This is a genomic window from Streptomyces sp. MAR4 CNX-425 (assembly GCF_048656465.1).
In the GTDB taxonomy this organism is placed as follows: domain Bacteria; phylum Actinomycetota; class Actinomycetes; order Streptomycetales; family Streptomycetaceae; genus Streptomyces.
On sequence record NZ_JBMDLF010000001.1, the window covers coordinates 1,079,822 to 1,194,749 of the forward strand.

Below are 114,928 nucleotides of genomic sequence, written 5' to 3' on the forward strand. Positions count from 1 at the left end.
GCGCTCCTGGCGGGCGCGGTGGACGCTGGACGACACGGCGGCGGCGGGGTTGTGGGAGCGTTCGGTGAAGCTGACGGGGGTCGCGTACGAGGCGCTGGCGCCGTAGCCGGGGCCCCGGCTACGGCGCCGGGTGCCGGAACGGCGGCGAGCGGTCAGTTCGGCGTAACCGTCCGGTTCCCGCCCCGTCAACCTCGCGGCCCTATCGTGCGAAACGCGGCCCGCGGGCGGCAGTCCCGGGCTCCCCCACCAAAGGAGTGGATGGTCGTGGAGCGCCGTTCTTTCCTGCGCGGAGCGGTCGTCGGCGGTTCGGCGACGGCGTTCGGCGGCACCCTGTGGCGGGGGTCGGCCGCGGCGGACCCGGCGCAGCCCGGGGCCGGGCCGTACGGGCCGCTGGAGCCGGCCGACGCGCGCGGCATCCGGCTGCCGGAGGGCTTCACCAGCCGCGTCGTCGCCCGCTCCGGACAGCGGGTGGCCGGTACGTCGTACACCTGGCACCCGGCGCCCGACGGCGGCGCCTGCTTCGCCGACGGCGACGGCTGGATCTACGTCTCCAACTCCGAGGTCACCCCCTCCGGCGGCGCCGGCTCGATCCGCTTCACCGCCGCCGGCGAGGTGGCGGGCGCGTACCGCATCCTGTCCGGGACCCGGCAGAACTGCGCGGGCGGCGCGACGCCGTGGGGCACCTGGCTGTCGTGCGAGGAGGTCGACCGCGGCTACGTCTACGAGACCGACCCCCGGGGCGCGCACGCCGCCGTGCGGCGCGACGCGATGGGCCGCTTCACGCACGAGGCGGCGGCCGCGGACCCGGACCGGCAGGTCGTCTACCTCACCGAGGACGTCTCCGACGGCTGCTTCTACCGCTTCCGGCCGCGCACCTGGGGCTCGCTGTCCGCCGGCACCCTGGAGGTGCTGCGGATGGGGCCGGGCACCTCGGGCCCGGTGACGTGGGCGCCGGTGCCGGACCCGAGCGGCGCGACGGCGGCGACGCGGCACCAGGTGGCGGGCGCCAAGCGGTTCGACGGCGGCGAGGGCTGCCACTACGGGGCCGCGGAGGGCGTCTGCTGGTTCACGACGAAGGGCGACGGCCGGGTCTGGCGGTACGACGCGGCGGCGGAGACCCTTCAGCTGGCGTACGACGACTCCCTCGTCCCCGGCACCGCCCCGCTCACCGGCGTCGACAACGTCACCGGCAGCCGCACCGGCGACCTCTACGTCGCGGAGGACGGCGGCACCATGGAGATCTGCCTGATCACCCCGGACGAGGTCGTCGCCCCGTTCCTGCGGGTGGAGGGGCAGGGCGGCTCGGAGATCACCGGCCCGGCGTTCACGCCGGACGGCACGCGGCTGTACTTCTCCAGCCAGCGCGGCACCACGGGCAGCTCCTCGGGCGGCATCACGTACGAGGTGACGGGCCCCTTCCGCACCTGACGGCCAAAGGTGAGGGGCGGCGCCCCCGCACGGGCGCCGCCCCTCCGGATCCGGTCTGCCGTCGGGTGAGGGTCAGGGCAAACGCCGACGGTGGCCGGAGGTCTCGGTGGCCGGAGGTCTCAGCCGGCCGGTGGCGCCGCGGCCGCCGCCCGCGCCGCCTCCAGCCGGGCCACCGGGATACGGAACGGGCTGCACGACACGTAGTCGAGCCCCACATCGTGAAAGAAGTGGACCGACTCCGGGTCGCCGCCGTGCTCGCCGCACACGCCGAGCTTCAGGTCCGGCCGCGTCGCGCGGCCCGCCCGCACCGCGTCGCGGACGAGCGCGCCGACGCCGTCCTTGTCGATCGTCTCGAACGGGGAGACGCCGAAGATGCCCTTCTCCAGGTAAGCGGTGAAGAAGCTCGCCTCCACGTCGTCGCGCGAGAAGCCCCACACGGTCTGGGTGAGGTCGTTGGTGCCGAACGAGAAGAAGTCCGCCGACTCCGCGATCTGACCGGCCGTGAGCGCCGCCCGCGGCAGCTCGATCATCGTGCCCAGCGTCAGCTTCAGCTCCACCCCGCGCGCCGCCTCGACCTCGGCGATGACGGCCTCGGCCTCGTCGCGTACCAGCTCCAGCTCCTGCACCGTGCCCACCAGCGGGATCATGATCTCCGCCCGCGGGTCGCCCTTCGCCTCGCGCCGCTGCGCCGCCGCCTCCGCGATGGCCCGTACCTGCATCGTGAACAGCCCCGGGATGACCAGCCCGAGGCGCACGCCGCGCAGGCCCAGCATCGGGTTCTGCTCGTGCAGCCGGTGGACGGCCTGGAGGAGCCGCAGGTCATTCTCGTTGTGGTCCTTGCGGGACTCGGCGAGCGCGACCCGTACCGACAGCTCGGTGATGTCCGGCAGGAACTCGTGCAGCGGCGGGTCCAGCAGCCGCACCGTGACCGGCAGCCCGTCCATCACCTCGAAGAGCTGCACGAAGTCCCGCTGCTGCAACGGCAGCAGCTCCGCAAGGGCCGCGTCCCGCTCCCCCTCGGTGTCGGCGAGGATGAGCCGTTCGACCAGCTCGCGCCGCTCGCCGAGGAACATGTGCTCGGTGCGGCACAGCCCGATGCCCTGGGCGCCGAAGCGGCGGGCGCGGGCGGCGTCGTCGAAGTTGTCGGCGTTGGCCCGGACCCGCAGCCGGCGGATGCGGTCGGCGTACGACATGAGGCGGTGCACGGCGACGACGAGTTCGTCGGCGTCCTCGGCGCCGGCGTGCATGCGGCCCTCGAAGTACTCCACGACCGGCGACGGCACGACCGGCACCCGGCCGCGGTAGACCTTGCCGCTGGAGCCGTCGATCGACACAACGTCGCCCTCGTCGATGACCTCGCCGCCGGGCGCGGTCAGCTGCCGCCGCTTGGTGTCGACCTCCAGGTCCTCCGCGCCGCACACGCACGTCTTGCCCATGCCGCGGGCGACGACGGCGGCGTGCGAGGTCTTGCCGCCGCGGGAGGTGAGGATGCCCTCGGCGGCGATCATGCCGTCGAGGTCGTCGGGGTTGGTCTCGCGGCGGATGAGGATGACCTGCTCGCCGGAGCGCGACCACTTCACCGCGGTGTACGAGTCGAAGACCGCCTTGCCGACGGCGGCGCCCGGCGAGGCGGCGATGCCGCGGGCGAGCAGGTCGCCCTTGTGGCCGTTGTCGAACCGCGGGAACATCAGCTGCGCCAGCTGCGCCCCGCTGACCCGCTGGAGCGCCTCGGCCTCGGTGATGAGCCCCTGGTCGACGAGCTGCACGGCGATACGGAACGCCGCCGCCGCGGTGCGCTTGCCGACCCGGGTCTGGAGCATCCACAGCTTGCCGCGCTCGATGGTGAACTCGATGTCGCACAGGTCGCGGTAGTGCGTCTCCAGCGTCTCCATGATCCGCATCAGCTCGTCGTACGAGGCCGGGTCGAGGTCCTGGAGCTTGGCGAGCGGCACGGTGTTGCGGATACCGGCGACGACGTCCTCGCCCTGTGCGTTCTGCAGGTAGTCGCCGTAGACGCCCTGCTGCCCGCTGGCGGGGTCGCGGGTGAAGGCGACGCCGGTGCCGGAGTCGGGGCCGAGGTTGCCGAAGACCATGGAGCAGATGTTGACGGCGGTGCCGAGGTCGCCGGCGATGCGCTCCTGGCGCCGGTAGAGCTTGGCGCGCTCGCCGTTCCAGCTGTCGAAGACGGCCCGTACGGCCAGGTCCATCTGCTCGCGCGGGTCCTGCGGGAAGGGCCGGCCGGTCTCCCGGGCGACGATGTCCTTGAACGTGCCGACGAGGGCTTCGAGATCGGCGGCGTCCAGCTCGACGTCGGTGGCGACGCCCTTGGCGCGCCGCGCGTCCTCCAGGGCGTTCTCGAACAGCTCGCCGTCGATGCCCTGCACGGTGTCGCCGAACATCTGGATGAGGCGCCGGTACGAGTCCCACGCGAACCGCTCGTCGCCCGCCTGCGCGGCGAGGCCGGGCAGGCAGGCGTCGGACAGGCCGATGTTGAGGACGGTGTCCATCATGCCGGGCATGGAGAACTTCGCGCCGGAGCGCACGGACACCAGCAGCGGGTCGTCGGCCTGGCCGAGCTTCTTGCCCATGCGCTCTTCGAGGGCGGCGAGGTGGGCGCCGACCTCGTCGCGGAGGGCGGGCGGCTCGGCGCCGCTGGCGAGGTAGACCTTGCACGCCTCGGTGGTGATGGTGAAGCCCGGCGGGACGGGCAGGCCGAGGTTGGTCATCTCGGCGAGGTTGGCGCCCTTGCCGCCGAGGAGGTCCTTGAGGTCCTTGTTGCCCTCGTGGAAGTCGTAGACGAACTTGGCCGCGGCCTTCCGCTGCGCCGTCGCCTTCCGCGAAGCTGCCTTCTTCTTTTCCGGCTTCTTTTCCGGCACGGGATCGACTCCTCGTGTGGGACCCCTGGCGGGGAGTTGCCCTGACGGCGAGGAACATACCCAGATCGAAGGCCCGGAGGGATGAGGCGTAGACGATCACGAGGGGTTTCGGCCCTCATACCTGGGATCCTGCCGTCGACCGGGAGCCGCGCCCCTTCTTCACTTCTCTAACCGACGATCCCCTACGGGCGGGTGTCGGCAAGCCGGGACGGGTCATCCGCGTGACGGAACGCAGCGGTGGGTTCGAGTCGTGAAGGAATACGGATGGCACTCAGTGCCGCGCATACGAGAGATGACGCCCACATTTGAGCGCTCATTTGAGCGCAACCCCTATCAAGCGTGGCAAGAATCACGCGATCGGGCGCCCGGCGTCTCAACATGCGGACGTATCAACGGGCCGACGGGAGGGCGACGGAGGGATGACGTCGAGACGGCACCGGGTCGGGGGCATGACACTGCGTGCCGTAGCGATCAGCGGCGGCCGGGCCCGTTCCCGGGGGGCTGCCGCTTCCCTCCGCACCGACTCGCCCCGGTCGTGGTCGGCGACGGAACCGGCGTTGCGATGAGTTCCGCGGGTTCCGGCCGTCCTACTGTCGAACCCCTTGGCGAGGAGGACTTCGGATGCGCAGCGTGACCTACTCCATGGGCATCTCGCTCGACGGCTTCATCACCGGCCCGGACGGCGGCTTCGGCTGGGCGGATCCCGGCCCAGACGTCTTCCGCCACTCCATCGACGAGATCCGCGAGGTCGGCGTGCACCTCATGGGGCGGCGGCTGTACGAGACGATGCTGTACTGGGAGACCGCCGAGCAGGACCCCTCGCTCGGCGAGGCCGAGCGGGAGTGGACGGCGCTATGGAACCCGCTGCCCAAGGTGGTGTTCTCCCGCACGCTGACGGCGGTCGAGGGCAACGCCCGGCTGGCCTCCGGCGGGCTGGCCGAGGAGATCGGGCGGCTGCGGGACGAGCCGGGCGAGGGCGACATCGCGATCGGCGGCGCGACGCTCGCCGCCCAGGCGGCGGACCTCGGCCTCATCGACGAGTACCTGGTCCGGGTCTTCCCGGTGCTGCTCGGCGGCGGCACCCCGTTCTTCGCCCGCAACGAACGGCGGGTGGACCTCGCACTCGTCGAGACCCGCACCTTCGACTCGGGCACCGTCTTCCACCACTACCGGGTCAAGCGCTAGGCAGCGCTACACGCCGTCCGCGGCGCTCCCCCACGGGCCGTCGGGGGCCAGGTCGGCGAGGACCGACCGCAGGTGCGGGGGTTCGAGGGGGTCCGGCAGGGTGGCGAGGTCGGACCAGGGGACCCAGGCGTGACCGGCCAGGGTGGCCTGCTCGTCGGGGAGGAGGCCGCCGCGGCGCAGCGGGGGCCGGTCGTCCGGGTAGCGGGCGAGGAAGAAGTGCTCGACGCCGGCGAAGTGCGTGCCCTTCCAGTGGAAGTCGCGGTCGACGGGTACGCCGCGTTCCAGGACGGCGGCGGGGTCGAGGCCGGTCTCCTCGGCCAGTTCGCGGCGGGCGGCGGCGAGCGGGGTCTCGTCCGGCTCGATGCCGCCGCCGGGCGGCTCCCAGATCAGGGCGCCGTCGAAGGGGTCCCGCCAGCGCAGCAGGAGCAGGCGCTCGGCGGCGTCGAGGCAGATGACCCGCGCGGCGGGCCGGTGCGTCGTGTCCACCGCTCCGAGGCTAGCCCCGGCGGGCTGGGTCGCGGGGGCCGGGGGCGCGGCCGCCGGTTCCGGGGAGGGGCGGGGGGACCACCCCGCCGCGCCGCGCCCGCGGGCCTCAGCCGCCCGACGTGTCCAGCTCCGCGCCCGCGTCCACCCGCGCGCACTCGTACGGGTCCGCCAGCCACCCCTCCGGCAGCACCACCTTGTTCCTCCCCGCCGTCCGCCCCCGCGGCCCGTCCGCGCCCGCCGGCCACGGCTGGTCCAGGTCGAGGGTGCCCAGCAGGTCGTCCAGCTCGGCGAGGGACCCGGCCATCGCCATCCGGTGTCGTACGTCCTTGCCCACCGAGAAGCCCTTCGTGTACCACGGCACGTGCTTGCGGAAGTCGATGACACCGCGCCGCTCGTCGCCGATCCACCGCCCCAGCAGCTCCGCGTGCCGCAGCATCACCCCGGCGACCTCCTTCAGCACCGGCCGCGCGTACGAGGGCCGCTCCGCCCCCGCGTCGAAGGCCGCCACCAGGTCGCCGAAGAGCCACGGCCGCCCCAGGCAGCCGCGCCCGACCACCACCCCGTCGCAGCCCGTCTCCCGCACCATCCGCAGCGCGTCGTCCGCCGACCAGATGTCCCCGTTGCCCAGCACGGGGATCTCCGGCACATGCTCCTTCAGCCGCGCGATGGCGTCCCAGTCCGCGGTGCCGCCGTAGTGCTGCGCGGCGGTGCGGCCGTGCAGAGCGATCGCGGTGACGCCCTCCTCGACCGCGATGCGGCCGGCGTCCAGATACGTGAGGTGATCGTCGTCGATGCCCTTGCGCATCTTCATGGTCACCGGCAGGCCCCCGGCGCCCGCGACGGCCTCGCGGAGGATGGCGCGCAGCAGGTTCCGCTTGTACGGGAGCGCCGAGCCGCCGCCCTTGCGGGTGACCTTGGGCACGGGGCAGCCGAAGTTGAGGTCGATGTGGTCGGCGAGGTCCTCGTCGGCGATCATGCGGGCCGCCCTGCCGGTGTACTGCGGATCCACCCCGTACAGCTGGATGGACCGCGGCTTCTCGGTGCCGTCGAAGTGCACGAGGCGCATCGTCTTCGCGTCCCGCTCGACCAGCGCCCGCGTCGTGATCATCTCGCTGACGAACAGCCCCCGCCCGCCGGAGAACTCCCGGCAGAGCGTGCGGAACGGCGCGTTCGTGATCCCCGCCATGGGCGCGAGCACCACGGGCGGGGAGACGGTGTGCGGGCCGATCTGCAGCTCAGACATGCGGCGGACTACCTCGGTACGTACGGGGACGGACCCCCATTGTCCCTCACCCGGCAGCTGTACAACTACGCCTGTAACGACTCCGTACAGCACACGTGCCACTACCTTCGGTCACATGACTGAGACACGACGTCTGGACCCGTACGACTCACCACGCGCTTTCTACGGGGCGGAGTTGCGCCGCCTGAGGGAGAAAGCCGGGCTCTCGCAGACACGGCTGGGCGAGATGGTGTTCTGCTCTGCGGCGTACATCGCGCACTTCGAGAGCTGTATCAGGCTGCCGCAGGAGGAGATCTCGAAGATGCTGGACGACATCTTCGAGACTGGAGAGCATCTGCAACGGCTATGCCGGTTGGCGCGGCGTTCGAAGCACGCGGACTATTTCGCGGATGCGGCGGAGTTGGAGAAGGAGGCTGTGCGGCTCTACCAGCACGAGCCGATGGTCGTCCCCGGCCTGTTGCAGACTGCGGACTACGCACGTGCGGTCATCCGGTCCACCATGCCGTTCGCGGGTGAGGAGGTGGTCGAGGGCCACGTCCAGGCCCGGCTGGAGCGCCAGCGGTTGCTCCGGGCCCCGGAGGGCCCCGAACTCTGGGCGATTGTCCACGAAACGGCGCTCCGGGTGCCGTTGGGCGGCCCGACCACCATGGCAGCGCAACTTCGCCACATCGTCGACCTTGGCCAGGCGGATCGCGTCCTGGTGCAGGTGCTGCCGTTCGCCGGGGCGGCGGACGGCTTCCTCAACGGCGCAGCGAAGATCATGACGTTCGCGGAGGGACCGCCCGTGGTGTATCTGGAAGGCACTCACAGCGGGTATCTGCTCGATGACCCGGCCCTGGTCGCCCGGTACCGGGCGTCCTACGATCTCGTCAGGGCCGCTGCTCTGTCACCGACGGCGTCCCTCGCGATGCTGGCTTCGGTGGCGGAGGACTACGGGAGACGATGATCACCTGGCACAAGTCGTCGTACAGCAACGGCGAAGGCGGGAACTGCGTCGAGGTCGGCACCTGGCACAAGTCGTCGTACAGCAACGGCACCGGCGGCGACTGCGTCGAGGTCGGGGAGGGCGTCTTCGACGCCGTCCCCGTCCGTGACAGCAAGGACCCCGACGGGCCCCGGCTCATGTTCAGCACCGCGGGCTGGGCCGCATTCCTCACCGCCGTGAAGAACGACGAGTTCTGAGCGGGCTCAGCTCCGCAGCGCACCCCACGTGTTGGGCCCCACCTGGCCGTCCACCGCCAGGCCCTTCGCGCTCTGGAACTGCTTGACCGCCGCCTCGGTGCTCGGGCCGAACATGCCGTCGACGCCGCCCGCGCCGAGGTCGTAGCCGCGGGCGCGGAGGATGCACTGCACCTGCACCACGCGCTCGCCGGTGTCGCCGTTCTGGGTGAGGGCCGTGCCCGAGTAGTAGTTGCAGGAGTCCCACGGGTCCGCGGGAGGTGCGGACTTCGTGGGGCGGGTGGTCGGCTTCGCCGAGGTGGGGTCGGGGCGGGTGGGGTCCGGGGTGGGGTCGGCGGTCTTGTCGGGGGGCTCCGTCGGCTGCGAGGTGCCCGCGGCGGACGGGCTCGGGGACGGGGTGGTGGACTCCTCGTCCTCGTCCTTGTCCTTCTTCTTCGACGGCTTCACCTTTCCGGGCTGGTCGCCCGCCGCGGCCGGGGCGCTCGAACTCCGGTCCGCCCCGCGCGCGTCAGCCTCGCCGTCGTCGGAGCCCAGCCACCCCGGTACGGCGAACGCCAGGGCCGCCACGGCCGCCACCGCGGCGACGGCGCCCGCCAGCAGCAGCGGGCGGCGGCGGCGCGACGCGCGGCGCGCGGCGGGGGTGGCGGGGGTGTCCGCGGTGTCCGGCGGGCTCTGGCCGTACGGGGTGAACTGCCCCTGCGGCGTGGCCTGGCCGTACGGGCCGGGCGGCGGCTGTCCGTACGCACCCGGCGTCTCCGGCGCACCCGGCGTCCCCGGTCCCGGCTCCGCCGCGTAACCCGCCGACGCGGCGTGCAGCGCCTCCGGCGGCATCGACGGCGTGTGCGACTCCGGCGCCGGACCGAACCCGCCCGCCACCGCACCGGACACCGCGCCCGGGACCGGGCCGCCCAGCCGCATCGTCTCCGCCGCGTCCGGCAGCGGCTCTCCCGCCGCCACCGCCGCCAGCAGCCGCCCCGCGCGCAGCGCGTCCGCGCGCCGCTCCGGGTCCTTGTCCATCAACTCCCGCAGCGCACCCGTCAGCGCGCCCGCGCGCCGCGGCTCCGGCAGCGGGTCCACGACGATCGCGCTGATCGTCGACCACGTCGACGACCGGCGGAACGGCGAGATGCCCTCCACCGCCGCGTACAGCGTGGCGCCCAGCGACCACACGTCCGACGGCGGGCCCGGCAGGTCGCCGCGGGCGCGCTCGGGCGACAGGTAGTCGATGGAGCCGACCATCTCGCCGGGGGCGGTCAGCCGTGTCGTGCCGTCGTCGCCCGGGTCGTCCATCGCGGCGATGCCGAAGTCGGTGAGGACGACGCGGCCGCTGCGGGCGAGCAGGATGTTGGCGGGTTTGACGTCGCGGTGGAGGACCCCCGCCCGGTGCGCGGCGGCCAGCGCGTCGACGACCTTCGCGCCGATGCCGGCGGCCTCGGCGGGCTCCAGCACGCCCCGTTCCCGTACGACGTCGTCGAGCGACGGCCCGTCGACCAGCTCCATGACGATCAGGGGCAGGCCCTCGTGCTCCGTGACGTCGTGGACGGCGACCACGCCCGGGTGGTCGACGCGGGCCGCGGCCCGCGCCTCCCGCTGCATCCTTAAGCGCAGCTCCGCCGCGTCGTGCGCGGAGCCCTCCGCGAACGCCCGCAGCTCCTTCACCGCGACCTCGCGGCCCAGCACCTCGTCCACGGCACGCCACACCGTGCCCATGCCGCCCTGTCCGAGCCGCCCCACCACGCGATACCGCCCGGCAAGCCGCCGGCCGCCCCCCGCTTCGCTCTCCCCCACCGCTGCCCTCTGCCGTTCCAAGCACGCCCCGTGTCCGACGCGCGCGCTGCGTCCGTGCCTGGGGGCAGCCTAACGGGCCCCGGTGACAGGCGGGGTGGGCGTGCCGCCCGGGGCGCGGAGCGCACGGCGGGAGCGCGCCGCGCGGAGCGCCCCCGCGCACGCCCGCGGCCCCGTACGCGCCCGAGGCGCCGCCCGGCCCCGGCCGCGCCCGGCCCGGGGCTCGTACGGCCCGGGCCGCAGCGCGACGCCGAGCGCCACGCCCAGCTCCGAACTCGTCTCGCTGATCGCCGACGCAGCTCCCGCCTTCTCCCGCGGCGCCGAGCCGACGACCAGCTCGGTGCCGAGCGCCAGCACCGGACCGATGCCGGAGTTCACCAGCGCGTACGCCACGACGATCACCGCGATCACGCCCCGGACCATCGACCCGCTCGGCCTCGGCCCGGATCCCGCCCCGGCCCGCGGCCGCGCCCGCCGGGCTACCGCTCCGCCGGGCTCGGCTTCGCCGGCGCCTGCCTGCCGCCGCCCGGCTGGGCGCGGCGCTCCGGCGCGGCGATCTCCTGCCACCACGGCGTCGTCGGCAGCGTCTCCGCCGACGGCTCGAACGGCTCGCCCGGGCGCGGGATCGCCGTGCGGACGCCCGCCGGGCCCGCCGCCGCGGCGGTGCGTTCCGCCGGCTCCTCCCAGCGGTGCGGGGCGAGGTTGAACGTGCCCCAGTGGATAGGCAGCAGCACCCCGCCGCGCAGGTCGAGGTGGGCCTGTACGCCCTCCTCCGGCGTCATGTGGATGTCCGGCCAGAACTCGCTGTACGCGCCGATCTGCACCATCGCCGCGTCGAACGGCCCGTGGTCGGCGCCGATGTCGGCGAAGCCGGGGAAGTACCCGGTGTCGCCGCTGTGGAACACCCGGTGCTCCGGGCCGCGGACGGACCAGGAGGCCCACAGCGTGCGCTGCTTGTTGCGGATGCCGCGGCCGCAGAAGTGCCGCGCGGGGGTCGCCGTCAGGGTCAGGCCCGCGACCTCCGCGGACTCGTGCCAGTCGAGTTCCTCGATGCGGTCCTGCGGTACGCCCCAGCGCTCCAGGTGGGCGCCGACGCCGAGGGGCACGGCGAAGACGGCGTCGCCCGCGACCGCCTTGCGCAGCTCGCGGACCGTCGACATGTCGAGGTGGTCGTAGTGGTCGTGGGAGATCACGACCGCGTCGAGCGGGCCGAGCTCGGCGAGCGGCAGCGGTACGCGGTGGAAGCGGCGCGGGCCCGCGAAGGAGAAGGGCGAGCAGCGCTCGCCGAAGACCGGGTCGAAGAGGACCCGGCGGCCGTCGATCTCGGCGAGGACGGTGGCGTGGCCGAGCCAGGTCAGGCGCAGCCCGCCGGCGGGCGGTTCGGACAGGTCGGGGCGCTGGACGGGGACGGGGCCGGCGGGCTTGCGGCCGTCGCGGCGCAGCAGGGCGCGGATCATCTCGCCGCGGGTGCCGCCACCGGGCTGCGGGGTGATGCCTGCGGGGACGGGGTTGCGGAAGGCGCCGGCCTCGGGGTCGTAGTTCGGCGAGCGCAGGATGCGCTCCATTCGGTCGCCCGTGGGCTCGGCTCCGAAGGACGCCGGTCGCATTCCGCCCATGTGCTCTCCTCGCCGCGGATCTCGTGGATACGGTCCAGAGAGGAGAACGCCCGCGGCGAGGCCGCTGTTCCGCTTCGGCCCACCGGATCTGCCCACGGCACCGCCGCCCGCACCGGCACGCGCACCCGCACCGGCACCGGCACCGGCACCGGCACCGGCACCGGCACCGGCACCGGCACCGGCAGCCGCGCCCGTACCCGCACCGCCTGGCCGCGCTACGCCTCGGCGCCGCCCGCCGGGCCCGCGGCGCCCTGCCCGCCCTGCCGGTCCGCGGCGACCGCCGCCCGGTGCTCCTGCGCCAGGTGCTCCTCCGCCTTCAGCCACGGCAGGAACTGCGCCGACCTGCTCCACTCGCAGCTGCCGCACTCCAGCCGCCGCCGGGCCCCCGCCCCCGTGACCCGTACGGTGTGCTCCGCCCCCGCCGGGTCGATGCCGGTGACCCGGCTGTTCGCCATCGCGTGCATCACGCCTCCCGTGGTCGGCCCCTACGACGCGCCCGCCCCGGCCCCGTAGCAAGACATCATCCGGTCGCGATGTCAATCCCTTCTCATCCCCCGTCCCCTGGAGCTCATGCCCGCGCAGGTGACCCGGCCCGGCGCGTCCCCCTGTCCCGCCCCTGTCGCACGGCATTGCCCGGCGCCGCCGCCTGCTGGGACAACTCGATGCGGCGACGGGCCCGTCGCCACCGACGATGGAGGAGCAGATGACCCGAGCGAAGATCGCTGCCGCCGCGACCGCGGCCGTCCTTGCGGGGATCGGCGTGGCCGCCACCGCGACGCCGGCCAGCGCGGCCTGGGGCGGCTGCCGCAGCGGCGCCCTGTGCGCCTACGTGCAGCCGAACGGCGGCGGCGACCCGGGGGAAGTCTTCGGGGACAACAGCAACCTGCGCCAGTACACCAAGTTCGACAACGTGGAGTCGATCTGGAACAACGGCAACAACTGCAACGTCCGGCTGTACGAGGGCCTGAGCCGCAGCGGCGACAGCTACGTGCTGTCCCGCGGCTACGCCACCTACGACCTCTACGCGACCCGGCGGGACTTCTACCACGACATCGACTCCAACAACTGGTGCGTGTGAGCCCGTGAGACGACTGCTGTGGCTCGTTGCCGCAGCGCTCCTCGCCGCCGGGTGCTCCACCGCATCCGGCGGCGAGGCCGCCGGTCCCCGTCCCGTCCCGCTCCCCCTCGGCGGCGCGGCGGACTTCACGGCCGGCGAGTCCGCGCTGCTGCACCGCGCAGAAGAGCTGGGGGTACGGGCCTGCATGCGGGACCGCGGCTTCGCCTACCGGCCGGTTCCCCCGCCGGCCGGTAGGCGGGGGACCGGGGAGAGTCCGTACGGTCTGCTGTCCGTACGGGAAGCGGCCCAGGACGGCTACGGCATGACCGGCGCCCGGCTGCGGCCCCCGCCCCCGGACCCGAACGCGTCCCGGCTCGACCGGCTGCCCGCCGCGGAACGCCGGGAGTGGGAGCGGGCGCTGAAGGGCGACGCCGAGGGACCCGCCGCCCGGGAGATCGGCGCCCCCGGCGGCCCCAAGGTGATCGTGCCGACCGACTCCTGTGTCTTCGCCGCCCGGAAGGAGGTCTACGGACCGGGGTGGGAGGAGCGTTACCTGTGGGCGCAGAGCCTGCGCAACGAGGTCGTCCGGGACACGCTCGCCGCCCGGGACGTCCGCAGGTCGGTGGCCCGGTGGTCGGACTGCATGCGCGAGCACGGCCACGACTTCGCCGCGCTCGACGACGGACCACGGGTGATACAGCGGAAGCTGGACCGGGCCGACCGCACGCGCGGCGGCGTTCCCGCCCTGCGCGCGGCCGGGCGCGCGGAGCTGGCGCTGGCCGAGCGCGACGCCCGCTGCCAGTCGGACGCGGACCTCACGGCTGCGGTGGCCGCGGCGCAGCGGCGGAGGGAGGCGGCGCTGCCCGGGGCGCAAACCGGCCGGCTCGCCGTGTTCCGGGAGGCCCGGGACCGGGCCCTGGCGCGCGCCGCCGACATGTCACGTGCATCACATTCCGGCACCAGTAAGTAACTAGAGTGATTCTCCTACATATTCACCTCAAACCACTGACCCACGCTATGCATCCCGCTACAGTGTCCGCGTCATCAGGTCTCTGAACACCCAGGGGGAGGGAAGTGCCGCATGGCACTCAGAGATAGCCACAGCAGGAGCGCGCAGGAGTTCGCCGCCCGGCTGCTGGAGTTGAAGGTCCGCAGCGATCGCACCTTCGAGGCGCTGTCGCTGCGCGTCGGCGTCAGCCGCTCCGCGCTGCACCGTTACTGCTCCGGACGGGGCGTACCCGCGGACTACGCCGTCGTGGAGCGGCTCGGCCGGCTGTGCCGCGCCGACGAGCGCGAGCTGTCCGAGCTGCACCGGCTCTGGGTCCTGGCGGACGCGGCCCGCCGCCGGGACTCGCAGCGCGCCGACCGGCCGCACCCGCCCGTACGGCACCTCGCGGCGGTACCGCCGCCGGACACACCCGTCTCCGCAACCCCGCCGGCCGGGCGGCCGGAGTGGCTGCGGCCGGCGCTCGGCTGGGCGCTGGCGGCGACGGCGGCGGGGGCGCTGACCGCGTGGAGCAGCAGGGCGACCCGGCGCGAGCAGGCGCTGCACCGCGCGCTGTTGCAAGAGGCGCTGCGGGCGGCGAAGGGGCCCACCGCCCTCGCCGCCTGAGCGGGCCCGTACGGCGAAGCCCCCGGCCACTGCGGCCGGGGGCTTCGCCGTACGGACGAGGGCGGGGTCAGCAGCCGAGGAGGCGGCCCGCGAGGTAGCTCTCGACCTGGTCGAGGGAGACGCGCTCCTGCTTCATGGTGTCGCGCTCGCGCACCGTGACGGCGTTGTCGTCGAGGGTGTCGAAGTCGACGGTGATGCAGTACGGCGTGCCGATCTCGTCCTGGCGGCGGTAGCGGCGGCCGATGGCGCCGGCGTCGTCGAACTCGATGTTCCAGTGCCCGCGGAGGTCGGCGGCGAGCCCCTTGGCCTTGGGGGACAGTTCGGGGTTGCGGGAGAGCGGGAGGACCGCGGCCTTGACGGGGGCGAGGCGCGGGTCGAGGCGCATGACGGTGCGCTTCTCCATCTTGCCCTTGGCGTTGGGGGCCTCGTCCTCGACGTAGGCGTCGAGCATGAAGGCGAGCATGGTGCGGCCGACGCCGGCGGCGGGCTCGATGACGTACGGGGTCCAGCGCTCGCCGGCCTCCTGGTCGAAGAACGACAGGTCCTGGCCGGAGGCGGCGGAGTGGGCCTTGAGGTCGAAGTCGGTGCGGTTGGCGATGCCCTCCAGCTCGCCCCACTGGGAGCCGGCGAAGTCGAAGCGGTACTCGATGTCGACGGTGCGCTTGGAGTAGTGGGAGAGCTTGTCCTTGGGGTGCTCGAACCAGCGGAGGTTCGCCTCCCGCATCCCGAGGCCGGTGTACCAGGCCCAGCGCTGCTGCATCCAGTACTCGTGCCAGGTCTCGTCCTCGCCGGGCTTGACGAAGAACTCCATCTCCATCTGCTCGAACTCGCGGGTGCGGAAGATGAAGTTGCCCGGGGTGATCTCGTTGCGGAAGGACTTGCCCGTCTGGGCGATGCCGAACGGGGGCTTCTTCCGGGAGGAGGTCTGGACCTGGAGGAAGTTGGTGAAGATGCCCTGGGCGGTCTCCGGGCGCAGGAAGGTCTCGGAGCCGGCGTCCTGGGTGGGGCCGAGGTGGGTGGAGAGCAGACCGGAGAACTGCTTGGGCTCGGTGAAGCCGCCCTTGTTGCCGCAGTGGGGGCAGTTGAGGTCGGCGAGGCCGTTCGCCGGCGGGTGCCCGTGCTTCGCCTCGTACGCCTCTTCCAGGTGGTCGGCGCGGAAGCGCTTGTGGCAGGAGGTGCACTCGGTGAGGGGGTCGGTGAAGGTGGCGACGTGACCGGACGCCTCCCAGACCTCGCGGGCGAGGATCACGGAGGAGTCGAGGCCGACGACGTCGTCGCGGGAGGTGACCATGTTGCGCCACCACTGGCGCTTGATGTTCTCCTTGAGCTCTACGCCGAGAGGGCCGTAGTCCCAGGCGGCGCGCTGACCGCCGTAGATCTCGCTGCACGGGTAGACGAAGCCACGGCGCTTGCTCAGGCTGACGATTGTGTCGATCTTGTCGGCGGCCACGGTGCTCTCTTCATTACGACGACGAAGCGGTGCTCCAGGTTACCGGCGGCGGCACCCTCCGTTTCAAATCGGGGGCCGCCGCAGATTTTTTTGACAATCGTTTCCATCTTCGATGAAAATGAGTGTCATGAGAGCTAGCCGCCGGTCCATATCCGGCCTCACCCCCGCCGCGGCGGCGCTGTCCGCGGCCGCCGTGCTGGCCCTGTCCGCGTGCGCCGACGGGGACACGGGCACGACGACCGACGACGGCAGGCTGCGGGTCACCGCGTCGTTCTATCCGATGCAGTTCCTCGCCGAGGAGATAGGCGGACGGCACGCCGAGGTCGACACGCTGACCAAGCCGGGAACCGAGCCGCACGACCTGGAGCTGAGCCCGCGGCAGACGGGCGAGCTGACGGACGCCGGGCTGATCGTCTATCTGAAGGACATGCAGCCGGCCGTGGACGAGGCCATCGAGCAGTCGGGCGCGGAGCACGTCGTGGAGGCGTCGGAGTTCACCTCGCTGGAGAAGCACGGCACGGAGGAGGACGGCCACGACCACGGTCACGGTCACGAGGACGAGGGCGGGGAGCACGCGGGCGGCGAGCACGCGGACGAGCACGCCGAAGAGCACGCCGGGGAAGAGGCCGAGGGCGGCCACGAGGGCCACGACCACGGCGGCGAGGACGGCGCCGACCCGCACATCTGGCTGGACCCCGTGCGCTACGCGGAGGTCGCCGAGGGGGTCGGCAAGGCGATGGCGAAGGCCGACCCGGACCACGCGGCCACGTACAAGAAGAACGCCGCCGAGCTGGCGGACCGGCTCCACAAGCTCGACGAGGACTTCGCCGCGGGCCTGGAGAACCGCCGTACGGACACCTTCATCACCACCCACGCCGCCTTCGGCTACATCGCCGACCGCTACGGCCTCGTCCAGGAGTCGATCAAGGGGCTGAGCCCGGAGGCGGAGCCGAGCGCCGCCCGGATGCAGCAGTTGCAGGACATCGCCGAGGACGACGGCGTGACGACGGTGTTCTTCGAGACGCTCGTCAGCGACAAGACGGCCCGTACGCTCGCGGGTGACCTCGGCCTGGAGACCGACGTGCTCGACCCGATCGAGGGCGTGACGGACAAGTCGAAGGGTGACGACTACTTCGAGATCATGGAGGCGAACCTCGCGGCGCTGCAGAAGGCGCTGGGCGTGGAATGAGCAGGGGCGCGCGATGAGAGGGGTCACGGTGGACGGAGCGGGCGTGAGGGAGCCGGTGATATGCCTGTGCGACGCGACGGCCGCGCTCGGCGGCCGGACCGTCCTCGGCGGGATCGACCTGAAGGTCGGGCGCGGCGAGGTGGTGGCCCTGCTGGGCGCGAACGGCTCGGGCAAGTCGACGACGGTACGGGCCGTGGTGGGCCGGGTGCCGCTGACGTCGGGCGGGCTGGAGCTGTTCGGGACGCCGATCGCGCGCTTTAGGCAGTGGCGGCGGATCGGGTACGTGCCGCAGCGCTCGACGGCGGCGTCCGGCGTGCCCGCGTCGGTGCGCGAGGTGGTGGCGGCGGGGCGGCTGTCGCGCTCGCGGCTGCGGCCGCTGCGGCGCGCGGACCGTACGGCGGTGGAGCGGGCCCTTGAGGTCGTGGGGCTGGCGGACCGGGCGAAGGAGTCGGTGAACCGGCTGTCCGGCGGGCAGCACCAGCGGGTGCTGATCGCCCGGGCGCTGGCGGCGGAGCCGGAGCTGCTGATCATGGACGAGCCGCTGGGCGGGGTGGACCTGCCGAGCCAGCGGATTCTGGCCGAGGCGCTGCGCGCGCAGGTGGCGGAGGGTACGTCGGTGCTGCTGGTGCTGCACGAGCTGGGGCCGCTGCAACCGTTGATCGACCGCACGGTCGTGCTCAGCGACGGCCTGGTGGCGCGGGAGTACGGGCGCGGGGAGGCGGACGCGGCGGCGCGGGTGCACGACCTGGCCTGCCACCCGCACCCGGGCGAGGCGGGCGAGACGGCCGAGGCGGACCGGACGGGGCTGCTGACATGACACTGGAGTTCCTGGAGCCCGCGTTCATGCAGCGCGCGCTGCTGGCGGCGCTGCTGGTGGGAATCGCCGCGCCCGCGGTGGGCATCTACCTGGTGCAGCGCCGCCAGGCGATCATGGGCGACGGCATCGGGCACGTGGCGCTGACGGGCGTCGCGCTGGGCTTCCTGCTGAACACCAGCCCGGTGTGGACGGCGGTGCTGGTGGCGGCGGTTGGCGCGGTGGCGATGGAGCTGATCCGCTCGTACGGGCGAACCCGCGGCGACCTGGCGCTGGCGATGCTCTTCTACGGCGGCATGGCCGGCGGCGTCCTGCTGATCAACCTGGCGCCGAACGGCTCCACGGCGAACCTCACCACCTACCTCTTCGGCTCGGTGACCACGGTCTCGGACTCCGACGTGGTGGCGATCGTGTGGCTGTCGGTGTTCGTGCTGCTGGTGACCCTGGGCCTGCGGCGGCAGTTCTTCGCGATCTGCCAGGACGAGGAGTTCGCCAAGGTCACGGGGCTGCCGGTGCGGTCGCTGAACCTGCTGCTGGCGGTGACGGCGGCGGTGACGGTCACCGTGGCGATGCGCGTGGTGGGGCTGCTGCTGGTCAGCGCGCTGATGGTGATCCCGGTGGCGGCGGCGCAGCAGGCGACGCGCGCGTTCGCGGCGACGCTGGCGGTGGCCGTGGCGATGGGGGTGCTGACGACGCTGTCCGGCACGGTGTTCTCGTACTACGTGGACGTGCCGCCGGGGGCGACCATCGTGCTCTTCGCGCTCGGGCTGTTTCTGCTGGTCACGGCGCTGGCGGTGCCGTTGGCGCGGCTACGCTCCGGGGCCGCCGGCAAGCCGGGCGGCAGGACCGGCGGCGGTCCCGGCGGGGCGGCGGCGGAGCCGGCGCGGGCGCCGGCGGGGGGCGGGTCGCGGTGAGGACGGCCGTGGCGCGTGTGCCCGGTTATGCGGTTGCTGCTGGCACAATGGCGGCTCGTGGAGCGGACAGGGCTTCGAACGAGCAGCAGGAGGCAAGGGTGACGACCGCAGGGCCCCCGGTACGCGGCCGGTCGACGCGGCAGCGCGCGGCGGTGGCCGCGGCGCTCGCGGAGGTCGACGAGTTCCGCAGCGCCCAGGAGCTGCACGACATGCTGCGGCACCGCGGCGAGTCCGTGGGGCTGACCACGGTGTACCGCACGTTGCAGTCCCTCGCGGACGCGGGCGACGTCGACGTGCTGCGCACCACGGAGGGCGAGGCGGTGTACCGCCGGTGCAGCACCGGCGAGCACCACCACCACCTGGTGTGCCGGGTGTGCGGCAAGGCGGTGGAGGTCGACGGCCCGGCGGTGGAGCGCTGGGCGGAGTCGATCGCCGCGGAGCACGGCTTCGTGGACGTGGCGCACACGGTGGAGGTCTTCGGCACGTGCGCGGACTGCGCCGCGGAGGCCCGGGACTGACCCCGCGCCCCCGGGCGCGCGCCCGCGTACGCCCGGGGCGTCAGGGCGTGCCGGCCTGCGCCTCCTCACCGACCTCGTTGGGGATGGCGCCGCCGAAGCGCCGGTCGCGGGAGGCGTACTCGACGCAGGCTCGCCACAGGTCCCGGCGGTCGAAGTCGGGCCACAGGATGTCCTGGAAGACCATCTCCGCGTAGACGCTCTGCCAGATCAGGTAGTTGGAGGTGCGCCGCTCGCCGGAGGGCCGGATGAACAGGTCCACGTCCGGCATGTCGGGGTGGTAGAGGTATTTCGCGAAGGTGCGCTCGCTGACCTTCTTGGGGTCCAGGCGGCCGGCGGCGACCTCGCGCGCGATGGCGGCGGCGGCGTCGGCGATCTCGGCCCGGCCGCCGTAGTTGACGCACATGTAGAGGGTCATGGCGTCGTTGCCGCGGGTCTGCTCCTCGGCGACCTGGAGCTCCTGGACGACGCTCTTCCAGAGCTTGGGCATGCGCCCGGCCCAGCGGATGCGTACGCCCATGGCGTCGAGTTCGTCGCGGCGGCGGTGGATGACGTCGCGGTTGAAGTTCATCAGGAAGCGCACCTCGTCCGGCGAGCGCTTCCAGTTCTCGGTGGAGAAGGCGTACACCGAGAGGTTCTGCACGCCCAGCTCGATGCAGCCCTTGACGACGTCGAGGACGACGGCCTCGCCGACCTTGTGGCCCTCGGTGCGCGGCAGGCCGCGCTCCTTGGCCCAGCGGCCGTTCCCGTCCATGACGATCGCGACGTGCCCGGGCACCAGCTCGCCCGGCAGCTTCGGTGCCCGGGCGCCGGAGGGGTGCGGCTCGGGTGCCTTGTACGCGCGGCTCCGCCGCGTCAGGGAACTGCCGCGAATCCCTCGTCGTGCCATGTGCCGTGCTCTCCCGTTCCTCGACGTGGCCGTCTTCCTCCCCGCCGCGCGGCGGCTGGTACCCCCGGCTACCGCTCGACGTGGCGCAGCGAGCGCAGGCCGCGCTCCAGGTGCCAGTGCAGATAGGCCGCGACGAGCCCGCTGCCCTCTCTGACGTGATGTGCCCCACAGCGGTCGGCGGTCTGCCAGTCGCCGGTCAGGAGCGCGCCGAGCAGCACGAGTACCTCGGGCGACGGTACGACGCTACCGGGGACCCGGCAATCGCCGCACAGCACACCCCCCGCCGTGACGGAGAAGAACCGGTTGGGCCCGTCGAGGCCGCAGCGGGCGCAGTCGCCGAAGCTGGGGGCGTAGCCGTTGACGGCGAGCGAGCGCAGCAGATAGGCGTCGAGGACCAGCTCGGGGGCGTGGGCGCCGCCGGCGAGGGTGCGCAGGGCGCCGACGAGCAGCAGGTACTGCTGGGTCGCGGGCTCGCCCTCCTGGTCGGCGAAGCGCTCGGCGGTCTCCAGCATGGCGGTGCCGGCGGTGTAGCGGGCGTAGTCGCCGACGACGGCGGCGCCGTAGGGGGCGATGGTCTCGGTCTGGGTGCACATCGGCAGGCCGCGGCCGACGAGCTCGCCGCCGCGGGCGAAGAGCTGCACGTCGACGTGGGAGAAGGGCTCCAGCCGGGCGCCGAACTTCGACTTGGTGCGCCGTACGCCGCGCGCCACCGCGCGGACGCGGCCGTGGCCGCGGGTGAGCAGGGAGATGATCCGGTCCGCCTCGCCCAGCTTCTGGGTGCGCAGCACGATGCCGTCGTCGCGGAACAGGGTCATGGTCCCCATTCTTGCCTACGCGGCCGGATTCCCGCCCCGCCGGTGTGCGACGGGGCGGGATGCCGGCGGGGGCCGCGGCGCTGCGGTGCTACCGGGGGATGACGGTGTCGAGCGGCAGCCGGAGCTGCTGGCCCTTCGGGACGTCGGCGTTGCCGTTGCGTATGCCCGTCAGCTCTCCGGGCCTGAGGGCGCGGTTGTAGACGCGCATGTCGTCGAGGTAGCCGTGGAAGCGGTTGGCGCCGTCGAGGCGCTGGCCGATGTCGATGCCGCCGATGCCGAACTCCTTGCCCGCGGTGGGCGAGCCGGGCGGGGCGGCGACGGCGAAGGAGTCGCCGTCGACGGTCAGGGTGAGCTTGCCGTCGGCGCGTTGCAGGGTCACGAAGTGGAAGGAGTTGTCGTTGTACGCCTTGTCGGTCTGGACGCTCACGGCGGCCTGCTCCATCTGCATGCGGGCGATGACGCGGTTCCGCTCGGGTTCGGCGCGCAGCCAGATCGAGGGGGCGTTGCCGCCGACCCCGTAGGCCCACATGATCGCGTGGGCGCCGTTGGTGCGGCCGTACTTGAACCAGCCGGTCCAGGTGAAGTCGCCGTCGCCGACGTCGAGGGAGTCGTTCCACGGGATCTCGACGCGGGCGTCGACGTGGTCGTCGGCGTTGTCGAGGAAGAGGGACCGGCCGAACCTGCCGTCGCGCAGGACGGAGCTGCCGCGCACGTACGCGGTGTTGTCGTTGCCGGAGACGTCGGGTGTGGTCGCTCCCGGGGCGGGGGCGGGAGGCTGCGGCGGGTCCTCGTTGGGCTGGTCGAGGAAGGCGTCGTTGAAGCGGGCCCAGCGGATCGCCTCGTACGGGCTGTCCGTGCCGGCCTCGTAGAGCAGGCCGACGCGGTCCTCGGCCAGCTCGACCATGTCGGAGTAGGCGGTGGGTCCCCAGTGGATGACGCGGCCCTGGTCCCAGGGCTCCCAGGTGCGTCCGTCGTCGTGGGAGGCGCGTACGGACATGACCTTGCGGTCGGCGGGGTGGGCGGGCAGCGAGGCGAGGACCTCGTCGCCGTGGCGCAGCGTGGAGCCCTGCACGACGGGGCTGACCAGGCTGGGCGTCGTGGCGAAGGGGGCGTCCCAGGTGACGCCGCCGTCGCTGCTGACGGCGGCGGCGCGGTTGCCGGGGTCGGTGCCGCGCTCGTCGCGGGCGGCGGCGTAGACGGCGCCGTCCTCGCGCTGGAAGAGGCTGAGTTCCTGGGGCTTGACGTCGGGCGGCTGGACGGCGCGGGTGTCGTCGGCGCCCAGCTGCCAGTTCAGGCCGCCGTCGTCGCTGTAGAGGAGGTGCGCGCCCTGGCGGCCGTCGAGGCCCTGGTGGTTGCCGCCGACGAGCAGGCGGCCGGCGTGGTCGCCGGTGTCGAGCTGGAGGCCGTGGCCGGGGCCGGTGGCGTACCAGCGGTCCCACTCGGGCTTGGACAGCTCGGCGCCCATGTCGCGGGCGGGGGTCCAGGTGCGGCCGTGGTCGGTGGAGTGTTGCAGGTACGGGGTGCGCGTGGTGTCGTCGGCGCCGGGGTTGTGGGTGCTGAGCAGGGAGATGCGGCCGGACTCCCGGTCGACGACGGGCGCGGGGTTGCCGCGGGTGTCGCCGTCGCCGGAGAGGACGACCTGCGGTGCGGTCCAGGTGGCGCCGCCGTCGGTGGAGCGGCGGAGCACGATGTCGATGTCGCCCTTGTCGGAGCAGCTGTCGACGCGGCCTTCGGCGAAGGCGAGGAGGGTGCCGTCGGCGGCTGCGACGACGGCGGGGATGCGGTAGCAGGAGTAGCCGCCGGTGCCGCCCTGGAAGAGCACCTCCTCGCTGAACTCCGGCGCGGCGGCCTGCCGGGTCTCTCCGGCCGCGGCGTGCGGCGCGAGTGCGGTCAGTCCGGTGCCGAGGACCGCGGCGCAGGCGGCGAGGACGGTGGCGTGCCGGGGGCGGGGTTTTCTTCGGCGGGAGCGGTCCTGGGCGGGTGGCGCGAGGCGTGGCTGCATGGATGCGACTCGCTTTCGTCGAGGGATTCGTCCGGTTACGCAGACAATCGGATAGCCCATGTCCTACGTAGGACGTGGGATGTCCATCGGCGTAACTTAGAGGCGGCCCCTCGTACGGTCAAGAGTTCGGCTTCGGCTACCGGGAGTTCACCTTCCGCACACGTGTGTGCCGCCTACCCGACGCCGCGCATGGCCTTCCCGGCGCGCGCCTCGATGCCGCGGAAGTGGGTCGTCATCGCGGCCCGTACGCGCTCGCGGTCGCGCGCCCGCAGCGCCGCGACGATCTCCTTGTGGCGCCGGGCCGTGCCCATCGGCGACGGGTCGTTGGCCCAGCCGCGGGCGCCGGCCACCCGGTGAAAGACGTTCCAGAACGCCCCGAGAAGCTGCGGGACCAGGGTGTTGCCTATCGAGCGGTAGAGCACCTCGTGGAACTCGCGGTCCTCCTCGGGGAAGACCTCGCCCTGGCCGGCCCGGGTCTCCATGCGCGCGACGATGCCGTCCAGCGCGTCCAGATCGTCCTCGGGGATGCTCTCCACCACCCGGCTGACCAGGCCCTCTTCGAGTATTTCGCGGACCTGGAGGATCTCGGTGAGGGCGTGCGCGTCGTCGCCGCCGAGCTGCACCAGGGTGCGGAACGTCAGCCCGTCGGCGAGCGGCGTGAGCGACGCCTCGCCGACGTAGGTGCCGTACCCGTGGCGGATCTCGACGATGTCGAGGGCCTGGAGCGCCTTGAGCGCCTCGCGCACGGAGTTGCGGCTCACCCCCAGGTCGTCCATCAGCTCGGTCTCGGTGGGCAGCACCTCGCCGGGGCGCAGCCCCCGGTCGAGGATCAGCTGCATGATCTCGCGCTGGATCTGGCCGCCCATGCGCTTCCTGCGGTCCGAACGCGGCTGGGGGTGCTTCAGCTCCTGGGGCATGGCGGTATCGTACGCACAAGGAGGGACATCCTACGTGTGATACGTCAGTTTCATCCGGAAGATGAGGAAGATCCGGGAGTGATGAGCCCGGATTCGTAGCCGATGACGACCAACTGCGCCCGGTCCCGCGCGCCCACCTTGCCCATGATCCGGCTCACATGGGTCTTGGCCGTCAGCGGCGAGAGCGCCAGCGACTCGGCGATCTCGGTGTTGTTCAGCCCGCGCGCCACCAGCATGAGCACCTGCCGCTCCCGCTCCGACAGCGCTCCCAGCGCCGCCCCGCCGCTGTGCGTCGCGGACGGCTGCGGCGCCTCCGGCAGCCGCACCAGCCGCTCGATGAGCCGGGCCGTGGGGCCGGGCGAGAGGAGCGCGTCGCCGGCGGCGACGGTGCGGATGGCCTCCAGCAGCGCGGCCGGCTGGGTGTCCTTGACCAGGAAGCCGGAGGCACCGGCGCGCAGCGCGGCCATGATGTGCTCGTCGGTGTCGTAGGTGGTGAGCACCAGCACCCGTACGCCCGCGAGGTCCTCGTCGGCGGCGATCAGATGGGTGGCCTCGATGCCGTCCAGCTCGGGCATCCGCAGGTCCATCACCACCAGGTCGACGCGCTCGCTGCGGGTCAGCTCCACGGCCTCGCGGCCGTTGCCCGCCTCGCCGACCACCTCCATGTCGGGGGCGGAGTCCACGAGCATGGTGAACGCCTTGCGCACCAGGGTCTGGTCGTCGGCGAGCAGGACGCGGATGGGCTGCGCGGTCATGCGGTGCGGCTCCTGTCGGTGAAGGCGGTACGCGCCCCGGTGCGGTCGGCGCCGGGGCCCGCGGGGGCGTCTGCGTCGACGGTCTCGATCCCCTCGGCGCCCTCGCCCGCCCCGGCCGCGCCGCCCGCCCCGGCCGCTGTCGCCGCGCACGGCAGTTCGGCGGTGACCGCGAAGCCCGCGGCGTCCCCGCGCAGGCCGGCCTCCAGCGTGCCGCCGACGGTGCGGGCCCGCTCGCGCATGCCGACGATCCCGTAGCCGGAGCGGGCGGGTTCGGCCGCGGCCGCCGGGGCCTTCGTCAGCCCCGGGGGCGCCGCGCCCGCCGGGCCGCCCTCCGGCCCGTCGTCGACGACGGCGATGCGCAGCGCGTCGGCCCCCTCGTCGTACGTGACGGCGATACGGACCTGCACCGCGGACCCGGCGTGCTGCACGGCGTTGGTGAGCGACTGCTGCACGATCCGGTACGCCGCCGCCCCCACCCCCTGCGGCACGTCGCGGGCGGTGTCGGCGACGTCCAGGTGCACCTTGGCGCCCCCGGCGCGCGCGGCCTCCACCAGGTCGTCCAGCCCCGCGAGCCCGGGCGGCGGCCCGGTGCCCTCCACGGCGTCCCCGGCGCGCAGCACCTGCAGCGTGGTGCGCAGTTCGACGCGGGCGTCGCGGCAGGTGCCCGCGATGCCGTCGAGCGCGTCGGCGAGCGCCGCGCGGTCCAGCCGGTCGGGGTCGGCGACCAGCAGGTGCGCGGCCACCGAGGTCTGCACGCCGATGAGGGTGATGCTGTGCGCCAGCAGGTCGTGGAGGTCCTGGGCGATGCGCAGCCGCTCCTCCGCCACCCGCCGGGCGGCGGTCTCCTCGCGGGTGCGCTCGGCCCGTTCGGCGCGTTCGACGATGGCGCCGACGTAGTTGCGGTGGACCCGTACCGCCTCGCCGAAGAGCGCGACGGAGATGACCCAGCCGGAGGTGCGCAGGAACTCGGTGGCCTGGTCGATGTCGCGCAGCGTCAGCATGACCACCGCGGCGACGAGGAGCCCGGAGGTGACCGCCAGGGTGCGCACCCGCGGCCCGGCGACCGCGAGGGAGTAGACCGCGACCATGATCGTGGGCGTCGGCGCGGTGTGGACGTTGTCGAGGATGTGGTACGGCGCCTCGGGCACGAAGGACACCACGAAGACGCCCAGCGGGTAGTGCCGGCGCCAGGCCAGCACCGCCACCATGAGGAACAGCAGCAGCCAGCCCAGGGCGTCGGGCCGGTGCGCCGACTCCTCGACCTTCCCGAACAGCGCCAGGCCCGCGACGACCACGCCGACCACCGCGGGGACGCGGAGATCCGCGCGCGTCGGCCGCTCCAGCCGCTTCAGCCGGGTCAACGCTGACTGCATGAAACCATCCTCGCCTACGGCTCCCGGCAGGGAACCCCTGGGTACCTGTCCGCCGCCCGGAAACGGCGGTGCCCCGGCCGGGTGGCAGCCACGGGGGGAGCCGCCACTCGGCCGGGGAGTTCGTGGGCCGTACCGCCCGGCTCCGCCCGGCCCGCCCGGACGTGCCGGGCGGGCGGGACGTACCGGGCCGGGCGGTACGGGCCGCGCGAGCGCGCTACCGCGCCGCCGCGCCCGCGGGTTCCGGCTCCGGCTCCCTCTCCGGCTCCGCGGGCGGGGTCTCCACCCGCTTCGCCAGCGGTCCGGGCCACCAGATCCGCTTGCCCAGCAGCCAGCTCGCGGACGTGACCAGGTAGGTACGGACCAGGAAGGTGTCGAGCAGCACGCCGACCGCGATGACGAAGCCGATCTCGAACATCATCACCATCGGCATCGTCGCCAGCGCCGCGAACGTCGCCGCCAGCACCACCCCGGCGGACGCGATCACGCCGCCGGTGCGGCGCAGCGCGGTCAGCGCCGCGGTGCGGGTGTCCGCGCCGTTCACCGCCTCCTCCCGCATCCGGTGCAGCAGGAAGATGCCGTAGTCGACACCGAGCGCCACCCCGAAGACGAAGGTCAGCAGCGCCAGTTCGCCGCCGATGCCGGAGAAGCCCATCACCGGCTCGAAGACCAGGCCGCCGATACCCATCGCCGCACCCCAGGACGCGGCCACCGCGACCGTCAGCACCAGCGGCGCGATCAGGCTGCGCAGCAGGACGATGAGGATGAGCAGCACCGCGGCGAGGGTGAGCGGGATGATCAGCTTGCGGTCGTTGGAGTTGGCCTCGGCCAGGTCCATGGCCTCGGCGCTGAGCCCGCCGACCACGGCGTCGGCGCCCTCCAGCTCGTCGAGCTGGCCGCGCAGGTCGTTGATCGCCCGGTCCTCGCCCGCGGACTGCGGCGGGTCGGCGGCGAAGACGGTGATCTCGGTGTGGCCGCCGCCGGAGCGGGAGACCTCGGCCGAGGCGATGCCCTCGACGTTCCGGGTGGTGGACAGCGCCTCGTCCGCCCGGTCCGCGTTCGCGATCACGACGATCGGCTGCGCGCCCTGCTCGGGGTACGCCTCCTTCAGCTTCTCCATCGCCGTGATGGACTCGGGCTTGTCGATGAAGGCGTCCTCCTGCTTGAGGTTGCCCGGCAGGTTGAGCGTGCCGAGCGCCAGCGCGCCCAGCGCCACCGTGCCGCTGACGAGGATCAGCACCGGGCGGCGGCCCACCGAGGTGCCCATCCGGTCGAAGAAGCCGCGCCGCTTGGCCTCGCTGCCGTAGGCGGGGATCAGCGGCCAGAAGACCCGCCGGCCGAAGAGCACCAGCAGCGCCGGCAGCAGGGTGAGCATCACGGCGAGCGCGCACAGCACACCCACCGCGCCGACCGGGCCCAGGCCCGCGGTGCTGTTGAGGTCGGCGGCCACCAGGCAGACCAGACCGGCCGCGACCGTGCCGGACGAGGCGAGGATCGCCGGGCCGCACCTGCGCACGGCCCGGAACATCGCGTCCTGCGGCACCGGGGTGCGCCGCAGTTCCTCGCGGTAGCGGGCGACGAGCAACAGCGCGTAGTCCGTTCCCGCGCCGAAGATCAGCACCGTCATCATCGCCGAGCTCATGGAGCTGACGGTCAGGTCGAACGCCTGGATGAGGCCGTAGACGACGGCCATCGAGGTCATGGCCGCGACGCCGACGCAGACCAGCGGCAGCAGCCACAGGAACGGGCTGCGGTAGGTGATGATCAGCAGAATGGTGACGATGCCCGCGGTGGCGTACATCAGCGTGCCGTCGACCTGCTCGTAGACCGCCTCGGAGTCGGCCTGGATGCCGGCGGGGCCGCCGAGTTCGACGGACAGGCCCTCGGGGGGATCCGCGACGTGCTCGTCGCGGATCCCCTCGACGGTCTCCAGCTGGGCGTCCTCGTCGGGCAGCCCGACGATGGAGAACGGCACCATCAGGGTCGTACCGTCCTCGGACGGCACCACCTGGGGAGCGCGGCCCCCGGCCAGCTCGTACGCGCCGGCGATGTCACCGGCGTCCCGCGTGGCGAGTTCGCGGTCGGTGGCGGTGACGCCGCCGTCGCGCTGGTAGACCAGGATCCCGTCGAGGGTGTCGCCGCCGGGCATGTCCGCGACGATCTCGGCGACCTGGGTCGAGTCGGCGCTGCCCGGCAGATAGTCGACGGCCCGGTCGCGGGTCGACTCGCCGAGCTTGCTGCCGAACGGCATGGTGATGGCGAGGACCGCGATCCACAGGCCGAGCACGGCCCACGGTATCCATCGGCGCCTGGGCCGGGTGGCCGTGCCGGGCGGCCCTTCAGGTGGTGCGGATACGGCGCCCATAGGGGCTCTCCCTCCGGGAAGTAGCTGTTCTTGCCCCAGCTTCCCCCGGGGACCGGCCCCGGTTCTTCGCTCCCGGGTGCCAAACCCGCCTTACTGCGCGGGGTGTGTTGAGGCGGCCCTTACTCCCCCGGGAGTACTCCCGCGCGCCGTTGTCAACACCGCCCGCACGAACGCACGTTGCGCGCCGGCCGCCCGCGGACGGCAAGGTACGCGGCCCGGCCGGGGCCGGCCCCTCCGCCACGTGTGGTGAACAACGGCTACGGGCTGCTGCCCCGGGTCCGGCCGGGTACCGTTCTGGGTGTCGAGGTATGAACGGAGTCCTTGTGCCCTACCCGCTGGAAGAGCAGGAGGCGATCGGGCGCCGTATCAAGCGGCGACGTCTTCAGCTCGGAATGACGCAGGCCGATCTGGCCGCGGCGGTCGGCAAGAAGCAGGCGTGGTTGTCCCGCGTCGAGAACGGACGCCTGGAGCTGGACCGCACGGCGCTGATCAACCAGCTTGCCGCCGCGCTTCACTGTCACCCGAACGAACTGATAGACCGGCCGTACGAGGTCGCCGCGGGGGAAGCCCGGTGGCAGGTGGCCGCTGCGTCGATCTTGCGGGAGCTGCGCCGATACGACCTCCCCCCGGTGTTCACGGGCACTCCGCGGGGTTCGAACGCCCTGTGGCAGGACATGAGGCGCCTGCACCGACTGCGTGACGCCGCCGCCAACGTTGCGGTCTTGAGCAGCCTGCCGGACATGTTCCGCGAGGCCCGGGCGCTGGCCGAGGTCTCCCACGGGCATGAGCGGGAAGAGGCGTACGGCGTCTACGCGATCTGCTGCAAGTTCGCCCACACGGCCGCGCACGCGCTCGGCCATCCTGAACTGGTCGCCATGGCCTGCGAGCGCGCCGCTTGGTCCGCCAGGCTGTCCGGCGACCCCCTCATGCCCGCCGTCGCGGACTGGATGCGGGTGTGGGACATGTGGGCCACCGCGGACTGGTCCGATTCCCTCGCCTTGGCCGACCGGGCGCTGCGCAACGTCCAGGACGACTACGACCGGCACGACCAGCTTGCGGTACGTCTCTGGGGGGCTCTGCAACTGCGAGCCGCGGTCTCCGCCGCCCGGGCGAACAACAAGGCCGAGGCCGAGCACCGCATCAGCCTCGCCCGCGAGGCCGGCGCCCACGTGGACGCCTATACGGGTCCGCCGATCCACGACCGCGCCACGTTGACGTTCTCCACCGGCAATGTGCAGATCCACGCGATCAGCGTCCAACTGGAGATGGCCAACCAGTCCGAAGCGCTGCGGCTGAACGACGAAGCCGATCAGCGGCACATCGACGCCCTGCCGAACTCTCGCCGGGGCCACCATCACATGGACCTCTCCAGAGCCTTCCTCTGGGACGGCAGCCGGGACAAGGCGCTGCAGGAACTGGTGGAGGCCGAGCGGCTGGCACCCGAGTTGGTGCGCAACCACCCCATCGGCCGCGCCACTCTCCGGAAGATCATCTACGCGGAGAGAGCGTCCACGCGTGAACGGCTACGCCGTATGTCGCATCGATTTCACCTCGACGAGCAGGGGCTATTCCGCTGAGTCATAATTCTGTGTGACGGGGAGAATACTTTCCGTCGCGTGACCGCAGCGAAACGCACACCCCAGGACAAGGCTCGCCACCGGTCCCCGGCCGAGGTGGCCGCCGGTTGGGCACCGCGACGGGGAGACGTCGTCTACGACGTCCCCGGGCAGCGCACCGGCATCGTCATCGCCCTCCCCGAGGACACCGGTGCACCCGTCTACCACCTGTGCCCGCCCGGCGGCGGCCGGGGATGGACGGCACGCGTGGATGATCTCCGCCCCCACGAGGACGACGCGCCGGACGGAACCACCTTGCACGAGTCCGTCATGCCCTCGCCCGAGGTGTTCCGCTCCACCCCGGGCGGCCGGGAGGGGGTGTGAGCGCGATGGCCGTGCCGTCCGCCGCGACTCCACCGGTCCGATGCGAAACCCTGCCGCGCACGGCGATGTCGGTGGCCAGGGCCCGGCGGCTGGTCTCCACCTCGCTGCGCGTCTGGTCGCTGGACGCCGCCGACGCCGCGGCGTGCCTCGTCATCAGCGAGTTGGTGACGAACGCGGTGCGGCACGCGCGCCTGGCGGCGGTGATCGTCCGGGTCTCCCGCGTCGGACCCCGGCGGGTCCGGGTGGCGGTCGTCGACCTCTCCCGAACCCCGCCGACGCTCATCGACGCCGACGTGGACGACGAATCGGGGCGGGGCCTGGCCACGGTCGCCGCGGTCTCTACCGCATGGGGCGTCGACACGCTGCCGTGGGGCAAGCGGGTGTGGGCAGACCTCGACGTTCCCGAGGGCGCCTCGTGAACGGCCGCATCCCCGAGCTGGCCTACGCCGCCATCCTCACCGGCGTCCTCGTCCTCCTCACCCTCGGATTCGCCTCCGCCCCTGCTTCTTCCCTTCCACCCGCGACGTGGCTTCACTCTTCTGACCCCGATCACGAGGACCGAGAAGAAAGACACCTGGGAAACGGTCGAGGCGCTCTGCGAGTGGCTGGACAGGGAGAGTCCCGTCGCGGGGGAGACCGCACGCCTGCTGCGCATCCTCAAGATCGGGGAAGAGTTCGGCGAGGTCGCCGAAGCCGTACACGGCGTGCTCGGCACGAACCCGCGCAAGGGCAGCACTCATACGGTCGACGACCTCTGCAAGGAGCTGTGCGACGTGATCACGACAAGCATGGTCGCGCTCGCCTCGATCACCGACGACGCCGGCGCCGTCTTCGACGCGAGGCTGCGGGAGATCGTGGATCGGGCGCGGGTAGTGAGTGCGGGCGGCGGCTAGGCGCCCTCTTTCAGGACGGTCCGTACGAGCGCGCGTTGGGCGTCGGTCAACCGGGGGTCGGCGAAGTGGGCGGTGCGGCCGCCGGCGGTGACGCGGTACGCGAAGCCGTCGGGTACGCCCGGGGGCGGGGCGGCGCTGCCCTGGGCCAGGGCGCGGTGGGCCAGGGCCTCCAGGCCGGCCGCGTCGGGGCGGCCGGCCGTGTCCAGGGTGGCCTCGCGGGGGATGCCCGCGAAGCCCCCGGTGCGGGTGACGGTGATGCGCATGCCCCACGCCTACCCCGCCGGCGGCGGGGCACCCTCCGGGGCCGGGGTCTGCCGCGGCACGGTGGCGTCCGTGCCCGTGGGCACGTCGACCACCGACCACGCCTTGACCACGGCGGCGCGCTCCGCCCCGTCGCCGTAGCGGGCCTCGGCGGCGGCGACGGTGGCGGCGGCGAACGCGGCGAAGTCGGCGGTGGTGGTGAGGGCGCCGCCGGTCAGCGTGTCGTACCAGATGCGGCCGGCGCGGTCCCAGGCGTTGCCGCCGAGGTCGGTGGCCAGCCGGTAGAAGGCGTGGTTGGGGATGCCGGAGTTGATGTGGACGCCGCCGTTGTCGGTGGCGGTGTCGACGTAGTCCGCCATCGTCGCCGGCTGCGGGTCCTTGCCGAGGACGTCGTCGTCGTAGGCCGTGCCGGGGGCCTTCATCGAGCGCAGCGCCTCGCCGGAGACGCCGGGGGCGAGCAGTTCGGCGCCGATGAGCCAGTCCGCGTCCGCGGCGGTGGTGCCCTGGACGTACTGCTTGATGAGGGAGCCGAAGACGTCGGAGACCGACTCGTTGAGCGCGCCGGACTGGCCGAAGTACTCCAGGTTCGCGCTGTACTGGGTGACGCCGTGGGTCAGCTCGTGGCCGATGACGTCGACGGCGCGGGTGAAGTCGAGGAAGACCTCGCCGTCGCCGTCGCCGAAGACCATCTGCTCGCCGTCCCAGAAGGCGTTCCCGTAGTCCTCGCCGTAGTGGACGGTGGCGTGCAGCGGCAGCCCGGCGCCGTCGACGGAGTCGCGCGCGAAGCCGCTGAGGAACAGCTCGAAGGTGGCGCCGAGGCCGTCGTAGGCGCGGTTGACGGTGGCGTCGGCGACGGGCTCCGAGCCCTCGGCGCGGACCTCGGTGCCGGGGAGGTTCTGGGTCCCTTCGGCGTCGTAGACGGTGCGCTTCGGCTTCGCGTCCTCCCGCGCCGCGCGCGCGGCCGGGCGGGCGGCGGCGGCGCGGACGGTGGCGGTACGGCGGCGGGTGCGCTGCAAGGCGTCGCGCTCCAGGGTGCGGCGGGCACGGGCGGCGAGGGCGGGGTCGCCGGTGCGGGCCAGCCTGTCCAGGATGTGCGGCGGCACGATGGTGCAGAAGACCGGGTTACGTGAAGTGGCATCCATGCCTGGCAATGTGGCACTAAGTAACCGACTTGTCACTCCCCGCAGCGGATGGTTAGCGATTTCGGGTGGCCGGGGCCGGTACGGGCTCCGCGCGGGATCTCGCATCGTGATACTGGTCGGCCGGTGCCGCCGGGCTGGGCTACATTGTTCGGCATCGTGCGTTACGGGCTGCTTCTTCTTAGCCGCCGCGGCGAGGGTCTGCCGTCGTAGACCGACCCCCTCCCCGCGGAGTCCGGTGCTGCCACCCGTCGGTCGACGACCAGCTCGCGCGAAGGAGCCCACGCCACCATGTCCCCCTCCGGTCGATCCGACCGCCCCGGTAACACCGTCGGCCGCGGTACGCCCGTCACCGCCGCCACCGTTCGCCAGCAGCCCTCCGGCATGCCGGTGCACCGCTACCGCCCGTACGAGGCCGTCGACATCCCCGACCGCACCTGGCCCGGCAACCGCGTCACGCGCGCGCCCCGGTGGCTGTCCACCGACCTGCGCGACGGCAACCAGGCGCTGATCGACCCCATGTCGCCGGCGCGCAAACGCGCCATGTTCGACCTGCTGGTGCGCATGGGCTACAAGGAGATCGAGGTCGGCTTCCCGTCCTCCGGGCAGACCGACTTCGACTTCGTACGCTCCATCATCGAGGACGGCGCCGTCCCCGAGGACGTGACGATCTCCGTGCTGACGCAGGCGCGCGAGGAGCTGATCGAGCGCACCGTGCAGTCGCTCAAGGGCGCCCACCGCGCGACCGTCCACCTGTACAACGCGACCGCGCCCGTGTGGCGCGAGGTCGTCTTCCGCGGCTCGCGCGACGCGGTCAGGCAGATCGCCGTCGACGGCACCCGGCTGGTCGTGGAGTACGCCGAGAAACTGCTCGACGACCGCACCGTCTTCGGCTACCAGTACAGCCCGGAGATCTTCACCGACACCGAGCTGGACTTCGCGCTGGAGGTCTGCGAGGGCGTCATGGACGTCTGGCAGCCCGAGGACGGCCGCGAGATCATCCTCAACCTGCCGGCCACCGTGGAGCGGTCCACGCCCTCCACGCACGCCGACCGCTTCGAGTGGATGTCGCGGAACCTGTCCCGCCGCGAGCACGTGTGCCTGTCCGTCCACCCGCACAACGACCGCGGCACCGCCGTCGCCGCCGCCGAGCTGGCGCTCATGGCGGGCGCCGACCGCATCGAGGGCTGCCTGTTCGGGCAGGGCGAGCGGACCGGCAACGTCGACCTCGTCACCCTGGGCATGAACCTGTTCTCGCAGGGCGTCGACCCGATGATCGACTTCTCGGAGATCGACGAGATCCGGCGCACCTACGAGTACTGCAACCAGATGGGCGTCCACCCCCGCCACCCCTACGTCGGCGACCTCGTCTACACCGCCTTCTCCGGCTCCCACCAGGACGCCATAAAGAAGGGCTTCGAGGCGATGGAGGCGAAGGCGGAGCGGGCCGGCAAGCCCGTCGGGGAGCTGGAGTGGGCGGTGCCGTACCTGCCCATCGACCCCAAGGACGTGGGCCGCTCGTACGAGGCGGTCATCCGGGTCAACTCGCAGTCCGGCAAGGGCGGCGTGGCGTACGTGCTCCAGCACGACCACAGCCTCGACCTGCCGCGCCGCATGCAGGTGGAGTTCTCCCAGATCATCCAGGCCAGGACCGACGCCGAGGGCGGCGAGGTCACCCCGGCGCAGATCTGGGACACCTTCCGCGACGAGTACCTGCCCAACCCCGGCAACCCCTGGGGCCGCATCCAGCTGCGCGGCGGGCAGACGACGACCGACCGCGACGGCGTCGACACCCTCACCGTGCAGGCCGACGTCGACGGCGCCGAGACCACCCTCGTCGGCACCGGCAACGGGCCGATCTCCGCGTTCTTCCACGCCCTTCAGGGCATCGGCGTCGACGCGCGGCTGCTGGACTACCAGGAGCACACGATGAGCGAGGGCGCCAGCGCGCAGGCGGCCTCGTACATCGAGGTCGCGGTGGACGGCAGGGTGCTGTGGGGCATCGGCATCGACGCGAACACCACGCGCGCGTCGCTGAAGGCGGTCGTCTCCGCGGTCAACCGCGCGTCCCGCTGACCCGGTCCGCACCGCCGTCCGGGACCGCCGTCCGGGACCGCCGTCCGGGACCGCCGTCCGGCACCGTTGCCCGGCCCGCCGTCGGCCCGCCGTCCGGCGCCGCCGCGGCGGTGCGCCCGCGCCCCCGTCCGCGCCCCCGTCCGGGCGCGGAGGGGCGCGGGCGCGGCTCGTTCGCACCGGGTTGACGTGCGCGAGGGCTGACGATGTCGGCCGGTGTGGTTAGCATCACGTCAGCGCGGCAGCGTTGCCGAAGCGTGATGGAGGTCGACGTGACGCATATCCCCCGCCGGTTCGCCGGCGTGCGGACGTCCTGGTACACCGAGTCCGACGGTGAGTTCTTCTGCCCCGGCTGCGGCGGCGACCGCAACTACCGCCGGCGCAGCGGCAGACGGCGGTTCACCGTCCTCGGCGTACCGGTGCTGCCGCGCGGCGACGCCGGCCCCGTCGTCGAGTGCGCCGACTGCGCCGGGCACTTCGGCCTCGGGTCCCTCGCCGAACCCACCTCCACGCGCTTCGCGCTGCTGCTGCGCGACGCCACGCACGCCGTCGCCCTCGCCGTGCTCCACGCCGGCGGCACCTCCTCCCCCGCCGTCCGCGGCACGGCCGTCACCGCGGTGCGCACCGCGGGGTACGACGACTGCACGGAGGAGCAGCTGCTCACGCTGCTGGCCGCCATCGAGGCCGACTCCGGGCGGATGCCCGACCTGAGCGCGCGGCACCCGGCGGAGCAGCGGAACTTCGAGGCGGAGCTGCGCGAGACGCTGGCGCCGCTGGCGCCGCACCTGGTGGCGGCGGGGCGGGAGTCGATCCTGCTGGGCGGCGCGCGCATCGCGCTGGCGGACGGGGCGTACACGCCGCCGGAGTGGGAGACGCTGACGGTGGTCGGGGACGCGCTGCTGCTGCCCGGGGCGGACGTGGAGCGGCTGCTGACGTCGGCGCGCACGCCGTCCTGAGCGGCGGTACGCGCGGGGCGCGGCCCGGCGCGTAGGGCGGGCCGCGGGCGCGTACGGCACGGGCGCGTACGGGCGGGCGCGTACGGCACGGGCGTGTGCGGCCGGACTCGTACGGCACGGGCGCGGCCCGGCGCGTACGGCGGGGCCACCGGCTCGTACGGCACGCGCGCGGGACCGGTGCGCCCCCGCGCGCCCCGCCCTCCTCAGAAGCCCAGCCGGCGCAGCTTCTTCGGGTCCCGCTGCCAGTCCTTCGCGACCTTCACGTGGATGTCCAGGTACACCGGCGTGCCCAGCAGCGCCTCGATGTGCCCGCGCGCCCTGGTGCCGATCTCCCGCAGCCGCTGCCCCTTCGGCCCGATGACGATGCCCTTCTGGCTGTCCCGCTCGATGAACAGGTTGGCGTGGATGTCCAGCAGCGGCCGGTCCGCCGGCCGGTCCTCGCGCGGCTCCATCTCGTCCACCACCACCGCGATCGAGTGCGGCAGCTCGTCCCGTACGCCCTCCAGGGCCGCCTCCCGGATCAGCTCGGCGACCATCACCTGCTCCGGCTCGTCGGTCAGGTCGCCGTCCGGGTACAGCTCCGGGCCCTCCGGCAGCAGCGGCACCAGCAGGTCGGCGAGGAGGCCGACCTGCTTGTCCTCGACCGCCGAGACCGGCACCACCTCGGCCCACTCGAAGCCCAGGTCCTTCGCCATCCGGTCCACGGCCACCAGCTGGGCCGCGATCGTGTCGGGGTCGGCCAGGTCCGTCTTGGTGACGACGGCAACCTTCGGGGTGCGCCGCAGCGCGGCCAGCTCGCCCGCGATGAACCGGTCGCCGGGCCCGGTCTTCTCGTTCGCCGGTACGCAGAAGCCGATGACGTCGACCTCGGCCCAGGTGGCGCGCACCGCGTCGTTGAGCCGCTGGCCGAGGAGGGTGCGCGGCTTGTGGTAGCCGGGGGTGTCGACGAGCACGAGCTGCGCGTCGGGGCGGTGGACGATGCCGCGCACGGTGTGCCGGGTCGTCTGCGGGCGGCTGGAGGTGATGGCCACCTTCTGGCCGACCAGCGCGTTGGTCAGGGTCGACTTGCCGGCGTTGGGCCGGCCGACGAAGCAGGCGAAGCCGGAGCGGTGCCCGGTGTCAGGGGTGGTCATGGGGAGCATTCTCCCCGACCGCCGCCCCGCGCCGACCGCCGCTCCGGCCGCGGCACCCGCCGTGGCGGTACCGCGACCGCGCCGATCCGGGTCGCGGGGGTCGGGCGGCGGGGGAAAATGCGCTCGGCCGCATTCACCCGGTTCTCCGGCCGGGCCGCCAGATACCCGAAAGCTTTCGCTGCCGTACGGCAGCGGCACCATCACCGCAGAAGCCCCGCACACCATAAGGCGTGATTACGCCGATGCCGCTGGGCGCGTTGCAGACAGACGAGCCCGCTGGATAGCGTCATCGCCGTAAGAAGTCGAAAGGGACCCGATCCCGGAGCGGGCGGATCACATGAGCATCCCCAGCCACCACCCCAGAAGAACGTTTCGATTCCTTCTTCTGGCGCTCACTCCGGCACTTGTGACCGGTGTACTCGGCTGCGGCGCCCAGGAGGATAACCAATCGTCCGCGGCTCCGCAGAAACCCTCGTTGGCATCGGGTAAACCACTGGACGCAGCCATGCGGGAGAGCGCGGACCAGGGACTCGGGTTTTCACTGCACGACGTCGACAATCCGGGTGATGCCATTCATCCGGCCCACGCCCGGCGCTACAAGGTGTGCTACGTGCGGGACGCTCCGAAATTCAGCGCCGTGGACATCTATGCGGTGCGCGAAAACAAGGAGTGCCCCACAAGGACCGCCGCCCAGTAAAAGGAAAGCTCAGCCAGGAGGGAAGTAATGGTGAGAGCAAAGCTGTTCCCGTTCGCATCCTCGATCCTGCCCGCTTTGGCGCTCGTGTCACTCACGGTCGCCGGTCCGGCGCAGGCGGCTCCGACCGGAACCGGCTGCACCGACAAATCAGACGCGGGCACGGCCACGGCGAAGTTCAAGCCCTACGGAGAGCACCTCCTGGTGACGGACAACTCCAAGGACGGCCATTCGGCAATCGGCCACGTCCAAATCACGTGGGGTTCCGCAACCCACTACTGGTACTGGAACAGGGACGGCGCGGGGACCACCCGCGACGTGAACCTGAGCTACAAGGAGGGGCGGTCCATCTTTGTCGGCGCCTACACCGGGGACTGGTCCGGTTCGGCCACCAAGGGAATAGACCACTCATCCAACACCGTCATCCCCACCTGCAGGGCGACCGCGTGACGACTCCGCCCGGAAACGGTGGATCCACCGTTTCCGGGCGGTACCGGTAGAGCACCGATCCTGTTCCCGGGCGACGAGCCGGGCGGGGGCAGACAGGTCCAGGCGTCGACGTCGGCCGCAGACATCCGTTCGCAATTGCCTCTTGAGGCAACGACAGAGATCCACTCGGTTCCCGTACGAACATGTGGCGCATTCGCGCCATCCCGTAATGCACCTTTTAGCGCGGTACGCTAGGTTTAAGTCACTGTCAAGTGACAGGCGACTGCCATACGATCCAACTCCATCGCATGCGGTTGCCAATGGAGGGCAGGATGCTGGATTCCCGTCCAAAGATCGATGCCACCGGGTTGCAGATTCTCCGCCTACTCTATTTCGGATTCGACGACGCCTCCGTGGCGCGCCGGCTGGGACTCGGACATCGCACCGTACAGCGCAGGGTGCATTACCTCATGCAGGTCCTCGGGGCGAAGGGAAGAGTGGCGCTCGGCGCCCGGGCCCAGCAGTTAGGGCTCCTGACCCAGGCGGCCGATCCCGTACTGGCCGCCGACCAGAGATGCGACCGTTGAGCTCGAATCCGCCGGGGCCGAAGACGGTCCAGAATCCGCTACCGGGCAGTCCGGTGGCGACGATCGCAGGAGGAGGCCCCGATGGCCGATGAAATGGTGCGCCAGGCCCAGGAGTTCATCAACAACACGTACGGCGGCGTTCCCGGAATACCCACTGTCGAAGAGGACGGCCGAACAAAGTGGGCCGTCATGTACGCGTTAACCCGCGCCCTTCAGTACGAACTCGGCATCGACGCCCTCTCCGACAACTTCGGCCCGACGACCCTGTCCACCCTGCGGAGCAGGTATCCGGCGATCAACGCCAACGTCGCGGTCCCCCTCAACATCGTCAAGATAGTCCAGTCGGGACTGTGGTGTAAGGGCTACCCGGCGACCGGCACCGTCGGCGGCGTCGACGGGGACTTCAGCGACACCGTGGCATCCTCGGTCACCCAGATGCAGCGGGACATGGGCGTCGCCTCGGCGTACCCGGCCGGCACGCTGACCCCCAAGGTCTTCAAGGGCCTGCTGAACATGGACCCCTACGTCAGGACGGTCGGCGGCACGGACACCGTTCGCGGCATCGAGCAGTGGCTCAACGGACGCTATGTCGACAGGGCCGACTACTTCATCATCCCGTGTGACGGCCACTACTCCCGCAGCGTGCAGAAGGCCCTGATGCTGGCGATCCAGTACGAGATCGGCATGGCGGACGGCGTGGCCAACGGCAACTTCGGACCCGGCACCAAGGCTGGTCTGAAGAGCCACCCCCTGACCGTGGGGGACACCGGGGTCTGGGTGCGGCTGTTCTCCGCCGCGCTGGTGTTCAACCGCCGGTCCGGCGCAACCTTCACCAGCAGCTACTCCACCACGCTCGCCGGCACCGTCCGCACCTTCCAGGACTTCGTCAGGCTGAACGTCAACGGGAACGCGGACTATCCCACGTGGGCGTCGTTGCTGGTGTCCTACGGCGACGACACCCGCAAGGGAACTGCTTTCGACTGCGCGGACACCGTCACCTCGGCGCGCGCGAAGACCCTGTCCGACAACGGCTACAAGCTCGGCGGCCGTTACCTGACGAATGTGCCCGGCACCGACCTGGACAAGGTCATCAAGCCGGGCGAGCTGACCAGGATGGCGGCCGCGGGGATCTCCTGCTTCCCCATCTATCAGACCTCGGCCAACTACGCGGACTACTTCCATCGCGCCCAGGGGACGTCCGACGCGATCGCCGCCACCGTCGCCGCGCGGAACCACGGCTTCAAAAAGGGCACCCGGATCTACTTCGCCATCGACTACGACAACACCGACGACGAGATCACGTCCGGTCTCATCCCGCACTTCCGGGGTATCAACGAGGGCATCGTCCAGGCCGGCAACTACTACAGGGTGGGTATCTACGCCACTCGCAACGCCTGCAGCCGGGTGGCGGCCGAAGGACTGTCCGGCAGCTCGTTCGTCTCCGACATGTCCTCCGGGTACTCCGGAAACCTCGGCTTCCCGATGCCCGAGGACTGGGCCATCGACCAGATCAAGACCATCACCCTCGGCTCCGGTGACGGCCGGATCGAGATCGACAACAACATCAACTCCGGCCGGGAGGCCGGGCAGAACACCTTCGACACCCCGCCGGCCGCCGACGATCTGGACGTGAGGTTCGACTACTCCTGGGAGCAGGAGTTCTACGACTCCATCCAGGACTACCTGTCCTCGAAGGGCATCCCGCCGGAAGGCCCGCCGGAGCACTGGCACGGCTGGTACGAGCCCGCCGTGACCCCCCGGACCGTCTACACCACCCGGCAGTGCGTCGACTTCCTGCTGTCCGCGGATGAACTCATCACGTCGCTCGCCCGGATGCTGAAGATCCGCAAGACGCTGATCCAGATCCCCGCGCTGTGGGAGATGCGGCACAAGAACGACACCGAGTTCTTCGACGTCGTCGACACGCCGCTGGCCAACGACACCTTCTCCGACGCGTGCGTGTACGGCTACCACAACGGGGTCGACGGGGCACCGGACTGGGTACTGCGCTTCATCGACAAGATCGTGGAGATCAGGGACGCGTCAACCGGAGTGGGCCAGATCTTCGCGAAGTTCGCCATCGCGGCACGCAACCACGCGATCGACCTGGGTCTTCTCGACGCGTCCAAGCGTGACGCGGGCAACGACGCCCACATCTGGACCGTGTGGGAGAAGCTGCACTACAACGACGCCTACAACGTCTCCACCATCCCCTACATGCACATCTACCACGCCTCGACGATCGGTCTGAGCCGACCGGGACTGACCACCGGCGAGGCCGACACCGAGAAGCTCCTCATCCGCTACCAGGGCGCCCTCGACAACCCGGACGCCGTGGCCGAGGGCAAGAAGCGGATGGGCCTGTACCGCGTGATCGAGGACAACTACAACAAGGTGTTCCGCGAGATGTCCGCCAGGCGCCGGTAATCCCACCCCCGCAGAGTCAGCAGACAGCATGCCGAATCCCAGCGATCACGAATCGTTCAGCCTCTCACCGGCCAACCGCGTCGTCGGGCTGGTGACCGGGGCGGTGTCTGTCATCCCGGTGTTCCTCGCGGCGTTCTGGATGACCTGGGAGTGGAGTGGTCCGGGCCCGGCCCGGCAGGGCGAGGAGACCGCCGGGCTCGGCCTGGCTCTGCTCGGTTTCTGTGCCGCTGGATCGCTGGCCGCGGCCTTCGTGCTCAACGCCCTGTTCGTTCCTGCGGGCAGCCGCGGCCCACGGACGTGGCTCAAGCAGCTGGGATACCTCTGGCTACCGGTCGGCGTCTGCGGTGTCGCCGTGGCCGTCACCTCTCTCACCTCATAATCCTCCGGCAAAGGACCTGATCACATCGTGACGCAGCAGCCGAGATCACGACGGACCGTGTTGAAGCAACTGGGCGGGGTTTCGGCCGGCGCCGCCCTGGCCGCCACCGCCGGCGGCTGGCCATTACCCGCGCTGGCCGCACCCCGGCCCACGGAGGCCGCCGGCGGCCCACTGCTGTCCGCCAACGGCTGGCCGATCGCGAGCGAGGCGAACGCCGGGCAGGCGGTATGGACCCGTCCCGTCTCCGGCACAGGGTTCACGCTGGACACCCGCATCGGCCGTGCCGAGACCGTGCTGGTGCACGTGGTACGCCGCTGGCACTACGAGATCGAAACCCTCCGCGACGGCGAGGTCACCGGCTGGACCCCGATCGGCCGGCTGGACGCGGACTCTCCGGAGTCGAACCTCGCCTCCGGGACCGCGGTCGCGATCCGCCCCGGTGCGTACCCCAGGGGCACCCGGGGCAACCTGCTGGGCTGGCAGGAGAGGACCGTGCGGGACATCCTCGCCGACTGCGACGGCCTCGTCCGCTGGGGCGGGGACGACGAGGTGCCCTACGAGGCGCTCTTCTACCTCGACACCCCGCTGCCGCGGGACAGCGGACACCCGGCTGCCGGTGGCGAGCTGGCCGGACTGGAGTCCAGGATCCGCGGCTGGAACGCCGCCCCCGGCCGCGGCGCGGGCCGGTGAGGGAACGGTCCGCCGGCCCTCCCCGGCCGCGCGCCGCCCGCGGTCCTACGCGCCGTCCAGCAGCCGCGCCCCGCCCTCCGGGGCCAGCCCGGCGAGGATTCCGTCGATCCGCGCCAGGGTGTCGGCGTGCAGCTCGACGCGGGCCGCCGCCACGTTCTCCTCGATGTGCGCCGGCGTCCGGCTGCCCGGGATCGGCACGACGTGGTCGTTCTGGTGCAGCAGCCAGGCCAGCGCCAGCTGCCCCGGCGTGAGCCCCAGGTCGGCGGCGACGGCGCGCAGCGGCGCGAAGCGGTCGTGGTTGGCCTTCAGGTGCGCCGCGTCGAAGGCGCCGATGTGGCGGCGGAAGTCGCCCTCGGCCACGTCGGTCACGGCGCCGGTGAGGAAGCCCGTACCCAGCGGCCCCCACGCGACGACGCCCACGCCCAGCTCGCGCGCGGCGGCGTGCAGCTCCGGGTCGACCGGCGTCCACATCGACCACTGCGCCTGCACCGCCGCCACCGGGTGCACGGCGTGGGCGCGGCGCAGCTGCTCGGCGGTGACGTTGGACAGGCCCAGGTGGCGGACCTTGCCGGCGGCGACCAGCTCGGCCATGGCGCCCACGGTGTCCTCGATGGGCACGGCCGGGTCGGGGAAGTGCACGTAGTAGAGGTCGATGCGGTCGGTGTTCAGGTTGCGCAGGGAGCTTTCGGCGTAGCCGCGCACGTACCGCGGCTCGGCGTTGACGGTCAGGTTGCCGAAGGCGTAGCCGACGGGGTGCGCCCGCCCCTCGGCGCCCTCGGGGAGGCTCAGCCCGAACTTCGTGGCCACCACCGCCTCGTCCCGCCGGCCGGCGAGGGCCCGGCCGATCAGGCGCTCGTTGTGGCCGTCGGGGCCGTAGGCGTCGGAGCTGTCGACGTGGGTGGCGCCGGCGTCCAGCGCGGCCCGTACGGCGGCGACGCCGCGGTCGTCGTCGGTCTCGCCGTACACGCCGGGCGAGAGCACCATCGCGCCGTAGCCGATGGCCGGGGTTTCGAGGGGGCCGAGGGTACGTACCGGAACTGTGTGCGAAAACGTCGTCATGCCCGCAAGCCTCCGCGGAATGGCCTGGCGGCGTCCAAGACCTACGGCTATAACCGGTGGCTATGGACGTCCACGTACGCGATCTGCGCTATTTCGCCGCGGTCGCGGAGGAGCTGAGCTTCACCCGCGCCGCCGAGCGGCTCTACGTCTCCCAGCCCGCCCTGTCCAAGCAGATCAGGGCGCTGGAGCGGCAGCTCGGCTTCCCGCTCTTCGAGCGGCTGCCGCGCGCGATCGCCCTCACCCCGCAGGGCGCGGCGCTGCTGCCGGCGGCCCGGGAGCTGGCCGCGGGCTGGGCGGAGGCGGTACGGGCCGCGCGGACGGCCGGGCCCGCGGAGTCGCTGGCGGTGGGCATGCAGACGGCGGTGGGGCGGGACCTCCAGCGGGAGGTGCTGAGCCGGTTCCGGGAGCGCGGCTGGCGGGTCTCGCTGCGGCTGGTGAACTGGGAGGACCCCACCGCCGGGCTCGCCGGCGGGGACGTGGACGCGGCGTTCTGCTGGCTGCCGGTGCCGGGGGTGGGCGCGGAGCTGACCGCGAAGGTCCTCGTACGGGAGAACCGCTGGGTGGCGCTGCCGCGGGGGCACCGCCTCGCGGGGCGGGCGGCGCTGGACTTCGCCGAGCTGCTGGACGAGCCGTTCGTGGCGCTGCCGCGGTCGGCGGGGCCGCTGCGGGAGTTCTGGCTCGGCACGGCGGAGCGCGGCGGGCGGGAGCCGGTGGTGGGGCTGGAGGCGTCGTCGCCGGAGGAGGTGTTCGAGGCGGTGGGCGCGGGGCTGGGCGTGGCGCTGCTGGCGGAGGGCAACGCGCGGCTGTACCCGCGGCCGGAGGTCGTGTCCGTACCGGTGCGGGGGCTGGCGCCGTGCGAGCTGGCGCTGGTGTGGCGGGCGGGTGACCGGCGGCGGGAGGTGGCGGAGTTCGCGGCGGCGTTCCGGGCGGCGCCGCCGCCGGCGGCGGGACCGCGGGCGGGCACCGAGGTACCGCGGTAGGCCCTGACCAGGGCCCCACACGTCTGGCGTACCGTCGTGGAAACTCACTGGCCACAGCCGCACCCCACCCCGTTACGATGGCGTGAGGGCCTGCGCGAGGAGCAGGCGCCGGGACCCCGGGCGTGGTCCGTCCGGCGGGCCCTCGTCCAGTCACGCGAGCGAAGAAGTGGGATGAGACTCAGGCCCGAGGGCCGGCCCATGACACAGACACCCGTAAGCCGCAGCCCCGAAGAGGGGCAGGCCCGCGCACACATCAGCATCCCGGCGAAGCACCCCATGGTGACCGTGCTGGGTTCCGGGGACTCCCTCCTGCGGGTCATCGAGAAGGCGTTCCCCGGCACCGACATCCACGTCCGGGGCAACGAGGTCAGCGCCGTCGGCGCCCCCGAGGAAGTGGCCCTCGTCCAGCGGCTCTTCGACGAGATGCTGCTCGTCCTGCGCACCGGAGCCCCCATGACGGAGGACGCGGTGGAGCGGACGATCGCCATGCTCAAGTCCGACCGCGACGACGAGGCCGGCGGCCACCACGCCCCCTCCGAGGTCCTCACGCAGAACATCCTGTCGAACCGCGGCAAGACGATCCGCCCGAAGACCCTCAACCAGAAGCGCTACGTCGACGCCATCGACAAGCACACCATCGTCTTCGGCATCGGCCCCGCCGGCACCGGCAAGACCTACCTCGCCATGGCCAAGGCGGTGCAGGCCCTGCAGTCCAAGCAGGTCAACCGCATCATCCTGACCCGCCCCGCGGTCGAGGCCGGCGAGCGGCTCGGCTTCCTGCCCGGCACGCTGTACGAGAAGATCGACCCGTATCTGCGCCCGCTGTACGACGCCCTGCACGACATGCTGGACCCGGACTCGATCCCGCGCCTGATGGCGGCCGGGACGATCGAGGTGGCGCCCCTGGCGTACATGAGGGGCCGCTCCCTGAACGACGCGTTCATCATCCTCGACGAGGCGCAGAACACGAACCCCGAGCAGATGAAGATGTTCCTCACCCGGCTCGGGTTCAACTCGAAGATCGTCGTCACCGGCGACATCACCCAGGTCGACCTGCCCGGCGGCACGCGGAGCGGGCTGCGCCAGGTGCAGGGCATCCTGGACGGCGTGCAGGACGTGCACTTCTCCACGCTGACCAGCCAGGACGTCGTCCGGCACAAGCTGGTGAGCCGGATCGTCGAGGCGTACGACAAGTACGACGTCAGAAGCGGCGACGGCAGCGGCGGCGACGACAGGAACGGCAAGGCGTAGACCCGTGTCCGTCGAGGTCAACAACGAGTCCGGGGTCGAGGCGGACGAGGAGTCCGTGCTCGCCATCGCCCGGTACGCGCTGGCGCGGATGCGCATCCACCCGCTGTCCGAGCTGTCCGTCATCCTCGTCGACCCTGCCGCGATGGAGCAGCTGCACGTGCAGTGGATGGACGAGCCGGGGCCGACGGACGTGATGTCGTTCCCCATGGACGAGCTGCGCCCGCCCGCCAAGGACGACGAGGAGCCCGTGCAGGGGCTCCTCGGCGACATCGTCCTGTGTCCCGACGTCGCCCGCCGGCAGGGCGCCGCGGCGCCCACCGGGCACTCCATGGACGAGGAGCTCCAGCTGCTCACCGTCCACGGGGTGCTGCACCTCCTCGGCTACGAGCACGAGGACGCCGCGGAGAAGGCCGAGATGTTCGGCCTGCAGAAGGCGATCGTCGACGGCTGGCGCGCCGAGCGCGGCGCGACCGGCCCGTCGCCGGCGCCCACCGAGCGATGACCGCCCGGCTGATCGCCGCGGCGGTCCTGCTCGTCGGCGGCGGCTGGCTGGCGTCCTGCGCGGAGACGGCGCTCGCCCGTACGACGCGGATCGCCGCCGAGGACGCGGTACGGGCCGGGCGGCGCGGCTCGGCGAAACTGCTGGCGGTGACGTCCGACCCGGTGCGCTACCTGAACGTGGCGCTGCTGGCGCGGGTGGGCTGCGAGATGGCCGCGGGGGCGCTGGTCACGTACGGCTGCCTGCGCCACTTCGACCGCACCTGGGAGGCGTTGACGGTCGCGATCGCCGCGATGGTCCTCGTCTCGTACGTCGCGATCGGGGTCTCGCCGCGCACCATCGGGCGGCAGCACCCGGAGGTGACGGCGACGGCCGCCGCGTACGTGCTGCTGCCGCTGGCGCGCGTGATGGGGCCGGTGCCGCGGCTGCTGATCCTCCTCGGCAACGCGCTGACCCCCGGCAAGGGCTTCCGCCAGGGCCCGTTCGCCTCGGAGGCGGAGCTGCGCGCGATGGTCGACCTGGCGGAGAAGGAGTCGCTGATCGAGGACGACGAGCGGCGCATGGTCCACTCGGTCTTCGAACTCGGCGACACCCTGGTGCGCGAGGTGATGGTGCCGCGGACGGACGTGGTGACCATCGAGCGGTACAAGACCCTCCGGCAGGCGCTGACGCTGGCGCTGCGCTCGGGCTTCTCGCGGATCCCGGTGACCGGCGAGAGCGAGGACGACGTCGTCGGCGTGGTGTATCTGAAGGACCTGGCGCGGAAGGTGCACATCAGCCGGGAGGCGGAGTCGGAGCTGGTGTCGACCGCGATGCGGCCGGCGGCGTTCGTACCCGACACGAAGAAGGCCGCGGACATGCTGCGCGAGATGCAGCGGCAGCGGATCCACGTGGCCGTCGTCATCGACGAGTACGGCTCGACGGCGGGCATCGTGACGATCGAGGACATCCTGGAGGAGATCGTCGGCGAGATCACCGACGAGTACGACCGGGAGCTGCCGCCCGTGGCGGAGCTGGGCGACGGCCGCTACCGCGTGACGGCCCGGCTGGACATCGGCGACCTGGGCGAGCTGTACGACCTGGAGCTGGACGACGAGGACGTGGAGACGGTCGGCGGGCTGCTGGCGAAGCAGCTGGGGCGGGTGCCGATCGCCGGGGCGACGGCGGAGGTCGACGTGACGCACGACGGGTCCGACCCGGGGCTGCGGGCGCTGCGGCTGACGGCGGAGTCGCCGGCGGGGCGGCGGAACAAGATCGTGACGGTGCTGGTGGAGCCGGTGCGGGTGGTGGCGGAGGAGGCCGGGGACGGGGCGTAGCCGCGGGGCCGGCCCGTACGGCGCGGGCGTCCTCCGGGCCCGTACGGCGCGTGGGCGCGCGGGCCCGGCGCGTTCCGCCCGCCGGGCCCGCCCCCCCTCCTCCCCCCCGCTACGCCGCCGCGCGTGCGGCCCCGCGCCGCAGGCCCGCCGCGACCAGCAGCGCCACCGCGACCAGCACCGCCGCGTCCGCCGCCAGACCCAGCCGCAGCCCGTCGAGCAGCCCGCTCCGGCTCGCCGCCAGCGCGCTGAGCAGCGGAATGCCGACGGTCAGGCCGAGCTGCTGGGCGCTGGTGACGACGCCGGTGGCGAGGCCCTGCCGCTCGTTCGGCACCCCGGAGGTCACGGTCAGCCCGTACGCCACGATGGCCCACAGGTGGAAGAACGCGGCGACCGCGCCGAGGACGGTGACCAGCCACAGGCCCGCCGACGAGTCGCCGATCAGCACCAGCGGCGCGGTGGTCACACCCTGCGCCAGCAGCCCCGCCCGGAGCGTGCGGTGGGCGCCCCAGCGGGCCACCAGCCGCGGCGCGACACTGCCGCCGGCGGCGGCGGTCAGGCCCATGACGCCGAAGACCAGCCCGGTGCCGAGCGCGCTGACGCCGCGGATCTCCTGAAGGTAGAGGGTGCAGAGGAAGACGACCGAACTCATCATCGAGAACGTGGCCAGCCCGCCCAGCGCGCCCCACGCCACGGTCGGGCGGCGCAGCAGCGGCAGCGACACCAGCGGCTCGGCGGTCCTCGCCTCGATCGCCGCGAACGCGACGAGCAGCGCGGCACCCACGACGAGGGTGACCGGCACGTCGGGACGGCCGAAGCCGTGCTCGGCGGCGGTGGACAGGGCGTAGATCACCGCGAGCAGGCCGCCGGTGACGGTGACGGCACCGGGAACGTCGAGCCGGGGACGGCGCTCCGGGCGGCTCTCGGCCAGCACACCGGGCGCCACGGCCAGCACGGCGACGGCGGCGACGGCGAGCAGCGCCATCGTCGAGCGCCAGCCGAACGCCTCGGTGAGAACGCCGCCGAGGAGCATCCCGGCGGTAAAGCCCAGCGCCATGATGCTGCCCATGATGGACAGCGCCCGGGAGCGCTGCGGGCCCTCCGGGAAACCGGTGGTCAGCAAGGCCATGCCGGTGGGGACGAGAGCGGCGGCGCCGAGGCCCTGAAGGGCGCGGCCCGCCAGGAAGGACGCGGGGTTCCAGGCGAAGGTGGCGAGGGCGGACGCGACGGCGAAGACGGCGAGGCCGGAAAGAAAGAGCCGGCGGCGGCCGTAGAGGTCGCCGATGCGGCCGAAGAGGAGCAGGAAGCCGCCGGAGGGCAGGGCGAAGGCGGTGACGGCCCACTGCAGGCTGGCCTGACCGAGGCCGAGGTCGGCGCCCAGTTCGGGGAGGGCGACGTTGAGGATGGAGAAGTCGAGCGCGACCATGAACTGGGACGCGCAGAGGACGAAGAGCACCAGCCGGGCGCGCCGGGTGAGCCGGACGGGGGCGTCGGCCGGGCCGGCCGGGCTGGCCGGGGACGCGGCGGGCGCGGCGCCGCCCGGGTCGGCGGAGGCCGCCTGGTCGCCGGCGGCGGGGGACGCCTGGTCGCCGGCGGCGGGGGTCGTGGTCTCGGATGACATGGGAACAGGTTCCGGCGGCCCGGGGTTTGCTGGGGAGCGGGAACTTATCCTGGTGGCCGTACCACCAGCTACGGACGAGGGGGATCCATGGCAGCGACCGTCACGCCGCCCGCGGGCGGCACGAGGTCCCGCAGGCACCGGGAGCTGCGCGAGTTCCTGATGACCCGCCGGGCGCGGGTGAGCCCGGCCGACGCGGGCCTGCCGGACGGCGGTGCGCGGCGCCGCACGCCGGGGCTGCGCCGCGAGGAGGTCGCGGTGCTCGCGGGCGTGGGCGCGTCCTGGTATCAGTGGCTGGAGCAGGGGCGGGACATCACGGTCTCACCGCAGGTGCTGGACGCGGTGGCGCGGGTGCTGCGGCTGAGCGACGTCGAGCGGCGGCACCTGTACGTGCTGGCGGGGCTGAACCCGCCGGCGCGGACAGCGGAGTACGACCCGGACTACCTGTGCGACGGGCTGAAGCGGGTCATCGACAGCTGGATGCCGCTGCCGGGGCACATCATGGACGCTTACTGGAACACGATCGCGCACAACGACGCCGCGGCCGTGATCTTCGCGATGCGGCCGGAGATATCCGAGAACTGCCTGGTCAACTTCTTCACCGACCCCGTGTACCGGTCCCGTTCGGCGCGCTGGGCGGAGACGGCGCCGATCGTGGTCGCGGAGTACCGGGCGGCGATGGCGGAGCGGCTCGACGACGAGGGCTTCCAGCTGGTAGTCGACGGGCTGGCGGAGCAGAGCGAGGAGTTCCGCGAGATGTGGAGCAGCGGAGACGTGGCCGCCGCCGGGCAGACGGCGAAGGAGGTCGAACACCCGCTGGTGGGCACGCTGTTCCTGGTCGGCACGCACCTCCAGCTGCCGGCCCGGCCGGACCTGACGATCGTGCTGCACAACGCGGTGGAGGGCACGGACACGGCGGAGAAGCTGCGGTGGCTGGCGTCCCCGGAGGGCCGCCGCGAGGGCCTGCACCGCCTCGCGGGCTGAGGGGCCGCCGGTTCCTCCCTGTCGGGTCGTAGGGGGCGGGGGGCAGATGGTGGGGGGAAGCGACGCCGCCGCCGGACGGCGGGGGTGGGGACGCCGGGGGCGGAGTGGTCTGCGCCGGGGGCGGCGTGGCGGCCGGGGCGGCAACGGGAGCGGGAGTGCGGCGGTGGGGTGGTGCCCGCGGCCGGTCGACGGGGGATCTGTGCCGGGGTGGCCGGGGCGGCGGTGTGCCCCGGCGCCGGGGCGGACGGGCCGGTGCCGGGGTGGGCAGCGGAGCGTTTCGGGAGCGGCGACGGGGGCCGCCGGCGCCGGGGGTGGCCGGGTCGGCGGGTTGCCCGGCGCCGGGGCGGACCGGCCGGTGCCGGGGTGAGGGGCCGAGCGTTTCGGAGCCTCGACGGGGGCCGCCTACGCCGGGGGTAACCGGGTCGGCGGGTGATCCGATGCCGGGGCGGATGGGCCGTGCCGGGCGAGCGGCCGTGCGTTTCGGGAACGGCGACGGGGCGCCCTACGCCGGGGGTAACCGGGGGCGGCGGCGTGACCCGGCGCCAGGGTGGACAGGCCGGTGCCGGGGTGAGCGGCCGTGCGGTTCGGGAGCGGTGGCGGGGGCGGCCTGCGCCGAGGGGGACGGGTCGGCGGTTGGCTCGGCGCCGGGGCGGATGGGGCCGTTCCGGGGTGAGCGGCCGTGCGTATGAGGGCCGCGGCGACGGGGGTTTGGAGCATTTGTCCCCCGGGGCTTCGCTGCCCGGCGTGTCAGGAGCGCTGGGCGTCGGGCTTGACCGGCGATTGGCACGGAGCTGGTGGCGATGCGCCCTCGTATCCCGCCCACGCCGCCGCCCGGGACCCGCTCCCTGCCCCGCGGCGCCCGCTCGCACCGCCCTCCGGGGACCACACGGGGCCCGGCGCAGCCAGGGCCCGCCGGGGTGCACGTCAGCGGGCGAAACCCGACCCCCGTGGGCGATTTGCTCAGGTTTGGCGGGCGAGTTACCGCCGGTTCGTCACCGCCACGTGCGCGCCGAGGAGCCTCGCGCACGTAGCTGGTCAAAACTCGGCCCCAGTGGGTGATTCGGACCGGTTTGACGGGTGGGTTACCCCGGGTTCGTCACCGCCACGTGCGCACCGAGCGCCCGCGCGCACGTGGGTGGTCAAAACTCGGCCCCGGTGGGCGGTTTGCCCGGGTTCGGGGAGGGGGTTACCGCGGGTTGTGACACGCGGCGGGTCCCCTCCCGGGGGCGGCGAGCAGCCGCAGGCGCATCGCCGCAGGGCGGCAGCGCCAGTGGGGCGCCCTGCGGTGCAGACGCGCTACGAGGGCCGATAGCCGCCCAGCTCCGCCACATCGCCGACCAAGCCCGACGCCCGCACTCCTGACACACCGGGCAGCAGGGCCCCGGGGGACAAATGCTCCAACACCCCGACGCCGCGACCCCACACGCCCGCCCACCCACCCCGGCGCCGGGCCACCGACCGCCCGCTGCCACCCCCGGCGCAGGCCCCCGCCCGACCCGGCCCCACGTACGCACGGCCATCCACCCCGACACCGCACCCCCACCCCGGCACCGAGACACCCGCCGCCCCCGGCCGCCCCCCGACCCAGACCCCGTCGCCGCCCCCGCACCTCGCCCACCCACCCCGACACGGTCCAACCACCCCGGCGCCGCACCACCCACCGCACCCGGCTACCCCCGACGCAGGCCCCGACGTCGCCACAGCGCCCGCGCGCACGGCCGCCCACCCCGGCGCCGCCCCCGTCGACCGAGAACCGCCCGTCCGCAGTAACCACCACACCGCCACCGCTGCCGCTGCCGCTGCCGCTGCCGCACGGTGCCCCGTCGAGCGGCCTAGATGATCGATTCCAAGGGGTCAGGTGCCCCTTCAGCAGCTCGGTCGTCCCCTAGAGTCCTGTCGCGAGGGTGTCCCACGTCGTTCGTCAAGAACGATCCTGGACACCCTCGCTCTCGTCTCCACAGGCACCCTTGGACCACGCCTCCAGGAGGAACCAGTGTCACCGCAACTGCACACCCCCGAGGAGAAGCTCGCCGACGCGAAGGAGTTGTTGAGCCTCCCGCGTATCGTCGTGATCTGCGGCTCCACCCGCTTCATGACCGAGATGAACGAGGCCGATCTGCGGGAGACCAAAGCCGGAAAGATTGTCGTCAAGCCCGGCTTTGACATGAAGTCGCCGCACGAACTCTGGTCGGATCCTGTCGAGGCCAAGGCGCTGAAGGTTCGACTCGACGATCTGCACCGGGCGAAGATCCGGCTCGCCGATGAGGTGCTCGTAGTCGGCAACTACATCGGAGACAGCACCCGAGCCGAAGTCGCCTACGCCCGGTCGCTGGACAAGCCCGTGCGGTTCACGCACCCCGAGGTCGACCCTGACGCCTGACCGCCTCGCGGTGACTTCGGCCGCCGCCCACCCCACACCCTCCGCGGGCGTCCGCTCGAAGTGATCACCCGGTCACCGACCGAGTCGACTCGCCGGTACCTGCCCCACCCCCAGCGGCCCACGATCCCGAGAACGGCTCCCGACCCCCCGCCGCCGGTCAGGCGACCTCCTCTCCGGCAGCGGCCGACGCCACCGGGTCCTGCCCCTCGCACGCGATCGAGGCCCAGGTGCACACCCCCGCGGCGGGCGGATGCGAGGCGGCGAACCCCCACTCCCCGCCACGCCCCTCCACCAGTTCACGCACCACGGCGAGCGACACCCGGCGGCGTTCGGCGCACTGTGCGGCGAGACGGGAATGGAGGTGCGGGGTGTGCGTGTCGTACGCCACCACTTGGAGCACGCCGTCGGAGCGGCGCAGTACGAGGTGGACCATCTCGCCCGCCCCGGTGAAGCGGCAGGCGTGGACGGCGAGTTCGTGGACGAGGCCGAGCGTCGGCTCGACCAGCCCGTCCTCGGATCCGTGCACGTCGAGGACGGCCTCGGCCGCCTCGTACGCGATCACCGGCGTGCCGGCGGCCGAGGGGAGCGTCAGCCCGTAGACGAAGTGGGAGGCGGAGGGCTCCCCGAGGTCCGGCGGGGGCGGTGGGCACTGGGTGACCGTCGGTGCGGGCCGGAGGGCGTAGGGCGAGCCGACCGCGTAGGCGGGCAGGCTGGTTCGCGCCCCGCGTGCGGCCCGTTGGTGACCGGCACGGCCCGCGGAAGTGCGGCGGGCGAGCGGGGTGACGTCGGGGGCGGCGTCGGGCATCGCGGGTGCCGGAGGTGCGTTTTCGGGCATGACGACTCCGTTCGGGGCGTGAACACTGGTACGGGCGCGTGTCGTTGGCGACACGGGAGGCGTTGTCGGGTCAGGGCCGGTTACGGCACGGGACAGTTCGCGACGCGGCGAGGCGGTGGCTCGTCTCCCTGGCGCGAGCACGCCCCTCCCAGGGAAGGAGGCTGCGGGCAGGCTCGCGCGATGCTCTTCTCGTTCGCCTTACGTGAGCGTCGAGTTACTTACAGTAGAGGAAGAGTGGCACATACGCCACCCCCAGAGTGATGGTTGGACCCCCAGTGGATTACGCTGGCCGCTCCCGGCAGACTGGGCCATGGCCCGAGCAGAAAGGCGATCGATGCCGCCACGCACCACACCTACGCAGCGACAACGCAGGCTCGGCGCCGAGGTCAAGAAGCTGCGCACGGAAGCGGGACTGAGCTCCGAGTACGTCGCGGGCTTGCTGGGCGTCGATCGAGGCAAGATCTCCAACATCGAGACCGGCATCCGCAACATCAGCCCGGACCGTCTGCGGACGCTGGCGACACACTGCGAGTGCGCGGACGACCGATACCTGGAAGCGCTGGTGGACATGGCCCAGCCGGCCAAGCCTCGCTGGTGGGATGAGTACCGGGGGCGACTCTCGCCCGGCCTCCTGGACATCGTCGAGTTGGAGTGGCACGCGACCCGCATTCAGACCATTCAGACTGTCCACGTGCCCGGGCTGCTCCAGACCGAGGACTACGCCCGGAGCGTCTTCACGGCGGTTCTTCCCGCCTTGTCGCGCCTCGAAGTCGAACTGCGCGTCGCTCATCGGATGGACCGGCAGCGCGTTCTGGACCGCGACGATCCGGTTGCGTACGTGGGATACGTGCACGAGGCCGCGCTTCGCATGCTGTTCGGGGGACGAGAGGCGACCCGAGGGCAGCTCAACGCCCTGATCGAGTGGAGCGAGCGAGCCAACGTCGTCGTGCGTGTCGTACCCGTTGAACTCGGAAGTTTCCCCGGAGCCGGGCACGCGTTGCTTTACGCGGAGGGGCCCGTACCTCAACTCGACACGGCGCAACTCGACTCAGCCCACAGCCCTGAGTTCATGCACGCTGAGCTGCAACTCTCGAAGTATCGGGCTCACTTGGAATGGATGGACCAAATGAGCCTGCCCGCCGAAGCGTCAAGAGACTTTATTCACGCCGTCATCAGGGACCTGTGAGGAATTCGACCGTGACAGACATCCAGTGGGAAGCCCCCTTCTGCGGAGAGGGAAACAACTGCTTCCGGATCGGCACCGACACCGACGGCAACGCCTACATAGCCGTGGCGGGTCAGGAGGACACCTACCTCACGGACACACGCGACGCGCTGCGCACACTCATCCGGGACATCAAGGCGGGCAAGGCCGACCACCTCCTGTAGCGCCCCGCCGCACCGGACCGGCTGCCTGCCGTTGGGAAGCCGCGGGGAGCTTCGTATGCTCGGCGGTATGAGCGAGAGCAGCCCGCTGGACCCCGAGGACCGCAAGATCGTCACCCTGGCGCGCAGCACGCGCGCCCGCAACGCCGTGCCGGAGGGCGCGGCGGTGCGGGACGAGACCGGCCGGACGTACGTGGCCGGGACCGTGGCGCTGGAGTCGCTACGGCTGACGGCGTTGCAGACGGCCGTGGCGATGGCCGTCGCCAGCGGCGCCACGTCCCTGGAGGCCGCGGCGGTGGTCACCGAGGCCGATGCCCCGGTGGACGCGGACCTGGCGGCCGTGCGGGACCTCGGCGGCGCGGGTACGCCGGTCCTGCTGGCGGGCCCGGACGGCTTGGTGCGGAGCACCACCCGCGCGTGACGGATCCCCCCACGGCGCGCCCCGCTACGGGCGGAAGCCGATCGTCGGGACCGCGCGGCGCAGCGGCCAGCGGCGGGGGGCGCAGGGCGTGATGCCGTCCAGGAACGCGTACCGGGCGAGGGCCTGCGGGTCCTGCTCGGCGACCGTGCGCACCCGCTCCCACCAGGCCGCCACCTCCGTCCAGCCCGGCGCCGACTGCGAGCCGCCGAACTCCTGCACCGACAGCGCCGCCGTCAGGCCCGCCAGTGCCAGCCGGTCCGGCAGCGGGTAGCCGGCGAGGGACGTGGCGACGAAGCCGGCGACGAAGACGTCCCCGGCGCCGGTGGTGTCCAGGGCGGTCACGGATATCGCGGGCACCTCGGCGCTCTCCCCGGTGCGGCTGTCCACCGCGTACGCCCCGTCGGCGCCCATCGTGACCACCACCACCGGCACGTGCTCGGCGAGGGCGCGGGCCGCCGCGCGGGGCGAGTCCGTGCCGGTGTAGCGCATGGCCTCCGCGGCGTTCGGCAGGAACGCCTCGCAGTGGGCCAGCTCCGGTATCTCCGCGAGGTCCCAGCGGCCGGTGTCGTCCCAGCCGACGTCGGCGAAGACGCGGCTGCCGTGCAGCGCGGCCTGCTCGATCCACGGCTGCCGGCGGACCGGGGCGAGGGAGGCGACGCAGGCGCGGCTGGCGGGCGGGCAGCGCGGGGGCTCGTCGGGGGGCGGGGCCTCGTGGCCGTGGGAGACCATGGTGCGCTCGCCGTCGTACGCCATGGAGACGGTGACCGGCGAGTGCCAGCCGCGGCAGGTGCGCGACAGGGACACGTCGATGCCCTCGCCGGCCAGGGCCTCCTGGCAGTGGTCGCCGTAGACGTCGTCGCCGAAGGCGGCGGACAGCGACGTGCGCAGGCCGAGGCGGGCGAGAGCCGTCGCCATGTTCGCGACGCCGCCGGGGCTGGAGCCCATGCCGCGGGCCCAGGACTCGGTGCCGCGGACGGGGGCGCTGTCCAGGCCGGTGAAGACGATGTCCAGGAAGACCGTCCCCGTCAGGTACACATCGATGGCCGGGTCGTCGGGCGTGCGCACATGCTTCAGCGGGTCTACGGCCGCCGCGGACGAAACGGGCGGGCCGGTGGGCGTGGTCACGTGGGCACCTCCCTCCCGACTCCGGCCGGAACACCTCTGCCCGGCTGAAATCAGTCTGCCTCAGCCCACTGACAACGCCCCGCGCACCGACCCCGCCGGCCGCCGCCCACCGCCAGCCGCCCGCCGCCCGCCGCCCTTCCCGCCTCCGCACGCCGCTCGCACCGGTCCGATCCGGCCAAGGTCGCACCGCTTACACAGAGGCGCCCGCCGCGCGGGAGCCGCGGTGGCGCGTCAGGGCTTTCGGGCGACGCCGCAGTAGTGCGCGACGTCGACGCGCGTCCCGACCTGCGGAGTCTCCGCCGGGGCCGGGCGCCAGCGAGGGCAGGAGACGACTCCGGGCTCAAGCAGCTCCAGGCCGTCGAAGAGGGTTTCGACCTCGGCGGCCGAGCGGATGACCAGCGGGGAGCTGCCCCGGCTGTTCCAGTGATCGGCCACCTGGCGCATCGCCTCGGTGTCGACCTCGGTCGTCGGGTGGGAGATCACCAGATAGCTGCCCGAGGGCACCGCGTCCATCAGCCGCCGGATGACCGCCCGCGCCTCCTCGATGTCGGGCATGTGGTTGACGATGCCCAGCATGGTGACGGCGACCGGCCTGGTGAGGTCCAGGGTGTGCGCCGCGATCCGCAGGATCTCCTGCGGATCGTGCACATCGGCATCGATATAGGCGGTGGCGCCTTCCGGGGTGCTGGTGAGCAGGGCGCGCGCGTGCGCGAGGACCAGGGGGTCGTTGTCCACGTAGACGACCCGGGCGTCGGGGGCGGCGCGCTGGGCCACCTCGTGGGTGTTGTCGGCGGTGGGCAGGCCGGTGCCGATGTCGAGGAACTGGCGTATCCCGAGCTCGCCGGCGAGCAGCTGGACGGAGCGTATGAGGAACAGCCGGTCCTCGCGCGCCGACCTGACCAGGGCGGGGGCCATGGCGAGCATCTCGTCCCCCGCCTTGCGGTCGACGGCGTAGTGGTCCTTGCCGCCGAGCCAGTAGTTCCACACGCGCGCGGAGTGCGGCAGGGTGCTGTCCACCGGGGAGCGGAGGTCGCGGGCGTCGTTCGGCACGGGCTCGTTCATCGCGGTGACCTTCTGGGCGTCGTCATGGGTATGCCGGAACATACTCGCCGATGGCCGGGGGGCGCGCAGCGGGAACCTCCGTTGCGCCGGGGCGCCCGCTCGCGGCGACGTACCACCGCGGCCCCCTGCGACGCCCCCCTCGCCCCTCAGCGGCGTCCCGGCACCGCCACCCGCCCCAGGTCCGTCGCCACCGTCAGCGGCCCCTCGTAGCCCGCCTCCCGCGCTTCCCGCGCGAAGTCCGCCGGGTCCGGGTAGCGCTGCGAGAAGTGCGTCAGCACCAGGTGCCGTACGCCCGCCGCGATCGCCACCCCCGCGGCCTGCGCCGCCGTCAGATGCCCGTACTCGACCGCCAGCGCGGTCTCCGCGCCCAGGAAGGTCGACTCGATGACGAGCAGGTCCGCCTCCTCGGCCAGCGCGTACACCCCCTCGCACAGGCCGGTGTCCATGATGAACGCGACCCGCTGCCCGCGCCGCGTCTCCGACATCTCCTCCAGCCGCACCCCCCGCAGCGAGCCCTCGCGCTGCAACCGGGAGATGTCCGGTCCGGTGATCCCCGCCCGCGCCAGCCGGTCGGGCAGCATGCGGCGGCCGTCCGGCTCGACGAGGCGGTAGCCGTACGCGTCCACGGGGTGATTCAGGCGGCGCGCCTCCAGGCGGTACGCGGGCGTGGCGGCGACCACGCCGTCCCCCTCGACCGGGCCCGCCTCGACCTTCGCGGTCTCCCGGTACGCGCTCGCGTAGCGCAGCCGCTCGAAGAAGTGCGCCCCGCTCGCCGGGAAGTGGACGGCGACCGGGTGCGGGACGCGGTCGAGGTTGATGCGCTGGATGACGCCGGGCAGGCCCAGGCAGTGGTCGCCGTGGAAGTGGGTGACGCAGACGCGGCTCAGGTCGTGCGCGGCCACGCCGGCGCGCAGCATCTGGCGCTGGGTGCCTTCGCCGGGGTCGAAGAGGAGGGCGTCGCCGTCCCAGCGCAGCACGTACCCGTTGTGGTTGCGCTGGCGTGTGGGGACCTGGCTGGCGGTGCCGAGGACGACGAGTTCGCGGGCGGGCAAGGCCGGGCGGGCGGCGCTATCCGGGCGGCCAGTTCAGGCCGCGGCCGCCGAGCACGTGCGCGTGTACGTGGAAGACGGTCTGGCCGGCGCCGGAGCCGGTGTTGAACACGACGCGGTAGCCGGTGCCGTCGACCTTGTCCTCGGCGGCGACCTCGGCGGCCTCGCGCAGCATGTCGGCGGTGAGCTGCGGGTCGGCGGCGGCGAGGCTGCCGGCGTCCGGGTAGTGGGCCTTGGGGATGACGAGGACGTGGGTGGGCGCCTGCGGGTTGATGTCGCGGAAGGCGATCGTCGTGGCGGTCTCGCGGACGACGGTCGCGGGCACCTCCCCCGCGGTGATCTTGCAGAACAGGCAGTCTGCCTGCGGCTCCCCGGCCATGTTCCCGGCCTCCTTCGTACGAGTCGGGCGGTACGGGCCGCATGGTACCCCGCGGCCCGCACCGGCTGCCCCGCGCTACTCCCCCGCCGGCGACTCCGCGGCCGGTCCCGACGGCTCCGGTCCCGACGGCTCCGACGGCTCCGGCTCCGACCCCGGCACCGCGGGCGGCGCCGCCGCCGGACTGCGCTCCAGCTCCGCCAGCGCCAGCCGCACCGCCGTCTCCAGCTGCGGGTCGCGCCCCTGGGCCCAGTCCTCCGGGGCCAGCCACACGTCCACGTCCGGCTCGACGCCGTGGTTCTCCACGTCCCAGCCCGGGCCCTCCATCCAGATGGCGTACTTCGGCTGGGTCACCAGCGTGCCGTCCACCAGCCGGTAGCGGCTGTCGATGCCGACGACGCCGCCCCAGGTGCGCTGCCCGACGATCGGGCCGATGCCCAGCGCCCTGATCGCGGCGCTGACGATGTCGCCGTCCGAGCCGGAGAACTCGTTGGCCACGGCGACCACCGGCCCGCGCGGGGCGTCCATCGGGTAGCTGACGGGCCGCAGGCCGCGGCCCGCGTCCCAGCCGACGATGCGCCGCGCCAGCTTCTCCACGACGAGCTGCGAGGTGTGCCCGCCCCGGTTGTCGCGGAGGTCGACCACCAGGCCCTCCCGGGCCACCTCGACGCGCAGGTCGCGGTGGAGCTGCGCCCAGCCGGGGCCCTGCATGTCGGGCACGTGGAGGTAGCCGAGGCGGCCGCCGGATGCTTCTCCTACGTAGGCGCGCCGCCCGGCGACCCACGCGTGGTAACGCAGCGGCTCCTCGTCGGCGACCGGCACGACCACCGCGTAGCGCACGTCCCCGCCGTCGGCCGGCAGCACGCTCAGCTCGACCGGCTTGCCCGCCGACCCCACCAGCAGCGGCGCGGGCCCGGCCAGCGGGTCCACCGGCCGCCCGTCGACGGCGACGATCACGTCGCCGGGCCGGACGGCGGCGCCGGGCGCGGCCAGCGGGGAGCGGGCGTCGGGGTCGGAGGTCTCGGAGGGCAGTATCCGTTCCACGCGCCAACGGCCGTCGTCCGCGCGCGTGATGTCGGCGCCGAGGAGCCCCTGGCGCCGCTCCGGGGCGCCCGCGGGGGTGCCGCCGCCCGGCGGGACGACGTACGCGTGCGACGTGCCCAGCTCGCCCTGCACCTCCCACAGCAGGTCGACGAGGTCGTCGTGGGTGGCGACGCGGTCCAGCACCGGGCGGTAGCGCTCCAGCACCCCGCCCCAGTCGACGCCGCCGAGGTCGGCGCGCCAGAAGTGGTCGCGCATCAGCCGCCCGGCCTCGTCGTACATCTGCCGCCACTCCGCGGCCGGGTCGAGCTGCTGCCGTACGCGGGTGAGGTCGACGGTGACGTTGTCCCCGTCGCCGTCGTCGGCGTGGCTGGCCTTGCGGTCGGCGGGGACGACCTTCAGCTTGCCGTCGGTGCGCAGCAGGAGCCGTTTGCCGTCGCCGGTGACGGTGAAGCCGTCGGCGTCGTCGGCGAGTTCCTCGACGCGCTGCTTGCCCAGGTCGTAGCGCTCCAGACGGGTGGCGGGCCGGTCGTCGTCGGGTCCGGCGGCGTCGGCGCCGAGGACGCCGCGCAGCGGGTGGACCAGCCACAGCAGGCCGCCGTCGGCGGCGCGCAGCGTCGAGTAGCGGGCGGCCTCGACGGGGAAGGGCAGGATGCGGTCGGCGAGGCCGTCGAGGTCGATGCGGGTGACCGGCGGGGTGTCGCCGGAGCCGGCGTCGTCGCCGTCGTCGGAGGGGCCGCGTTCGGGGGCCCGGCCGTGGCGCTGCGGGCCGAACGGCGAGGGGGTCTCGGCGGCGAGCGTGATCAGGTGCGGGCGGCAGGCGTACGGGAACGACAGGTCGAAGACGTGGCTGTCGTAGACGGGGTCGAAGGCGCGCTCGGAGAGGAACGCGAGGTGCTTGCCGTCGGCGGTGAACGCCGGCGAGTAGTCGCGGAAGCGCAGCGGCGTGGCCTCGGCGACGGACAGCGCGTCGGTGGTGGCCAGCTTGAGCTGCCGCAGCTCGCCCGGGCCCGGGTGGGACCAGGCCAGCCAGGCGGAGTCGGGCGAGAACACCAGCCCGCCGACGTCGCCGTGCTCGCTGGCGTCGACGTCCCGCACCTCGCCGGAGGCGCGTTCGACGAGGAGCACCCGGCCGTCGTGCGCGGCGACCGCGACGCGGCTGCCGTCCGGTGCGACGGCGAGCCCGGTGACGCGGCCGAGGCGCCCGGCGGCCACCCGGCGGGGCGTGGCGCCGGCGTCGCGGCCGGCGGCGGGGATGAACTCCAGCGCGTCCTCGCCCTCGGCGTCGGTCACCCACACGACGTGCTCGGCGCCCTCGGCGCGGAACACCCGCGGCATCCGGGCCCGTACGCCCGGCTCGGCGGCCAGCGCGCGGGCGGGGCCCTCGCGGTGGGTCACCCAGTGCAGGGTGCCGCGGATCTCGACGGCGCTGCCGCGGCCGGTGTGGTCGGGGCGGGCGGCGCCGAGGTTGTACCGGGCGCGCAGCGGGCGGGGGCGCAGGTCGGTGCGCTGGCCGCCGAGGCGGACGTCGACGCGGCGCGGCTCGGTGCCCTCGTCGAGGTCGTCGAGGAGCCAGAGTTCGCCGGCGGCGGCGTAGACGACGCGGACGCCGTCGGTGGCGGCGTGGCGGGCGTAGAAGCCGCCGAGGGGGGTGTGGCGGCGCGGCGCGGCGAAGGCGTCGGGGGCGTCGGTGTCCTGGCCGACGGAGTAGAGCGCGCCGGTGCCCTCGTGGTCGGAGAGGAACGCGAGCCGCCCGCCGGCCCACAGCGGGCACTCGGCGTTGCCGAGGAGCGCGTCGAGGTCCGCGGGCCGGGTGAACTCCCCGTCGGCCGCGGTGCGCAGCCACAGCCGGCCGGCGGTGCCGCCGCGGTAGCGCTTCCAGTACGCCGCCTCCCGGCCCATGGTCGCGGTGAGCAGCGCGACGCGGCCCTCCGGCCCGTACGCGACGTCCCCGACGGGCCCGAACGGCAGCGTGCGCGCGGGGCCGCCGCCCGGCGGCACGGCGCGCGCCCAGGTGCGGCGCAGCGAGTACTGGCCGTGGGTGGTGAGGGCCAGCACGTCGCCGTCGGGGGTCCAGCCGCGTACGGAGGTCTTGCCGCTGCCCCAGTACGTCAGCCGCTCGGCCGCGCCGCCGTCGAGGGGGGCGGTGAGGACCTCGGGGGCGCCGTCGCGGGTGGAGGTCCAGGCGACGCGGGTGCCGTCGGGGGCTATGCGGGGGTGGTCGACCGGCATGTTGTCGGCGCTCACCCGCCAGGCGCGGCCGCCGTCGAGGGGCGCCGCCCAGACGTCGTCCTCCGCCGTGAAGGTGATCAAGTCGCCGTGCAGGTGCGGGAATCGCAGGTAAGCAGGCTGAGTCACGTCGATCATCCCATCATGCGGAGGCCGCGCCCACCACCGCTTTGCGGTGCGGTGTGACGTTCGTCCTGTACCCATGTGGAACGAACCAGAACATCGCGGCGGAAACCCGTGGAAAAACCCTCGACGGCGGCGGCCGGAACGCCCGGATCAGGGCGTACGGTCCCGGCGGCCCCCGGGTCCGTACGGCCCGGCTCCCGGCGCGGTCAGGACCACCGCCCGGTCGCCGCGAGCACCACCGCACTCGCCGCGGTGCCGGCGGTGGAGGTGCGCAGCACGGTCGGCCCCAGTCGGTATGCCCCGGCGCCCGCCTCCTCGAACGCGGCCAGCTCCTCCGGCGCGACCCCGCCCTCGGGCCCGACCACGAGCACGACCTCCCCCGCCTCCGGCAGCGCCGCGGCGGCCAGCGGCGCGCCGCCCTCCTCGTGCAGCACGGCGGCGAACGCCGCGTCCGCCAGCAGCGGCAGCAGCTCCTTCGTCGAGTGCAGCCCGGCGACCTCCGGGAAGCGCAGCCGGCGGGCCTGCTTGCCCGCCTCGCGGGCGGTGGCGCGCCACTTGGCCAGGGACTTCCGCCCCCGCTCCGCGCGCCACCGGGTCACGCAGCGGGCCGCCGCCCAGGGCACCACCGCGTCCACCCCGGTCTCGGTCATCGTCTCCACGGCCAGCTCGCCCCGGTCGCCCTTCGGCAGGGCCTGCACGACGGTCAGCCGCGGCCGCGGCGCCGGCTCCCCGGCCACCTCGGCGCACGCCACCAGCAGCCGGTCCGGGCCCTCCGCGGCGGCCACGGTGCCGTACGCGCCGCGCCCCGCGCCGTCGGTGAGCACCACGTCCTCGCCGGGGCGCAGCCGCCGTACGGACACCGCGTGCCGCCCCTCCGGGCCGGTCAGCGTCAGCACCGCGCCGGGGCGGGCGGCGTCCAGCACGGCGGGCTCGGCGACGAACACGGGGGCGGTCACGGCAGGCCGCCCGAGGCGTCACCGGCGGGCTTCGCCGCCCCGCTGAGCGCGTCGGCCAGCTCCCGGGCCAGCACCTCCACCAGCTCGGCGGCGGGCAGTTCGCGCGCCAGCCGGTAGCCCTGGCCGGCCCACAGGGCCATGCCCTGCGGGTCGCCGAGGCGGGCGGCGGCGGCGCGCAGCGGGGCGGTCAGGTGGTGGACCTGCGGGTAGGCGGCGGGGGCGTACGGGCCGTGTTCCCGTACGAACCGGTTGACCAGCCCGCGCGCGGGGCGGCCGGAGAAGGCGCGGGTCAGCTCCGTGCGCGTGAACACCCCGCCGGTGACGGCCCGTTTGTGGACCGCGCCGGCGCCGGACTCGGGGCAGACCAGGAACGCGGTGCCGAGCTGCGCGGCGGCGGCGCCGGCGGACAGCACGGCGGCGATCTGCCCGCCGCGCATCAGCCCGCCGGCGGCGATCACCGGCACGTCGACCGCCTCCAGCACCTCGGCGAGCAGCGTGAGCAGCCCGCGGCCCACCCGGTCGTCCCGCGGGTCGTTGCGGAAGCCGCCCTGGTGGCCGCCGGCCTCGACGCCCTGCACGCACACGGCGCCGGCGCCGGCGGCCTGCGCCCGGCGTGCCTCGGCGACGTTGGTGACGGTGACGACCGTGTGCGTCCCGGCGCGGGCGAAGGCGTCGAGCACGGCGGGCCGGGGGCAGCCGAAGGTGAACGACACCAGCGCCACCGGCTCGTCCAGGAGTATGGCCACCTTGGCGTCGAAGGCGTCGTCCGTGCCTGCCTCGGCGTCGCCCAGCTCCGTGCCGTACCACTCGGCCTCGCCGGCCAACTGCTCCGCGTACGCCCCGATGTGGGCGGGGTCGGGCGGGGTGGGGGGCTGGGGCAGGAACAGGTTGACCCCGAAGGGGCGGTCGGTGACCGCCCGCAGCTGGCGGATCTCCTCGTACATCGCCTCGGGGGTCTTGTACCCGGCGGCGAGGAACGGGAGGCCGCCGCCCTCCAGCACGCCGGCGGCGAGCTGCGGGCAGGATGCGCCACCGGCCATGGGCGCCTGCACGATCGGGAAGGTGAACAGATCGTTCAGCTCGGTGGGCATGGCTCAATCCTGTCATGCAGGTCGGACACCGGCGGCCCGCTCCGGATCATGGAATCCGCACGTCTTCACGTGCCCGGGGACATGGACGTCCCCACCCACCACACCCGTCGCACGGGCCGCACTCCGCGGCGGCCCGGGCGACGGCCCGGCGACGGTCGCCGGCACCGGCAGCACCCCGCGGCTAGCGTCCGCTCCAGGCGTCCTTCAGCCGCGAGAACAACCCCTGCTGCCCCGGCTTGAACTGGCCCTGGGGCCGCTCCTCGCCGCGCAGCTGGGCGAGTTGGGTCAGGAGCCGCTCCTGCTCCGGGTCCAGCTTCTGCGGCGTCTCGACCTCGACGTGGACGACCAGGTCGCCCCGGCCGCCGCCGCGCAGGTGCGTGACACCGTGCTGGTGCAGCGGAATCGCCTGCCCCGACTGCGTACCGGGGCGGATGTCGACCTCTTCGAGGCCGTCGAGCGTCTCCAGGTTGACCTTCGTGCCCAGCGCGGCGGCCGTCATCGGGATCGTCACCGTGCAGTGCAGGTCGTCGCCGCGGCGCTGGAAGATCGGGTGCGGCAGCTCGCGGATCTCCACGTACAGGTCGCCCGCCGGGCCGCCGCCCGGGCCGACCTCGCCCTTGCCGGCGTGCTGGATGCGGGTGCCGGTGTCGACGCCGGCCGGGATCTTGACCGTCAGGCTGCGCCGCGAACGCACCCGGCCGTCGCCCGCGCACTCGGGGCACGGCGTGGGCACCACGGTGCCGAAGCCCTGGCACTGCGGGCAGGGCCGGGACGTCATGACCTGGCCCAGGAAGGAGCGGGTGACCTGGGAGACCTCGCCGCGGCCGCGGCACATGTCGCACGTCTGCGCCGACGTGCCGGGCGCCGCGCCCTCGCCGCTGCACGTGCCGCAGACGACCGCGGTGTCGACCTGGATCTCCTTGCTGGCGCCGAACGCCGCCTCCTCCAGCTCGATTTCGAGCCGGATCATGGCGTCCTGGCCGCGCCGGGTGCGCGAACGCGGCCCGCGCTGACCCTGGGTGCCGAAGAAGGCGTCCATGATGTCGGAGAGGTTGCCGAAGCCGCCGGCGCCGAAGCCGCCGGCCGCGGCGCCGTTCTGCGACAGCGGGTCGCCGCCCAGGTCGTAGACCTGTTTCTTCTGCGGGTCCGACAGGACCTCGTAGGCGGCGTTGATCTCCTTGAACCGCTCCTGGGTCTTCGGATCCGGGTTCACGTCCGGGTGCAGCTCGCGCGCGAGCCGGCGGAACGCCTTCTTGATCTCATCCTGCGAGGCGTCACGTCCGACGCCGAGGACCGCGTAGTAGTCCGTGGCCACTTATGACTCCGCCAGGATCTGTCCGACGTACCGTGCCACTGCGCGTACCGCTCCCATCGTTCCGGGGTAGTCCATGCGGGTAGGTCCGACCACGCCGAGCTTGGCGACCGCTTCGCCGGTGTCGCCGCCAGAACCGTATCCGACCGAGACGACCGAGGTGGCGGTGAGGCCCTCGTGGTCGTTCTCGTGACCGATACGCACCATCACGCCCGGTTCCTTCGCCTCACCGAGGAGCCGCAGGAGCACCACCTGCTCCTCCAGCGCCTCCAGCACCGGCCGGATGGTGAGCGGGAAGTCGTGGTCGAAGCGGGTGAGGTTGGCGGTGCCGCCGATCATCAGCCGCTCCTCGGTCTCCTCCACCAGCGTCTCCAGCAGCACCGACAGCACGGTCTGCACCGTGCCGCGGTCGTCCGCGGGGAAGGAGTCCGCCAGGTCGGCCACCAGCCGCGGCACGTCGCCGAAGCGGCGGCCGACGACGCGGCTGTTGAGCCGGGCGCGCAGGTCGGCGAGGGAGTCCTCGCTGATCGGCGCCGGGCAGTCGATCACGCGCTGCTCGACCCGCCCGGTGTCGGTGATGAGGACGAGCATCACGCGCGCGGGGGCGAGCTGGAGCAGCTCGACGTGGCGCACGGTCGAGCGGGTCAGCGACGGGTACTGCACGACCGCCACCTGCCGCGTCAGCTGCGCCAGCAGCCGGACCGTACGCCCGACGACGTCGTCGAGGTCGACGGCGCCGGACAGGAAGTTCTGGATGGCCCGCCGCTCGGGCGCGCTGAGCGGCTTGACGTCGGCGAGCTTGTCGACGAACAGCCGGTAGCCCTTGTCCGTGGGAATGCGGCCGGCGCTGGTGTGCGGCTGGGCGATGTACCCCTCGTCCTCCAGGGCCGCCATGTCGTTGCGCACCGTCGCCGGGGAGACACCCAGGCCGTGCCGCTCGGTGAGGGCCTTGGAGCCGACCGGCTCCTCCGTGCCCACGTAGTCCTGGACGATGGCGCGCAGCACTTCGAGCCGACGCTCGCTGAGCATGCTGCCCACCTCCGCACTCCTCGGGCCGCTCGACCGTTCCGCCGCTGGCACTCGACGGCGGTGAGTGCCAGGGTCCGGGGCCAGTGTACGGCCGGGTACGGGAGGCCGGGCAAGGCGGCCGGTCACGTTATAGCGTCGGGGAATGGCTGTCGGCTGGGAAGAGCCCGCGCCGGGCGTCGTACGGCGCCGGCTGCCCCGCTGGGACGCGACCGCGGGCGCGGTGCGCGGAGCGGAAGGCGTGCTGCTCGTGGACACGGGCGCCTCGCTGCGGGAGGGCGCGGAGCTGCGCCGGGCGGTACGCGAGCGCCTCGGCCGCCCGGTGACGCATATCGCGCTCACCCATCCGCACTTCGACCACGTGCTCGGCACCGCGGCCTTCGCCGGAGCCGAGGTCTACGGCCCGGCGGGCATGGCCGAGCGGCTGCGCGGGGAAGGCGCGGAGTCGCTGCGCGCGGACGCCGTACGCCACGGGCTGCCGCCCGACACCGCGGCGGAGGCCGTCGACGTCCTGGTCGCCCCGCGGCACGCGGTCTCCGGCACGTACCCGCTGGACCTCGGAGGCGGGCGGGAGGTGCTGCTGGCCGAGCTGGGCGCGGCGCACTCGCCGCACGACCTGGCCGTGGTCGTCCCGGGGCGGCCGGCGGTCGTCTTCTGCGGCGACCTGGTGGAGGAGTCCGGCCCGCCCTCGCTGGGCCCGGACGCCGACCCCGCGCGGTGGCCGGCGGCGCTGGACCGGCTGCTGGAGCTGGGCGGGCCGGGCGCGGTGTACGTGCCGGGGCACGGCGCCGCGGTGGACGCCGACTTCGTACGGGCCCAACGGGACCGGCTGGCGGAGCGCCTGTCGTAGTCTCACCCCGTGCGCCGCTACGACGACCCCGACCTCACGCCCCCGTGGAAGAAGCCGCGGCAGCCCGCCCCGGAGGTGCCGGCGGAGCCGGACCTCGTGGTGGAGGAGGTGGCCACGGGCTACTGCGGAGCGGTCATCCGTACCGAGAAGACCGCGGAGGGCGCGACGGTCACCCTGGAGGACCGCTTCGGCAGACACCGCGTGTTCCCGCTGACGCCGAACGGCTTCATGATCGACGGCAAGGTGGTCACGCTGGTCCGCCCGCGTGCCTCCGCCGCGCCGACCGGCCCCCTGCGGTCCGCCTCCGGCTCGATCGCGGTCCGCGGCCACACCGCGCGCGTGGCCCGCGCCGGCCGCATCTACGTCGAGGGCCGCCACGACGCGGAGCTGGTGGAGCGGGTGTGGGGCCACGACCTGCGGGTGGAGGGCGTGGTGGTGGAGTACCTGGAGGGCGTCGACGACCTCCCGGCGGTGGTCGAGTCGTTCGCCCCGGGCCCGGACGCGCGGCTGGGGGTGCTGGTGGACCACCTGGTCCCGGGCACGAAGGAGTGGCGCATCGCGGAGTCGGTGACGAGCGCCCACGCGCTGGTGGTGGGTCACCCGTACGTGGACGTGTGGGAGGCGGTCAAGCCGGCGTCGGTGGGCATCGCGGCGTGGCCGCGGATCCCCCGCGGGGAGGACTGGAAGACCGGCGTGTGCCGGGAGCTGGGCTGGCCCCCGGACACGGGTGCGGCCTGGCGCCGGATCCTGGGGTCGGTACGGACGTACCGGGACCTGGAGCCGGCGCTGCTGGGGCGGGTGGAGGAACTGATCGACTTCGTCACGGCCCCGGACGCCTGACACGGCAAAGGGACCGGGCCCGCCGCACGTGCCCCCGTCGCGGTGCGCCCCGCCGCGGTGGTGTGCCGGCGGTGTCACCGTGCGTGCCTACCCTGGGGCGGGTGTGCGGGGAACGTGGGCGGGGGCACGGCACCGCCCAGGCAACCGTGCTGCGATCCGGGGCCGCGCCGCGAGGGGACCGTGCTGCGATCCGGGGCCGCCTCGCGAGGTCCCTGGGCCCGGGTTCGACCGGCGGGAGGCCGGGGCGGGAGGCGTCCGGGCCCTCAGTCCACCAGGTCCCGCACCACCGCGTCCGCCAGCAGACGACCCCGCAGCGTCAGCACCAGCCGACCCGCGTCGTAAGGACCGCGCTCCAAAAGCCCGTCCCTTACCGCGCGCTCCGCCGCCTCCGCCCCCGCCGGGCGCAGCAGCGACCGCGGGCAGCCCGCCGACAGCCGCAGCTCCAGCAGGATCCGCTCCACCCGCCGGTCCTCCGCCGTCAGCACCTCGCGCCCCGCCGCCGGCGACCGGCCCGCCGCCAGGGCCTCCGCGTACGGCGCCGGGTGCTTCACGTTCCACCAGCGCACCCCGCCCACGTGGCTGTGCGCCCCCGGGCCCGCGCCCCACCAGTCCGCGCCCGTCCAGTACAGCTCGTTGTGCCGGCACCGGGCCCCGGGCTCCCCCGCGACCGCCCAGTTCGACACCTCGTACCACTCCATCCCGGCCGCCGCCAGCGCCTCCTGGGCCATCAGGTACCGGTCCGCGTGCACGTCGTCGTCCGTCGGCGGCACCTCGCCGCGCCGGATCCGCCGCGCGAGCTGCGTACCCTCCTCGACGATCAGCGCGTACGCCGACACGTGGTCCGGCCCCGCCCCCAGCGCCGCCGCCAGCGACGCCCGCCAGTCGTCGTCGGTCTCGCCCGGCGTGCCGTAGATCAGGTCCAGGTTCACGTGCGCGAAGCCCGCCGCCCGCGCCTGGGCCACGCACGCCTCCGGGCGCCCGGGCGTGTGCGTACGGTCCAGCACCCGCAGCACGTGCTCCCGCGCGCTCTGCATCCCGAACGAGATCCGCTTGAACCCCGCCTCCCGCAGCTCCGCCAGATACGCGGCGTCCACGGACTCGGGGTTGGCCTCCGTCGTCACCTCCGCGTCCGCCGCGAGGCCGAACTCCGCGCGGATCGCCGCCAGCATCCGCCCCAGGTCCGCCGCCGGCAGCAGCGTGGGCGTCCCGCCGCCGAAGAAGACGGTCTCGACCTCGCGGGGGTCGTCGCCGAGGACCTTGCGGGCGAGGCGGACCTCCTCGGCGAAGGTGGCGGCGTAGTCGTCGCGGGAGGTGCCGCGCAGCTCGGAAGCGGTGTAGGTGTTGAAGTCGCAGTAACCGCAGCGGGTGGCGCAGTACGGGACGTGGGCGTAGAAGCCGAGGGGGCGGGCGGCGGCCCCGGCCAGGGCTTCGGCGGGCAGCGTCCCGTCCTCGGGGGCGGGCTCGCCGTCGGGCAGTACGGAGGGCATGGCGTCCATTGTCCCCCGCCCGGCGCACAACCCCCGGCGCGCAGCCGTCGGCGCGCAGTCCCCGGCCCCGGGTCTCCGGGTCCGGCTCCCTGCCCGCGCCCCGCTGCGGCGCGGCCGCGGCCCCTCAGTACCCCGCCGGCTCCCCGCCGCGCGCCTGGAGCACCATCATCGCCAGGTCGTCCCGCGGCGGCACCGGCGCGAAGTCGTGCACCGCCGTCCTGATCCGCTCCGCCACCGCCGCCGCTCCCAGCCCCGTGCAGCAGGACAGCGCCTCCGCCAGCCCGTCCCCGTCGTCGAACAGCCGGTCCCCGTACCGCCGCTCCGTGACCCCGTCGGTGACGCACAGCAGCGTGTCGCCGGGCTCCATGTCGAACGACTGGCTGTAGTACTCCGCGTCGTCCAGCACGCCCAGCAGCAGCTGCGCGTCCGCCGCCGCCCGCACCCCGCCGTCGCTGCTCAGCAGCAGCGGCGGCGGGTGTCCGGCGCTGGCCACGGTGCAGCGCACGCCGCCGCCGTCCTGCTGGTGCGGCACCAGCTCCCCGTACAGCAGCGACAGGAACCGCGCCTGCTCCGGCGGCAGCCCGAAGGCGCTCGCCGCCTCCACCGCCTCGAAGGCGTGCTCCACGAGCGTGCGGTTCAGCCCGGCGAGGACGTCGGAGACGCCGTAGCCCTCGCGGGCCAGCAGCCGCAGCACCGGCCGGGCCATGCCGGTGACGACGGCCGCCTCGGGGCCCTGGCCGCAGACGTCGCCGAGGGCGAAGCACCAGCGGTCGCTGCCGCTGGGGAACAGGTCGTAGAAGTCGCCGCCCGCGGCGGCGCCCTCGGCCGGTTCGTAGACGACGGCGGTGTCCATGCCCGGCATCTCCGCGATGCCGCTGGGCAGCAGCCCGCGTTGCAGCACTTCGCTGATGGTCACCTGGCGGGTGTACTGGCGGGCGGCCGAGACGGCGTGCGCGACGCGGCGGGCGAAGTCCGTGACGACGGCGGCGACGTCGCCGCCGATCCGGGCGACGCCGGCGCGGCCGAGGAGCAGCGTGCCGACGCGCCGGCCGCCGGCGACCAGCGGGCAGGCGAGCGCGGGGCCGCCGAGCCCGTCGTCGGCGTCGGCGGGGCCGCGGGTGGCGCTGCCGGGCCAGGGCACGGGCGCGGGGCGGGCGTCCGGCGGCGGCAGCGGGTGCCGCTCCAGGGCCTCGCGGAGCGGGGAGATCCGCTCCTCGGCGGCGTGCCAGACCTGCGCGAGGCGGGGTTCGGCGGCGCCGGCGCCTTCGAGCCAGACGGCGCTCCAGTCGGCGAGCCGGGGTACGAGGAGCTGGGTGGCCAGCGAGGCGACCATGTCCTCGTCGAACTGCCCGGCGAGCATGTCGGAGGTCTCGGCGAGGAACGAGAACGCGCCGACGCCCGCCCAGGCGCCGCCGGCGCGCAGCTCGGGGTCGGTGGCGCTGCGCGGGGTGTGCGCGGTGGCCTGGCTGGGCAGCCGGAGCGCGGCGGTGCGGGCGACGGGCGGGTCGGCGGGGTCGTCGTCGGCGATGTCGTGCGCGCCGCGCACCGGCGCGGCGCCGGAGCCGTCCGCGTGGTGGGCCAGGCCGCGGCCGTGGGTGCCGTCGTCGGGGACGCCGTAGGCGCCGGCCTCGTCGGCGCCGCCCGCCGGGACCACGGCCGGGAAGCCGCCGGCGTCGGTACGGGCCGGGTCGGCGGCCTCCGTCCCGTCCCCGGCGGCGTTCGTGCCGTCCCCGATCTCCCGCAGCGGGCCCATCCGGAACCAGACCGTCTTCTCGCTGCGCCGGTGCTCGACGCCCCAGGCGTCGGCCAGCGCCGCGACCAGCTGGAGGCCGTAGCCGTACGACTCCTCGGGCGCCGGCAGCGGCATCACCCGGGCCGCGTGCCCATCCGTCACCTCCACCAGCAGCGTCGGCTCCGCGGCTGGTCCGCCGCCGTCCGTCCCGTGCCGTGCCAGCCCGGCGGCGGTGGCGTCCTCGGCGACGAGCCGGCAGCGCACCCGCACGTCGGTGCCCGCGTGCACCACGGCGTTCGTGACCAGCTCGCTGGTCAGCAGCTCGGCGTCGTCTGCCTCGGGCCCGGCGCGGCCGGCGAGCAGGTCGCGGACGAACCGGCGGGCCGCCCCGGCGGCGGGCATGCCGGCGGCGAGGGTCAGCGCGACGTCCGTGACGTCCTGCGGCGCACCCGCCGTGCGGCCGGGTGGCGGCGCGCCGTCGGCTCCGTCCGCTCCGTCGGTCCCGCCCGCGCCGTCCGGGTCGTCCGCGTCGTCGGCGCCGCCCGCACCGCCTCCGCCGCCCGTGCCGCCGCCGCCCCCGCCGCCGTCCCCGCTGGCCCGGCCGGCCCCGCCGCGCGGTCCCGCGGGCTCTCTGCGCACGACCGACACCGTGGTCGATCGACGTACGGCCTGCACTGCGAAGGTCGTCCCCACTGTCCTCTCCCGGCCAGAATCCGGCATACGGGCGTTCCCCGGGTAGCCAGGGTGACAGACTGAGCTCGCCCAGATGCGCCAAGTGACACAACTGGTGACCGGATATGGCCCATCCGACCCCCGTCAGGCCACCCGGATTACCCCCTCCCGCCACCCCCGCCCGCCCCGCCGCGCAGGCCGCGCGCGCCCGGGGCCCGGTTCCGTATCCGCGGCGAACGCGCAGCTCACGGCGGGTTTCCAGGGGTGCGTACGAGGCGTGCTTGCCCGCCGGGACGGCCCCTCCGGCACCCCGGCCGGGGGGTGGCGGCCGCCGTCAACCGGATCGCGCGATCCACCCGCACGAGGGGCGCGGCCGGCGGCGCCCACGCCGCCGCGTACTCCCGGACGCCCCGCCCCGCCGTGCTCCGCGGCCCGGCCGGGCGGTTCCGTGCGCCCGGCGCCTCAGCCCTCGCGGGAGCCCGCGTACATGTCCTCGATCAGGTCCTTGTACTCCCGCTCCACCACCGGCCGCTTCAGCTTCAGGCTCGGCGTCAGCTCCCCGTGCTCAATGTCGAGGTCCCGCGGCAGGATCCGGAACTTCTTGATCGTCTGCCAGCGCTGGAGCCGCTCGTTGAGCTGCTCGACGTAGCCCTCGACCAGCTTCCGCGCCTCGGCGGAGGCGACCAGCTCCGCGTACGACCGGTCCTCCAGCCCGTTCTCCTTCGCCCAGCCGGTCAGCGCCACCTCGTCGAGCGAGATCAGGGCGGTGCAGAAGTTGCGGTCGGCGCCGATGACGAGGATCGAGCCGACGTAGGGGCAGACGGCCTTGAACTGGCCCTCGACCTCGCTCGGCGCGATGTACTTGCCGCCGGAGGTCTTGATCAGGTCCTTCTTGCGGTCGGTGATCCGCAGGAAGCCGTCGTCGGACAGCTCGCCGATGTCGCCGGTGTGGAACCAGCCGTCGTCCTCCAGCACCTCGGCGGTCTTGTCCGGCAGGCCGTGGTAGCCCTGCATGATGCCCGGGCCGCGCAGCATGATCTCGCCGTCGTCGGCGATGCGGACCTCGCAGCCGGGCAGCGGCTTGCCGACGGTGCCGGTGCGGTAGGTGTCCTCGCGGTTGCAGAAGCTCGCGGCGGCGGACTCGGTGAGGCCGTAGCCCTCCAGGATGGGCACGCCGGCGCCGTCGAAGAAGTAGCCGATCTCGGGGGCGAGGGCGGCGGAGCCGGAGACCATGCCGTGCATCCGGCCGCCGAAGGCGTCGCGGAACTTGCCGTAGACGAGCTTGTCGGCGAGGGCGTGCTTCGTGGTCAGCCCGAAGGGCGCGGTGCGCTTGCCGGTGCGGCGGTGGTTGTCCTGGGTCACGCGCGCGTACTCGCGGGCGACCTCGGCCGCCCAGAGGAAGATCTTGTACTTGGCGCCGCCGCCGGCCTTCGCCTTGGCGGCGACGCCGTTGTAGACCTTCTCGAAGATCCGCGGCACGCCGCACATCCTCGTGGGCCGGACGACCGGCAGGTTCTCGATGATCTTGTCGATCCGGCCGTCGACGGCCATCACGTGCCCGACCTTGATGTGCCCGGCGGTCAGGACCTTGCCGAAGACGTGCGCCAGCGGCAGCCAGAGGTACTGCACGTCGTCCGGCTTGACCAGCTCGATGCCCTCGATCGCGTAGCCCATGTACGACCAGGCGTCGTGCGCCAGCCGCACGCCCTTGGGGCGGCCGGTGGTGCCGGAGGTGTAGATGAGGGTGGCGAGCTGGTCGGGGCGCAGGGCCCGGATCTGCTCGCGTACCGCGTCGGGGTTCTTCGCCAGGTGGTCGGCGCCGCGCCGCTCCAGCTCGGCGAGGGAGAGCACCCAGCCCTCCGGGTCGCCCTCGGCGGCCAGCGCCTCGCCCGTTCCCTCCGCGTCCACCACGACGACGTGCGCCAGGTCGGGCAGCTCCGCCCGCATCTCGCGCGCCTTGGCGAGCTGGGCGGCGTCCTCGGCGACGAGGACGCGGCTGCCGGAGTCGGCGAGGATGAACGCGGTCTCCTCGGCGTTGGTGCTGGGGTAGACGGTGGTGTTGGCGCCGCCGGCGCACAGGATGCCGAGGTCGGTGAGGATCCACTCCAGCCGGGTGTTGCAGGCGACCGCCACCCGCTCCTCGGACCGCAGGCCGAGGTCCATCAGCCCGGCGGCGATCGCGAAGACGCGCTCGGCGGACTGCGCCCAGGTCAGCGACTTCCACTCGTCCGCTCCCGACTCGCCGCCGGAGCCGGGCACGGGGTACTGGAACGCCTCCCCGTCGGGGGTGGACTCGACGCGGTCAAGGAAGAGCGTGGCGACGGACGGCGGGCGGCTGTCCAGCTTCGTCTGGGTTTCGGTCTCGGTCACTGCATCCTCCGGCCCTGCTCTTCGCTGGTAACTGGCGAGTAACCAGCAGATTAGAGGGTGACCGCGGGCGGCGTAAGGGGCTGCAAGGCTCGGATAGGTCTCGAAGCCGGGCGCGGGCGGGGCCGGCGGGCGCCGTCGCGCCGCCGGACCGGTCCCTGGGATTCCGCTTTCGCCCCCGCCGGGCGGGCCGCCGCCGGAGGCGCCGCCGCTACTTCTTCGCCTTGCTGTCGCCCTCGTCCGAGGACAGCACGGCGATGAACGCCTCCTGCGGCACCTCCACGCTGCCGACCATCTTCATCCGCTTCTTGCCCTCCTTCTGCTTCTCCAGCAGCTTCCGCTTGCGGGAGATGTCACCGCCGTAGCACTTGGCGAGGACGTCCTTGCGGATGGCGCGGATGGTCTCGCGGGCGATGACCCGGGAGCCGATGGCCGCCTGTACGGGCACCTCGAACGCCTGCCGCGGGATCAGCTCCTTCAGCTTGGCGACCAGCCGCACCCCGTAGGCGTACGCCTTGTCCTTGTGCGTGATCGCGGAGAAGGCGTCGACCTTGTCGCCGTGCAGCAGGATGTCGACCTTGACGAGCTGGCTGCTCTGCTCGCCGGTGGGCTCGTAGTCGAGGGAGGCGTAGCCGCGGGTCTTGGACTTCAGCTGGTCGAAGAAGTCGAAGACGACCTCGGCGAGCGGCAGCGTGTAGCGGATCTCGACGCGCTCCTCGGAGAGGTAGTCCATCCCGAGCAGCGCGCCGCGGCGGTTCTGGCACAGCTCCATGACCGCGCCGATGTAGTCGCTGGGGGTGAGGATCGTCGCCCGTACGACCGGCTCGTGGACCTCTTCGATCTTGCCGACCGGGAACTCGCTGGGGTTGGTCACGACGTGCTCGGTGCCGTCCTCCAGCACGACGCGGTAGATCACGTTGGGCGCGGTGGCGATCAGGTCGAGGCCGAACTCGCGCTCCAGCCGCTCCCGGATCACCTCCAGGTGCAGCAGGCCGAGGAAGCCGACGCGGAAGCCGAAGCCGAGGGCCGCCGAGGTCTCCGGCTCGTAGACCAGCGCGGCGTCGTTGAGCCGCAGCTTGTCCAGCGCGTCGCGCAGCTCCGGGTAGTCGGAGCCGTCGACGGGGTAGAGCCCGGAGAACACCATCGGCTTGGGGTCCTTGTAGCCGCCGAGCGGCTCGGTGGCGCCCTTGCTGAGCCGGGTGACGGTGTCGCCGACCTTGGACTGGCGCACGTCCTTCACGCCCGTGATCAGATAGCCCACCTCGCCGACGGAGAGGCCGTCGGCCGGGGTCATCTCGGGCGAGTTCGTGCCGATCTCCAGCAGCTCGTGCTGGGCGCCGGTCGACATCATCTTGATCCGCTCGCGCCTGCCGAGCGTGCCGTCGACGACCTTCACGTACGTCACGACGCCGCGGTACGAGTCGTAGACGGAGTCGAAGATCATCGCGCGGGCGGGGGCGTCCTTCACCCCGACCGGCGCCGGCACCTGCCGGACCACCTCGTCGAGCAGCCCCTCGACGCCCTCGCCGGTCTTCGCCGAGACCCGCAGCACGTCGCCGGGGTCGCAGCCGATGAGCCCGGCCAGCTCGGCGGCGAACTTCTCCGGCTGCGCGGCGGGCAGGTCGATCTTGTTCAGCACCGGGATGATGGTGAGGTCGTTCTCCATCGCGAGGTAGAGGTTCGCGAGGGTCTGCGCCTCGATGCCCTGGGCGGCGTCCACCAGCAGGATGCAGCCCTCGCAGGCGGCGAGGGAGCGGGAGACCTCGTACGTGAAGTCGACGTGCCCGGGGGTGTCGATCATGTTGAGGATGTGCGCGCCGCCGCTCCCGCCCTCCGCGGAGGACCACGGCATGCGGACGGCCTGGGACTTGATCGTGATGCCGCGCTCGCGCTCGATGTCCATGCGGTCGAGGTACTGCTCGCGCATCTGGCGCTGCTCGACGACTCCGGTGATCTGGAGCATCCGGTCGGCCAGCGTCGACTTGCCGTGGTCGATGTGCGCGATGATGCAGAAGTTGCGGATCAGCGCGGGCTCGGTACGGCTGGGCTGCGGCACGGTGGTTTCGGTCGCGGGCACCTAGGGGTCCTGTCGGGAGGGAGGGGCGGGTCTGCACTCGTCGCCCCCATCGTCCCATGCGCGGGCGGCCGGGGACGGTTTGGGCGGCCGTACCGGCTGCTGGTAGCCTGAACCACTGTGCCTGGACCCGGTGAGGTCCGGCAGTTCAGGTCCCACGGGACGATCACCGAACATCTTCAAGAGGCAGCTACGTGGCGAACATCAAGTCCCAGATCAAGCGGATCAAGACGAACGAGAAGGCCCGCCTGCGCAACAAGGCCGTGAAGTCCGAGCTGCGCACCGCGATCCGCCGTACCCGCGAGGCCGTCGAGGCCGGGGACGCCGGCAAGGCCGTGGAGGCGCAGCGCGTCGCCGCCCGCAAGCTGGACATGGCCGCCGGCAAGGGCGTCATCCACAAGAACCAGGCGGCCAACAAGAAGGCCGCGCTGGCCAAGCGCGTCCAGGCCCTCCAGGGCTGAGCCCTCCGGGCCGACCGCCGGGCCCCGCGAGGGCCCGCCGCCGGACCGGCCCGCGGAGGCTCTCACTCCGCGCCGGCCGCCGGACAGCACGACCCTCCCGTGCGGGAACCGGCCGGGCCCTCTACCCCGGCCACACGGACAGACCACGTAGTACGCCACGCTACGCCGATGCCCCCGGACCCACTCCGGGGGCATCGCTGTGCCGGGACCCTCGGCTACCCCATGACGCCGCCGCGCGCCGGGGCGCCGGCCGGCCGGCGCCGGGAGAAGGCGCCGAGATCGAGGGACAGGCCGGTGTACGGGCCGGTCAGCCGGGCCGGTGCGGTGTCGTGGTCCGCGCCGCTCTCGACGTGCTCGATGATCGCGCGCAGGACGAGACCGACCAGCGGCGCGTTCTTGAACTGGTTGCCGCTCGTGCCGACGGCCACGTAGAAGCCGTCGACGCCGGTGCGGTCGTAGACCGGGCACCAGTCGTCGGAGACGTCGTACACGCCGACGACACCGCGCGGCCGGGGCGGCACGCCGAGCCCGCCGAAGCGCCGCGCCGCCCGGGTCACCTGCGCCTCGAACACCGGCTTCGTCGGACGGACGTCGACCTCGTCCGGGTCGTCGGCCCACTCCAGCAGGTCGCACTCGGGCTCGGTGCCGCCGACCAGCAGCGCGCCGCCGGCCTCCGGGCGGACGGGAGCGGAGCGGCCGGTAGCCCACGCCCGCCCGGGCCGGGGGCGAGGGGGCGGCCGGGTGGGGTGGGGCGCGGGGTCAGCGGGAGCGGGCGGCGGCGGCGACGGCCACCACCGCCCGCTCCAGCGCGTACGCCGGGTCGTCCGAGCCGCCCTTGACGTCCGCGTCCGCCCGCGCCACCGCGCGCAGCGCCGCGGCCACCCCGTCCGCGGTCCAGCCGCGCATCTGCTGGCGGACCCGGTCCACCTTCCACGGCGGCATGCCCAGCTCGCGCGCCAGGTCGGCAGGGCGCATGTTGCGGGGGGCGGAGGCGAGGCGGCCGATGCCGCGAACGCCCTGGGCGAGCGCGCTGGTGAGCAGCACGGGGGCGACGCCCGTGGCCAGCGCCCAGCGCAGCGCCTCCAGCGCCTCGGCCGTACGCCCCTCGACGGCGCGGTCGGCCACCTCGAAGCCGGAGGTCTCGGCGCGGCCGGTGTAGTACCGCGCGACGACGGCGTCGTCGATCGTGCCCTCCACGTCGGCCGCGAGCTGCGCGCAGGCGCTCGCCATCTCCCGCAGGTCGGACCCGACGGCGTCGACCAGGGCTTGACAGGCGGACGGCGTCGCCTTCCGGCCCGCGGCCCGGAATTCGGCCTTCACGAACGCCAGCCGGTCCGCGGGCCGGGTGACCTTGGCGCAGTCGACCTCGCGGGCGCCGGCCTTGCGGGCCGCGTCCAGCAGGCCCTTGCCCTTGGCGCCGCCGGCGTGCGCCAGCACCAGCGTGATCTCGTCGGCGGGGGCGGCCACGTACGCCTTGACGTCCTTGACGGCGTCGGCGCCGAGGTCCTGCGCCCCCCGTACGACCACGACCTTGCGCTCGGCGAAGAGCGACGGGCTGGTCAGCTCGGCGAGTGTGCCGGGCTGGAGGGCGTCGTGGGTGAGCTCGCGCACGTCGGTGTCGGGGTCGGCGGCCCGGGCGGCGGTGACGACCTCCCGCACGGCGCGGTCGACCAGCAGGTCCTCCTGGCCGACGGCGAGCGTGACGGGCGTGAGCGGGTCGCCGCCGGCGCTCGCGCCCTTGCCGGTCCTGGGAGTACGGGTCGTCGCAGCCATCGCCGTACAGCATCCCACGCCGGTACGACATCGCCCCGCGGCCACCGGCACAATGACGGCGTGAGCGACCTGACGTACGTACTCGTGCTGCCCGACCGCGACGCCGCGGAGGAGGTGGCCGGGCTGGCCGTGGAACGCTTCGGCCTGCCCGGGGAGCCGGAGCTGATCCGCGACGCCCTGGCCGGGGAGGACGACGCGGAGGACGCGCAGTGGCTCGTCGTCATCGAGAACGGGCGCGAGCCGCTGGCGGCGGAGCTGGAGGAGCTGGCCGAGTCGTACGACGGGTGGCTGGAGGGCTCCGCCACGGTGCCGGAGGGCCCGGACGAGCCGCACGGCTGACCGGCTCCCGCGCGCTCCGCGGGTCAGCCCGCGGCGACCACCTGGATGTCCAGCTCGATCTGGATGCTGGAGCCCACGACGGCGATGCCGCGGGCGAGCATGTGCTGCCAGTTGAGGGTGAAGTCCTCGCGGTGCAGTTCGACGGTGGCCCGGCAGGCGGCGCGCAGCTCGCCCTCCATGCCGTAGCCGGTGCCGAGGTAGCGGGTGTCGAGCGAGACGGTGCGGCTGACGCCGTGGATGGACAGCGCGCCGGTGACCGTCCAGCGGGCGCCGCCGCGGTGGAGGAAGCGGTCGCTGGCGAACTCGATGGCCGGGTAGCGCTGGACGTCGAGGAAGTCCGGGGAGCGCAGGTGGTCGTCGCGCATCTTGATGTTGGTGTCGATGCTGGCCGCCTCGATGGCCACGCGCATCGACGAGTCCTCCATGCGCTGCCCGATGCGCAGGGCCCCGGTGAAGGCGTTGAACCGGCCCCGTACCCGCGCCATGCCGATGTGCTGCGCGACGAAGCCGACGGTGGTGTGCGCCGGGTCGATCTCCCAGTCGCCGGGCGGCGGGAGCTGCGGCAGCGGGGAGGGGCCGAGCGCGAGGTCGCCCAGGGAGCGGTGGGCGCCCTCCTCGACCTCGACCTCGCCGCGGTACGGGGTGAAGCCCTCGGCGTTGACGGAGAGCCGGTAGGTGCCGGCCGGGACGGCGACCACGAAGGTGCCGAACGGATCGCTCTCCCCGCTGACGACACGACGCCCGGCCGAGTCGGCGAGCACGACCTCCGCCTGCGGCAGCGGCTGGTCGACCGGGTCGAGCACGCGGCAGCTCAGCACCCCCGCGTGCGTGGGAACCCGCAGGCCGACCAGGCCGGCGCCGTGCCGGGTCGCCGTGGCCGTGGATCTGCGTCGCAGCCGACCGATCATGGATCATCCACCCCCGTGGAATTTCAGTGACTCGGGCACTCATTCGAGCATCGGTGTGGCTTTGGATGCAAACCGGGGGTTCGCCGCCGGGTTGTGACGGCTGGGGCGGGCTTGGGTCAAGTGCCGGAGTTCACCGGTCCGTTTGGTCGGTTTCCGCGTGCGGGGGCGGCGGCGGGACGCGGTCCAGCTCGATGCCGAAGTGCTCGCGGTAGGCGGGCAGGACGCGGTCCGCGGGCAGGTGCTCCTCGGTGCGCTCGCCGTCGGGGGCGGTGCGGATGAGCCGGTCGCCGCCGAGGGTGACGCGGCCGCCGTCCCCGGTCAGCCGGGAGCAGGTCAGGGAGCGGGAGAAGTGCGAGCGCGGCGAGGTCTGCTGGAACCAGGAGGTCGCCTCGAAGTCCGCCAGCGCGCGCGGGCGTTGCTCCAGCCGGTAGACGGGGGCGCCGTCGTGCAGCACGTCGAGGTCGCCGGCCGGGGCGTCGGCGATACGGAACACGCCCTCGGGGTCGGGCTGGTCGGCGCGGTCGTCGTAGCGCAGGGGGTGGTGGGCGTGGCGGCCGAAGCCGACGTCGGCGAGCAGGGGGGCGGGGTCGTCGGCGGTGCGGACGCGGAGGGCGAGGTGGTCGTAGGGCGGGCCGAGGCGGTCGTCGTCGCCGAAGACGCGGGCGGCGAGGAGCGCGACGTCGTAGCCGAGGGCGGCGAGGAGGGCGGCGAACGCGCCGTTGGCCTCGTAGCAGAAGCCGCCGCGGCGGGCTCCGACGATCTTGTCGTAGAGCGCCTGCTCCGTCAGCACGATCTCCTCGCCGAGCGCGACGGAGAGGTTCTCGAACGGCACGGCGCGGAGGTGGGCGACCTGAAGCTCGCGCAGGGCGGCGACGGTCGGCTTGGCGGGGCGGGCGGCGCCGATGCGGGCGAGGTAGGCGTCTGTCTGTGCGGAGTCCATGGCGCCTTTATCTCCCGGCGGGAGCGGCGATTACCAGGTACGGCGGGCGGAGGTGACGGGGACGGAGGATCTAGGACCGGGGAAGGGGGACGGGCGCCGCGGACGTGGCACAGGGGGCGGGCGGCGGAGCCGGCGGCGGCACTCCTGGACGGCGGGCGGGGTCGAGGGGTACGGGGTACGGCCCGTCGGGCGGGCGGCGGGAGCGGCGGCTACGGCGCCCTTCCGGCGCCCGGCGGGTGGCGCTGCCCTACTGCTTCCCCCCGAGGGCGGCGGCCGGGGTGCTGTCCTCCTCGCCGTCTCCCCGGGCGACGACGGCGACGGGACCGTGCTCGTCGGTGCGCAGCACCGCGGCTCCCCGGGCGCGCAGGGCGGCGAGGGTACGGGGCGAGGGGTGGCCGTACGGGTTGTCGGCGCCCGCGCTGACGATCGCGAAGCGGGGGTCGAGACGGCGCAGCAGCTCCGGATCCTGATACGCGGAGCCGTGGTGCGCGACTTTGAGCACGTCGACCCGGGGCAGCCGCGGGGCGGCGGTGCGCAGCGCGCGCTGGGCGGGCGGCTCCAGGTCGCCGGGGAGGAGCACGGTGAGGCCGGCGGTGCGGACGAGCAGGGTGACGCTGGCGTCGTTCGGCTCCGCCGCGGGCGGCGCCCCGGCCGCGGGCCACACCACCTGCCACGACACCCCGCCCACCCGGCGCCGCTCCCCCGGCCGCGCGCGGATCACCGGCACGCCCGCGGCCGCGGCCGCGCGGCGCACGGCGGCGGCCTGCCCGGGCGGTTCGTCGAGGCCGCCGACCTGGATGGCGCCCACCGACCGGCCGCGGAGGACGCCCGGCAGGCCCGAGACGTGATCGGCGTGGAAGTGGGTGAGGACGAGCAGCGGGACCCGGCGGACGCCGAGGTCGCGCAGGCAGCGGTCGACCAGCGCCGGGTCGGGGCCGGTGTCGACGACGACCGCCGCCCCGTCGCCGGCGGCCAGCGCGAGCGCGTCGCCCTGGCCGACGTCGCAGGCCACGAGGCGCCAGCCGGCGGGCGGCCAGCCGGTGAGGACCCGGGTGAGGGGGACGGGCCGGAGCACGGCGAGCAGCACCAGCAGGACGCAGCCGGCGCCGAGCCACCGGCGGCGGGCCACGCGGCGCAGGCCGAGCAGCAGCGGAGGGGTGACGGCGGCCAGGGCCAGCCCGCCGTACCACCCGCCGGGCCACCCGTACGTGGCACCGGGCAGCGCGGCGCCGGTCCTGGCGACCGCGGCGATCCACTCCGCCGCCCAGCCCGCGGGCGTCGCCAGCAGCTCCGCGACCGGCATAGCCGGCAGGGCGGCGGCGAGCGCGGCGAACCCCAGGACCGTGGCGGGCGCGACGGCGAACTCGGCGAGCAGGTTGCACGGGACCGCCACCAGGCTGACCCGGGCCGCGAGCACGGCGACCACGGGCGCGCACACCGCCTGCGCGGCCCCGGCCGCGGCCAGCGCCTCGGCGAGCCGCGGCGGCACCCGACGGGCGCGGAGCGCCGCGCTCCAGCGGGGCGCGAGGGTGAGCAGGGCGGCGGTGGCCAGCACGGAGAGCAGGAACCCGAAGTCGCGGGCCAGCCACGGGTCGTAGAGCACGAGCAGCAGGACGGCGCCGGCGAGGGCGGGCAGCAGGGAGCGGCGCCGGCCGGTGCCGAGGACGAGGAGGGTGATCAGGCCGCAGACCGCCGCGCGCAGGACGCTCGGCTCGGGGCGGCAGACGACGACGAAGCCGAGGGTGAGGAGCCCGCCGAGCAGGGCCGTGGCGCGTAGCGGGAGGCCGAGCCGCGGCGCGAGGCCGCGGCGCTCGGCCCGGGCGGCGAGGTGGGGCGGGCCGACGAGCAGGGCGAGGACGATCGTGAGGTTGGCGCCGGAGACGGCGAGGAGGTGGGTGAGGTCGGTGGCGTGGAAGGCGTCGTGCAGTTCGGCGGGGACGCGGGAGGTGTCGCCGACGACGAGCCCGGGCAGCAGCGCGCGGGCGTCGGCGGTGAGCCCGTCGGTGGCGTCGCGCAGCCCGCCCCGCAGCGCGCCGGCGGCACGCTGCACGTCATCGGGCCCGCGCACGACGTCCGGCGGCCCGTCGGCATCGGCCCGGAGTACGGCGCCCACGGCGCGGCCGCCGCCGGAGTCCGGCGAGACCCGCGCGTCGACCCGCACCCGGGTCGAGGGCAGCAGGCGCAGCCAGGCCCGCCGCGCGGCGTCGTCGCGGGGCTGCACGAGGAGCAGGACGGGGGTCCGGACGCGGGTGGTGCGGGGGCTGCCCGTGGCAGCGACGGGTGCGGAAGCGGGCGCCGGTGGACGGGTGGCGGCCGGGGCGGGGGCGTGAGGCGCCGCGTGGGGGAAGGCGGGCGGCGGGTCGCCGGCCGCGGCGGCCCTCGGGTCGGCGGGGGCCGCGGGCGCTGAGTCACCGGCGACGGGTGCGGGGGCTGATGCGGCGGGGGTCAGTGCGGCGGTGGTCGGTGCAGCGGGGACGGTGGGTACGGCGGCGGTGGGTGCGGGGGCGGTGGGTGCGGCGGCGACGGGGGCGGGGGCGGTCGGCGGTTCTTGCGGGGCCGGTGGGCGGGCGGTGACGAGGCGGGCCTCGGCCCGGACGAGCACGGCGGGCGGGGCCGGGGCCGAGCCCCGGACCCGCGGGCGGGTGATACGGGGGTCGGAGGTCAGCTCCACCTCGACGATTGCCTGCCCGTACCGCTCGGCGACGGCGGGCAGCGGGCCGCGGTGGAGGTCGGCGCCGTGCAACCCCGCGGCCCCCGCCCCCGCGGCACCGCAGAGCAGCACGGCGGCCCCGGCCACGCGCACCCGCGACCGCGCCGCGGTCGAGCCCGTACCGGGAGGTGGGCGCCGGGATGGGTGCGCGGGGCGCCGCCGGCGGTGCGGGCGGGCCGCGAGCAGCACCAGCGCGGCGGCCGTGGCCAGCGCGCACACCACCGGCACGGCGGCGCCGTCCCGTCCCAGCGCCAGCGCCGCCGCCGCCCAGGCGGCCAACGCCGGTGGCACCAGCCGCAGATCGGCCGGTCCCTCCGCCCGCCCGCCCGCCGCGCCGAACGGGACCGCCGCCCCGCTCCCCCGCGGTGCGTCCGCCGCCCCGCCCCGGACCCGCTCCCGGGCCCGGACCGCCCGCGGCGCCGGACGGCGGCCGGATTCCCCGGCGGTGGTCGTGGCGGTGGTGTGGGCGCGGGCGGTGTCACGGCCGGACATGGGGGCGGAGGTCCGCGAAACGGCTGTCGCCGATGCCGTTCACGTCGCGGAGTTGCTCGATGTCCGTGAAGCCACCGTTCTGGTCGCGGTAGTCGATGATGTGCTGGGCCAGCACGGGGCCGATACCGGGCAGCGCGTCGAGCTGTTCCGGGGTCGCCGAGTTGAGGCTGATCACCGCCGTCGGTCCGGCCGCCGACGCGCCGCCCGCGGCCGGTGGGCCCGCGCCGCCGGCGGGCGGCGCGGGCGGTGCGCCCGGGGCGGCCGGCGGGGGCTCGCCGACGACGATCTGCTCACCGTCGACCAGCGGCCGGGCCCGGTTGAGTCCGTCCGGCTCCGCGCCGGGGCGGATGCCTCCGGCGGCGCGTAAGGCGTCCCCGACCCGCGACCCGGCGGGCAGCCGGTGCACACCGGGCTCGCGGACCTTCCCGGCGACGTCCACCACGACCTCCGCCGCCGCGGCGCTCCCCGGGCCGGGCTTCCCCGCGGCGTCTGCGGCTCCGGTGGCCGGCGGCGGCAGGGAGCCGCGCGGCTCGGGTACCGGCACGGGCTGGGGGCGGCCGGACCAGAAGTGGTACGCGGCGAGAGCCACCCCGGCGACGAGCACCAGCACCAGGGCCGCGCACGTCGCGGGCTCCAGCCCGCACCGCAGCCGGACCCACACCGGCAGCCGCTCCCGCAACGCGACCCACCACCGCTCCCGGCGCCCCATCCCCGCCTCGCGGTCCGCCGCCGGCGGGGAAGGTGGCCCGGGAGCGCCGTCGCGGGAGACCTCGGCTTCCCACCCGGAGCCGGAACCGGGGGCGGTGGAGGCCGAGGTGGAGTCAGGCGCGGCCGCCGGTCGCTCCCGACGCCCCGTCTCCCCGTCGCCCTCCGCCTCCCGCCGGGAAGGCGGGCCGGGGGCGCCGTCGAAGGCGGCCGGCGCCGGGACGGGCGTGGGCCCCGGCTCGGGGGGCGTCGCGGCGGCGACGGGCACGCGAGCGGCGTCCCCCGCGGCGGGGGGTCCGGCGGCCACCGTCCCCGGGGCGGGCACGCCGGAGCGGCCCGGCGCCGCCGCGACGGCACGGCGGCCGCCGGCGCCCGGGACGGCAACGTGACGTACGGACGGGGGCCACGCCACCGGAGGCTCGGGCACGGGAGGCTCCGGCACCGGCGACTCGGGCACCCCCACTTCCGGCACCACCGGTTCCGGCAGCGGCGGCTCCGGCGCCGGAGCCGCCGGGTCCGCTCGTCCCGCCGGCCCGCCCTCCTCGCGACTCCGCTCGGCATCGCCCGGGGGCACACCCCACGCCCGGGTCAGGGCGGCAGGCGTCCCCCGGCGCACGTCCCCCGTCGCGAGCGCACCTGGCCGCTCCGCGTCGCCCCGGCGTCGCGGCGGCGCGGGCCCCTCCACCTGGCCCCGGCGGGCCGGGAAACGCGGCGGGTCCTGGCTCGACCAGCGTGGCAGGGGTGGCGGGGAGGGGCCGTTCGGCGGTGGGTGGGACCGCGGGGGCGTGAACATCGTCGTGGCGCGGTCCCGCACATGCTCCCGCGGCGTGCGGGCGGCCCGCGGGCTCCCGCCCGCCGCCGCTGGCCGCCGCGGCCGCCCCGGGCCCGCCCCGGCCTCGCTCCCGCGCGGCGGGCGCCGCCGCCACTCGTGCCGCCCCGGTCCCCTGGTCTCCGTACGTGCGCTCATGACCCGAAGGTACGAGCCCCGCCCCCACCCCCGATGATCATGGTCAATTCCTGTGGACAACCCACCGGTTGTGGATACGCGGCACCGGGCCTACCCGGCGTCCCGCCGCGACACCACCGCTCCCAGCAGCCCCGGCCCCGTGTGCGCCCCGATCACCGCGCCCACCTCGCTCAGGTGCAGCTCCCCCACTCCCGGCACCCGCTCCCGCAGCCGGTCCGCAAGCTCCGCCGCCCGCTCCGCCGCCGCCAGGTGGTGAACCGCGACGTCCACCCGGCCCTCCGCGGCCCGGTCTAGCACCAGTTCCTCCAGTCGCAGGATCGCCCGGCCCGCCGTGCGGACCTTCTCCAGCAGCTCGATCCGCCCCCCGTCCAGCCGCAGCAGCGGCTTGACCGCCAGCGCCGAGCCCAGCAGCGCCTGGGCGGTCCCGATCCGGCCGCCCCGCCGCAGGTAGTCCAGGGTGTCGACGTAGAAGAACGCCGACGTCCCCTCCGCCCGCCGCTCCGCCGCCGCCACCGCGTCGTCCACCGTGCCGCCCGCCTCCGCCGCCTCCGCGGCGGCGATCGCGCAGAAGCCGAGGGCCATCGCCACCATGCGGGTGTCCACCACCCGCACCGGCACCGGCGCCTCCTTCGCCGCCAGCACCGCCGCGTCGTACGTCCCGGAGAACTCCGCCGACAGGTGCAGCGACACGATGCCCCGCGCGCCCGCCTCCGCCGCCTTCCGGTACGTCTCGGCGAACCGCGCCGGGCTCGGCCGCGAGGTGGTGACCGGGTGCCGTTTGCGCAGCGCCTCCGCCAGCGAACGGGCGGAGATCTCGGTGCCCTCCTCCAGCGCCCGGTCGCCGAGGACGACGGTCAGCGGGACGGAGATGATGCCGTGCCGCCGCATCGCCTCGGGCGGCAGATAGGCCGTGGAATCGGCGACGATCGCGACATCGGGGGACATGCCCAAGACACTACTGGGCGCGGCGAACACCCCGCATCCGAGGGCCCGCACGGCGCGTACGGGCCAAGGAGTCCGCCGAGGTCAGGCGACCCGCCGCGGGGCGCGGTACGCCGCTAGGCCGACTCGGGCTTGCGCAGGTTCTCGATCTTCGACAGCAGCGCCTGGAAGGCGTCCTGTCCCTCCGGTCCGGCACCGGGCGACAGCGCCGGCTGCTGCTTCGGCGACCGGTTCTCCGCGTCCTCGGGCCGGGGGTCCGGCGCCGCCGGCCCCGCGCCGCTCCCCGCCGCCGGCGCGTCGGCCGCCCGCTTCTCCGCCGCCCGCTCCTCCGCCGGCGTCCAGTGCCGCAGCGCCCCCGTCTCCAGGTCGATCTGCGTCGTCAGCGCGTCCAGCCCCTGATCGTCCTCCGCCGTGTGCCGCGCGCGGTCCTGCGCGGCCCAGCGCATCGAGTTCGCCGACTGCGCGATCCGCTCCGCCCGGCTCCGCAGCTCCGGCAGCCGCTCCGCGACGCGCGACTTGTCCGGCTCCCGCTCCAGGTGCCGCAGCTCGCCGTCGACCTGGCGCGCGTACTCGTGGAGCCGGTCCAGCAGGCCGATCGACTCCCGCAGCCCGGGGTCGCCCGCCACGGCGTGCTCCAGCTCGCGGCGGGTGGCGTCGATCGCGTTGCGCAGGGAGAGCCGCAGGCCCGCGATGTCGCCGGCGGGGCCCGGCTGCACCGCGCGCCGGGCCTTGAGCGTGGTCTCCTGGACCGTTCTGCGGGTGTCGGCCACGGTGCGTTCGACGCCGCGCTTCACCGCCCGCGTCGCCTTCACGGTCACGACCACGCCCGCCGCGACACAGAGCACGAACAACAGCGCCAGCAGAGCGACGACGACGTCCATGAGGTCTGCATCCCTCCATCACGGTCCGCGCTTGGGGCCGGGCGGCCCGGGAAGCTGCCCGGAAAGCGGTCTTCCTTCCAGCCTACGGGTACGGAGGGGCCGGGCGGCCCCTCCGGCCCCCGGCCCTTCCCCGAATCGTCCCTTAGGGAACGCCCCCGACGCCCCAACGCCCCCCGTACGACCTCGAAGGCCCTCAGATGACGACGTTCACCAGCTTGGGCGCCCGTACGATCACCTTCCGGACCGGCGCCCCGTCCAGCGCCCGCCGCACCGCCTCGTCCGCCAGCGCCGCCGCCTCCAGCTCCGCCTCCGCGATGTCCGGCGACACCTCCAGCCGGGCCTTGACCTTGCCCTTGACCTGCACCACGCACGTCACCGTCTCGTCGGCGACGTACCGCGGATCGGCCACCGGGAACGCCTCGTAGACCACCGTCGTCCCGTGCCCCAGCCGGCGCCACAGCTCCTCGGCGACGTGCGGCGCCAGCGGCGCGACCAGCTTCACCAGCGCCTCGGCGACGCTCCGCGGCACCGCGCGCAGCTTGGTGACGTGGTTGTTCAGCTCCGTCACCTTCGCGATGGCGGTGTTGAAGCGCAGCCCGGCCATGTCCCGGGTGACCCCGTCGACGGCCTTGTGCAGCGCCCGCAGCGTCTCCTCGTCCGGCTCCTCGTCCACGACGGTGACCGCGCCGGTCGACTCGTCCACGACGTTGCGCCACAGCCGTTGCAGCAGCCGGTACTGCCCGACGACCGCGCGGGTGTCCCAGGGCCGGGAGACGTCCAGCGGGCCCATCGCCATCTCGTACAGCCGCAGCGTGTCGGCCCCGTACTCGGCGCAGATCTCGTCCGGCGTGACGGCGTTCTTCAGGGACTTGCCCATCTTGCCCAGCTCGCGCCGGACCTGCTCGCCGCCGTACCAGTAGCCGCCGTCGCGCTCCTCGACCTGCGCGGCGGGCACCGGGAAGCCGCGGGCGTCGCGGTAGACGTACGCCTGGATCATGCCCTGGTTGAACAGCTTGTGGAACGGCTCGGCGGACGAGACGTGCCCCAGGTCGTACAGCACCTTGGACCAGAAGCGGGCGTACAGCAGGTGCAGCACGGCGTGCTCGGCGCCGCCGACGTACAGGTCGACGCCGCCGTGCGGCTTGTCCTCGGCCGGGCCCATCCAGGCGCGCTCGACCGCGGGGTCGACCAGCCGGTCCGCGTTGTGCGGGTCCAGGTAGCGCAGTTCGTACCAGCAGGAGCCGGCCCAGTTGGGCATGGTGTTGGTCTCGCGCCGGTAGCGCCGCGGGCCGTTGCCGTCGCCCAGGTCCAGGGTGACGTGCACCCAGTCCGCGTTGCGCGACAGCGGGGTCTCGGGGCGGCTGCCGGCGTCGTCCGGGTCGAAGGTGCGCGGGGAGTAGTCCTCCACCTCCGGCAGCTCCAGCGGAAGCATCGACTCGGGCAGGGCGTGGGCGACGTCGTTCTCGTCGTAGACGATGGGGAAGGGCTCGCCCCAGTAGCGCTGGCGGCTGAACAGCCAGTCGCGCAGCCGGAAGCTGACGGTGCCCTCGCCGACGCCCCGGTCCTCCAGCCAGGCGATGATCTTCCGCTTGGCGTCGGCGACCTCCAGGCCGTTCAGGTCGACGCCCGGCCCGGCGGAGTTGATCGCGGGGCCGTCGCCGGTGTACGCCTTGCCGTCCCAGTCCGCGGGCGGCTGCACGGTGCGGACGATGGGCAGTTCGAAGACCTCGGCGAACGCCCAGTCGCGCGCGTCCTGTCCGGGTACGGCCATGATGGCGCCGGTGCCGTAGCCCATCAGTACATAGTCGGCGATGAAGACGGGGACGCGTTCGCCGTTGACGGGGTTCACGGCGTACGCGCCCGTGAACACGCCGGTCTTCTCCTTGGCCTCGGCCTGCCGCTCGACGTCGGACTTGGCGGCGGCCTGGACGCGGTACGTCGCCACCGCCTCGGCGGGCGTGGCGTGCCCGCCGGTCCACACCCCGTGGGTGCCCTGCGGCCAGCCGGCCGGGACGATGTCGTCGACCAGCGGGTGCTCGGGCGCCAGCACCATGTAGGTGGCGCCGAACAGGGTGTCGGGGCGGGTGGTGAAGACGGAGATGCGGGCGTCCTCGTGCTCCCCGACGGGGAAGTCCACGCGGGCGCCCTCGCTGCGGCCGATCCAGTTGCGCTGTTGCAGCTTGATGGCCTCGGGCCAGTCCAGTTCGTCCAGGTCGGCCAGCAGCCGGTCGGCGTAGGCGGTGATGCGCATCATCCACTGGCGCAGGTTCGCCTTGAAGACGGGGAAGTTGCCGCGCTCGGAGCGGCCGTCGGCGGTGACCTCCTCGTTGGCCAGCACGGTGCCCAGGCCGGGGCACCAGTTGACCGGCGAGTCGGAGGCGTACGCCAGCCGGTAGCCGCTCAGCACCTCGGCGCGCTCGTCGGCGGGCAGCTCCGCCCAGGGGCGGCCGTCGGGCGTCTCGCGCTTGCCGGTCTCGAACTGCTCGACCAGGGTGGCGATCGGGCGGGCGGCGTCGGCCTCCTCGTCGTACCAGGACTCGAAGATCTGCAGGAAGATCCACTGGGTCCACTTGTAGTAGTCCGGGTCGATCGTGGCGAACGACCGGTCCGTGTCGTGGCCCAGGCCCAGCCGGCCCAGCTGGCGGCGCATGGAGACGATGTTCGCCTCGGTGGTGACGCGGGGGTGGGTGCCGGTCTGTACGGCGTACTGCTCGGCGGGCAGGCCGAAGGCGTCGAAGCCCATGGTGTGCAGCACGTCGTGGCCCGTCATGCGCTCGTAGCGGGCGAAGACGTCGGTGGCGATGTACCCCAGCGGGTGGCCCACGTGCAGGCCCGCGCCCGAAGGGTACGGGAACATGTCCATGATGAACTTCCGGGGCCGGTCGGACGGCGCGGCCGTGTCCGCGGCCGTGTCAACCGCGTAGGTGCCCTCGCGCGCCCAGAAGTCCTGCCAGCGTGCCTCGATCTCGGCGGCAAGGGCCGCGGTGTAGCGGTGCGGGGCCGTCGCCGGCACGGTCCCGGTGGCGGCGGCGGTCGTCGTCTCGCTGCTCATCGTCCTCAAAGCTCCTGGTGGTCTCTGCCTGCGGCCGGATGCGGAAACGAAAAATCCCCTCGCACAGGAGGGGACCGCCGCGCTGAGTGTTTCCTGCCGTCAGCGCGGCCCGCTAAGCAGAAGGCGTCGGGCACGCATGGCGTCAGGATATCGCAGAGGGCGGCGGGCCGGTGGCGGGTGCCTCTCCGCGGCATACGGACCTGGGAGTGGAGCTAAGGAGAATCGAACTCCTGACCTCTTGCATGCCATGCAAGCGCTCTACCAACTGAGCTATAGCCCCGGGTCGGGCTCACCCTACCCCACCGCCGGCCGCGGCCGGTCAGGCGGTCGCGAACGAGTAGAAGCGCTTGAGCGTGCAGTGCTCGTCCAGCAGCCGGCCGTAGATCGGCTCCCCCTCCAGCTCGCGGTAGGTCTCGATCGGGTCGCCCTTTATGATCAGCGCCCGCGCGCACTCCTCGCACCAGTACTGGTAGTCGGGGTTCAGCGGCTCCATGTCGCGCACGATGGGGGTGCCGTTACCGCACCAGTCGCACTTCCGGCTGTGTGCTCCCATCACTCAGCTCCAGCTGTGGCCGCAGGCCGTGCACACATAGGACACTCCGCCGTTGTCACCGAGGACCTGCGCGACGTGCGACGAACCGCAAGCCGGGCAGTGCAGGGCGGAGGCGCGGTACGCCCCCGGCCGGCGAGTCCCGGCCGCCGGCCGCCTCCCGGTGGCGCACGAAGGCATCTCGCAGCCCCTCCCTTCGGCTTCCGCCCTGTGAGGATGCTGTGATTCTGCCACGCGCCGCCGTCGTGGTCAGCGCCGATACCGGTACCGTACCCCCGCGAGCAGCCCCAGCACCCCGGTGGCGGCCAGCGCAAGCGAGGCGTCCCACACCGCGTCCGCCGACGCCCGCAGCGTCAGCGCGCCCGCGCGCTCCAGGTACAGGGTGCCGATCGTCGCCACCCCGACGAGGCTGCCGAGCTGTGCCGTGGTGGTCATCAGGCCGCTGGCGTGCGGCGCGTCCTCGGGGCGTACGAGGGCGAGCGCGCCGGTCAGGTTGGGGCTGAAGGCCAGCGCCAGGCCGGCGCCGACGCCGGTCAGCCCGGCGTAGAAGCCGGGGCCGCCCTCGCCGCCGTCGCGCATCGCGAGCCCCACGGCCAGGAACGACACCGTGGTCGTCACGAAGCCGGCCGGCACCAGCGCCGGGCGCAGCCGCTCCGGCAGCCGCTGCCAGGTCAGCCCGGCGACCCCGAAGGCGACGGCGGTCGGCACGAAGGTCAGCCCCGCGCGCAGCGCGCCGAAGCCCAGCCCGGCCTGGAGGTGCAGCGCCATGACGAACATGAACGCCCCGTTGAGCACCATCGCCAGCAGGGAGCGCACGACGGCCACGGGCATCCCCGGCGCGCGCACCACGCGCGGCGGGAACAGCGGCACGCCCCCGCGCCGGGCCAGCATCGGCTCGTACGCGGCGAAGGCACCAGCCGCGACGACGCTGCCGGCCAGCATCGCCCAGCCCCACGCCGGCCAGCCCAGCTCCTGGCCGAGCACCAGCGGCACGGTGAACAGGGTGACCGCGGCGGCCAGCAGCACCAGGCCACCCCGGTCGATCGCCCCGCCGGGCGGGCCGCCCGCCGCGGGGCGCGGCTCGTCGCGCGGCAGCAGCCGGGCGCCGAGCCCGAGCAGGGGTATCCCCACGGCCACGTTCACCAGGAACACCGGACGCCAGCCCCAGCCGAGGATGTCGGCGCTGACCAGCAGGCCGCCCGCGATCTGCCCGGCGGCGGCGCCGGTGGCCAGGACGGCCGCGTAGACGCCGAGCGCCCGGACGCGCTCGGTGCCCCGGAAGTGGTGCTGGATGAGGCTGAGCACCTGGGGGATCATCGCCGCCGCGCCCACGCCCTGCACCAGCCGGAACGCGATCAGCTGACCGGAGGTGACGGCCAGTCCGCAGGCGAGCGAGGCGGCGGTGAAGAGCGCCAGCCCGCCGAGGTACATGCGGCGGTGGCCGAGCAGGCCGCCGAGCCGGGCGCCGGTGACCAGCAGCACGGCGTACGAGATGGTGTAACCGGCGATGATCAGTTGCAGCTCGGCGCCGGAGGTGCCCAGCTCGCTGCGCATGGTGGGGGCGGCGACGTTGACGATGAAGACGTCGAGCAGCGCCATGAACTGACCGGCGAGGACGATGCCGAGGAGCCAGCCGGTGCGCACGGCGGGGGCGTTGTCGGTGCCGGGCGCTTTACTGGAGGTGCCGGCGGGGCGGGCGGTACCGGCCGCGGGGCCGCCGGCGGGGGAGGTCGTGGTCGAGTCGGGCATGACGACAGCATCGCCCCCGCGCTGTACTGGTAATGAGAGCCTGCCGATGCTGGTACTGACAACACCTGGCACGGCGGGCCGGGAGGCCCCACCCTGGGGGGATGAGCATGGCGACGGTGACGAACGGGCCGCGCAGGCCGGAGCTGGCCACCTTCCTGCGCAGCCGCCGGGCGCGCATCACGCCGGCGGACGTCGGCATGCCGCCGGGCCCCCGGCGGCGTACGCCCGGGCTGCGCCGCGAGGAGGTCGCCCAGCTCTCCGGCGTCGGCGTCACCTGGTACACGTGGCTGGAGCAGGGCCGGCGCATCAACGCCAGCCCGCAGGTGCTCGACGCGGTGGCGCGCACGCTGCGCCTGGACCCGATGGAGCGCGAGCACCTGTACCACCTCGCGGAGGTGCCGTACGCGCCCGCGCCGGCCGCCGCGCCCCGGTCCGTCGGCCCGGAGGTGCTCGCGATCCTGGCCGCCATGGACCTGCCCGCCGCGGTCTACAGCTCGCGGTACGACGTGCTCGCCTCCAACGATCTCTACGAGCGGCTCTTCCCCGGCGTCCGCGCCGTTCCGCACGGCCGGCGGAACGTCCTGTGGGAGCTGTTCTCCGCCCGGTCCTGCTGCTGCCCGATGGTCAACCGCGACGAGGAGCTGCCGATGCTGGTGGCCACGTTCCGCGGGGCGTACGGGCGGCACGTCGGCGAGCCGACCTGGGAGAGTCTGATCCGCGGGCTGTGCGAGGTGAGCGAGGACTTCGGGGAGCTGTGGCGCAGCGGGAACGTGGCGCCGCCGGGGTCCCGCATCAAGGTCGTGCAGCACGCCTCGGTCGGCGAGCTGCGCTGCGTGTCGACGTCGCTGTCGATCACGGGCATGCCCGAGACCCGGATCGTGGTCTACACCCCCGCGGACGACCGGAGCCGCACGCTGCTCGACGGCCTGCGGGCCCTGGAGGACCCGCTGATCGGCTGCCCGGCCCACGCCCGCCCGCTGTCGGTGGAACGGGCCCGCAAGGTGCCCCTGGGGGCCCCGGAATAGAAAAGATCCCGCCCCGGGGGGACGGGATCGTGAAGAACGATCGGGGTGGAGCTAAGGAGAATCGAACTCCTGACCTCTTGCATGCCATGCAAGCGCTCTACCAACTGAGCTATAGCCCCGCGTCGTCACCCGCCGTGTCCGTCGGGCGAACGAGCTAAATCTTAGCGGGAAGGCGTCCGGAAACAAAAATCGGTTTCCCGGGCCCGCCCCCGCCCCGGCGCCTCACGTGTCGTCGCCGAGCACCGGCTCCGGCAGGCTGCCCGCGTTGTGCTCCAGCAGCCGCCAGCCCACCACGGACTCCCCCAGCACCGACCAGCTGCAGTTCGACAGCCCGCCCAGCGCCTCCCAGTTCCGCGGGTCCAGGCCCAGCAGCCGCCCGATCGTCGTCCGGATCGTCCCGCCGTGGCTGACCACCACCAGCGTGCCGACGTCCGACAGCTTGTCGGCGTGCGCCAGCACCACCGGCGCCGCCCGGTCGGCGACCTCCGTCTCCAGCTCGCCGCCCCCGCGCCGCACCGGCTCGCCGCGCTTCCAGGCCGCGTACTGCTCGCCGTGCCGCTCGATGATCTCGTCGTGCGTCAGCCCCTGCCAGACGCCCGCGTACGTCTCGCGCAGGGCGCTGTCGTACGTCACCTCCAGGCCCGTCAGCGACGCCAGCTCCGCCGCCGTGGCGCGGGTGCGCAGCAGGTCGGAGGAGATCATCGCGTCCGGCCGCAGCCCCGCCAGCAGCCGGGCGGCGCGCCGCGCCTGCAGCACGCCCGCCTCGGTCAGCTCGATGTCCGTCTGGCCCTGGAAGCGCCGCTCCAGGTTCCAGGCCGTCTGGCCGTGCCGCCAGAGGACGATCCGGCGCTCACGCATCCCGCCGGGACCCGTCGCCGTGCGCCTCCGCGTACTCCGCGGCGCGCCCGCGGGAGGCCACCGCGTCCGGCGGCAGGTCCAGCTCCGGGCAGTCCTTCCAGAGCCGCTCCAGCGCGTAGAAGACCCGCTCCTCGGAGTGCTGCACGTGGACCACGATGTCGGAGAAGTCCAGCAGGACCCAGCGGCCGTCCCGCTCGCCCTCGCGCCGCACCGGCTTGGCGCCGCGCTCTTTCAGCAGCGCCTCCTCGATGCCGTCCACGATCGCCTTGACCTGGCGGTCGTTGGGCGCCGAGGCGAGCAGGAAGGCGTCGGTGATGGCGAGGACGTCGCTGACGTCGTACGCGACGATGTCGTGCGCGAGCTTGTCGGCGGCGGCCTGCGCCGCGGTGCTGACGAGGTCGATGGCGCGGTCCGTTGCGGTCACGGGCAGAGCTGTCCACTTCTGTCGGGGCTGTCGGCAATCTGGTGCATCGCTGTGGATACGTATTCCAGGATCTCACGCCCGTACGACAGCCCCGCGGCTCCCGGCATCGTCACCCCTCGTAGTCGTCGCCGAGGACGACGACCACGTCCGCGTTCGCCGGCGTCTCGCCCTTCGTCACGGCCTTCTCCGGCAGCCCCAGCGTCAGCGCGACCTGCGCGGCCTGCTCCTTGGCCGCCGCGTCCGCGTAGCGCACCTCGGAGGTCAGCGCCGGGTCCTTCGCCTGTCCGCCGTCGACGAACGTGAACCCGCCGTTGACCAGCGCGACCTTCGCCGCCTCCGCCGGCTCCGCGCTCCCGGAGCCGTTCCGCACGCTCACGCGCGCGGCCGCGGTGCCCTCGGGGCTCTTGACGGTGCCGCCGAGCACGTCCTCGACGACCTTCCGGGTGGCCTCGTCGCTGGGCCGCCCGTCGTCGCCGACGTCGAGCGTCTGGGTCGCGTAGTCGCCGCCCTTGGCCAGCTCGGACAGCGACGCCAGCGACGCGGCCAGCTCGGCTTCGGACAGCGACGGGTCGAGCACCAGGCCCATGGACTTGACCAGGCTCTTCGTCCCCGCGGGGTCGCCCGGCAGGTTCTTCAGGACCGCCTCCATGACCTGCCCGAACCGGCGCAGCTGGGCCGTCTGCGGCTCGTCGTCCGCCAGGTACGTGGCGTAGGCGATGGCCTGCTCGCCGTCGAGGCGGCGCCGCTCGCCCTTCTCGACCAGCGGGTCGTCGCCCTTCTTCGCCCCGGGCACGGTCGCGTCGGCGTCGAGGGTGATGCCGCCGACGCCCTCCACCAGGATCTCCAGGTACGGGGTGTCCAGCCGCCAGCTGCCCTTGATCTCCGAGCCCAGCAGCGTGTCGATCGCGTCCCGGGTGGCGCCCGTGCCCTGCTCGTCGACGGCCTGGCCGAGGGTGGTGGCGGCGCCGTCGTCGCCGGAGACGGCGAGGCTGTTGGGGAGCAGGACGGTGGTGCCCTTGCCGGTGGTGGCGTTGTTCACGAGCAGCGCGGTGGCGCTGCCGCCGCCCTCGGTGTCGTGCAGGTGCACCACGAGGGTGTCGCGCTGCTCCTCGCCCGCCGCCGCGGGCCCGGACTCCTCGCCGGCGAAGGGGAGGCGGTCGGTGGCCCACAGGTAGCCGCCGCCGCCGAGCACGGCGAGGACCACGGCCACCAGCAGCGCGACCCGGCGGTTGCGGCCGCGGCGCTTGGCCTCCTCGCGGCGCTCGGTGCGGCTCTCGGTGAACTTCAGCCAGTCGATGACGTCCTCGGAGGACTCGGTCTCGTCCTCGACGAAGGAGAACTGCTCGGTGGCGTACTCGCGCGGCTCGCTCTCCGGCGGGCGCTGGTGCGGGATGCGGCCCCAGTCGCCGTCGGGCGGCGCGGGCGTCACCGGCTGCTCGCCGGAGTGGGCGGCGGGGCCGTAGGGGTCGTAGTCGTAGTCGTACCCGACGGCGGGGGGCGGGGCGTGCGGGGCGTACTGCTGCTGCGCCTGGGGGTGGGGGGCCTGGGCGGGGTAGTGCTGCTGCGGGTGGGGCGCCTGCTGGGCGTACGGGTCGTAGTCGTACCCGTAGCCGGAGGAGGGCGGGCCGGGTCGGCCGGGGCCGCCGCCCGGGTCCTGCGCGGGCCGCCCCTGGTCGTAGTCGTAGCCCTGCTGTCCGTACGGGTCGTAGCCGTGGGCGTAGGGGTCCTGGTACGGGTCCTGGCCCTGCGGGCCGCGGTATCCGTCGTTCACTGGTGCCCCTTCCCTGATGGGCATCCCCGCCCGTGGTCCCCCGTGCTTACCCTTCGCTCCCCGTGCGGCCCCCGCCGCCTCCCCGATCCTGGCCCTCAGTGCTCGTCGCGGTAAAGCCTTCGCTTGTTGATGTAGCGCACAACCCCGTCTGGCACCAAATACCAGACAGGTTCGTCACGAGCCACCCGTTCCCGGCAATCGGTGGAGGAGATGGCGAGCGCCGGAACCTCGACCAGGGACACCCTGCCCTCCGGCAGCCCGGGGTCGTGCAGCCGGTGTCCGGGCCTGGTCACGCCGATGAAATGGGCCAGCGCGAACAGCTCCTCGGCGCCCCGCCAGGTGAAGATCTGGGAGAGCGCGTCCGCGCCCGTGATGAAGAACAGCTCGGCCTCCGGTTCGAGCCCGTGCAGCTCCCGGAGCGTGTCGATCGTGTACGTCGGGCCTTCGCGGTCGATGTCGATGCGGCTCACCGAGAACTGCGGGTTCGACGCCGTGGCGATCACGGTCATCAGATAGCGGTCCTCGCGCGGCGAGACCACCTTGTCGCCCTTCTGCCAGGGCTCGCCCGTGGGCACGAAGATCACCTCGTCGAGGTGGAACCGGGCCGCGACCTCGCTCGCCGCCACCAGGTGCCCGTGATGGACGGGGTCGAACGTCCCGCCCATCACCCCCAGCCTCCGCTTCACCGCCCTCAGCGGTCCCGGTTGAAGCGGGTGGTGATGAACAGCAGGAGCAGCAGGATGAACAGCGCGCTCCCGCCCACGAAGTAGGCGTTGAGCGTGGAGCCCTCGCTCTCGTGCCCACCGCCGCCACCGCTCTCGGAGGCGAGGGACACGGCGAGGTCGTGGGCGGCGGTCAGAGCACTCATGGTCACTGTGGCCAATCCGGTGTCGTCGGGTGGGCGTGCCTCGACATCGTAAGCGGGCCCGCGGCCCGCTCCCACGTCGGCTCCGCCATCGGGGCCGCCGGCCCCGCGCCGCCGCCCCGCCGCGGCCTAGGTCACCGCCGGGTACGGATGCCGTGACGAACCTGCTACGGAACTCCCGGCCGCCCCGGCCCGTTGTCGCACTAGCCTTGGGGGTCAGACGTACGGGGAGGGGACGGACAGCATGCCTGAACTCAACAAGAACGTGCCAAGCCGGGAACGCAAGAGGTTCCCGGAAATCTCCTCGCGGGCGTACGAGCACCCGGCCGACCGCTCCGCGCTGGTCTCGCTGCGCAAGCTCACCGGCTTCGACAAGGTCTTCAAGGCGATCTCCGGCATGCTGCCGGAGCGCTCGCTGCGCCTGCTCTTCCTCTCCGACTCGGTGCGGGTCAGCGACCAGCAGTTCCAGCACCTCCACGACATGCTGCGCGACGCCTGCTACATCCTGGACCTGGAGAAGGTCCCGCAGATGTACGTCAAGCAGGACCCCCAGCCGAACGCGATGTGCATCGGCATGGACGAGCCGATCATCGTGGTCACCACCGGCCTCGTCGAGCTTCTCGACGAGGAGGAGATGCGGGCCGTCGTCGGGCACGAGGTGGGCCACGCCCTCTCCGGCCACTCGGTGTACCGCACGATCATGCTCTTCCTCACCAACCTCGCCCTCGCGATCGCCTGGATCCCGCTGGGCGCCCTGGCGATCCGGGCCATCATCGCCGCGCTGCTGGAGTGGTTCCGCAAGTCGGAGCTGTCCGCGGACCGGGCCGGGCTGCTCGTCGGTCAGGACCTGGAGGCGTCGATGCGCGGGCTGATGAAGCTCGCCGGCGGCAACCACCTTCATGAGATGAACGTCGACTCGTTCCTGGAGCAGGCCGAGGAGTACGACCGCGGCGGCGACGTCCGCGACTCCGTGCTGAAGATCCTCAACGTGCTCCCGCGCAGCCACCCGTTCACCACCATCCGGGCCGCCGAGCTGAAGAAGTGGTCGGAGAGCCGCGACTACCAGCGGATCATGGACGGCCACTACCCGCGGCGCGGCGAGGACAAGGACACCTCCGCGCGCGAGTCCTTCCGCGAGTCCGCCAGCAGCTACGCGGACACGGTGAAGAACAGCAAGGACCCGCTGCTGCGGCTCGTGAACGACATCGCGGGCGGCACCGCCGACATCGGCGGCAAGCTGCGCGACCGCTTCAACACCCGCGGCTCGGGCGGCTCCGGCGGCTCGGGCCCGTCGGACGGCTCCGGCCCCGCGGACGCCTCGCCCAACTGAGCACCGTCCCCCCTCCGCTCGGCGCACGCCGTACGCCGCAGTGCGCAGCGACGCCGCCGCCCCGCCGTCCCGGGGCGGCGGCGTTTCCCGTCGTACGACCAGTCCGCGCGCGGTCCGTACGCTCCCGGTGCCGCGCCGCGCGGGCCGCTACGTCTCCTGCCCCGTGTCCAGCACCCCGCACAGCGACCCGCTCAGCTGCCCCGGCGTCGCGAACGGATTCGTGCCGTGCGGCGCCTTCTGCGGGTCCCGCTCGCCGGCCAGCAGCGGCCGCAGGTACGCCGAGGCGTCCGCGGTGCACGCCAGCGGCCCGGCGGTCAGCGCGGTCTCGGCCAGCTCCAGCTGGCGGTCGCGCAGGTCGTCGTGGTCGAAGCGGATGCGCACCTGGCGGCGCACGGTGAACAGCGACGCCTCCTTCGCCGCCGCCGCGGACGCCTTGGCCGGGCGCAGCGCGTAGACGAAGACGTGGTCGGCGCTGACCTCCAGCTCCTGATCGCCGACCTCCGCGTAGCGCACGGCGCCGTCGACCCGTACCTGCCGTTCGGCCAGCCGCACGTGCTCAGGGTCGAAGCGGACCATCCAGCCGGTCGCGGCGTGCCGGCCGTCGTCGGCGGGGCGGGCGAGGCTCTGGTCGAACTGCCCGTGCTGCTGCGGGTCGAGCTGAATGCGTACGTCGCGCACGTTGCCGCCGGTCAGCGTGTGGACGTCGAGCGCGGAGGTGACGAGGTAGTCCTTGCTGGCGGTGAGCGCCTGGACCACCTGGTCCTCGGTGAAGTGGCGGGTCGAGTCCGGGTCCGGCAGCTCGATGCCGGCGGCGCCGGTGCCGAAGCCGGCGGCCGGGCTGTCCGCGAACAGCTTCGCCGGCTCGCCGCCGGGCACCGGGCCCTCGGGCGTCAGCGGGACGACGGTGCTGCGCAGCGGCGCCGCGGCGGGGACGCCGGGCTGCCGGTAGGGGTGGCGTACGCCCATGTAGATGGCGGTGCCGAAGGCGAGGGCGATGAGCAGCACGAGCACGAGGGCCTGCCGGGAGGCGCCGGGGCGCTGGGGGCGGCGGCTGCGTACGGCGGGGGTGTGGTCGCCGACGCGTTCGCGCGCGGAGTACTCCTCCAGCCGGGCAGCCTTGACGAACGCCTCATCGAACACGATGGAGCGGTACTCGTCGTCTCCGCCTCCCGGGGCGCGCTCGGGTGTCCCGTCGGGCGGGCCTTCGTGCCCGGCCATATACAGAAGAGTAGGTCCGTCGGGCCTTGCGTAAACCGCCCCGTCAACTCCGAGTGCCCGCCGCGCCGGGCTGGTGAGGAGCAATCGGGTGGAAGCGGTTGCGCCGCTGCCGTCCCGGTGCCGTCCCGTTATCGGAGCGTTGCCGCCGGCGGCCGGTCAGCAGCCGGTCAGCCGCCGGTCAGGGCGTGGTCAGCGAGGGCTCGCGGGCGTCCGCACCGGTCGTCGCCGAGGGGCTGGAGCCGCCGGGGGGCGGGGCGTCCTCGCGGCCGCCGGAGCCGGAGCGGTAGACGGCGGTGAAGGACAGGGCGACGATGCCGACGCCCAGCAGGAGGGCGAGCAGCAGGGCGACGGGCCGCTGCCAGTGCCCGTAGCCGCGGTACGGGCGCAGGGCGCCGCCGTACGGGCCGTACGGGTCGGGGGCGTCCGGGTCGTCCCAGTCGTCGTACAGCCGGTCGTCCTGCGCGGCGTCGCCGAGGACGGCCTCGGCCTGGGCCCGCGCCTCGGCGGCGCCGACCATGCGCTCGACGGCGCTGGGCTCGTGGAAGTGGGCCGAGCGGACGAAGTCCTCGTCAAGGACCACGGCGGCGAACTCTTCGTCCGCGCCTCCGTGGTGGTGGCTGTCGGGCTCGTCACCGTCGGCGTACGGCCTGCCCCCCACATCGTCCGGCACCCGGCCAGCGTAAACCGCGACGGTCACGATGCGCCAGGCACCGGCGGACTCGGCCGACCCGTCGCGGCCGGCGGATCGGGACCGGCCGTACGGGCGGACCCGCGGGGCGAGGACGCCGCCGGAGGGCCGGGAGGGCGGCCCCGGACTGCCCTGAGGAGGCCCCCGGGAAGGCCCCTGGGCGGCCTCTCACGGCTCGGCGGCCGCCGCTACGGCACACGGGGCACGGCGGCCCCGCGGGGGCGCCGGCGGCGGTCTACCGGCCCTTCAGCTGGCCGTCGCCGGTGACCACGTACTTCGTCGACGTCAGCTCCGGCAGCCCCATCGGGCCGCGCGCGTGCAGCTTCTGCGTGGAGATGCCGATCTCCGCGCCGAAGCCGAACTCCGCGCCGTCGGTGAACCGGGTGGAGGCGTTGACCATGACCGCGGCGGAGTCCACCAGGGCGGTGAAGCGGCGGGCCGCGCCGGTGTCGCGGGTGACGATCGCCTCGGTGTGCCCGGAGGACCAGCGGCGGATGTGCCCCACCGCGTCGTCCAGGGAGCGCACCACGGCCGCGGCGATGTCGTACGACAGGTACTCCTCGGCCCAGTCGGCGTCGTCGGCGAGCGGCACCTCCACGCCGGCGGCGGCGCCCGCCTTCACCCAGGCGTCGTCGCCGTGCACGGTGACGCCCGCGGCGCCCAGGGCGGCCAGCGCGCGGGGCAGGAAGACGTCGGCGACGGACTGGTGCACCAGGACGGTCTCGGCGGCGTTGCACACGCTGGGGCGCTGCGCCTTGGAGTTGACGAGGATCTGCTCGGCGAGGTCGAGGTCGGCGTGCTCGTCGACGTACACGTGGCAGTTGCCCGTGCCGGTCTCGATCACCGGGACCGTGGACTCCTCGACGACGGTGCGGATGAGGCCGGCGCCGCCGCGCGGGATCAGCACGTCGACCAGGCCGCGGGCGCGCATCAGCGCGCGCACCGACTCGCGGCTCTGCCCGGGCACCAGCTGCACCGCGTCCGGCGGCAGCCCGGCGCCGGCCAGGGCGTCGCGCAGCACGGCGACGAGCGCGGCGTTCGAGGCGTACGCGGAGGAGGAGCCGCGCAGCAGTACCGCGTTGCCCGACTTGAGGCAGAGCGCGGCGGCGTCCACGGTGACGTTGGGCCGGCCCTCGTAGACGATGCCGACGACGCCCAGCGGCACCCGCAGCTGGCGCAGCTCCAGGCCGTTCGGCAGCGTGGACCCGCGGACCACCTCGCCGACCGGGTCCGGCAGCCCGGCGACGTCCCGGACGTCGGAGGCGACGCCGGCGATGCGCTCCTCGGTGAGCGTCAGCCGGTCCACGACCGTGTCCGAGACCCCGTCGGCCCGGGCCCGGGCGACGTCCTCGGCGTTGGCCGCGACGACCTCCGCGGCGCGGGCCGTGAGCGCGTCGGCGACGGCCAGCAGGGCGGCGTCCTTGGCCGCCCGGGGCAGCGGGGCGATCATCGCCGCCGCGGTGCGCGCGCGCTGGGCGGCCTCGTGGACCGGGGACTGGGTTTCGCTGCTCATGCCGAGCAGGGTAGTCGCCGGGGCGGGGGGCGCGGACGGTCCGTATCACTCCGCGAGACGCCGCCGCGGACAGGTGCGCGCGTCGGCGCGCCTGCCCGTGCGCGTGCGCCGGGAGCCGCCCCAGGGCGTGCGCCTCGCCGCGCGCGCCTGTGTGTACGCCCCCGCGCGCCCGCGGCACCACCGGACCCCCCTCGGCCGCTCCCCCGCCCGGCCGCCCCGCCGCTCAGAACGGGTGCACCCCCACGGGAACCGCCGGAGCCGGCCCGTACCCGTCGGCGACGCGCTGGTGGTACGTCTCCCGCGCGATCACCTCCAGGCCGACGATCTCCCACGGCGGCAGCTGCGCCGACGCCCGGTGCTCCCCCCAGAGCCGCAGCGCCACGGCCGCCGCGTCGTGCAGGTCGCGGGCCTCTTCCCAGTAGCGGATCTCGGCGTGGTCGTTGGCGTAGCGGCTGGTCAGCAGAAAGGGATGGTCGTGCGCCAGCCGCTCCAGCCCCCGCCGGATCTCCTTCAGCGGGGCCTCCGGACCGGCGACGCTCAGCGTGACGTGCCACAGCCGGTGGGCGCCGGCCGCGTCGGACCCGCCGTCGACCGCCGCGGACGCCGGCTCCTCCGCGGTCCCCGCACGCGCACCTCCGGTCCCCTTGACGCTGGTCAGCGTCCGCTGTGCCGTTCCCCGGGGCAGCGCCCCTGGACGCCCTTGTGTCACGGGCGGCCTCCTGAATACGAGTCTGCAACGGGCTGCGCGCCGCGGCAGCCCCATACAACAAAGTTGACCAGCCGACGCGCCCGCCCGTGGTGCTTTTGCCCAAGGTCTCTGGTCCAACCGCGTTTTTTCCGCGCGCCGCACGCCGGTCCCGCGCGGGGAAGGTCACCCGTCGCGCGTCACTCCCCGCACGCCGCCCCTCCCGCGTCCCGCGCCCCTCGTCACGCGCCCCGCGTCACGTCACTTGTCCAGCACCACCAGGTCGTCCCGGTGCACGACCTCGCGCTCGTACGCCGGCCCCAGCTCCTTGGCCAGCTCGCGCGTGGAGCGGCCCAGCAGCCGCGGCAGCTCCTCGGCGTCGAAGGCCACCAGCCCGCGGGCGACCGCCCGCCCCGCGGTGTCCCGCAGCTCCACCGGGTCGCCCGCGGTGAACCTGCCCTCCACCTCCTTGATCCCCGCCGGCAGCAGCGACGTGCGCCGCTCGGTGACGGCCCGTACCGCGCCGTCGTCCAGCACCAGCGCCCCCTGCGGGGTGGAGGCGTGCGCGAGCCACAGCAGCCGGCCGCGGGCGCGCCGCCCGGTGGGGTGGAAGTACGTGCCCGTGAGCTGCCCGGACAGCGCCGCGTCCGCGTGCACGGCGGTGGTCAGCACGACGGGCACGCCCTCGCCGGTGGCGATCCGGGCGGCCTCCACCTTGGTCACCATGCCGCCCGTGCCCACCCCGGCCCGCCCCGCCCGGCCGAGCCGGACGCCGGCCAGCTCGCTCCGGTCGCGCACCTCCGCGATCCGGGAGGCGCCCGGCGCGGTGGGCGGGCCGTCGTAGAGGCCGTCCACGTCGGAGAGGAGGACCAGCAGGTCGGCGTGGGCCAGATGGGCGACGAGGGCGGCGAGGCGGTCGTTGTCGCCGAAGCGGATCTCCTCGGTCGCCACGGTGTCGTTCTCGTTGACGACGGGCACGGCGCCCATGGCGAGCAGCTGCTCCAGGGTGCGCTGCGCGTTGCGGTAGTGGGTGCGGCGGCTCATGTCGTCCGTGGTCAGGAGCACCTGCCCGACGCGCCGGCCGTAGCGGGCGTACGAGGCGGTGTAGCGGGCCATCAGCAGCCCCTGCCCGACGCTGGCCGCCGCCTGCTGCCGGGCCAGGTCGCGGGGCCGCCGGCCGAGGCCGAGCGGCGCCAGCCCGGCGGCGATGGCGCCGGAGCTGACCAGCACGATCTCCCGGTCGCCGTGCTTGGCGAGCGCGTCCACCAGCGCGTCCACCCGGTCCGCGTCCAGCCCGCCGGCGGCGGTGGTCAGCGAGGACGACCCCACCTTCACGACCACCCTGCGGGCACCCGCCGCGGTTTCCCGACTCGCCCCTGCCACGTGTACCCCTGTGCTCTCCCGGCCCGCGCGCCCGCCCCCGCCACCCGCGACCCGTCCGTACGGAACTGCGAATCTACGCCACCGCGGGGCCGCCCGGCCGCTCCGTCCCAGGGTACGGACACGAACGACAACGCCGCCGAGACCCGCTCCGCGCGTTTGAGCCCGATTGGCGGCGCATGCCGGGTGGAGAATTGTCTCCTGCCCGGGACCGGCATACGGTCTGGGGTCAACTCCATAGCTCCCCTGAACCCGCGCGGGTTCACGGGAACATCCCCACACGTTCCTGCCAGGAGTCAGCACCGTGCCTTTCGCCGGTATCGTCCCCCGTCGCGCCGTGCAGCTCACGGCGCTGACAGCGCTACTAGCAGCGTATTGCGCGCAGCTCGTCGGCGCGCTCATGCCTCATGTACCGCTGCTCGTCACCGCGGCCGCGGGCGGCCTCGCCCTCGACCTCTCTCTGCAGCACCGGCAGCCCGGGCTGCTCTCCCTGCTCAGCAGGGTCCGTTTCGACGTCATGGTCCGCCAGCTGCTGCGCGACATGCTCATCCTCATCGGCCTGCTCCAGATCGAGGGCATCGAGCCGCTCAAAGAGCAGTCGCCGCTGACGGTCATGCTGCTCTCCTCGTACCTGCTGCACTTCGTCATCCAGGGTGTGACGATCATGGTGCGCCGGGACCGCACCCTGCCGGTCGTCACCCGCAACGTCGACGTCTCCGAGCTGGGCCTCGCGCCCGCGCCGCCGCGGATCCTCGCCCGCCGCTCCGGCCACCGGCTGCTGTACCTCTCGGTGCCGGTGACCGCCGGGCTGCTCACCACCGCCGCCACCGCCGACGCGGTGTGGGGCGTGCTGGGCCTCGCCGTCTCGCTGGCGCTCAGCGGCCTCGGCGCCGGGTATCTGGCGACCTGGCTGCTGCCCGGCAAGCGGACCGCCGACGACCAGCGGGTCCGCGAGTGGTTCGCCGAGTGGCTGCGGGGGTACGGCCCGACCGTCGGCCTCTACTTCTCCGGCGGCACCACGTCCGCGTACCAGGCCAACATGTGGGTCTCCACGCTCGCCGCCCTCGACGGCAAGCCGCTCATCGTGCTCCGCGAGCGCTTCATGGTGCAGAAGATCACCGCGACCGACGTGCCGATCGTCTGCCTGCCGAAGGTCGCCGACCTGATGCTGCTGGAGCACTCGACGCTGAAGATGCTGCTGCACCCGGCGAACTCGGGGAAGACCTCGCAGGTGCTCCGCATCCCCACGATCAAGCACGCCTTCACCAACCACGGCGAGAGCGACAAGCTGTCCAGCTGCAACCCGTACGCCAAGGCGTACGACGAGGTGTGGGTCGCCGGCCCCGCCGCCCGCGCCCGCTACCAGCTCGCCGACATCGGCGTCGACGACCGCGACGTCGTGGAGGTCGGCCGCCCGCAGCTCGCGCCGATCCGGCCGTACGCCGGGCCGCCGCCCGCCGACGGCCCGACCACCGTGCTGTACGCCCCCACCTGGGAGGGCTGGGACGGCAACCCGGGCAACACCTCCGTCGTGCTGGCCGGCGAGAACATCGTGCGCGAGCTGCTCGCCGACCCCGGGGTGCGGCTGCTCTACAAGCCGCACCCGCTGACCGGCTCGGTCGACCCGCGCGCGGGCGAGGCCAACAAGCGGATGCAGGCCATGATCGCGGAGGCGAACGCCGAGCGGGTCGCGGCGGCCGCCGCCGGCGGCGGCGACGGCCGGGGCGCCGAGCGGCCCGGCCCGGAGGCCGCCGCCGAGCTGGCGCGGGCGCAGGCGGAGCTGGACGCGCTGGCCACCGCGTCGTTCCGCCGCAGCGCCGACGAAGCCGAGCGGATGCTGGTGCAGTCCTCCCCCGAGGCGGGCCGGGCCGAGGCCGTGGAGGCCGCGACCGCCGCCTGGGAGAAGGCGTACTGGGCCTCGCTGCCCGCCTGGGAGCACCGGGTCATCACCGACTCCCGCCCCGGCATCTACGCCTGCTTCAACGTCGCGGACGTGCTCATCAGCGACGTGTCCAGCGTCATCTCGGACTACCTGACCAGCGAGAAGCCGTACGCGGTCGCCAACACCAGCGGCCTGTCCGAGGAGGCCTTCAAGGCGGAGTTCCCGACCGTGCGGGCCGGCACCATCCTCGGGCCGGCGGCGGAGCAGGTCCCGGACCTGCTCCGGGCCGTACGCGACCCGGAGCACGACACCCTCGCCGCGGCCCGCACCGAGCTGAAGGAACACCTGCTCGGGCCCTCGGACCCGCCGTCGCTGGTGCGCTTCAACGCCGCCGCGGTGGCGCTGTGCGCCAAGGCGGACGCGCGCGCGGCGCGCATGGAGGCGCGAGGGGATTCCGATATCCCTTCACAACGTCGGGACGCGGCCGAGGAAAAAGAGCTGGAGCCGGAGGAACCGGCCGGCGTGTAGGCCGCGTCCCCGACACGGACCCGCTGCCGGACGAGGACGCGGACGCCGAGGCGGACGCGCCCTTCGACCCGGAGGCGGAGCCGGACCAGGAGACGTGAACGGCGGCGGCCCGCGGGAGGACATCCCGCGGGCCGCCGCCGTCGCGTGTCACGCCCCCGTCACGCGAAGGGGTCGAAGTCCTCGTACTCCTCCTCCGTGCGCTCCGCCTCCCGCTCCCGCCGCCGCTGCGCGGCGGGCCGCGGCGCGTCGAAGCGGTGGTCCTCGCCGCGGCGGCCCAGCATCTCGGCGCCGGACGCCATCGCGGGCTCCCAGTCGAAGACGACCGCGTCGTCGCCGGTGCCGATGACGACGTCGTCGCCGGGCCGGGCCCCGGCCTTGCGCAGCCGGTCCTCCACGCCCAGCCGGTTCAGCCGGTCGCCGAGGTAGCCGACGGCCTCGTCGTTGCCGAAGTCGGTCTGCCGCACCCAGCGCTCCGGCTTCTCGCCGGTGATGCGGAACAGCGCCCCGCCCCCGTCGCCGCCCTCGCGGGCGACGGTGAACCCGGCCTCGTCGACGGCCTGCGGGCGGATGACGATCCGGGTCGACTCCTGCTTCGGCCGCGCGGCCCGCGCCGCGCCGACGAGGTTGGCGAGCCCGTACGACAGCTCCTTCAGGCCCGTACGCGCGACCGCCGAGACCTCGTAGACCGTGAAGCCGCGCGCTTCGAGGTCCGGGCACACCATCTCGGCCAGGTCCCGGCCGTCCGGGATGTCGATCTTGTTGAGGACGACCACCCGCGGCCGGTCCTCCAGGCCGCCGTACGCGCGCAGCTCCTCCTCGATGACGTCGAGGTCGCTGAGCGGGTCGCGGTCGGACTCCAGGGTCGCGGTGTCCAGCACGTGCACGAGCACCGCGCAGCGCTCGACGTGCCGCAGGAAGGCGAGGCCCAGTCCGCGGCCCTCGCTGGCGCCCGGGATGAGGCCGGGGACGTCGGCGATCGTGTACGTCACGGCGCCGGCGGTGACGACGCCGAGGTGGGGCACGAGGGTGGTGAAGGGATAGTCGGCGATCTTCGGCTTGGCCGCGGACAGGACACTGATCAGGGACGACTTGCCGGCGCTCGGGTAGCCCACGAGCGCCACGTCGGCGACGGTCTTCAGCTCCAGCACGATGTCGCGCGCGGTGCCCGGCTCGCCGAGCAGCGCGAAGCCGGGCGCCTTGCGGCGCTGGGAGGCGAGCGCCGCGTTGCCCAGGCCGCCGCGGCCGCCCTGGGCGACGACGAAGGTGGTGCCGTGCCCGACGAGGTCGGCGAGCGGCTCGCCGTCCCGGGTGAGGACGACCGTACCGTCCGGCACCGACAGCACGAGGTCCTTGCCGTTGGCGCCGGCCCGGTCGCCGCCCTCGCCCGGCTTGCCGTTGGTGGCCTTGCGGTGGGGGGTGTGGTGGTAGTCGATCAGGGTGGTGACGTTCTGGTCGACGGTCAGGACGACGTCTCCGCCGTGGCCGCCGTTGCCGCCGTCGGGGCCGCCGAGCGGCTTGAACTTCTCGCGGTGCACGGAGGCGCAGCCGTGTCCCCCGTTGCCCGCGGCCACGTGCAGGGTGACGCGGTCCACGAAGGTGGTCATGAGGGTGTGCCTCCCGGCGGGTGAGGAGCGTCGTCGTGCGTGACAGGGTGCCGTCCGGCGTCGTGCGTACGCCACGGGCCGCCGGCGCCGTACGGGACGCTCGTGCCGTACGACGCCATTGAAACGCCCCGAGGGCGGCCCCGCTTCCCCGCCCGCCGTCACGTCGTCCGTGACGGGTGCGGAGCGGCGGGCCGCCCTCGGATCAGGTGTGTGGTGTCCGGAGCCGGTGCTTACTCGGCGACCGGGACGATGTTCACGACCTTGCGGCCGCGGCTGGTGCCGAACGTGACCGAGCCGGGGATCAGCGCGAACAGCGTGTCGTCACCGCCGCGGCCCACGCCCGTGCCCGGGTGGAACTTGGTGCCGCGCTGGCGGATGATGATCTCGCCGGCGCCGACGACCTGACCGCCGAAGCGCTTGACGCCGAGCCGCTGGGCGTTGGAGTCGCGACCGTTCCGAGTGGACGATGCGCCCTTCTTGTGTGCCATCTCTCCTCAGTCCCTTACTTCGCGGCCGGCGCCGGGATCTCGGTGATCTTCAGCGCGGTGTGCAGCTGGCGGTGACCGATCCGCTTGCGGTAACCGGTCTTGTTCTTGTACTTCAGGATGTCGATCTTGTCGCCCTTGTGGTGGTCCACGACCTCGGCCTGGACCTTCACGCCGTCCAGGACCCAGGGGTCGCTGGTGACGGTCTCACCGTCGACGACGAGGAGAGCGGACAGCTCGACGCCGTCGCCGACGCCCTTGCCCGACATCCGGTCAACCTCGATGACGTCGCCCACAGAAACCTTCTGCTGGCGGCCGCCGGTGCGCACGATCGCGTACACGCGCTTCAGCTCTCTTTCTCAGTCGCGACGGAGACCCCTGATGCCAGCCGCCCGGATGGGACACGTGGAATGAGCGGCCTCTCCCGACACTCACGAGGAGGTTTCGGGAGGGAGTTGCTCAGAAGCCTGGCGTGTCTACCAGACACGCCGACGCCCAAGGTTACGGGCCCCTCGACCGGCTGGTCAAACCGGTCCCGTACGCCCCGGGAGGCGTACGGGACCGGGCGGGCTCAGTCCTCCGCGGCCACGGAGACCGAGGGCGGGGAGCCCTGCTCCGCGGCGGCGGTCTTCTTGACCGTCTTCTTCGCGGTCTTCTTGGCCGTCTTCTTGGCCGTGGCCTTGGCCGCCGTCTTGGTGGCGGCGGACTTGGCCACGGTCTTCTTCGCGGCGGTCTTCGCCGTCTTCTTGGCCGCGGCCTTCTTCGCCGTGGCCTTCTTGGCGGAGGCGCGCTTGGCGGCCGTCTTCTTACGCGCCCGGGGCTGCTCGCCGTCGCCGTCGCCGGCCACCGCCGCGGCCACGGTCCCGGGGGCCGCGGCGGGCTCCACGGCGTCCACCGGCGCCTCCGCGGGCGCCGCCGTGGCCGCCGCGGCGTCCGCAACGGCCGGCTCGTCGCCCGCCGGCTCCGCCGCCTTCGGCGAGCCGCCCGGCGACATCGCCTTGCGGGTCACGCGGCGCCGCGTACGGGCCGGGCGCACCGCCTCCGCGGGCTCGCCGGCGTCGGGCCGCTCCGCCTCGGCGGGCGCCTCCGCGGGGGCGCCGGCGCCCCGCGCGTCGCCTGCCCTGGCGTCCTTGGCGTCCTTGGACTCCTTGGCGTCCCTGCTCTCCTGGACGTCCTTGGCTTCCTTCGCCTCCCTGACGTCCTTCGCGTCCTTGCCTTCCTTGCCCTTCTTCTTGCGCTTGCCGCCCGACCCGGCCGCCGTCGCCTGGTCCATGTGCACGATCACGCCGCGCCCGTTGCAGTGCGCGCACGCCTCGGAGAACGACTCCAGCAGGCCCTGCCCGACCCGCTTGCGGGTCATCTGCACCAGGCCCAGCGACGTCACCTCCGCGACCTGGTGCTTCGTACGGTCGCGGCCCAGGCACTCCAGCAGCCGGCGCAGCACCAGGTCCCGGTTGGACTCCAGCACCATGTCGATGAAGTCGATCACGATGATGCCGCCGAGGTCCCGCAGCCGCAGCTGCCGCACGATCTCCTCGGCCGCCTCCAGGTTGTTCCTGGTGACCGTCTCCTCCAGGTTGCCGCCCTGCCCGGTGAACTTGCCGGTGTTGACGTCGACGACGACCATCGCCTCGGTCCTGTCGATCACCAGCGAGCCGCCCGACGGCAGCCACACCTTGCGGTCCAGCGCCTTCATCAGCTGCTCGTCGATCCGGTACGTGGCGAAGACGTCCACGTCCGACGTCCACTTGGACAGCCGCTCGACGAGGTCCGGGGCGACGTGCGAGACGTAGCCGTGGATGGTGTCCCACGCCTTCGCGCCCTCGACGACGACCTTCGAGAAGTCCTCGTTGAAGATGTCGCGGACGACGCGGACGGTCATGTCCGGCTCGCCGTACAGCAGCGTGGGCGCGTTCCCGCCCTTCGCCTTCTTGCGGATGTCCTCCCACTGCTTCTGCAGCCGCTCCACGTCCCGGCGCAGCTCGTCCTCGCTGGCGCCCTCCGCGGCCGTCCGGACGATGACGCCGGCGTCCTCGGGGACGATCTTCTTGAGGATGGTCTTCAGCCGGGCCCGCTCGGTGTCGGGCAGCTTGCGGCTGATGCCGGTCATCGAGCCCTCGGGCACGTACACGAGGTAGCGGCCGGGCAGCGAGACCTGGCTCGTCAGGCGGGCGCCCTTGTGGCCGATGGGGTCCTTGGTGACCTGGACGAGGACGGACTGGCCGGACTTCAGCGCGTGCTCGATACGGCGCGGGCTGTGGGCGAGGCCGAGGGCCTCGAAGTTGACCTCGCCGGCGTAGAGGACCGCGTTGCGGCCCTTGCCGATGTCGACGAACGCGGCCTCCATGGAGGGCAGCACGTTCTGCACCTTGCCGAGGTAGACGTTGCCGACGTACGACGCCGACTGCTCCTTGTTGACGTAGTGCTCGACGAGGACGTCGTCCTCCAGCACGCCGATCTGCGTACGGTCGCCCTGCTGGCGCACCACCATGACGCGCTCCACCGCCTCGCGGCGGGCCAGGAACTCGGCCTCGGTGATGATCGGCACCCGCCGGCGGCCCTGCTCGCGGCCCTCGCGGCGGCGCTGCTTCTTCGCCTCCAGCCGGGTGGAGCCCTTGATGGACTGCACCTCGTCGCCGGACGTGGCCTTGGCCCGCGGCTCGCGGACCTTGACGACGGTGCGCTCCGGGTCGTCGGTGCCCTCCTCGCCGCCCTCGGCGCCCTCGGTACGGCGGCGCCGGCGGCGGCGCCGGCGGCTGCTGGTGCTGCTGCCGCCGGCGGCCGGGGAGCCGCCCTTGGCGCGGTCGCGGGAGTCGTCGTCGGTGTCCGTGTCGGTGCCGGTGTCCTCGGCGGTGTCGGCGGCGGCGCGGGTGTCGTCGGTGGCGGCGGACCCGTCGCCGTGGTCGCCCTCGTCGGTGCCCTCGCCGCGCCGCCGGCGACGGCCGCCGCGACGGCGCCGGCGGCGGCCGCGGTCCTCGCCGTCGTCGTGGTCGTCGCGGTCCTCCGCGTCGGCGGCCCCGGCCTCGGGCTCGGTCTCCGCCCCGGTCCCGGCGGCGGTGTCCTCGGCCTCCTCGGCCTCCTCCGCGTCCTCGGGCTCCTCCGCCTCGTCGGGCCCCACCGCCGCCTCGGCGGCGGCGCGCTGCGGCGTCTGGAACGCGGGCTCGGTGAACACCGGCGCCTGGAACAGCGCGAGCGGCGCGGCCCCGTAGCCGGGCGCGGACTGCTCGGCGCCGGTGTCGTCGGGCTGGTCGACGGCGTCGTCCGCGGCGGGTTCGGCGGCGGCGCGGCGGGTACGGCGGCGGCCGGTGCCGGACTCGGGCTCGGACGCGGCGGGGGCCTCGGCCACGGTGTCGGCGGCGGGCCGGTCACCGGTGGCGGCGGGCGCGGCGGCGGAGGCGGCGGCGCGGCGCGTACGGCGGCGGCCCGTGCCGGACTCGGCCTCGGGCTCGGACGCGGCGGGGGCCTCGCCGTCCTGCTCGCCGGGCGCGGCGGCCCGGCGGGTGCGGCGGCGGGGGGCGGCCGCGTCGGGGGTCTCGTCGCCGGGGGCGCCCGCGTCGGGTGCGGCCTCGGCCGCGGTGTCGGCGGGCGGCTCGCCCGCGGGCGCGGTGGCCCGCCGGGTACGGCGGCGGGGGCGGCGGCCGGCTCGGCGGTGGCGTCGGCTCCGGCGGCCTCGGCGGCCGGAGCGGCGCCGGGCGCGGCGGCGGGCCGCTCGTCGGCCGCCGCGTCCGCGGCGGGCTCGGCGTGGGTGGGCTCGCCGGCCGGCGCCGTGACCCGGCGGGTACGGCGGCGCCGGGTGCCCGTGGCGGGCTCGGCGGCGGCGTCGCCGCCGGCCTGGTCGCCGGACGCGGCGTCGGCCGCGGCCTCCGCGGGCCCGGCGTCGGCGGTCTCGGCGGTGGCCTTGCGGCGGCGTACGCGACGGGTGCGCGTGGCCGGCTCCTCCTCGGCCGCCGGGGTCTCGGCGGGCGCGGCCGGGGCCGTCGTGGCGGCGGCCGGCTCCACGGTCTCCGGGGTTCCCGCGTCGCGGACGACACGGCGGCGCTTGCGCCCCTTCGGGGCGGCGTCCGCGTCCGGCTCCGGCGTCGCCTCGGCGGCGGGCTGCGGCGCGGCCTCGGCAGCCTGCGGTACGACCGGCTCCGGCGCCGGCTCGGCGGCCGCCTCCGGCGTCGCCGGCTCGGTGCCGGGGGCCGGGGTGCCCGCCGTGCGGGTCACCCGGCGGCGCCTGCGGCTGGGCGCGGGGTCGGCGGAAGCGTCGGCACCGTCGGCCTCTCGTTCGTTGTCGGCCACGGTCGGGGCTCCCTCGTCGGTGCTGCGGTGATGGTCTGTGGTGGCCGCGGGTCCGGCGGCGGCCGGGGCGGGCTGCCGTACGGGCTCGGCGGCGCGCGCCGTCCGCGGCGCGCCCGCGTCCCGTACGACGCGCCGCCGCCGCGGCGGTGCGGCATCGGCGGCCGGGGCCGCGGCGGAGCCGGGCGCCGCGGGCTCGCCGGTGGTGGAGCCGGAAGCCGCCGGGCGGGCGGTCACGGGCTCGGTGGTCATGGGCTCGGCGGTCACGGGCTCGGCAGTCGCGGGCCCGGCAGTCGCGGGCCCGGCGGTCGCGGGCTCGGCCGTCGCGTACCCGGCAGTCACGGGCCCGGCGGTCGCGTACCCGGCGCTTGCGGCACCGCTTGTCGCGGGCCACGCGTCCGCGGCCGCGGCCGCCTCCGGCGTTCCGGCGCCGCGCACGACCCGCCGCCGCGCACGCCGCGCCGGCGCCGCGTCGGCGGCCCCGGCCGCGCCGGTCACGCCGGCCGCGTCCGCTCCGTCTCCGTCCGGTCCGGGGAACGGCTCCTCCCCGGCCGGTCCCCTCGTGAGGGCCGACACCGGATCCCCGGCGATCGGCTCCGTCGCTCTCGGCGACACCTCCCCGCCCGGCTCCGCCGCCGCGCGCCGGCGGCGGAAGGGCAGGCGGTCGCTGGGGGTGTCGAGTGGTCCGCCGGCGGCGGCTTCGGCATTGCCGGTGCTGCCCGCGGAAGGCAACTGCGCTTCCGTAGGCTCAATCGGTTCGAGCATGCGGGCGGTTCTCCCGTCACGCCCCCGGGCGCCACCTCCCGTACGGCGGCGGCGCCCGTGCCGTGCACAGGGCCACCGCCCGGGACGTACGCGCCGCGCGAGGGCTCTTGTCTCGCTCGCCGGACCCGCCCTCCTCGGGCGGACCGGCGAAAGTCTGCTGGTCCATGCGCCTGCCGGGCCCGGGGTGGCTCCCTCGTCCACCGGCGGCGCTTCGACACCGTCCCTACCCGGTGCCGTCCCCTGCCGTGGGCGGGGTTCCGCTCGCGGCCCGCGGTGTGGCGGCGAGGGCCTTTGCCTCGTCGGCATCGTCGCGGTCCGGCGCGAGCGGATCGGTCACCGTGCCGGTCTCCGCGTCGAGCGGCCCCTGCGCCAGCCTGGTCACCGCTGCCGGGACCGGCGGCGCCAGGTCAGCCGCGACTCGCAGGCCGGACAGGACGTCGTCGGGTCGTACGGCAGGTGTCAGGTGCCGCACTACCAGCCGCAGTATCGCACAAGGACCCGCCTGCGGCCTATCGCCCCCGTCCGGGAGCACGTCCGGAAGCACGTCGAGCACGGCCACCGCGCCGCGCGTGTCGAAGGTCCTCATCCCCTTCTTCGTCTGCCGTTCGACCTCGACCTTCTCCGCAGCGAGGAAGGCGCCGACCGCCTCCTTCGCCGTCGCGTGCGGCACGCCGTCGAGCCGCAGCTCCCACACCGACGCCGCCAGCCGGTCGGCGAGCCCGGGAACGCGGGCCTCGACGGCGTCGACGACGTCGAGACCGGCGGGCAGGGACTCGTCGAGCAGCGCGCGCAGCGGCTCCGGGTCGCGGGCCTCGGTGAGCGCGATCTCCAGGTACTCGGCCTCGCTCGCGGTGCCCGTGGGCGCGGCGTTCGCGTACGAGACCTTGGGGTGCGGGGTGAAGCCGGCGGAGTACGCCATGGGCACCTCGGCCCGGCGCAGCGCCCGCTCGAAG

Annotated in this window: 97 protein-coding genes, 2 tRNA genes and 3 pseudogenes (2 of these 102 cut by a window edge); 40 read left to right on the plus strand and 62 right to left on the minus strand. The window is 74.0% G+C overall.

What is annotated here, in order from left to right; genetic code table 11:
* Both ACHZ99_RS04695 and ACHZ99_RS04700 read left to right on the plus strand, forming a co-directional pair.
* A protein-coding gene (locus tag ACHZ99_RS04695) for an oxidoreductase (RefSeq protein ID WP_420303023.1) crosses the window boundary here: on the plus strand, positions 1-106 show its 3' portion. 827 nt of this gene lie to the left of the window's left edge; the window shows 106 of its 933 coding nt (coding positions 828-933); its start codon lies off the left edge, out of view; its stop codon occupies positions 104-106.
* Between the two features lie 158 nt (positions 107-264).
* Positions 265-1,428, plus strand: coding sequence for an alkaline phosphatase PhoX (locus ACHZ99_RS04700; protein ID WP_420303024.1), 1,164 nt, complete (start codon positions 265-267; stop codon positions 1,426-1,428).
* A 119-nt stretch (positions 1,429-1,547) separates the two neighbouring features.
* On the opposite strand, the gene ppdK is transcribed toward ACHZ99_RS04700, so the two are convergent.
* Positions 1,548-4,304 carry a pyruvate, phosphate dikinase gene (gene ppdK, locus ACHZ99_RS04705; protein WP_420303025.1) on the minus strand — a complete coding sequence of 919 codons (2,757 nt, stop codon included), beginning with the start codon at positions 4,302-4,304 and terminating at the stop codon, positions 1,548-1,550.
* A gap of 621 nt (positions 4,305-4,925) precedes the next feature.
* Here ppdK and ACHZ99_RS04710 point away from each other — a divergent pair.
* A complete protein-coding gene (locus ACHZ99_RS04710) occupies positions 4,926-5,489 on the plus strand; it encodes a dihydrofolate reductase family protein (protein WP_420303026.1) in 564 nt (187 codons plus the stop codon).
* 6 nt (positions 5,490-5,495) lie between these two features.
* Here ACHZ99_RS04710 and ACHZ99_RS04715 read toward each other — a convergent pair whose 3' ends face one another.
* Entirely contained in the window at positions 5,496-5,975 is a 480-nt protein-coding gene (locus ACHZ99_RS04715; RefSeq protein ID WP_420303027.1) for an NUDIX hydrolase, read from the minus strand.
* 106 nt (positions 5,976-6,081) lie between these two features.
* Entirely contained in the window at positions 6,082-7,218 is a 1,137-nt protein-coding gene (dusB, locus tag ACHZ99_RS04720; protein ID WP_420303028.1) for a tRNA dihydrouridine synthase DusB, read from the minus strand.
* A 115-nt stretch (positions 7,219-7,333) separates the two neighbouring features.
* Here dusB and ACHZ99_RS04725 point away from each other — a divergent pair, with 115 nt between their 5' ends.
* Positions 7,334-8,164 (plus strand): helix-turn-helix domain-containing protein, encoded by an 831-nt coding sequence (locus tag ACHZ99_RS04725; RefSeq protein ID WP_420303029.1) that lies wholly within the window; start codon positions 7,334-7,336, stop codon positions 8,162-8,164.
* Positions 8,161-8,400, plus strand: coding sequence for a DUF397 domain-containing protein (locus ACHZ99_RS04730; RefSeq protein ID WP_420303030.1), 240 nt, complete (start codon positions 8,161-8,163; stop codon positions 8,398-8,400). Before ACHZ99_RS04725 ends, ACHZ99_RS04730 begins: the two co-directional genes overlap by 4 nt.
* A gap of 6 nt (positions 8,401-8,406) precedes the next feature.
* On the opposite strand, the gene ACHZ99_RS04735 is transcribed toward ACHZ99_RS04730, so the two are convergent.
* The 4 genes from ACHZ99_RS04735 to ACHZ99_RS04750 form a co-directional block, all read right to left on the minus strand.
* Positions 8,407-10,131, minus strand: coding sequence for a protein kinase domain-containing protein (locus ACHZ99_RS04735; protein ID WP_420303031.1), 1,725 nt, complete (start codon positions 10,129-10,131; stop codon positions 8,407-8,409).
* A 123-nt stretch (positions 10,132-10,254) separates the two neighbouring features.
* Positions 10,255-10,593 carry a hypothetical protein gene (locus tag ACHZ99_RS04740; RefSeq protein ID WP_420303032.1) on the minus strand — a complete coding sequence of 113 codons (339 nt, stop codon included), beginning with the start codon at positions 10,591-10,593 and terminating at the stop codon, positions 10,255-10,257.
* 68 nt (positions 10,594-10,661) lie between these two features.
* The gene (locus ACHZ99_RS04745; RefSeq protein WP_420303033.1) at positions 10,662-11,798 is read right to left on the minus strand and encodes an MBL fold metallo-hydrolase; all 1,137 of its coding nucleotides are present in this window, start codon (positions 11,796-11,798) and stop codon (positions 10,662-10,664) included.
* A 215-nt stretch (positions 11,799-12,013) separates the two neighbouring features.
* Entirely contained in the window at positions 12,014-12,262 is a 249-nt protein-coding gene (locus ACHZ99_RS04750) for a hypothetical protein (RefSeq protein ID WP_420303034.1), read from the minus strand.
* Between the two features lie 239 nt (positions 12,263-12,501).
* Between ACHZ99_RS04750 and ACHZ99_RS04755 the strand changes: the two genes are divergently transcribed.
* The 3 genes from ACHZ99_RS04755 to ACHZ99_RS04765 all read left to right on the plus strand — a co-directional run bounded on the left by ACHZ99_RS04755 (position 12,502) and on the right by ACHZ99_RS04765 (position 14,467).
* Entirely contained in the window at positions 12,502-12,876 is a 375-nt protein-coding gene (locus ACHZ99_RS04755; protein ID WP_420303035.1) for a peptidase inhibitor family I36 protein, read from the plus strand.
* 4 nt (positions 12,877-12,880) lie between these two features.
* Positions 12,881-13,825: a hypothetical protein gene (locus ACHZ99_RS04760; protein WP_420303036.1), complete on the plus strand. Its 945-nt coding sequence runs from the start codon at positions 12,881-12,883 to the stop codon at positions 13,823-13,825.
* A 111-nt stretch (positions 13,826-13,936) separates the two neighbouring features.
* The gene (locus ACHZ99_RS04765; RefSeq protein WP_420303037.1) at positions 13,937-14,467 is read left to right on the plus strand and encodes a helix-turn-helix domain-containing protein; all 531 of its coding nucleotides are present in this window, start codon (positions 13,937-13,939) and stop codon (positions 14,465-14,467) included.
* Between the two features lie 67 nt (positions 14,468-14,534).
* Here the strand turns inward: ACHZ99_RS04765 and ACHZ99_RS04770 are convergent, their stop codons facing one another.
* Positions 14,535-15,917: a glycine--tRNA ligase gene (locus ACHZ99_RS04770; RefSeq protein WP_420303038.1), complete on the minus strand. Its 1,383-nt coding sequence runs from the start codon at positions 15,915-15,917 to the stop codon at positions 14,535-14,537.
* A gap of 127 nt (positions 15,918-16,044) precedes the next feature.
* Here ACHZ99_RS04770 and ACHZ99_RS04775 point away from each other — a divergent pair, with 127 nt between their 5' ends.
* From ACHZ99_RS04775 to ACHZ99_RS04790, 4 genes are all read left to right on the plus strand, one after another.
* Positions 16,045-17,106, plus strand: coding sequence for a metal ABC transporter solute-binding protein, Zn/Mn family (locus ACHZ99_RS04775; RefSeq protein WP_420303039.1), 1,062 nt, complete (start codon positions 16,045-16,047; stop codon positions 17,104-17,106).
* A gap of 13 nt (positions 17,107-17,119) precedes the next feature.
* On the plus strand, positions 17,120-17,923 hold the full coding sequence (locus ACHZ99_RS04780; protein WP_420303040.1) for a metal ABC transporter ATP-binding protein: 804 nt from the start codon (positions 17,120-17,122) through the stop codon (positions 17,921-17,923).
* Entirely contained in the window at positions 17,920-18,834 is a 915-nt protein-coding gene (locus ACHZ99_RS04785) for a metal ABC transporter permease (RefSeq protein WP_420303041.1), read from the plus strand. The genes ACHZ99_RS04780 and ACHZ99_RS04785 overlap by 4 nt, the downstream gene beginning before the upstream one ends.
* Before the next feature lie 98 nt (positions 18,835-18,932).
* A complete protein-coding gene (locus tag ACHZ99_RS04790; protein ID WP_420303042.1) occupies positions 18,933-19,352 on the plus strand; it encodes a Fur family transcriptional regulator in 420 nt (139 codons plus the stop codon).
* Between the two features lie 40 nt (positions 19,353-19,392).
* Here ACHZ99_RS04790 and ACHZ99_RS04795 read toward each other — a convergent pair whose 3' ends face one another.
* The 7 genes from ACHZ99_RS04795 to ACHZ99_RS04825 form a co-directional block, all read right to left on the minus strand.
* The gene (locus ACHZ99_RS04795; protein WP_420303043.1) at positions 19,393-20,238 is read right to left on the minus strand and encodes an isoprenyl transferase; all 846 of its coding nucleotides are present in this window, start codon (positions 20,236-20,238) and stop codon (positions 19,393-19,395) included.
* A gap of 68 nt (positions 20,239-20,306) precedes the next feature.
* The gene (gene recO / locus ACHZ99_RS04800) at positions 20,307-21,053 is read right to left on the minus strand and encodes a DNA repair protein RecO (protein ID WP_420303044.1); all 747 of its coding nucleotides are present in this window, start codon (positions 21,051-21,053) and stop codon (positions 20,307-20,309) included.
* 88 nt (positions 21,054-21,141) lie between these two features.
* Positions 21,142-23,055, minus strand: coding sequence for an exo-alpha-sialidase (locus ACHZ99_RS04805; protein WP_420303045.1), 1,914 nt, complete (start codon positions 23,053-23,055; stop codon positions 21,142-21,144).
* A gap of 173 nt (positions 23,056-23,228) precedes the next feature.
* Positions 23,229-23,921, minus strand: a complete 693-nt coding sequence (locus ACHZ99_RS04810; protein WP_420303203.1) for a FadR/GntR family transcriptional regulator — start codon at positions 23,919-23,921, stop codon at positions 23,229-23,231.
* A gap of 101 nt (positions 23,922-24,022) precedes the next feature.
* Positions 24,023-24,727: a response regulator gene (locus ACHZ99_RS04815; protein ID WP_420303046.1), complete on the minus strand. Its 705-nt coding sequence runs from the start codon at positions 24,725-24,727 to the stop codon at positions 24,023-24,025.
* On the minus strand, positions 24,724-26,100 hold the full coding sequence (locus tag ACHZ99_RS04820; protein WP_420303047.1) for a sensor histidine kinase: 1,377 nt from the start codon (positions 26,098-26,100) through the stop codon (positions 24,724-24,726). The genes ACHZ99_RS04815 and ACHZ99_RS04820 overlap by 4 nt, the downstream gene beginning before the upstream one ends.
* A 214-nt stretch (positions 26,101-26,314) precedes the next feature.
* The gene (locus tag ACHZ99_RS04825) at positions 26,315-28,384 is read right to left on the minus strand and encodes an MMPL family transporter (RefSeq protein WP_420303048.1); all 2,070 of its coding nucleotides are present in this window, start codon (positions 28,382-28,384) and stop codon (positions 26,315-26,317) included.
* Positions 28,385-28,770: 386 nt separating this feature from the next.
* Between ACHZ99_RS04825 and ACHZ99_RS04830 the strand changes: the two genes are divergently transcribed.
* From ACHZ99_RS04830 to ACHZ99_RS04845, 4 genes are all read left to right on the plus strand, one after another.
* Positions 28,771-30,039, plus strand: coding sequence for a helix-turn-helix domain-containing protein (locus ACHZ99_RS04830; RefSeq protein WP_420303049.1), 1,269 nt, complete (start codon positions 28,771-28,773; stop codon positions 30,037-30,039).
* 39 nt (positions 30,040-30,078) lie between these two features.
* Positions 30,079-30,402, plus strand: coding sequence for a hypothetical protein (locus ACHZ99_RS04835; RefSeq protein ID WP_420303050.1), 324 nt, complete (start codon positions 30,079-30,081; stop codon positions 30,400-30,402).
* A 65-nt stretch (positions 30,403-30,467) separates the two neighbouring features.
* The gene (locus ACHZ99_RS04840) at positions 30,468-30,821 is read left to right on the plus strand and encodes an ATP-binding protein (protein WP_420303051.1); all 354 of its coding nucleotides are present in this window, start codon (positions 30,468-30,470) and stop codon (positions 30,819-30,821) included.
* Between the two features lie 285 nt (positions 30,822-31,106).
* The gene (locus ACHZ99_RS04845) at positions 31,107-31,295 is read left to right on the plus strand and encodes a hypothetical protein (RefSeq protein ID WP_420303052.1); all 189 of its coding nucleotides are present in this window, start codon (positions 31,107-31,109) and stop codon (positions 31,293-31,295) included.
* On the opposite strand, the gene ACHZ99_RS04850 is transcribed toward ACHZ99_RS04845, so the two are convergent.
* Together ACHZ99_RS04850 and ACHZ99_RS04855 are read right to left on the minus strand one after the other, a co-directional pair.
* Positions 31,292-31,558 (minus strand): protealysin inhibitor emfourin, encoded by a 267-nt coding sequence (locus ACHZ99_RS04850; protein ID WP_420303053.1) that lies wholly within the window; start codon positions 31,556-31,558, stop codon positions 31,292-31,294. The two genes, ACHZ99_RS04845 and ACHZ99_RS04850, sit on opposite strands and share 4 nt — an antisense overlap.
* A 9-nt stretch (positions 31,559-31,567) precedes the next feature.
* Entirely contained in the window at positions 31,568-32,698 is a 1,131-nt protein-coding gene (locus ACHZ99_RS04855; RefSeq protein ID WP_420303054.1) for a M4 family metallopeptidase, read from the minus strand.
* Between the two features lie 288 nt (positions 32,699-32,986).
* Here ACHZ99_RS04855 and leuA point away from each other — a divergent pair, with 288 nt between their 5' ends.
* A complete protein-coding gene (gene leuA / locus ACHZ99_RS04860) occupies positions 32,987-34,771 on the plus strand; it encodes a 2-isopropylmalate synthase (protein WP_420303055.1) in 1,785 nt (594 codons plus the stop codon).
* A gap of 257 nt (positions 34,772-35,028) precedes the next feature.
* Positions 35,029-35,724, plus strand: a complete 696-nt coding sequence (locus tag ACHZ99_RS04865; RefSeq protein ID WP_420303056.1) for a TerB family tellurite resistance protein — start codon at positions 35,029-35,031, stop codon at positions 35,722-35,724.
* A gap of 203 nt (positions 35,725-35,927) precedes the next feature.
* Here the strand turns inward: ACHZ99_RS04865 and era are convergent, their stop codons facing one another.
* The gene (gene era / locus ACHZ99_RS04870; RefSeq protein ID WP_420303057.1) at positions 35,928-36,857 is read right to left on the minus strand and encodes a GTPase Era; all 930 of its coding nucleotides are present in this window, start codon (positions 36,855-36,857) and stop codon (positions 35,928-35,930) included.
* Between the two features lie 337 nt (positions 36,858-37,194).
* On the opposite strand from era, the gene ACHZ99_RS04875 reads away from it, so the two are divergent.
* The 6 genes from ACHZ99_RS04875 (at position 37,195) to ACHZ99_RS04900 (ending at position 42,063) form a co-directional block, all read left to right on the plus strand.
* A complete protein-coding gene (locus ACHZ99_RS04875) occupies positions 37,195-37,554 on the plus strand; it encodes a hypothetical protein (protein WP_420303058.1) in 360 nt (119 codons plus the stop codon).
* A gap of 27 nt (positions 37,555-37,581) precedes the next feature.
* Positions 37,582-38,001, plus strand: coding sequence for a hypothetical protein (locus tag ACHZ99_RS04880; RefSeq protein ID WP_420303059.1), 420 nt, complete (start codon positions 37,582-37,584; stop codon positions 37,999-38,001).
* A gap of 311 nt (positions 38,002-38,312) precedes the next feature.
* Complete coding sequence (locus tag ACHZ99_RS04885; protein WP_420303060.1) at positions 38,313-38,567, plus strand: DNA-binding response regulator; 255 nt, start codon at positions 38,313-38,315, stop codon at positions 38,565-38,567.
* A gap of 81 nt (positions 38,568-38,648) precedes the next feature.
* Positions 38,649-40,994, plus strand: a complete 2,346-nt coding sequence (locus ACHZ99_RS04890; RefSeq protein ID WP_420303061.1) for a glycoside hydrolase domain-containing protein — start codon at positions 38,649-38,651, stop codon at positions 40,992-40,994.
* Positions 40,995-41,022: 28 nt separating this feature from the next.
* Entirely contained in the window at positions 41,023-41,373 is a 351-nt protein-coding gene (locus ACHZ99_RS04895) for a hypothetical protein (protein WP_420303062.1), read from the plus strand.
* 57 nt (positions 41,374-41,430) lie between these two features.
* Positions 41,431-42,063, plus strand: coding sequence for a hypothetical protein (locus tag ACHZ99_RS04900; RefSeq protein WP_420303063.1), 633 nt, complete (start codon positions 41,431-41,433; stop codon positions 42,061-42,063).
* A 45-nt stretch (positions 42,064-42,108) separates the two neighbouring features.
* On the opposite strand, the gene ACHZ99_RS04905 is transcribed toward ACHZ99_RS04900, so the two are convergent.
* Positions 42,109-43,122: an aldo/keto reductase gene (locus tag ACHZ99_RS04905; RefSeq protein WP_420303064.1), complete on the minus strand. Its 1,014-nt coding sequence runs from the start codon at positions 43,120-43,122 to the stop codon at positions 42,109-42,111.
* 62 nt (positions 43,123-43,184) lie between these two features.
* Between ACHZ99_RS04905 and ACHZ99_RS04910 the strand changes: the two genes are divergently transcribed.
* From ACHZ99_RS04910 to ACHZ99_RS04925, 4 genes are all read left to right on the plus strand, one after another.
* Positions 43,185-44,102: a LysR family transcriptional regulator gene (locus ACHZ99_RS04910; RefSeq protein WP_420303065.1), complete on the plus strand. Its 918-nt coding sequence runs from the start codon at positions 43,185-43,187 to the stop codon at positions 44,100-44,102.
* 198 nt (positions 44,103-44,300) lie between these two features.
* Positions 44,301-45,353: a PhoH family protein gene (locus ACHZ99_RS04915; RefSeq protein WP_420303066.1), complete on the plus strand. Its 1,053-nt coding sequence runs from the start codon at positions 44,301-44,303 to the stop codon at positions 45,351-45,353.
* 4 nt (positions 45,354-45,357) lie between these two features.
* Positions 45,358-45,855 (plus strand): rRNA maturation RNase YbeY, encoded by a 498-nt coding sequence (gene ybeY, locus ACHZ99_RS04920; protein WP_420303067.1) that lies wholly within the window; start codon positions 45,358-45,360, stop codon positions 45,853-45,855.
* Positions 45,852-47,168, plus strand: coding sequence for a hemolysin family protein (locus tag ACHZ99_RS04925; RefSeq protein WP_420303068.1), 1,317 nt, complete (start codon positions 45,852-45,854; stop codon positions 47,166-47,168). The genes ybeY and ACHZ99_RS04925 overlap by 4 nt, the downstream gene beginning before the upstream one ends.
* 109 nt (positions 47,169-47,277) lie before the next feature.
* On the opposite strand, the gene ACHZ99_RS04930 is transcribed toward ACHZ99_RS04925, so the two are convergent.
* Positions 47,278-48,786, minus strand: a complete 1,509-nt coding sequence (locus ACHZ99_RS04930; RefSeq protein ID WP_420303069.1) for an MFS transporter — start codon at positions 48,784-48,786, stop codon at positions 47,278-47,280.
* Positions 48,787-48,873: 87 nt separating this feature from the next.
* Here ACHZ99_RS04930 and ACHZ99_RS04935 point away from each other — a divergent pair, with 87 nt between their 5' ends.
* A complete protein-coding gene (locus ACHZ99_RS04935) occupies positions 48,874-49,767 on the plus strand; it encodes a helix-turn-helix transcriptional regulator (protein WP_420303070.1) in 894 nt (297 codons plus the stop codon).
* A gap of 1,993 nt (positions 49,768-51,760) precedes the next feature.
* Positions 51,761-52,147 carry a hypothetical protein gene (locus tag ACHZ99_RS04940; protein ID WP_420303071.1) on the plus strand — a complete coding sequence of 129 codons (387 nt, stop codon included), beginning with the start codon at positions 51,761-51,763 and terminating at the stop codon, positions 52,145-52,147.
* Positions 52,148-52,304: 157 nt separating this feature from the next.
* On the opposite strand, the gene ACHZ99_RS04945 is transcribed toward ACHZ99_RS04940, so the two are convergent.
* The gene (locus tag ACHZ99_RS04945) at positions 52,305-52,982 is read right to left on the minus strand and encodes an ATP-binding protein (RefSeq protein ID WP_420303072.1); all 678 of its coding nucleotides are present in this window, start codon (positions 52,980-52,982) and stop codon (positions 52,305-52,307) included.
* Between the two features lie 334 nt (positions 52,983-53,316).
* On the opposite strand from ACHZ99_RS04945, the gene ACHZ99_RS04950 reads away from it, so the two are divergent.
* From ACHZ99_RS04950 to ACHZ99_RS04960, 3 genes are all read left to right on the plus strand, one after another.
* Positions 53,317-54,168 (plus strand): helix-turn-helix domain-containing protein, encoded by an 852-nt coding sequence (locus ACHZ99_RS04950; protein ID WP_420303073.1) that lies wholly within the window; start codon positions 53,317-53,319, stop codon positions 54,166-54,168.
* Positions 54,169-54,179: 11 nt separating this feature from the next.
* On the plus strand, positions 54,180-54,371 hold the full coding sequence (locus ACHZ99_RS04955) for a hypothetical protein (protein ID WP_420303074.1): 192 nt from the start codon (positions 54,180-54,182) through the stop codon (positions 54,369-54,371).
* A gap of 67 nt (positions 54,372-54,438) precedes the next feature.
* A complete protein-coding gene (locus tag ACHZ99_RS04960; protein WP_420303075.1) occupies positions 54,439-54,789 on the plus strand; it encodes a cytidine deaminase in 351 nt (116 codons plus the stop codon).
* Between the two features lie 24 nt (positions 54,790-54,813).
* Here ACHZ99_RS04960 and ACHZ99_RS04965 read toward each other — a convergent pair whose 3' ends face one another.
* The 9 genes from ACHZ99_RS04965 to hrcA form a co-directional block, all read right to left on the minus strand.
* On the minus strand, positions 54,814-55,914 hold the full coding sequence (locus tag ACHZ99_RS04965; protein WP_420303076.1) for a carbohydrate kinase family protein: 1,101 nt from the start codon (positions 55,912-55,914) through the stop codon (positions 54,814-54,816).
* A 231-nt stretch (positions 55,915-56,145) separates the two neighbouring features.
* Positions 56,146-56,976: an SAM-dependent methyltransferase gene (locus tag ACHZ99_RS04970; RefSeq protein ID WP_420303077.1), complete on the minus strand. Its 831-nt coding sequence runs from the start codon at positions 56,974-56,976 to the stop codon at positions 56,146-56,148.
* A gap of 146 nt (positions 56,977-57,122) precedes the next feature.
* Positions 57,123-58,028, minus strand: coding sequence for a ribonuclease Z (locus ACHZ99_RS04975; RefSeq protein WP_420303078.1), 906 nt, complete (start codon positions 58,026-58,028; stop codon positions 57,123-57,125).
* Between the two features lie 16 nt (positions 58,029-58,044).
* On the minus strand, positions 58,045-58,404 hold the full coding sequence (locus ACHZ99_RS04980; RefSeq protein ID WP_420303079.1) for a histidine triad nucleotide-binding protein: 360 nt from the start codon (positions 58,402-58,404) through the stop codon (positions 58,045-58,047).
* 75 nt (positions 58,405-58,479) lie between these two features.
* On the minus strand, positions 58,480-61,809 hold the full coding sequence (locus ACHZ99_RS04985; RefSeq protein WP_420303080.1) for a S41 family peptidase: 3,330 nt from the start codon (positions 61,807-61,809) through the stop codon (positions 58,480-58,482).
* Between the two features lie 194 nt (positions 61,810-62,003).
* Complete coding sequence (locus ACHZ99_RS04990; protein WP_420303081.1) at positions 62,004-62,753, minus strand: 16S rRNA (uracil(1498)-N(3))-methyltransferase; 750 nt, start codon at positions 62,751-62,753, stop codon at positions 62,004-62,006.
* The gene (locus ACHZ99_RS04995) at positions 62,750-63,844 is read right to left on the minus strand and encodes a nitronate monooxygenase (protein ID WP_420303082.1); all 1,095 of its coding nucleotides are present in this window, start codon (positions 63,842-63,844) and stop codon (positions 62,750-62,752) included. The genes ACHZ99_RS04990 and ACHZ99_RS04995 overlap by 4 nt, the downstream gene beginning before the upstream one ends.
* Positions 63,845-64,025: 181 nt before the next feature.
* Positions 64,026-65,159, minus strand: coding sequence for a molecular chaperone DnaJ (gene dnaJ / locus ACHZ99_RS05000; RefSeq protein ID WP_420303083.1), 1,134 nt, complete (start codon positions 65,157-65,159; stop codon positions 64,026-64,028).
* Positions 65,160-66,185 (minus strand): heat-inducible transcriptional repressor HrcA, encoded by a 1,026-nt coding sequence (gene hrcA, locus ACHZ99_RS05005; protein WP_420303084.1) that lies wholly within the window; start codon positions 66,183-66,185, stop codon positions 65,160-65,162.
* A gap of 142 nt (positions 66,186-66,327) precedes the next feature.
* On the opposite strand from hrcA, the gene ACHZ99_RS05010 reads away from it, so the two are divergent.
* Both ACHZ99_RS05010 and ACHZ99_RS05015 read left to right on the plus strand, forming a co-directional pair.
* Complete coding sequence (locus ACHZ99_RS05010; protein WP_420303085.1) at positions 66,328-67,032, plus strand: MBL fold metallo-hydrolase; 705 nt, start codon at positions 66,328-66,330, stop codon at positions 67,030-67,032.
* A gap of 9 nt (positions 67,033-67,041) precedes the next feature.
* Positions 67,042-67,872: a DUF3097 domain-containing protein gene (locus tag ACHZ99_RS05015; RefSeq protein ID WP_420303086.1), complete on the plus strand. Its 831-nt coding sequence runs from the start codon at positions 67,042-67,044 to the stop codon at positions 67,870-67,872.
* Positions 67,873-68,135: 263 nt separating this feature from the next.
* Here the strand turns inward: ACHZ99_RS05015 and hemW are convergent, their stop codons facing one another.
* The 4 genes from hemW to lepA form a co-directional block, all read right to left on the minus strand.
* The gene (gene hemW / locus ACHZ99_RS05020) at positions 68,136-69,359 is read right to left on the minus strand and encodes a radical SAM family heme chaperone HemW (protein ID WP_420303087.1); all 1,224 of its coding nucleotides are present in this window, start codon (positions 69,357-69,359) and stop codon (positions 68,136-68,138) included.
* Positions 69,360-69,483: 124 nt separating this feature from the next.
* Complete coding sequence (locus ACHZ99_RS05025; RefSeq protein ID WP_420303088.1) at positions 69,484-71,730, minus strand: SpoIIE family protein phosphatase; 2,247 nt, start codon at positions 71,728-71,730, stop codon at positions 69,484-69,486.
* A gap of 495 nt (positions 71,731-72,225) precedes the next feature.
* Positions 72,226-74,133 carry an AMP-dependent synthetase/ligase gene (locus ACHZ99_RS05030; RefSeq protein WP_420303089.1) on the minus strand — a complete coding sequence of 636 codons (1,908 nt, stop codon included), beginning with the start codon at positions 74,131-74,133 and terminating at the stop codon, positions 72,226-72,228.
* Positions 74,134-74,341: 208 nt separating this feature from the next.
* Positions 74,342-76,207: a translation elongation factor 4 gene (gene lepA / locus ACHZ99_RS05035; RefSeq protein ID WP_420303090.1), complete on the minus strand. Its 1,866-nt coding sequence runs from the start codon at positions 76,205-76,207 to the stop codon at positions 74,342-74,344.
* A gap of 191 nt (positions 76,208-76,398) precedes the next feature.
* Here lepA and rpsT point away from each other — a divergent pair, with 191 nt between their 5' ends.
* Entirely contained in the window at positions 76,399-76,665 is a 267-nt protein-coding gene (gene rpsT / locus ACHZ99_RS05040) for a 30S ribosomal protein S20 (RefSeq protein WP_420303091.1), read from the plus strand.
* A gap of 215 nt (positions 76,666-76,880) precedes the next feature.
* Here rpsT and ACHZ99_RS05045 read toward each other — a convergent pair.
* Together ACHZ99_RS05045 and holA are read right to left on the minus strand one after the other, a co-directional pair.
* Positions 76,881-77,378 (minus strand): annotated as a pseudogene (locus tag ACHZ99_RS05045) (FAD-dependent oxidoreductase); the annotation flags it as partial.
* A 46-nt stretch (positions 77,379-77,424) separates the two neighbouring features.
* Entirely contained in the window at positions 77,425-78,438 is a 1,014-nt protein-coding gene (holA, locus tag ACHZ99_RS05050) for a DNA polymerase III subunit delta (protein WP_420303092.1), read from the minus strand.
* A gap of 60 nt (positions 78,439-78,498) precedes the next feature.
* Here holA and ACHZ99_RS05055 point away from each other — a divergent pair, with 60 nt between their 5' ends.
* A complete protein-coding gene (locus ACHZ99_RS05055; RefSeq protein WP_420303093.1) occupies positions 78,499-78,777 on the plus strand; it encodes a hypothetical protein in 279 nt (92 codons plus the stop codon).
* 23 nt (positions 78,778-78,800) lie between these two features.
* Here ACHZ99_RS05055 and ACHZ99_RS05060 read toward each other — a convergent pair whose 3' ends face one another.
* The 10 genes from ACHZ99_RS05060 to ACHZ99_RS05105 all read right to left on the minus strand — a co-directional run bounded on the left by ACHZ99_RS05060 (position 78,801) and on the right by ACHZ99_RS05105 (position 92,673).
* Positions 78,801-79,685 (minus strand): YceI family protein, encoded by an 885-nt coding sequence (locus tag ACHZ99_RS05060; RefSeq protein WP_420303094.1) that lies wholly within the window; start codon positions 79,683-79,685, stop codon positions 78,801-78,803.
* Positions 79,686-79,815: 130 nt separating this feature from the next.
* Positions 79,816-80,625 (minus strand): arylamine N-acetyltransferase family protein, encoded by an 810-nt coding sequence (locus ACHZ99_RS05065; protein WP_420303095.1) that lies wholly within the window; start codon positions 80,623-80,625, stop codon positions 79,816-79,818.
* Positions 80,626-80,872: 247 nt separating this feature from the next.
* Positions 80,873-83,614, minus strand: coding sequence for a ComEC/Rec2 family competence protein (locus tag ACHZ99_RS05070; RefSeq protein ID WP_420303204.1), 2,742 nt, complete (start codon positions 83,612-83,614; stop codon positions 80,873-80,875).
* A gap of 199 nt (positions 83,615-83,813) precedes the next feature.
* Complete coding sequence (locus ACHZ99_RS05075; protein WP_420303096.1) at positions 83,814-84,959, minus strand: helix-hairpin-helix domain-containing protein; 1,146 nt, start codon at positions 84,957-84,959, stop codon at positions 83,814-83,816.
* A 630-nt stretch (positions 84,960-85,589) separates the two neighbouring features.
* Positions 85,590-86,444, minus strand: a complete 855-nt coding sequence (locus ACHZ99_RS05080) for a DegV family protein (RefSeq protein WP_420303097.1) — start codon at positions 86,442-86,444, stop codon at positions 85,590-85,592.
* Between the two features lie 113 nt (positions 86,445-86,557).
* Positions 86,558-87,322, minus strand: coding sequence for a hypothetical protein (locus ACHZ99_RS05085; RefSeq protein WP_420303098.1), 765 nt, complete (start codon positions 87,320-87,322; stop codon positions 86,558-86,560).
* Positions 87,323-87,515: 193 nt separating this feature from the next.
* On the minus strand, positions 87,516-90,374 hold the full coding sequence (gene leuS / locus ACHZ99_RS05090; protein WP_420303099.1) for a leucine--tRNA ligase: 2,859 nt from the start codon (positions 90,372-90,374) through the stop codon (positions 87,516-87,518).
* A gap of 207 nt (positions 90,375-90,581) precedes the next feature.
* A tRNA-Ala gene (locus tag ACHZ99_RS05095) sits at positions 90,582-90,654 on the minus strand.
* A 39-nt stretch (positions 90,655-90,693) separates the two neighbouring features.
* Positions 90,694-90,927: a hypothetical protein gene (locus ACHZ99_RS05100; protein ID WP_026276023.1), complete on the minus strand. Its 234-nt coding sequence runs from the start codon at positions 90,925-90,927 to the stop codon at positions 90,694-90,696.
* 246 nt (positions 90,928-91,173) lie between these two features.
* Positions 91,174-92,673 carry an MFS transporter gene (locus ACHZ99_RS05105; RefSeq protein WP_420303100.1) on the minus strand — a complete coding sequence of 500 codons (1,500 nt, stop codon included), beginning with the start codon at positions 92,671-92,673 and terminating at the stop codon, positions 91,174-91,176.
* 101 nt (positions 92,674-92,774) lie between these two features.
* Between ACHZ99_RS05105 and ACHZ99_RS05110 the strand changes: the two genes are divergently transcribed.
* Positions 92,775-93,698, plus strand: coding sequence for a helix-turn-helix transcriptional regulator (locus tag ACHZ99_RS05110; protein ID WP_420303101.1), 924 nt, complete (start codon positions 92,775-92,777; stop codon positions 93,696-93,698).
* Between the two features lie 46 nt (positions 93,699-93,744).
* On the opposite strand, the gene ACHZ99_RS05115 is transcribed toward ACHZ99_RS05110, so the two are convergent.
* The 6 genes from ACHZ99_RS05115 to ACHZ99_RS05140 form a co-directional block, all read right to left on the minus strand.
* Positions 93,745-93,817 (minus strand) — tRNA-Ala (locus ACHZ99_RS05115).
* 103 nt (positions 93,818-93,920) lie between these two features.
* Positions 93,921-94,556 carry a histidine phosphatase family protein gene (locus ACHZ99_RS05120; RefSeq protein WP_420303102.1) on the minus strand — a complete coding sequence of 212 codons (636 nt, stop codon included), beginning with the start codon at positions 94,554-94,556 and terminating at the stop codon, positions 93,921-93,923.
* Positions 94,549-94,980 carry a ribosome silencing factor gene (gene rsfS, locus ACHZ99_RS05125; RefSeq protein ID WP_420303103.1) on the minus strand — a complete coding sequence of 144 codons (432 nt, stop codon included), beginning with the start codon at positions 94,978-94,980 and terminating at the stop codon, positions 94,549-94,551. Before rsfS ends, ACHZ99_RS05120 begins: the two co-directional genes overlap by 8 nt.
* Positions 94,981-95,089: 109 nt before the next feature.
* A complete protein-coding gene (locus tag ACHZ99_RS05130) occupies positions 95,090-96,751 on the minus strand; it encodes an LCP family protein (RefSeq protein WP_420303104.1) in 1,662 nt (553 codons plus the stop codon).
* A gap of 95 nt (positions 96,752-96,846) precedes the next feature.
* Positions 96,847-97,446, minus strand: coding sequence for a nicotinate-nucleotide adenylyltransferase (gene nadD / locus ACHZ99_RS05135; protein WP_420303205.1), 600 nt, complete (start codon positions 97,444-97,446; stop codon positions 96,847-96,849).
* Complete coding sequence (locus ACHZ99_RS05140; protein WP_420303105.1) at positions 97,443-97,619, minus strand: hypothetical protein; 177 nt, start codon at positions 97,617-97,619, stop codon at positions 97,443-97,445. The genes nadD and ACHZ99_RS05140 overlap by 4 nt, the downstream gene beginning before the upstream one ends.
* Before the next feature lie 241 nt (positions 97,620-97,860).
* Here ACHZ99_RS05140 and ACHZ99_RS05145 point away from each other — a divergent pair, with 241 nt between their 5' ends.
* Complete coding sequence (locus ACHZ99_RS05145; protein WP_420303106.1) at positions 97,861-98,946, plus strand: M48 family metallopeptidase; 1,086 nt, start codon at positions 97,861-97,863, stop codon at positions 98,944-98,946.
* Between the two features lie 147 nt (positions 98,947-99,093).
* Here ACHZ99_RS05145 and ACHZ99_RS05150 read toward each other — a convergent pair whose 3' ends face one another.
* The 5 genes and pseudogenes from ACHZ99_RS05150 to proB form a co-directional block, all read right to left on the minus strand.
* Entirely contained in the window at positions 99,094-100,164 is a 1,071-nt protein-coding gene (locus ACHZ99_RS05150) for a hypothetical protein (RefSeq protein ID WP_420303107.1), read from the minus strand.
* A 178-nt stretch (positions 100,165-100,342) separates the two neighbouring features.
* Positions 100,343-100,834, minus strand: a complete 492-nt coding sequence (locus ACHZ99_RS05155) for a hypothetical protein (RefSeq protein WP_420303108.1) — start codon at positions 100,832-100,834, stop codon at positions 100,343-100,345.
* Between the two features lie 253 nt (positions 100,835-101,087).
* Positions 101,088-102,389: pseudogene (locus ACHZ99_RS05160) on the minus strand (glutamate-5-semialdehyde dehydrogenase); the annotation flags it as partial.
* Between the two features lie 199 nt (positions 102,390-102,588).
* Entirely contained in the window at positions 102,589-103,074 is a 486-nt protein-coding gene (locus ACHZ99_RS05165) for a hypothetical protein (protein ID WP_420303109.1), read from the minus strand.
* A 237-nt stretch (positions 103,075-103,311) separates the two neighbouring features.
* The gene (gene proB, locus ACHZ99_RS05170; RefSeq protein ID WP_420303206.1) at positions 103,312-104,385 is read right to left on the minus strand and encodes a glutamate 5-kinase; all 1,074 of its coding nucleotides are present in this window, start codon (positions 104,383-104,385) and stop codon (positions 103,312-103,314) included.
* Positions 104,386-104,734: 349 nt separating this feature from the next.
* Here proB and ACHZ99_RS05175 point away from each other — a divergent pair, with 349 nt between their 5' ends.
* Positions 104,735-106,840, plus strand: a complete 2,106-nt coding sequence (locus ACHZ99_RS05175) for a hypothetical protein (protein ID WP_420303110.1) — start codon at positions 104,735-104,737, stop codon at positions 106,838-106,840.
* Positions 106,841-106,998: 158 nt separating this feature from the next.
* Here the strand turns inward: ACHZ99_RS05175 and obgE are convergent, their stop codons facing one another.
* The 5 genes and pseudogenes from obgE to ACHZ99_RS05200 form a co-directional block, all read right to left on the minus strand.
* On the minus strand, positions 106,999-108,444 hold the full coding sequence (gene obgE / locus ACHZ99_RS05180; protein ID WP_420303111.1) for a GTPase ObgE: 1,446 nt from the start codon (positions 108,442-108,444) through the stop codon (positions 106,999-107,001).
* Positions 108,445-108,674: 230 nt separating this feature from the next.
* The gene (gene rpmA, locus ACHZ99_RS05185; protein WP_420303112.1) at positions 108,675-108,932 is read right to left on the minus strand and encodes a 50S ribosomal protein L27; all 258 of its coding nucleotides are present in this window, start codon (positions 108,930-108,932) and stop codon (positions 108,675-108,677) included.
* A gap of 14 nt (positions 108,933-108,946) precedes the next feature.
* A complete protein-coding gene (rplU, locus tag ACHZ99_RS05190; protein ID WP_420303113.1) occupies positions 108,947-109,270 on the minus strand; it encodes a 50S ribosomal protein L21 in 324 nt (107 codons plus the stop codon).
* Between the two features lie 230 nt (positions 109,271-109,500).
* Positions 109,501-113,975, minus strand: a pseudogene (locus ACHZ99_RS05195) (Rne/Rng family ribonuclease).
* Positions 113,976-114,198: 223 nt separating this feature from the next.
* On the minus strand, positions 114,199-114,928 hold the 3' portion of the coding sequence (locus ACHZ99_RS05200) for a TIGR03936 family radical SAM-associated protein (RefSeq protein WP_420303114.1). The gene runs 74 nt beyond the window's last position; 730 of the gene's 804 nt are visible here — the last part of the coding sequence; its start codon lies beyond the right edge, outside the window — the gene reads right to left on this strand; it ends in the stop codon at positions 114,199-114,201.

Coding starts and splice junctions, on each gene's coding strand:
- ACHZ99_RS04885 (WP_420303060.1), top strand. CDS start 38,313: ATGCTGGATTCCCGTCCAAAGATCGATGCCACCGGGTTGCAGATTCTC.
- ACHZ99_RS04930 (WP_420303069.1), bottom strand. CDS start 48,786: ATGTCATCCGAGACCACGACCCCCGCCGCCGGCGACCAGGCGTCCCCC.
- ACHZ99_RS05060 (WP_420303094.1), bottom strand. CDS start 79,685: ATGATCGGTCGGCTGCGACGCAGATCCACGGCCACGGCGACCCGGCAC.
- ACHZ99_RS04960 (WP_420303075.1), top strand. CDS start 54,439: ATGAGCGAGAGCAGCCCGCTGGACCCCGAGGACCGCAAGATCGTCACC.
- ACHZ99_RS04830 (WP_420303049.1), top strand. CDS start 28,771: ATGAACGGAGTCCTTGTGCCCTACCCGCTGGAAGAGCAGGAGGCGATC.
- ACHZ99_RS04755 (WP_420303035.1), top strand. CDS start 12,502: ATGACCCGAGCGAAGATCGCTGCCGCCGCGACCGCGGCCGTCCTTGCG.
- hemW (WP_420303087.1), bottom strand. CDS start 69,359: ATGCCCTCCGTACTGCCCGACGGCGAGCCCGCCCCCGAGGACGGGACG.
- ACHZ99_RS04785 (WP_420303041.1), top strand. CDS start 17,920: ATGACACTGGAGTTCCTGGAGCCCGCGTTCATGCAGCGCGCGCTGCTG.
- ACHZ99_RS04980 (WP_420303079.1), bottom strand. CDS start 58,404: ATGGCCGGGGAGCCGCAGGCAGACTGCCTGTTCTGCAAGATCACCGCG.
- ACHZ99_RS04750 (WP_420303034.1), bottom strand. CDS start 12,262: ATGCACGCGATGGCGAACAGCCGGGTCACCGGCATCGACCCGGCGGGG.
- ACHZ99_RS04850 (WP_420303053.1), bottom strand. CDS start 31,558: ATGCGCATCACCGTCACCCGCACCGGGGGCTTCGCGGGCATCCCCCGC.
- obgE (WP_420303111.1), bottom strand. CDS start 108,444: ATGACCACCTTCGTGGACCGCGTCACCCTGCACGTGGCCGCGGGCAAC.
- ACHZ99_RS04840 (WP_420303051.1), top strand. CDS start 30,468: ATGTCGGTGGCCAGGGCCCGGCGGCTGGTCTCCACCTCGCTGCGCGTC.
- era (WP_420303057.1), bottom strand. CDS start 36,857: ATGACCACCCCTGACACCGGGCACCGCTCCGGCTTCGCCTGCTTCGTC.
- ACHZ99_RS04775 (WP_420303039.1), top strand. CDS start 16,045: ATGAGAGCTAGCCGCCGGTCCATATCCGGCCTCACCCCCGCCGCGGCG.
- ACHZ99_RS04725 (WP_420303029.1), top strand. CDS start 7,334: ATGACTGAGACACGACGTCTGGACCCGTACGACTCACCACGCGCTTTC.
- ACHZ99_RS04805 (WP_420303045.1), bottom strand. CDS start 23,055: ATGCAGCCACGCCTCGCGCCACCCGCCCAGGACCGCTCCCGCCGAAGA.
- ACHZ99_RS05140 (WP_420303105.1), bottom strand. CDS start 97,619: ATGAGTGCTCTGACCGCCGCCCACGACCTCGCCGTGTCCCTCGCCTCC.
- ACHZ99_RS04925 (WP_420303068.1), top strand. CDS start 45,852: ATGACCGCCCGGCTGATCGCCGCGGCGGTCCTGCTCGTCGGCGGCGGC.
- ACHZ99_RS04765 (WP_420303037.1), top strand. CDS start 13,937: ATGGCACTCAGAGATAGCCACAGCAGGAGCGCGCAGGAGTTCGCCGCC.
- ACHZ99_RS04995 (WP_420303082.1), bottom strand. CDS start 63,844: ATGCCCACCGAGCTGAACGATCTGTTCACCTTCCCGATCGTGCAGGCG.
- ACHZ99_RS05110 (WP_420303101.1), top strand. CDS start 92,775: ATGAGCATGGCGACGGTGACGAACGGGCCGCGCAGGCCGGAGCTGGCC.
- ACHZ99_RS04815 (WP_420303046.1), bottom strand. CDS start 24,727: ATGACCGCGCAGCCCATCCGCGTCCTGCTCGCCGACGACCAGACCCTG.
- dusB (WP_420303028.1), bottom strand. CDS start 7,218: ATGTCTGAGCTGCAGATCGGCCCGCACACCGTCTCCCCGCCCGTGGTG.
- ACHZ99_RS04890 (WP_420303061.1), top strand. CDS start 38,649: ATGGCCGATGAAATGGTGCGCCAGGCCCAGGAGTTCATCAACAACACG.
- ACHZ99_RS04910 (WP_420303065.1), top strand. CDS start 43,185: ATGGACGTCCACGTACGCGATCTGCGCTATTTCGCCGCGGTCGCGGAG.
- ACHZ99_RS04950 (WP_420303073.1), top strand. CDS start 53,317: ATGCCGCCACGCACCACACCTACGCAGCGACAACGCAGGCTCGGCGCC.
- ACHZ99_RS05085 (WP_420303098.1), bottom strand. CDS start 87,322: ATGGACGTCGTCGTCGCTCTGCTGGCGCTGTTGTTCGTGCTCTGTGTC.
- ACHZ99_RS05150 (WP_420303107.1), bottom strand. CDS start 100,164: ATGGCCGGGCACGAAGGCCCGCCCGACGGGACACCCGAGCGCGCCCCG.
- ACHZ99_RS05080 (WP_420303097.1), bottom strand. CDS start 86,444: ATGTCCCCCGATGTCGCGATCGTCGCCGATTCCACGGCCTATCTGCCG.
- holA (WP_420303092.1), bottom strand. CDS start 78,438: ATGGCTGCGACGACCCGTACTCCCAGGACCGGCAAGGGCGCGAGCGCC.
- ACHZ99_RS04730 (WP_420303030.1), top strand. CDS start 8,161: ATGATCACCTGGCACAAGTCGTCGTACAGCAACGGCGAAGGCGGGAAC.
- ACHZ99_RS05065 (WP_420303095.1), bottom strand. CDS start 80,625: ATGGACTCCGCACAGACAGACGCCTACCTCGCCCGCATCGGCGCCGCC.
- ACHZ99_RS04905 (WP_420303064.1), bottom strand. CDS start 43,122: ATGACGACGTTTTCGCACACAGTTCCGGTACGTACCCTCGGCCCCCTC.
- leuS (WP_420303099.1), bottom strand. CDS start 90,374: ATGAGCAGCGAGACGACGACCGCCGCCGCCACCGGGACCGTGCCGGCG.
- ACHZ99_RS04945 (WP_420303072.1), bottom strand. CDS start 52,982: ATGCCCGAAAACGCACCTCCGGCACCCGCGATGCCCGACGCCGCCCCC.
- ACHZ99_RS04935 (WP_420303070.1), top strand. CDS start 48,874: ATGGCAGCGACCGTCACGCCGCCCGCGGGCGGCACGAGGTCCCGCAGG.
- ACHZ99_RS04810 (WP_420303203.1), bottom strand. CDS start 23,921: ATGGGCGGCCAGATCCAGCGCGAGATCATGCAGCTGATCCTCGACCGG.
- ACHZ99_RS05105 (WP_420303100.1), bottom strand. CDS start 92,673: ATGCCCGACTCGACCACGACCTCCCCCGCCGGCGGCCCCGCGGCCGGT.
- ACHZ99_RS04820 (WP_420303047.1), bottom strand. CDS start 26,100: ATGCAGTCAGCGTTGACCCGGCTGAAGCGGCTGGAGCGGCCGACGCGC.
- ACHZ99_RS04915 (WP_420303066.1), top strand. CDS start 44,301: ATGACACAGACACCCGTAAGCCGCAGCCCCGAAGAGGGGCAGGCCCGC.
- ACHZ99_RS04795 (WP_420303043.1), bottom strand. CDS start 20,238: ATGGCACGACGAGGGATTCGCGGCAGTTCCCTGACGCGGCGGAGCCGC.
- ACHZ99_RS04970 (WP_420303077.1), bottom strand. CDS start 56,976: ATGAACGAGCCCGTGCCGAACGACGCCCGCGACCTCCGCTCCCCGGTG.
- ACHZ99_RS04875 (WP_420303058.1), top strand. CDS start 37,195: ATGAGCATCCCCAGCCACCACCCCAGAAGAACGTTTCGATTCCTTCTT.
- ACHZ99_RS04855 (WP_420303054.1), bottom strand. CDS start 32,698: ATGGATGCCACTTCACGTAACCCGGTCTTCTGCACCATCGTGCCGCCG.
- ACHZ99_RS05120 (WP_420303102.1), bottom strand. CDS start 94,556: ATGCGTGAGCGCCGGATCGTCCTCTGGCGGCACGGCCAGACGGCCTGG.
- ACHZ99_RS04780 (WP_420303040.1), top strand. CDS start 17,120: ATGAGAGGGGTCACGGTGGACGGAGCGGGCGTGAGGGAGCCGGTGATA.
- ACHZ99_RS04710 (WP_420303026.1), top strand. CDS start 4,926: ATGCGCAGCGTGACCTACTCCATGGGCATCTCGCTCGACGGCTTCATC.
- ACHZ99_RS05145 (WP_420303106.1), top strand. CDS start 97,861: ATGCCTGAACTCAACAAGAACGTGCCAAGCCGGGAACGCAAGAGGTTC.
- ACHZ99_RS04895 (WP_420303062.1), top strand. CDS start 41,023: ATGCCGAATCCCAGCGATCACGAATCGTTCAGCCTCTCACCGGCCAAC.
- ACHZ99_RS05100 (WP_026276023.1), bottom strand. CDS start 90,927: ATGGGAGCACACAGCCGGAAGTGCGACTGGTGCGGTAACGGCACCCCC.
- ACHZ99_RS04865 (WP_420303056.1), top strand. CDS start 35,029: ATGGAGGTCGACGTGACGCATATCCCCCGCCGGTTCGCCGGCGTGCGG.
- ACHZ99_RS04985 (WP_420303080.1), bottom strand. CDS start 61,809: ATGATCGACGTGACTCAGCCTGCTTACCTGCGATTCCCGCACCTGCAC.
- leuA (WP_420303055.1), top strand. CDS start 32,987: ATGTCCCCCTCCGGTCGATCCGACCGCCCCGGTAACACCGTCGGCCGC.
- ACHZ99_RS05010 (WP_420303085.1), top strand. CDS start 66,328: ATGGCTGTCGGCTGGGAAGAGCCCGCGCCGGGCGTCGTACGGCGCCGG.
- ACHZ99_RS04880 (WP_420303059.1), top strand. CDS start 37,582: ATGGTGAGAGCAAAGCTGTTCCCGTTCGCATCCTCGATCCTGCCCGCT.
- recO (WP_420303044.1), bottom strand. CDS start 21,053: ATGACCCTGTTCCGCGACGACGGCATCGTGCTGCGCACCCAGAAGCTG.
- hrcA (WP_420303084.1), bottom strand. CDS start 66,185: ATGCTCAGCGAGCGTCGGCTCGAAGTGCTGCGCGCCATCGTCCAGGAC.
- rpmA (WP_420303112.1), bottom strand. CDS start 108,932: ATGGCACACAAGAAGGGCGCATCGTCCACTCGGAACGGTCGCGACTCC.
- ACHZ99_RS04745 (WP_420303033.1), bottom strand. CDS start 11,798: ATGGGCGGAATGCGACCGGCGTCCTTCGGAGCCGAGCCCACGGGCGAC.